88 protein-coding genes and 1 tRNA gene (1 of these 89 only partly in view) are annotated in these 115343 nt (G+C 58.7%); 48 read left to right on the top strand and 41 right to left on the bottom strand.

The features are described from left to right. Positions 1-85 precede the first annotated feature (85 nt). Both recF and gyrB read left to right on the top strand, forming a co-directional pair. The gene (gene recF, locus Q0Y21_RS15045; protein WP_297797266.1) at positions 86-1216 is read left to right on the top strand and encodes a DNA replication/repair protein RecF; all 1131 of its coding nucleotides are present in this window, start codon (positions 86-88) and stop codon (positions 1214-1216) included. Between the two features lie 75 nt (positions 1217-1291). Next, positions 1292-3706 carry a DNA topoisomerase (ATP-hydrolyzing) subunit B gene (gyrB, locus tag Q0Y21_RS15050; RefSeq protein ID WP_297797268.1) on the top strand — a complete coding sequence of 805 codons (2415 nt, stop codon included), beginning with the start codon at positions 1292-1294 and terminating at the stop codon, positions 3704-3706. Positions 3707-3786: 80 nt separating this feature from the next. On the opposite strand, the gene Q0Y21_RS15055 is transcribed toward gyrB, so the two are convergent. From Q0Y21_RS15055 to Q0Y21_RS15070, 4 genes are all read right to left on the bottom strand, one after another. Next, a complete protein-coding gene (locus Q0Y21_RS15055) occupies positions 3787-4542 on the bottom strand; it encodes a VC0807 family protein (RefSeq protein WP_297797270.1) in 756 nt (251 codons plus the stop codon). Positions 4543-4639: 97 nt separating this feature from the next. Then, positions 4640-6352, bottom strand: a complete 1713-nt coding sequence (locus Q0Y21_RS15060; protein WP_297797272.1) for a carbohydrate-binding module family 20 domain-containing protein — start codon at positions 6350-6352, stop codon at positions 4640-4642. A gap of 363 nt (positions 6353-6715) precedes the next feature. Then, positions 6716-7993, bottom strand: coding sequence for a 4-aminobutyrate--2-oxoglutarate transaminase (gene gabT / locus Q0Y21_RS15065; protein WP_297797273.1), 1278 nt, complete (start codon positions 7991-7993; stop codon positions 6716-6718). A gap of 116 nt (positions 7994-8109) precedes the next feature. Then, entirely contained in the window at positions 8110-9864 is a 1755-nt protein-coding gene (locus Q0Y21_RS15070) for an ABC transporter transmembrane domain-containing protein (RefSeq protein WP_297797275.1), read from the bottom strand. A gap of 255 nt (positions 9865-10119) precedes the next feature. Between Q0Y21_RS15070 and Q0Y21_RS15075 the strand changes: the two genes are divergently transcribed. Continuing rightward, complete coding sequence (locus tag Q0Y21_RS15075) at positions 10120-11928, top strand: ABC transporter ATP-binding protein/permease (protein ID WP_297797277.1); 1809 nt, start codon at positions 10120-10122, stop codon at positions 11926-11928. Positions 11929-12109: 181 nt separating this feature from the next. Here Q0Y21_RS15075 and recD read toward each other — a convergent pair whose 3' ends face one another. The 3 genes from recD to recC are packed head-to-tail and all read right to left on the bottom strand — an operon-like array spanning position 12110 to position 21710. Then, complete coding sequence (recD, locus tag Q0Y21_RS15080; RefSeq protein ID WP_297797279.1) at positions 12110-14401, bottom strand: exodeoxyribonuclease V subunit alpha; 2292 nt, start codon at positions 14399-14401, stop codon at positions 12110-12112. Next, positions 14398-18120 carry an exodeoxyribonuclease V subunit beta gene (gene recB / locus Q0Y21_RS15085; RefSeq protein ID WP_297797281.1) on the bottom strand — a complete coding sequence of 1241 codons (3723 nt, stop codon included), beginning with the start codon at positions 18118-18120 and terminating at the stop codon, positions 14398-14400. Before recB ends, recD begins: the two co-directional genes overlap by 4 nt. Continuing rightward, positions 18117-21710 carry an exodeoxyribonuclease V subunit gamma gene (gene recC / locus Q0Y21_RS15090; protein ID WP_297797283.1) on the bottom strand — a complete coding sequence of 1198 codons (3594 nt, stop codon included), beginning with the start codon at positions 21708-21710 and terminating at the stop codon, positions 18117-18119. Before recC ends, recB begins: the two co-directional genes overlap by 4 nt. Before the next feature lie 136 nt (positions 21711-21846). Here recC and Q0Y21_RS15095 point away from each other — a divergent pair, with 136 nt between their 5' ends. From Q0Y21_RS15095 to Q0Y21_RS15105, 3 genes are all read left to right on the top strand, one after another. Beyond that, positions 21847-22284: a DUF4864 domain-containing protein gene (locus Q0Y21_RS15095; RefSeq protein WP_297797285.1), complete on the top strand. Its 438-nt coding sequence runs from the start codon at positions 21847-21849 to the stop codon at positions 22282-22284. 195 nt (positions 22285-22479) lie between these two features. After that, positions 22480-24186, top strand: a complete 1707-nt coding sequence (locus Q0Y21_RS15100; RefSeq protein WP_297797286.1) for a VRR-NUC domain-containing protein — start codon at positions 22480-22482, stop codon at positions 24184-24186. Next, positions 24183-26435: an ATP-dependent DNA helicase gene (locus Q0Y21_RS15105; protein WP_297797288.1), complete on the top strand. Its 2253-nt coding sequence runs from the start codon at positions 24183-24185 to the stop codon at positions 26433-26435. The genes Q0Y21_RS15100 and Q0Y21_RS15105 overlap by 4 nt, the downstream gene beginning before the upstream one ends. Here Q0Y21_RS15105 and Q0Y21_RS15110 read toward each other — a convergent pair whose 3' ends face one another. Continuing rightward, complete coding sequence (locus Q0Y21_RS15110) at positions 26436-26807, bottom strand: VOC family protein (protein WP_297797290.1); 372 nt, start codon at positions 26805-26807, stop codon at positions 26436-26438. Positions 26808-27034: 227 nt separating this feature from the next. Between Q0Y21_RS15110 and Q0Y21_RS15115 the strand changes: the two genes are divergently transcribed. Further along, the gene (locus Q0Y21_RS15115; RefSeq protein ID WP_297797292.1) at positions 27035-27280 is read left to right on the top strand and encodes a hypothetical protein; all 246 of its coding nucleotides are present in this window, start codon (positions 27035-27037) and stop codon (positions 27278-27280) included. Between the two features lie 10 nt (positions 27281-27290). Continuing rightward, positions 27291-28625 carry a hypothetical protein gene (locus Q0Y21_RS15120; protein WP_297797294.1) on the top strand — a complete coding sequence of 445 codons (1335 nt, stop codon included), beginning with the start codon at positions 27291-27293 and terminating at the stop codon, positions 28623-28625. Between the two features lie 71 nt (positions 28626-28696). On the opposite strand, the gene Q0Y21_RS15125 is transcribed toward Q0Y21_RS15120, so the two are convergent. The 12 genes from Q0Y21_RS15125 to def all read right to left on the bottom strand — a co-directional run bounded on the left by Q0Y21_RS15125 (position 28697) and on the right by def (position 44804). After that, positions 28697-30070: a restriction endonuclease subunit S gene (locus tag Q0Y21_RS15125; protein ID WP_297797295.1), complete on the bottom strand. Its 1374-nt coding sequence runs from the start codon at positions 30068-30070 to the stop codon at positions 28697-28699. After that, positions 30070-31731 (bottom strand): N-6 DNA methylase, encoded by a 1662-nt coding sequence (locus Q0Y21_RS15130; RefSeq protein WP_297797297.1) that lies wholly within the window; start codon positions 31729-31731, stop codon positions 30070-30072. The genes Q0Y21_RS15125 and Q0Y21_RS15130 overlap by 1 nt, the downstream gene beginning before the upstream one ends. A gap of 18 nt (positions 31732-31749) precedes the next feature. Beyond that, a complete protein-coding gene (locus tag Q0Y21_RS15135) occupies positions 31750-32820 on the bottom strand; it encodes a Fic family protein (protein ID WP_297797299.1) in 1071 nt (356 codons plus the stop codon). Positions 32821-32945: 125 nt separating this feature from the next. Further along, positions 32946-36473: a type I restriction-modification system endonuclease gene (gene hsdR, locus Q0Y21_RS15140; RefSeq protein ID WP_297797300.1), complete on the bottom strand. Its 3528-nt coding sequence runs from the start codon at positions 36471-36473 to the stop codon at positions 32946-32948. A 122-nt stretch (positions 36474-36595) separates the two neighbouring features. After that, positions 36596-36672 (bottom strand) — tRNA-Pro (locus Q0Y21_RS15145). Between the two features lie 35 nt (positions 36673-36707). Next, positions 36708-37265, bottom strand: a complete 558-nt coding sequence (gene gmhB / locus Q0Y21_RS15150) for a D-glycero-beta-D-manno-heptose 1,7-bisphosphate 7-phosphatase (RefSeq protein ID WP_297797302.1) — start codon at positions 37263-37265, stop codon at positions 36708-36710. A gap of 24 nt (positions 37266-37289) precedes the next feature. Then, complete coding sequence (glyS, locus tag Q0Y21_RS15155; protein WP_297797304.1) at positions 37290-39371, bottom strand: glycine--tRNA ligase subunit beta; 2082 nt, start codon at positions 39369-39371, stop codon at positions 37290-37292. Between the two features lie 2 nt (positions 39372-39373). Continuing rightward, complete coding sequence (glyQ, locus tag Q0Y21_RS15160) at positions 39374-40405, bottom strand: glycine--tRNA ligase subunit alpha (RefSeq protein WP_297797306.1); 1032 nt, start codon at positions 40403-40405, stop codon at positions 39374-39376. 135 nt (positions 40406-40540) lie between these two features. Then, on the bottom strand, positions 40541-41944 hold the full coding sequence (gene trkA / locus Q0Y21_RS15165; protein WP_297797308.1) for a Trk system potassium transporter TrkA: 1404 nt from the start codon (positions 41942-41944) through the stop codon (positions 40541-40543). Further along, entirely contained in the window at positions 41941-43242 is a 1302-nt protein-coding gene (gene rsmB, locus Q0Y21_RS15170) for a 16S rRNA (cytosine(967)-C(5))-methyltransferase RsmB (protein ID WP_297797310.1), read from the bottom strand. Before rsmB ends, trkA begins: the two co-directional genes overlap by 4 nt. Further along, positions 43243-44178: a methionyl-tRNA formyltransferase gene (fmt, locus tag Q0Y21_RS15175; protein ID WP_297797311.1), complete on the bottom strand. Its 936-nt coding sequence runs from the start codon at positions 44176-44178 to the stop codon at positions 43243-43245. It abuts the gene before it with no gap. A gap of 122 nt (positions 44179-44300) precedes the next feature. Further along, entirely contained in the window at positions 44301-44804 is a 504-nt protein-coding gene (gene def, locus Q0Y21_RS15180; protein WP_297797313.1) for a peptide deformylase, read from the bottom strand. 362 nt (positions 44805-45166) lie between these two features. Between def and Q0Y21_RS15185 the strand changes: the two genes are divergently transcribed. The 8 genes from Q0Y21_RS15185 to Q0Y21_RS15220 all read left to right on the top strand — a co-directional run bounded on the left by Q0Y21_RS15185 (position 45167) and on the right by Q0Y21_RS15220 (position 51997). Then, entirely contained in the window at positions 45167-46183 is a 1017-nt protein-coding gene (locus Q0Y21_RS15185) for a LysM peptidoglycan-binding domain-containing protein (protein WP_297797315.1), read from the top strand. Between the two features lie 234 nt (positions 46184-46417). Beyond that, the gene (gene dprA, locus Q0Y21_RS15190; RefSeq protein WP_297797821.1) at positions 46418-47512 is read left to right on the top strand and encodes a DNA-processing protein DprA; all 1095 of its coding nucleotides are present in this window, start codon (positions 46418-46420) and stop codon (positions 47510-47512) included. 43 nt (positions 47513-47555) lie between these two features. Then, positions 47556-48131, top strand: a complete 576-nt coding sequence (locus Q0Y21_RS15195) for an L-threonylcarbamoyladenylate synthase (RefSeq protein WP_297797317.1) — start codon at positions 47556-47558, stop codon at positions 48129-48131. Positions 48132-48145: 14 nt separating this feature from the next. Then, positions 48146-49075, top strand: coding sequence for an oxygen-dependent coproporphyrinogen oxidase (gene hemF, locus Q0Y21_RS15200; protein ID WP_297797319.1), 930 nt, complete (start codon positions 48146-48148; stop codon positions 49073-49075). Next, a complete protein-coding gene (gene aroE, locus Q0Y21_RS15205; RefSeq protein WP_297797321.1) occupies positions 49065-49892 on the top strand; it encodes a shikimate dehydrogenase in 828 nt (275 codons plus the stop codon). The genes hemF and aroE overlap by 11 nt, the downstream gene beginning before the upstream one ends. A gap of 55 nt (positions 49893-49947) precedes the next feature. Next, the gene (locus Q0Y21_RS15210) at positions 49948-50721 is read left to right on the top strand and encodes a MotA/TolQ/ExbB proton channel family protein (RefSeq protein WP_366517696.1); all 774 of its coding nucleotides are present in this window, start codon (positions 49948-49950) and stop codon (positions 50719-50721) included. A gap of 4 nt (positions 50722-50725) precedes the next feature. Further along, positions 50726-51559 (top strand): flagellar motor protein MotB, encoded by an 834-nt coding sequence (locus Q0Y21_RS15215; protein WP_297797325.1) that lies wholly within the window; start codon positions 50726-50728, stop codon positions 51557-51559. A 120-nt stretch (positions 51560-51679) separates the two neighbouring features. Continuing rightward, positions 51680-51997, top strand: coding sequence for a PA4642 family protein (locus Q0Y21_RS15220; protein ID WP_297797327.1), 318 nt, complete (start codon positions 51680-51682; stop codon positions 51995-51997). A gap of 22 nt (positions 51998-52019) precedes the next feature. Here the strand turns inward: Q0Y21_RS15220 and Q0Y21_RS15225 are convergent, their stop codons facing one another. Beyond that, positions 52020-52475, bottom strand: coding sequence for an Hsp20/alpha crystallin family protein (locus tag Q0Y21_RS15225; protein WP_297797329.1), 456 nt, complete (start codon positions 52473-52475; stop codon positions 52020-52022). 185 nt (positions 52476-52660) lie between these two features. Then, the gene (locus tag Q0Y21_RS15230) at positions 52661-53200 is read right to left on the bottom strand and encodes a gamma carbonic anhydrase family protein (protein WP_297797331.1); all 540 of its coding nucleotides are present in this window, start codon (positions 53198-53200) and stop codon (positions 52661-52663) included. A 116-nt stretch (positions 53201-53316) separates the two neighbouring features. On the opposite strand from Q0Y21_RS15230, the gene prlC reads away from it, so the two are divergent. Then, positions 53317-55362 carry an oligopeptidase A gene (gene prlC, locus Q0Y21_RS15235; RefSeq protein WP_297797333.1) on the top strand — a complete coding sequence of 682 codons (2046 nt, stop codon included), beginning with the start codon at positions 53317-53319 and terminating at the stop codon, positions 55360-55362. Positions 55363-55392: 30 nt separating this feature from the next. Then, the gene (locus Q0Y21_RS15240; protein WP_297797335.1) at positions 55393-55644 is read left to right on the top strand and encodes a YheV family putative zinc ribbon protein; all 252 of its coding nucleotides are present in this window, start codon (positions 55393-55395) and stop codon (positions 55642-55644) included. Positions 55645-56020: 376 nt separating this feature from the next. On the opposite strand, the gene Q0Y21_RS15245 is transcribed toward Q0Y21_RS15240, so the two are convergent. After that, positions 56021-57343: a Na+/H+ antiporter family protein gene (locus Q0Y21_RS15245; protein ID WP_297797337.1), complete on the bottom strand. Its 1323-nt coding sequence runs from the start codon at positions 57341-57343 to the stop codon at positions 56021-56023. Positions 57344-57457: 114 nt separating this feature from the next. Continuing rightward, positions 57458-57688, bottom strand: coding sequence for a DUF1653 domain-containing protein (locus tag Q0Y21_RS15250; RefSeq protein ID WP_297797339.1), 231 nt, complete (start codon positions 57686-57688; stop codon positions 57458-57460). 158 nt (positions 57689-57846) lie between these two features. On the opposite strand from Q0Y21_RS15250, the gene Q0Y21_RS15255 reads away from it, so the two are divergent. Then, positions 57847-59667: a diguanylate cyclase gene (locus Q0Y21_RS15255; RefSeq protein WP_297797340.1), complete on the top strand. Its 1821-nt coding sequence runs from the start codon at positions 57847-57849 to the stop codon at positions 59665-59667. Here the strand turns inward: Q0Y21_RS15255 and Q0Y21_RS15260 are convergent. The 3 genes from Q0Y21_RS15260 to Q0Y21_RS15270 form a co-directional block, all read right to left on the bottom strand. Beyond that, the gene (locus tag Q0Y21_RS15260; RefSeq protein ID WP_297797343.1) at positions 59612-59998 is read right to left on the bottom strand and encodes a DoxX family protein; all 387 of its coding nucleotides are present in this window, start codon (positions 59996-59998) and stop codon (positions 59612-59614) included. The genes Q0Y21_RS15255 and Q0Y21_RS15260 overlap by 56 nt on opposite strands. Positions 59999-60060: 62 nt before the next feature. Beyond that, on the bottom strand, positions 60061-60708 hold the full coding sequence (locus tag Q0Y21_RS15265; protein WP_297797345.1) for a hypothetical protein: 648 nt from the start codon (positions 60706-60708) through the stop codon (positions 60061-60063). Positions 60709-60906: 198 nt separating this feature from the next. Beyond that, complete coding sequence (locus tag Q0Y21_RS15270; protein WP_297797346.1) at positions 60907-62178, bottom strand: MATE family efflux transporter; 1272 nt, start codon at positions 62176-62178, stop codon at positions 60907-60909. A 260-nt stretch (positions 62179-62438) separates the two neighbouring features. Between Q0Y21_RS15270 and coxB the strand changes: the two genes are divergently transcribed. The 3 genes from coxB (at position 62439) to Q0Y21_RS15285 (ending at position 66162) form a co-directional block, all read left to right on the top strand. Then, positions 62439-63563, top strand: a complete 1125-nt coding sequence (coxB, locus tag Q0Y21_RS15275; RefSeq protein WP_297797348.1) for a cytochrome c oxidase subunit II — start codon at positions 62439-62441, stop codon at positions 63561-63563. Positions 63564-63616: 53 nt separating this feature from the next. Then, a complete protein-coding gene (gene ctaD, locus Q0Y21_RS15280) occupies positions 63617-65203 on the top strand; it encodes a cytochrome c oxidase subunit I (RefSeq protein WP_297797350.1) in 1587 nt (528 codons plus the stop codon). Positions 65204-65274: 71 nt separating this feature from the next. Continuing rightward, positions 65275-66162 (top strand): cytochrome c oxidase subunit 3, encoded by an 888-nt coding sequence (locus Q0Y21_RS15285; RefSeq protein ID WP_297797352.1) that lies wholly within the window; start codon positions 65275-65277, stop codon positions 66160-66162. Between the two features lie 7 nt (positions 66163-66169). Here the strand turns inward: Q0Y21_RS15285 and Q0Y21_RS15290 are convergent, their stop codons facing one another. Then, the gene (locus tag Q0Y21_RS15290) at positions 66170-66373 is read right to left on the bottom strand and encodes a twin transmembrane helix small protein (RefSeq protein ID WP_297797354.1); all 204 of its coding nucleotides are present in this window, start codon (positions 66371-66373) and stop codon (positions 66170-66172) included. A gap of 50 nt (positions 66374-66423) precedes the next feature. Between Q0Y21_RS15290 and Q0Y21_RS15295 the strand changes: the two genes are divergently transcribed. From Q0Y21_RS15295 to hrpB, 7 genes are all read left to right on the top strand, one after another. Then, positions 66424-67164, top strand: coding sequence for an SURF1 family protein (locus Q0Y21_RS15295; RefSeq protein WP_297797356.1), 741 nt, complete (start codon positions 66424-66426; stop codon positions 67162-67164). Beyond that, positions 67145-67792: a hypothetical protein gene (locus Q0Y21_RS15300; protein ID WP_297797358.1), complete on the top strand. Its 648-nt coding sequence runs from the start codon at positions 67145-67147 to the stop codon at positions 67790-67792. The genes Q0Y21_RS15295 and Q0Y21_RS15300 overlap by 20 nt, the downstream gene beginning before the upstream one ends. 81 nt (positions 67793-67873) lie before the next feature. Then, entirely contained in the window at positions 67874-68929 is a 1056-nt protein-coding gene (locus Q0Y21_RS15305; protein ID WP_297797823.1) for a COX15/CtaA family protein, read from the top strand. Next, positions 68926-69858, top strand: a complete 933-nt coding sequence (gene cyoE / locus Q0Y21_RS15310) for a heme o synthase (RefSeq protein ID WP_297797360.1) — start codon at positions 68926-68928, stop codon at positions 69856-69858. Before Q0Y21_RS15305 ends, cyoE begins: the two co-directional genes overlap by 4 nt. A gap of 22 nt (positions 69859-69880) precedes the next feature. Next, positions 69881-70543, top strand: coding sequence for an SCO family protein (locus Q0Y21_RS15315; protein ID WP_297797362.1), 663 nt, complete (start codon positions 69881-69883; stop codon positions 70541-70543). 72 nt (positions 70544-70615) lie between these two features. Further along, positions 70616-71809, top strand: a complete 1194-nt coding sequence (locus tag Q0Y21_RS15320) for a YbfB/YjiJ family MFS transporter (protein WP_297797364.1) — start codon at positions 70616-70618, stop codon at positions 71807-71809. A gap of 407 nt (positions 71810-72216) precedes the next feature. Continuing rightward, positions 72217-74694, top strand: coding sequence for an ATP-dependent helicase HrpB (gene hrpB / locus Q0Y21_RS15325; protein ID WP_297797366.1), 2478 nt, complete (start codon positions 72217-72219; stop codon positions 74692-74694). Here the strand turns inward: hrpB and Q0Y21_RS15330 are convergent. Continuing rightward, positions 74648-75493: an initiation factor 2B gene (locus Q0Y21_RS15330; protein WP_297797368.1), complete on the bottom strand. Its 846-nt coding sequence runs from the start codon at positions 75491-75493 to the stop codon at positions 74648-74650. The genes hrpB and Q0Y21_RS15330 overlap by 47 nt on opposite strands. Positions 75494-75648: 155 nt before the next feature. Between Q0Y21_RS15330 and Q0Y21_RS15335 the strand changes: the two genes are divergently transcribed. Beyond that, positions 75649-76467 (top strand): hypothetical protein, encoded by an 819-nt coding sequence (locus Q0Y21_RS15335; RefSeq protein ID WP_297797370.1) that lies wholly within the window; start codon positions 75649-75651, stop codon positions 76465-76467. Positions 76468-76626: 159 nt separating this feature from the next. Next, positions 76627-77802 (top strand): type III PLP-dependent enzyme, encoded by a 1176-nt coding sequence (locus Q0Y21_RS15340; RefSeq protein ID WP_297797372.1) that lies wholly within the window; start codon positions 76627-76629, stop codon positions 77800-77802. Positions 77803-77941: 139 nt separating this feature from the next. On the opposite strand, the gene Q0Y21_RS15345 is transcribed toward Q0Y21_RS15340, so the two are convergent. Genes Q0Y21_RS15345 through Q0Y21_RS15360 form a run of 4 tightly spaced genes read right to left on the bottom strand, consistent with a single transcriptional unit; the run spans position 77942 to position 82439 of the window. Continuing rightward, positions 77942-79144 (bottom strand): MFS transporter, encoded by a 1203-nt coding sequence (locus Q0Y21_RS15345; protein WP_297797374.1) that lies wholly within the window; start codon positions 79142-79144, stop codon positions 77942-77944. Between the two features lie 11 nt (positions 79145-79155). Then, positions 79156-79551 carry an ectoine synthase gene (locus Q0Y21_RS15350; RefSeq protein WP_297797376.1) on the bottom strand — a complete coding sequence of 132 codons (396 nt, stop codon included), beginning with the start codon at positions 79549-79551 and terminating at the stop codon, positions 79156-79158. A 50-nt stretch (positions 79552-79601) separates the two neighbouring features. Next, positions 79602-81032: a GTPase/DUF3482 domain-containing protein gene (locus Q0Y21_RS15355; RefSeq protein ID WP_297797378.1), complete on the bottom strand. Its 1431-nt coding sequence runs from the start codon at positions 81030-81032 to the stop codon at positions 79602-79604. A gap of 3 nt (positions 81033-81035) precedes the next feature. Continuing rightward, a complete protein-coding gene (locus Q0Y21_RS15360; protein WP_297797380.1) occupies positions 81036-82439 on the bottom strand; it encodes a DUF2868 domain-containing protein in 1404 nt (467 codons plus the stop codon). Positions 82440-82522: 83 nt separating this feature from the next. Between Q0Y21_RS15360 and Q0Y21_RS15365 the strand changes: the two genes are divergently transcribed. Then, positions 82523-82885 carry a DUF6164 family protein gene (locus Q0Y21_RS15365; RefSeq protein WP_297797382.1) on the top strand — a complete coding sequence of 121 codons (363 nt, stop codon included), beginning with the start codon at positions 82523-82525 and terminating at the stop codon, positions 82883-82885. On the opposite strand, the gene Q0Y21_RS15370 is transcribed toward Q0Y21_RS15365, so the two are convergent. Beyond that, positions 82872-83753 (bottom strand): alpha/beta hydrolase, encoded by an 882-nt coding sequence (locus tag Q0Y21_RS15370; protein WP_297797384.1) that lies wholly within the window; start codon positions 83751-83753, stop codon positions 82872-82874. The two genes, Q0Y21_RS15365 and Q0Y21_RS15370, sit on opposite strands and share 14 nt — an antisense overlap. Before the next feature lie 353 nt (positions 83754-84106). On the opposite strand from Q0Y21_RS15370, the gene Q0Y21_RS15375 reads away from it, so the two are divergent. From Q0Y21_RS15375 to Q0Y21_RS15420, 10 genes are all read left to right on the top strand, one after another. After that, complete coding sequence (locus Q0Y21_RS15375; protein ID WP_297797386.1) at positions 84107-85438, top strand: outer membrane protein transport protein; 1332 nt, start codon at positions 84107-84109, stop codon at positions 85436-85438. A gap of 13 nt (positions 85439-85451) precedes the next feature. Next, a complete protein-coding gene (locus Q0Y21_RS15380; protein ID WP_297797388.1) occupies positions 85452-88577 on the top strand; it encodes an Ig-like domain-containing protein in 3126 nt (1041 codons plus the stop codon). Positions 88578-88877: 300 nt separating this feature from the next. Further along, complete coding sequence (locus Q0Y21_RS15385; RefSeq protein ID WP_297797390.1) at positions 88878-90989, top strand: 3-hydroxybutyrate oligomer hydrolase family protein; 2112 nt, start codon at positions 88878-88880, stop codon at positions 90987-90989. Between the two features lie 55 nt (positions 90990-91044). After that, positions 91045-92457 (top strand): sigma 54-interacting transcriptional regulator, encoded by a 1413-nt coding sequence (locus Q0Y21_RS15390; protein ID WP_297797825.1) that lies wholly within the window; start codon positions 91045-91047, stop codon positions 92455-92457. Between the two features lie 326 nt (positions 92458-92783). Next, positions 92784-93836 (top strand): TRAP transporter substrate-binding protein, encoded by a 1053-nt coding sequence (locus tag Q0Y21_RS15395; RefSeq protein WP_297797392.1) that lies wholly within the window; start codon positions 92784-92786, stop codon positions 93834-93836. 115 nt (positions 93837-93951) lie between these two features. Then, positions 93952-94590 carry a TRAP transporter small permease subunit gene (locus Q0Y21_RS15400; protein WP_297797394.1) on the top strand — a complete coding sequence of 213 codons (639 nt, stop codon included), beginning with the start codon at positions 93952-93954 and terminating at the stop codon, positions 94588-94590. After that, positions 94590-95954 (top strand): TRAP transporter large permease subunit, encoded by a 1365-nt coding sequence (locus tag Q0Y21_RS15405; RefSeq protein WP_297797396.1) that lies wholly within the window; start codon positions 94590-94592, stop codon positions 95952-95954. The genes Q0Y21_RS15400 and Q0Y21_RS15405 overlap by 1 nt, the downstream gene beginning before the upstream one ends. 12 nt (positions 95955-95966) lie before the next feature. Beyond that, positions 95967-96746 carry a 3-hydroxybutyrate dehydrogenase gene (locus tag Q0Y21_RS15410; RefSeq protein ID WP_297797398.1) on the top strand — a complete coding sequence of 260 codons (780 nt, stop codon included), beginning with the start codon at positions 95967-95969 and terminating at the stop codon, positions 96744-96746. A 16-nt stretch (positions 96747-96762) separates the two neighbouring features. Beyond that, a complete protein-coding gene (locus Q0Y21_RS15415; protein WP_297797400.1) occupies positions 96763-98754 on the top strand; it encodes an acetoacetate--CoA ligase in 1992 nt (663 codons plus the stop codon). 434 nt (positions 98755-99188) lie between these two features. After that, on the top strand, positions 99189-101432 hold the full coding sequence (locus tag Q0Y21_RS15420) for an NADP-dependent isocitrate dehydrogenase (protein WP_297797402.1): 2244 nt from the start codon (positions 99189-99191) through the stop codon (positions 101430-101432). Between the two features lie 95 nt (positions 101433-101527). On the opposite strand, the gene Q0Y21_RS15425 is transcribed toward Q0Y21_RS15420, so the two are convergent. Genes Q0Y21_RS15425 through Q0Y21_RS15435 form a run of 3 tightly spaced genes read right to left on the bottom strand, consistent with a single transcriptional unit; the run spans position 101528 to position 104787 of the window. Further along, on the bottom strand, positions 101528-101716 hold the full coding sequence (locus Q0Y21_RS15425; RefSeq protein ID WP_297797404.1) for a hypothetical protein: 189 nt from the start codon (positions 101714-101716) through the stop codon (positions 101528-101530). 3 nt (positions 101717-101719) lie between these two features. Beyond that, on the bottom strand, positions 101720-102190 hold the full coding sequence (ybaK, locus tag Q0Y21_RS15430; protein ID WP_297797406.1) for a Cys-tRNA(Pro) deacylase: 471 nt from the start codon (positions 102188-102190) through the stop codon (positions 101720-101722). Then, a complete protein-coding gene (locus Q0Y21_RS15435) occupies positions 102187-104787 on the bottom strand; it encodes an EAL domain-containing protein (protein WP_297797408.1) in 2601 nt (866 codons plus the stop codon). Before Q0Y21_RS15435 ends, ybaK begins: the two co-directional genes overlap by 4 nt. A gap of 212 nt (positions 104788-104999) precedes the next feature. Between Q0Y21_RS15435 and Q0Y21_RS15440 the strand changes: the two genes are divergently transcribed. Then, positions 105000-106184 carry a sensor domain-containing diguanylate cyclase gene (locus tag Q0Y21_RS15440; protein ID WP_297797410.1) on the top strand — a complete coding sequence of 395 codons (1185 nt, stop codon included), beginning with the start codon at positions 105000-105002 and terminating at the stop codon, positions 106182-106184. 111 nt (positions 106185-106295) lie between these two features. Next, positions 106296-107582: a serine hydrolase domain-containing protein gene (locus Q0Y21_RS15445; protein WP_297797412.1), complete on the top strand. Its 1287-nt coding sequence runs from the start codon at positions 106296-106298 to the stop codon at positions 107580-107582. 6 nt (positions 107583-107588) lie between these two features. Here the strand turns inward: Q0Y21_RS15445 and Q0Y21_RS15450 are convergent, their stop codons facing one another. After that, positions 107589-107933 (bottom strand): hypothetical protein, encoded by a 345-nt coding sequence (locus tag Q0Y21_RS15450; protein WP_297797414.1) that lies wholly within the window; start codon positions 107931-107933, stop codon positions 107589-107591. 200 nt (positions 107934-108133) lie between these two features. Here Q0Y21_RS15450 and Q0Y21_RS15455 point away from each other — a divergent pair, with 200 nt between their 5' ends. Further along, positions 108134-108388, top strand: a complete 255-nt coding sequence (locus tag Q0Y21_RS15455; protein WP_297797416.1) for a hypothetical protein — start codon at positions 108134-108136, stop codon at positions 108386-108388. Here Q0Y21_RS15455 and Q0Y21_RS15460 read toward each other — a convergent pair. Beyond that, the gene (locus tag Q0Y21_RS15460; protein ID WP_297797418.1) at positions 108382-109383 is read right to left on the bottom strand and encodes a hypothetical protein; all 1002 of its coding nucleotides are present in this window, start codon (positions 109381-109383) and stop codon (positions 108382-108384) included. The genes Q0Y21_RS15455 and Q0Y21_RS15460 overlap by 7 nt on opposite strands. A 134-nt stretch (positions 109384-109517) precedes the next feature. On the opposite strand from Q0Y21_RS15460, the gene Q0Y21_RS15465 reads away from it, so the two are divergent. From Q0Y21_RS15465 to Q0Y21_RS15475, 3 genes are read left to right on the top strand one after another with little or no spacing between them, the layout of a single operon-like run. After that, positions 109518-113027 carry a response regulator gene (locus Q0Y21_RS15465; protein WP_297797420.1) on the top strand — a complete coding sequence of 1170 codons (3510 nt, stop codon included), beginning with the start codon at positions 109518-109520 and terminating at the stop codon, positions 113025-113027. Between the two features lie 40 nt (positions 113028-113067). Then, entirely contained in the window at positions 113068-113613 is a 546-nt protein-coding gene (locus tag Q0Y21_RS15470; protein WP_297797422.1) for a hypothetical protein, read from the top strand. 30 nt (positions 113614-113643) lie between these two features. Continuing rightward, positions 113644-114057 (top strand): response regulator, encoded by a 414-nt coding sequence (locus Q0Y21_RS15475; RefSeq protein ID WP_297797424.1) that lies wholly within the window; start codon positions 113644-113646, stop codon positions 114055-114057. A gap of 25 nt (positions 114058-114082) precedes the next feature. Here Q0Y21_RS15475 and Q0Y21_RS15480 read toward each other — a convergent pair whose 3' ends face one another. Further along, on the bottom strand, positions 114083-114355 hold the full coding sequence (locus Q0Y21_RS15480) for a hypothetical protein (protein WP_127329220.1): 273 nt from the start codon (positions 114353-114355) through the stop codon (positions 114083-114085). A gap of 766 nt (positions 114356-115121) precedes the next feature. After that, on the bottom strand, positions 115122-115343 hold the 3' portion of the coding sequence (locus Q0Y21_RS15485; protein WP_297797827.1) for a hypothetical protein. It continues 330 nt past the right edge of the window; the window shows 222 of its 552 coding nt (coding positions 331-552); the start codon falls outside the window, past its right edge — the gene reads right to left on this strand; its stop codon occupies positions 115122-115124.

Genomic DNA, 115343 nt, shown 5'->3' on the forward strand with positions numbered 1-115343 from the left:
AGGGTTTTGTACACTAAGGCAGCACTCGTTAGGCGGGTGCTGCCTTTTTCATTTCTGACACATTCTCCGGTAATCCCCTGACTCTATGGCGCTGGTCAAACTGCAAACGGAACACTTCCGGAACCTATCCTCCGCGCCTGTTACTTTTTCTCCGTCCTTCAACCTGTTGTTTGGGGAAAACGGCAGCGGAAAAACCAGTGTGCTTGAAGCGATTGGTTATCTCGGTCTTGGACGGTCCTTTCGGGTCAGCCGGCACCAGGCCGTGGTTCAACACGGGCAACAGCGGCTGACCGTATTCGGCGGGTTGGATCAGGGCCACGATGACAGAATGAGCGAGGGACAAGAACCCGGCCAACTGGTACATCGATTGGGCTTCGCCCGGGATGTCGGTCGCAAGGAAACCACGTTACGGGTGGATGGTGAGGCGGTGAAGAATCTGTCGTCAGTCGCCCGTCATCTTCCAGTATCGGTGATTGATCCGGGAGTTTTTGACATCGTTGCCGGTGGCCCGGGAAAACGTCGGCAATTTCTGGACTGGGCAGTGTTCCACGTGGAACCTTCCTTCGCGAATGTGTGGCAACAGTGTCAAAGAGTGACGTCACAGCGGAATCAGACGCTGAGAAATGGTAGACTAGACGAAGCCTTAATTCGGGTCTGGGACAGTCAGTATACCCAGCTGGCAAATCGCCTGACCGAAGCAAGACAGGCCGCCTTTGCCCTCTTTGAGTCGGCGTTTGAAAGCCTGCTTCAGGAAGTGGACGCACCGTGGGTTGAAGGCATGAAAATGGATTTTTATCCGGGCTGGGATGTCAGCCAGCCACTCTCCGATGTGCTCGCAGCTCATCGGGAACAAGAGCTGCGAATGGGGCACACGCTGTATGGCCCTAATCGTGCTGATGTGAAGTTGCGGTTTCAGGGCAGGCCGGTTGCGGAGACCTTTTCCAGAGGTCAGCAAAAAACCCTCGTGATTCTGATGAAGATTGCTCAGGGTATGGTTTTGAGCAGTCTTGGTAAGCAGGTGACGTTCTTGCTGGATGACATCAATGCGGAGCTGGATGTCAGCCATCGAGCCATGCTTGCTCAGAAATTGTATGAACTTCGATGCCAGGTCTTTATAACCTCCATCGAACCGCCCCGCCCTGATGAATTGTGGCGGGATGCGAAACCGGACTATCGGATGTTCCACGTGGAACATGGAAAATTGAAGGAAGAATAAGTCTGGGTGGCGCACGATGGCGCTGGCACAAACCAGCCACTGGACCACCCGGTAATCACCCATCAGGAGTACCTAATGAGCGAATCGAGCTACAATTCCTCCAGTATCAAAGTCTTGAAAGGACTGGACGCGGTTCGGAAACGGCCCGGGATGTACATCGGCGATACCGACGACGGTACCGGTCTGCATCACATGGTGTTTGAGCTGGTGGATAACTCCATCGATGAAGCTCTGGCCGGACACTGCTCCGAGATCGGTGTCATTATTCATCCCGATGAGTCCATCACCGTTAAAGATAACGGTCGGGGTATTCCGACGGACCTGCACGAGGAGGAAGGGGTATCCGCCGCGGAAGTTATCATGACCGTGCTGCACGCCGGCGGTAAGTTTGATGATAACTCCTACAAGGTTTCCGGTGGTCTGCATGGTGTGGGTGTCTCTGTTGTAAACGCCCTTTCCTCTACCCTAACGCTGACCATTCGCAGGGAAGGCAAAGTCTACGAACAGACCTACAGCCATGGCGTACCCAATGCGCCCCTGGGTGTGGTGGGTGATACCGACGCCAGCGGCACCAAGGTTCACTTTATTCCGTCTCCGGACACCTTCACCCATATCGAATTCCACTACGATATTCTGGCCAAACGCCTCCGCGAGCTGGCATTCCTTAACAGCGGCGTACGTATTCGCCTGACGGACGAGCGCAGCGGTAAGGAAGAGGTCTTTGAATACGAAGGGGGCCTGCGGGCGTTTGTGGAGCACCTGAACACCAACAAGACCCCAATCAACCGGGTTTTCCACTTCAACACCGAGCGGGAAGATGGCATTGCCGTAGAGGTGGCGATGCAGTGGAACGATGCGTTCCAGGAAAACATCTACTGCTTCACCAACAACATCCCCCAGCGGGACGGCGGTACCCACCTGGCAGGCTTCCGTGCCGCCCTGACCCGCTCTCTCAATAACTACATTGAACACGAAGGCCTGGGCAAGAAAGCCAAGGTCAGTACCTCAGGGGATGATGCCCGCGAAGGTCTGACGGCGATTATCAGTGTCAAAGTACCTGATCCGAAATTCTCGTCCCAGACCAAGGACAAACTGGTGTCCTCGGAAGTAAAAACCGCAGTGGAACAGGAGCTGTACCAGTCCTTCGCGGATTTCCTGCAGGAGCAGCCGAACGAAGCCAAGCTGATTGTGAACAAGATGATCGAGGCCGCACGAGCTCGTGAAGCGGCTCGTAAGGCCCGGGACATGACCCGCCGTAAGGGTGCCCTGGACATTGCCGGTCTGCCCGGCAAACTGGCGGACTGCCAGGAAAAAGACCCCGCCCTCTCCGAACTGTTCATAGTGGAGGGTGACTCGGCCGGTGGTAGCGCCAAGCAGGGTCGGGCCCGTAAGACCCAAGCCATTCTTCCGCTGAAAGGTAAGATCCTCAACGTGGAAAAAGCCCGTTTCGACAAGATGCTGTCATCCGCGGAAGTAGGCACGCTGATCACGGCGCTGGGATGTGGTATTGGTCGCGAGGAGTTCAATCCGGAGAAACTCCGTTACCACTCCATCATCATCATGACCGATGCCGACGTGGACGGTTCCCACATCCGTACCCTGTTGCTGACGTTCCTGTTCCGTCAAATGCGCGAAATCATCGAACGTGGGCACGTGTTTATTGCCATGCCGCCCCTGTACAAGGTCAAGCGGGGCAAGCAGGAGCAATACCTGAAGGACGAGAAGGCCAAGGTCGCCTACCTGACCCAGACGGCCCTGGAAGGCGCCCAGCTGTACGTGAACGCGGAAGCACCGGCCATAAAGGACTCGGCACTCGAAACCATGGTCAAGGATTACCAGGCGGTGATGGCGATGATCGATCGTCTGTCCCGGGCCTACCCGGCCAAGGTTCTGGAGCAGATGCTGCAGAATGTAACCCTGAAGCCGGAAGACCTGAAGGAAGAAGAGGCCGTCGCTCGCTGGGTGGCGCGTCTGGGTGAGGGTCTGGATCTGGATACGCGTACCGGCACCAAGTACACCTTCTCGGTGGAAAAGGACCCCGAGCGCAACCTGTATCTGCCCAAGGTGGTCATCTACGTTCACGGTATTCCCTATACCCACGTGTTCAACCATGAGTTCTTTGAATCATCGTCCTACGCCGCTATCGCCCGTATGGGAGAAACGCTGGACGGACTGATCGAGGAAGGCGCGTATATCCAGCGCGGTGAGCGCAAACAGGCGGTACTGTCCTTTGAGGGGGCGCTCAACTGGTTGATGAAAGAAGCACAGCGCGGTCTCAACATTCAGCGCTATAAGGGGCTGGGTGAGATGAACCCGGAACAGTTGTGGGAAACCACCATGGACCCGGAAACCCGCCGTATGATGAAGGTCACCATCGAGGACGCCATTGCGGCCGACCAGATCTTCACCACGCTGATGGGTGATGACGTTGAACCACGTCGGGCGTTTATCCAGAGCAACGCCCTGGAAGTGACCAACCTGGACGTCTGATCAACGATGTCAGGAAGGCAGAAAAAAAGGCGACCGAATGGTCGCCTTTTTTATGATAAATCAGAAAGTTGTGATGCCATTTAGTGTCCGGAATCGGACGAGTTGCTGTTCTCGTGCTGGGCAGCGAGATGCGGTGCCATGACTTCTTCGAGGGTATAGCCGGTGAGCCGGCGAATGGAGCGCCACAGATAATAGAAAATCGCGATCATCATGATCATTGAGGGGATGGCGATCATCGGATAACTCACCAGCGTCATCCGGCCAAGTTCCTCGTTGAAGGCCTGTGTGCCGGAAGGGCTGACCACAATCCACCTGGCCAGCACATAGTTCATGATGGAGGAAAACAGGAACGTCAGGCTGAAGAAATACGTTGCCTTCAGCAGTCTTGCCTCAAACTCCCCCTCACTGCCCTGCTCTTTCAACGCGGCCTGGATCTTGTCGACGTTCAGGACCGACGGGTTGTACAGCAAGGTACGCACCAGGGGGTATCTGGTGCGTGTGGATATCAACACCGCCAGGCCAATGATGGCGGGAATAGCCGCCTCCTTGATCGCCAGCCAGCCGGCATCCAGCTCCATCAACCCGATACCACCGGTCAGACCCACACTGATCAGGCCCAGCACCGCAATGAAATTCTTCTTGTGGTACCTGACCAGCTCAAACAACCCCCAGCCCAGCGGAAAGGCTAGGCCGATAAGCAGGGCATTCACGCTGCCCAGGTGCTCATCACCGCTGAATTTCATGAGGATCACAGAGGGGACGATAATGCTGACTAACAAGTCGACCCAGGGTCTGGGTTTGTGGTCCGGAATATTCGAGGAATTTGGAGAAGTCATCGCTTAGCCTGATTGGTGAAACAGCAGCAGACCGATAGGCACTGCCGGAGATCGTTCCGGCAGTATACGATGAATTGAACGGGTTACGTAAGCGGGATCAGAAGCTTCCCGAAGTACTCGCCGTGGACCCCGCATCTCCTGTTTGCAGCAGGTTGTTGTCACCGGATTGCCACACTAACTGGCTATCCGGGTCGGTTTCACTGCGTTTGATACACTTCCATTCGATACCGGCATTAGCCGGCATGGTGAAGGTACCGTTCCAGGACGGGTAATTTTCCGGATCCAGTTTCAGTGCGCTGGCAGGTGACCAGTTGCCCAGCGCCTCATTGTTGCCAGTCACATACACGCTTTGGCCCCAGTCGGTGTAGCCGTTGGCGCATGCAAAGGATACCGAAACACCCTCACCGTCATTGGGCTCTTCGATCCCGCCACAGGGTGCCCCTGTATGCAGTGCCGCTGCCTCCATCGCCGGAATATCCAGCGTCACCTGTCCGCCCTGGACAGTAATGCAGCTACCGTTGCCGGCGACGTTGGTGTACTCCCCGTCCGGAAGAGCGGTATTGAAGGTCCGTGACAGACTCCCCCCTTCCCGGTTGATCGCCACAAAGCCTTTGCTGCCCCGGTTGAAGGCAATCTGATTATTGCCGTTATCCCACCAGCCGGATACCCCGGTGCCATCGGTCACGTTGCGGAATTCCACCATATTGGCAATCGCGTCCCAGCGATGTTCACAGATCCAGGCGTCACCGCATTGCGCGCTGCCATTCTGGTAAACCGTCTGGGCGGGTGGGCCCTGATCACCGTCGGAAAAGTTGTAGCTGGACATCACCTTCGGATACCCATAGGGCCAGGCCAACATGAATACGTTGGCAAGGTTGTACACACTGCCGTCCTTGTAGGTCACAACGTTGCTACCGCCGGCACCATGGCCACGCTGATTGTCATGGTTATCGGTGAACACCACGGCATCCCCGCCGGCCAGAAAGCCCCAGCTCTCACCAAAGCTGTTCAGATTGGCCAGTTGCTGGTTCTTGAAGACATCGCCAATGGAGGCACTGTAGCGAAACTCCGTGACATCGGAAATGCCGGTGTACTCCCCGGCACTCACCGCCTCGCCTCCCAGGTCGATCACCTCCTGAAACACATAGAGCGGATCATTCAATCCCGACAGAATGCCGCTGATGTCGGACGGCGACATGTGCTTGGCAGCATCAATGCGAATACCCTTCACACCCAGGGATGTCAGATGGTTCAGGTACCCGGCAATCGTGTTCTGCACATAGCTATCCGCAGTATCCAGGTCCGGCAAGCCGACCAACTGGCAGTTACGCACCCGCCAGGCATCGTTGCCGTAGTCTTCCGGATTGATGGTGCAGGGGGAGTGAAAATCGTTGCTGCTGTAGATGGGATAGCTGAAAGAACCGGAGTCATAGCTCGAGCCGGCGGTGCCTGTTCCGGAACCATTGGCCATATGATTGATCACCGCATCGGCATAAACCTCCACGCCGGCGGCATTACAGCGCTGAACCATATCCGCAAAGGCATTGGCATCACCACTGCGACCTTGCAACTGATAACTGACCGGCTGATACCGGGTCCACCAGGCACTGCCCTGAATGTGCTCCTGAGGCGGCGACACCTGCACAGCACTGAAACCTTTCGGCCCGAGGAAATTCTCACATTCCTGAGCGACGTCGCTCCATTTCCATTCGAACAGATGAACAAACGCCCCCGCATGGGCCTGTTGGGTGGGTAACGCCATGGCCACGCCAAGGGCGGCGCCGGCGATAAAGCGATGTTGAGGGATCATTGCATGCTCCTGTATTGTCTTTGTTGTGGTGCATTCTGTGTCTCAGCCAACGGTTGGTTGTTTTCTATTCGGATTGGCTGATAAGAAGCAACATGCATTGTGCAATCTTTAGGCATAACATCCTTGAGGGTTAAAAATGGGGCGTAGCTGGAAGGAGGATACAGTTTGTAGGCAGGTAAGAGGCTGGAAGCATGGGTGAGGGATTGCCTTCTGAAACTGTGCGGAGCCAGGGATGGCGGAGCCCAAGCGTCCCATGGATGGGCTTGAAGCGTGTTTCAGAAGGCAATCCCTCACCCATGCCTGAAACCAAAAAAAAGCCGGGCGAATAGCCCGGCTCCGGTCTTCAGAAAAGTTTGAAGGGAATTAAGCCCCGACTTCCTTCAGGCACTCTTCCACAATTGCCAGACCTTCTTCCAGAACATCATCTTCGATGGTCACTGGCATCAGGAACCGCAACGTATTGCCGTACATACCACAGCTCAGCAGAATCAGACCCTTTTCCTTGGCTTTCTTGGTCACCGCCGCCGCCAGCTCCGGCTTGGGCGTACGGCTGGCCTTGCTTTCCACCAGCTCGAAGGCCGCCATGGGGCCAAGATTGCGCACGTTATCCACATGCTCGAACTGGTCCTGCCACTGACTGAAGCGCTGGTTCAGCTTCTCACCCAGTGCCTGGGCCTTGCCCAGAATATCCTCTTCCTTGAACACATCGAACACCGCCAACGCAGCCGCACAGGCCGTGGGACTACCGGTGTAAGTGCCACCGAGAGAGTTCGGGCCGGACGCATCCATATGATTGTCCGTACCGACAATGGCGGAAATTGGCATACCGTCCGCCATGCTCTTGGCCATGGTAATCAGATCCGGCTCAACACCGCTGTGCTCAATGGCGAACATCTTGCCGGTCCGGCCAAAGCCACTCTGCACTTCATCCACAATCATCAGGATATCGTTCTCGTCGCAGATCTTGCGGATCTCCTTGAGAAAACTCGCCGGTGCCGCATAGAAACCGCCCTCACCCAATACCGGCTCGATCACGATTGCTGCGGTATTGTGGGCCGGGGAATCGGCCTTCATCGCCATCTTCAGGCCGCGCAGCGCCTCGTCTTCACTGACACCGTGATAGGGAACGGGATAGGGAGCGCGATAGACGGTACCGGGCATCGGGCCGAAATCCGTCTGATAGGGTGCGGCCTTGCCGTTCATCGCCATGGTGTAAAAAGTACGACCATGGTAACCGCCGTCAAAGCAGATCACGTTGGTGCGGCCGGTGGCAGCACGAGCGATCTTGATGGCGTTCTCCAGGGCTTCGGCGCCGGAGTTGGCGAGCATGACCTTGGCGTGGCCGCGTACCGGGCTCACACTGCTCAGTTTCTCTGCCAGTTTGACGTAGCCCTCATAGGGCATCACCGTCTGGCAGGTGTGCATCAGCTTATCCAGCTGGGCCTTGACGGCTTCCACCACCTTCGGATGGCGGTGACCGATGTTGAGGACACCAATGCCACCGGCAAAATCAATCATCCGGTTGCCATCGGCATCCCACAGTTCCGCGTTGGTCGCGTGGTCGGCAAATTGCTCATTGGGACTTGCCGCGCCCGCTGCAACGTAGCGTTCTTTGAGTGCCTGCAATTCTTTATTGCTCACTTTGCCATTCTCCCTGATATCAGGTTCGAATATTCTGCGGCAACCCGGCATTGGCGGGTTGCCGCCCTGGAATCTCACTATCAGTGTAAGGAGTACGGTGACGGTTCACAAACCGACTAATGGATAGCAGTGGCGGTTTCCTCCCCGGAATCGCGGAACTGCAGCCGTGCCAGCCGCTGGTAGAGCGGGTTGCGCTGGATCAGCTCGTCATGGCGGCCAATGTCCTGAACCCTGCCCTGATCCATCACCGCGATCCGGTCGGCATCGCGAACCGTGGCCAGGCGGTGGGCGATAACCAGCGTGGTTCGTTCCGCTGTCAGTGCCGGCATGGCCTGTTGAATCAGATGCTCGCTTTCGGCATCCAGAGCGCTGGTGGCTTCATCCAGCAGCAGAACCGGAGCATCCGCCAGTAACGCACGGGCAATGGCCAATCGTTGTCTCTGACCACCGGAAAGCCCCAGACCACTGTCTCCCAACCGGGTGTCATACCCCTGTGGCAGGGCGCGGATGAATTCATCGGCGTGGGCAATAACGGCAGCTGCCCTCACCTCCTCCAGGCTGGCCGTTGGCCGTGCATAGCGGATATTGTCCATAACCGACCCATGAAACAGCGCCGGGTTCTGGGGCACCAGGGCAAAACACCGTCGCAGGTCTGCCAGGCTGAGCGCGTTGGCCGGAATACCGTCGAGGGTGATGGAGCCGGATTCCGGCTCATAAAAGCGCAGCAGCAGATCGAACAGGGTGGATTTACCGGCACCGGAAGGCCCCACCAGTGCCAGGGTTTCGCCGGCCCGAATATTCAGGTTCAGACGGTCGATGGCCGGTACCTCCTGCCGCGACGGATAGTGAAAAGTCAGCCCCTGGATATCGATCTGTCCGCTGACGTTGGCAGGCAGAGGTATGGCGTTGTCCGGCTCGCTGACCAGCTCTGATGGCGTCTGCAACAGTTCAAACAGCCGTGCGGCGGACCCGGCGGCGCGCTGGAGTTCCCCGATCACTTCACTGAGCGCGCCGGCGGCCACACCCACCAGCAGGCTATAGAACACGAAGGCCGCCAGCTCGCCGGGGCTGATCCGGCCGTGGATAACATCCAGGCCGCCGATCCACAGAACTACGCCGACCGCGCCCATCACAAGCGCGATTGCCAGGGCGGTCAACCAGGAGCGTTGGCGGATACGGTCGCGGGCAATGTCGAACGCCCGCTCCGACACTTCAGCGAAAAAGCGGCGGTCGTGGGGCTGATGATTGAACGCCTGAACGGTTTTGATCTGGGCCAGATTTTCACCCACGTAACTGCCGACATCGGCCACCCGGTCCTGGCTGAGACGGGATAACTGACGGACCCGGCGCCCGAAAAACAGAATCGGAATGATCACCAGCGGGAAGCCCAGAAAAATCACGCCAGCCAGCTTGGCGTTGGTGACAAACAACAGAATCAGGCCACCTACCAGCATCAGCGCATTGCGCAGGGCAATCGAGATGGTCGAGCCAATCACCGACTGCAGCACAGTGGTATCGGCGGTAAAGCGGGACTGGATCTCCAGCGCCCGGTTCTGTTCAAAGAAGCCGGGGTGAAGGTCAATCAGGTGGTTGAAGACTTGCTTGCGAATATCCGCCACCACCCGCTCCCCGATCCAGGACACCAGGTAAAACCGCGAAAACGACCCGATCGCCAGTCCCAAAACCAGCACAAAAAACAGCCCGATGGCCCGGGCCAGGTTCTCGGGCGATTGGGTAGCCAGTCCCTGGTCCACCAGAATTCGTAAACCCTGGCCAAGGCCAAGAGTAATACCGGCAGTGATGATAAGCGCCACGATGGCGCCAACCACCGCCCGACGGTAAGGGCTGATGAATCCGACAATCAGTTTCAAAGCCTTGCGATGACGGGTATTAATGATGTGCCTCCTGGATACGGCGTGCTGTAGACTCTGGCAACAGTACGGTTTGGACTCCTAACAGGACCTATCATACAGCTATGTAAGAGCGTGCGGGGTGGGACTGCCTGCCAGGACCGTCAAAAGCCAGGGATGGCTTTTGCCGAGCGTACAGGGACGTATTTACAGCGTGTCCTGGCAGGCAGTCCCACCCCGTGCGCTCGACAACTCCGAAATTGAAGGAACACGCAAGTGCGCGCCTACGCCGATAACGACTACCCTGCTGACCATAAACCGGACTGGAAGGTCATAGCCGGTCTATGGCCTTACCTGGCGGAATTTCGTGGCCGTGTCTTCCTGGCCCTGGGCTTTCTGGTGATCTCCAAGCTGGCCACCGTGGCGACGCCGGTGGCGCTGAAATACATCGTTGATTACCTGGACCAGAATCGGGGTGGCGAGCTGTTGTTGTGGATTCCGGTGCTGCTGGTGGTGGCCTACGGCTTGCTCCGCTTTGGCAGCACCCTGTTCAGTGAACTGCGGGATGCCGTTTTTGCCCGGGTAGCCGAGCGGGCGATGCGACGGGTGTCGTTGCGGGTGTTTGAACATCTTCATAACCGGGAACTGGCGTTTCACCTGGACCGCAAGACCGGTGGTCTGGCTCGCGATATCGAACGGGGCACCAATGGCATCAGTTTTCTGTTGCGTTTTACCCTGTTCAATATCGTGCCCACCCTGCTCGAAATCCTGATGGTTGCCGGCATTCTGTTTGTGGTGTTCAACGTGGGCTATGTGCTGGCGATTCTGGTGGCGGTGGTGGTCTACGTGGTGTTTTCCATCAAAGTCACCGAGTGGCGCACGAAGTTTGTACGGGAAGCCAATGCCCGGGACAACCAGTCCAACTCGCGGGCGGTGGACAGTTTGCTGAATTATGAAACGGTGAAGTACTTCAATAACGAGCGCTTCGAGGCGCAGCTGTACGACCGGGACCTGGAAGACTGGGAACAGGCCCGTCTGAAAAACCGGTTGTCACTGGCGGCGCTGAACTCGGGCCAGGCCCTGATCATCGGCCTGGCGATGATTGCCATTATGGCGATGGCGGTGCGGGAGGTGGCCAGCGGCGAGATTACCCTGGGTGACTTCACCATGATCAACGCCTACCTGTTGCAACTGTTTATTCCCCTGAACGCCCTGGGATTTGTCTACCGGGAAATCCGTCAGGCGTTGGTGAATGTGGAGCGCCTGTTCGGGCTGTTGGGTGATCCCCCGGGCATAAAGGACGCGCCGGATGCCCGGGCGCTGGCAGTGAACGACGGAGAAGTATGCTTCAGCCACATCCACTTTGCCTATCGCCCGGATCGTCCGATTCTGCAGGATGTGGATTTTTCCATTCCCGCGGGCCACACCGTGGCGGTGGTCGGGGCCAGCGGCGCGGGCAAGTCTACCCTCGCCCGGTTGCTGTTCCGCTTCTTCGATGTGGACAAGGGCGCGATTACCATCGATGGCCAGGATATCCGCGAGGTGACCCAGGACAGCCTGCGCGCCGCCATTGGCGTGGTCCCCCAGGATACGGTGCTGTTCAACGATACCCTGTATCGCAACCTGGCTTACGGCCGACCGGAGGCCAGTGAAGAAGAGGTGTATCGTGCCGCCCGCATGGCGCATCTGGAAGACTTTATCCACAGCCTGCCCGATGGCTACGAAACCCGGGTCGGTGAGCGCGGGCTGAAACTGTCCGGGGGTGAAAAGCAGCGGGTGGCCATTGCCCGAGTGATTCTGAAGAACCCGCCGCTGCTGATTCTGGATGAGGCCACGTCGTCACTGGATTCGCTGTCCGAGCAGGCCATTCTGGGGGCGTTGAAGGAAGTCAGCCAGCAGCGGACGACGCTGGTCATCGCCCACCGCCTTTCCACGGTGCGGGATGCCGACGCCATTCTGGTAATGGATGGCGGCCGGATTGTGGAAAGCGGCCACCACAACGACCTGTTGGCCCGGGGTGGCCGCTATGCACATCTGTGGGAGCAGCAGCATCGGAGCGGTGATAACTCCCAGTTGAGCCAGTAAGCGGAGGGCCTTGCCAAAACCGTGCGGAGCCAGGGGTGAAGAGCGAATAGCTCTTCACGGGCTGGCCATGGATGGCCTGCCCTGGACCTTCAGCGCGACGCAGGAGCAAAAAGCGCTGAAGGGCGGAACCCGAGCGTCACATGGATGTGCCGAAGGAGCGTGTTTTGGCAAGGCCCTCCGCTTACTGGCGTCCCGGGCGCTCGTTATCAGCAAGCCTCAGCGCCAGCCCGGAGGCGCGGACAACCCGCTGGCCGACGCTGTCTTTCAGTACCTGGGCGTCGCCGGTGATCAGGCTGAACCAGTTCTTCGCCCGGGTGATGCCGGTATAGACCAGTTCCCGGGTCATCACCGGGCTGAGCCGGTCCGGCAGTACCAGACAGGTATGGTTGAACTCCGAGCCCTGGGACTTGTGCACGGTCATCGCGTACACGGTTTCCAGCTGTTGCAAGCGGCTCGGGGATATCCAGCGGATGCTGTCGGTACCGTCCCCGCTGGGGAAAGCGACCCGCAGAGTGAATCTGGCTTCACCGGACTCGGTCCGGTCCCAGGGCACACTGAAGGTGATACCGATATCCCCGTTCATCAGGCCCAGATTGTAATCGTTGCCGGTGATCAGCACCGGCCGCCCGGCGTACCAGCCTTCGGCGCGGGGAATCAGTTTTTCCCCCAGCAGATGCCGCGCCACCTGGTCGTTGAGGCCTTCCACACCCCAGGGCCCCTTGCGCAGGGCGCAGAGAATCTGGAAATCGTTGAAGGCGGCCAGTACCTCTGTTGCAAGATCGTCCCAGTCCTCCCGGGGGCTGTCGGGCGTTAACCGATGATGATTCATGCGTTCCAGATAGTGACGATACCCGACCGGTGGCGGCAGGATCTGCTGGTTGACTTCCCGGCCCTGGCCCTGATTATGGAAGGCGTCCGGCGTGCCAGTGACCGCATGGGCACAGACCAGTTCCAGAGTGTCGTCGAGGGCCGGTCTGGCGGTGCGCCCGTTCAGCCAGATGACGTCATCGAAGCCGCCGTCGCGGCACTGTCGCAACAACGCTGCATCCAGGGTATCAGTGTTGACCGCCTCCGCCAGTTTGCGAATACCGCTGTCCTCACTGAAACGATAGCTCTTGCGCAGCATCGCCACCGCCTGGTCGAGCACCTGGCCCTGGGTATCAAGCCGTGACTCAGGTACTTCATCGCCGGTGATGGCGTGCAGCCACTGGGCAGTGTCCGGGGTGTAATGGGCCTCTGCCGCACGCTGGCACAATTCACCCAGAACGGCGCCGGCATCCACCGACGCCAGCTGGTCCTTGTCGCCCAGCAGGATCAGTTGGGCATGGCTGGGCAGGGCATCAAATACCGAGGCCATCAGGTCCACATCCACCATGGACGCTTCGTCGATCACCAGGATATCCACCAGCAGCGGATTGTCCCGGTTGTGGCGGAACTTGCGGGTGTCCGGCCGGCTGCCGAGCAGACGATGCAGTGTGGTGACTTTGGTGGGAATGTCGTCCAGCACCACCTGACCGGGCAATGCCTGCAGCGGCAGGCGGCTGACCGCACCGCCGATGGATTCGTTCAGTCGTGCGGCGGCCTTGCCGGTGGGGGCGGCCAGACGAATACGGTATTTGCGACCGGCCCGTTCCGGGGATTCGCCGGCCACTGCCTGCAGGGCTGCCAGCAGGTTCACCACCGTGGTGGTCTTGCCGGTACCGGGGCCCCCGGTGACCACCGCAAACCGGTTGCGGGCGGCCAGGGCGCAGGCCAGTTTCTGGTAATCCACGTCCTGTTGGGGTTTGAACAGACAACCCAGTGCCCGCGACAGGGTGCCGGCGGATGCCGAGGTCGGGTCTGCCAGCGGAGATGGCAGCGGAGATGGCAGCGCCAGCCGCTGCTGGATGCCTTCGGCAATTCGCTGCTCGTAACGCCAGAACCGGCGCAGGTAAAGTCGGGTGTCGTTCAGCACCATCGGCGTGGTCAGTGAGCCATCACTGACTGCCGGTGTGTTGCTCAGTGCGGCAAGACACTCCTGCAGGGAAACACTGGCCAACACATCATCCGGGGCCAGTTGGCTCAGTTCCGCCGCTTCGGAATCCGTCAGTTTATCCGTGACCGGCTCCTCCGGTGGCAGTGACAGGGTGTCGCCGGCATTGGACAACAGGTTGGCAAGGTCAATACACACATGGCCGCGGCCCACCTGATGGGAGGTCAATGCCGCCAGTAACAGCAACAACGGTTGTGGCGTCTTGCCCTGCTCTTCCAGAAGGGTGCGGATCAGCCGCGCAAACCCCACATCCAGCGGGCGAATCCACTCGGCCTGTTGCCACTGGAGCAATAACGCTTCGGTCCGGTCGAGGCTGGCCAGCAGCTTGCGGGTGTCGACAGTTGGGGCTGACGGGGCCGCAGATGATGGCGGTGCAGGGTTTTGATCGTCATCGCCGAGATCGAAGGCGAACTGGTTGTCGGAGTTCCGGGTCCGGCTCATGCGGCTACCTCCCCTGGCGTGTTGCCGTCAAACATCGAATCCAGTTGCTCGATCAGTGTCTTCGGCGGCTTGTCGGTAAAGGCGCCGGCGGTGGGGGCATTCACCCCGCGCAGGAACAGGTACACGGCACCACCGATGTGGGTATCGTAGTCATAGTCCGGCAGCCGGGCTTTCAGCAGCCGGTGCAGGGCCAGCAGGTAGAGGATGTACTGCAGGTCGTAGCGCTTGTCCAAAATGGCGTCACCCATGGCCTGGTCGGTATAGGCGAGGTCGTTGTCGCCGAGGGTATTGGATTTATAGTCCAGCACGTAATACTGCCCGTCGTGTTCAAACACCAGATCGATAAAACCCTTGAGCATGCCATTGAAGCTGCGGTCGTTCACCTGGGGTCGGTCGGCGCCATTGAGGGTATGTTGAGTGACCAGCTGGTCCATGGCCCTGGTACGGACGTGGCAGCTCTCGAACCAGAATTCCAGTTCCGGGCGCAGCGTGGTCAGTTCCGCCAGGCTGGCGCTCTGAGTGCCGGTTCTACTCAGCGGGATCGGTTGGCGGATCAGCGCCAGCAGCCACTGCTCCAGCGGCTCCACCCACTCGCTCCAGCCACGGGTGCTGCATCGGCGGGTAAGCTGTTCGCGAAGTTGCGCGGGGTTCTCCACAACCTGCTGGAGTCCCTGCTGGGTACACCACTCCAGCAACTCATGCAGGAAGGTACCGGGGCCGGCGCCTTTGGGGAAATGGTGGTGGTTGCGGGTCGCCGGAACAGCGGCTTCTTCGGCCTCGTCCTGGGCACTTTCTTCCAGCAAATTCTGGGTTTCCGCATCCTCCACTTCCCCGGTAAAGACGATACCGGTTCCGGCCATACCGGCGTACTCGATGGAGGAATAACTGGCGATCCACCAGTCCTCTTTCGCTTCGCGGTTGGAGACCAGCGCGGGCCCCAGGGCTTCCGGTGCGGCTTCGGTGTAGTGGTTGTCGGTGGCCTCCGGCAACGGCATGACCGATATCGCCGGGTGGCCGTTCGCCAGTTGGTTCAGGCAGTTGCTGACGGAGTGGGGTTCACCTTCCCCGCCCATCAGATAGCCCAGGCCGCTGAGGGGCCAGTTGTCGATCGCCGCCACGCCGACCCAGGTGGCAAAACGGGCGCGGGTCAGCGCCACGTAGAGTTTGCGGATGTCCTCACCCAGCCGTTCCCGGTCAGCCCGCGCCACGTCGTCCGGGGTGGGATCGAACACGGTGGTGAGCTGGCCGCTGTCATCGTGATAACGGACAAAGGCCTGTTTCTCGTTTTCGGCACGAAATGCGGTGCCGAAGGGCAGGAAAACCAACGGGTATTCCAGACCCTTGGATTTGTGCACGGTGATCACCTTCACCAGCCCGGCGTCGCTTTCCAGACGCAGGGTGCGATGTTCGTCTTCCTCGTCCGCCGCTCGCAGGATCTGGGTGTAGTGGTGCACCAGCGCGTGCTCGCCGTCCAGTTGCAGGCTGTCCTGCTGCAGCAGCTCGGCAATGTGCAGTATGTCCGTCAGTCGGCGTTCGCCGTCGGGGCGCTGGAGCAGCCGGCCAGGCACATCGAAGTCCATCAGGAAACTGCGCAGCATGGGCAGCACGCCCTGGTTTTGCCATTGCTGCTGGTAACCCATAAAGCGTTCAATTTCCCGCTCCAGGGCAATCTCGTCGGTCAGCAACCGGTTCAAGGAGTGCCAGGACTGGCCCAGCGTCGGGGTGGCCAGCGCAGCCCGGGCGTAGGCCAGTTGCCGGGGTTCGGCAAAGGCCCGGAGCCAGCACAGCATTTCCCTGGCTTCCTGTGAGGTCAGGACCGAATCCCGATCCGACAGGTACACGCTCTTGATCTGGCGTCGCCCGAGGGCATCCCGCACCGCGCTGGCTTCGTTGCGGTTGTTGACCAGAATGGCGATGTCCTTGGGGGCTACCGGTTCGAGATCCGCCGGGTTTTCCGTCAGCGCAAATCCGGCCTCGCCCGCCTGCCCCTGGCTCAGCAGTCGGGCAATTTCACTGGCACAGGTCTCCGCGATATCGACGGTCGCGGCCCCTTTTGCCAGCCCCTTGCGGTTGCCGGCCTTGTCCTCTTCTTCCGATTCCAGCGACCAGAAGGTGAGACTCGGCTGGATTTCGCCCTGGACCGACCACAGGCGTTTGGTGCCATTGGCGTCGACACCCTGGAACGGCAGTGGCGAGGTGTCGCCCTTGCCGAACAGGAAGGCGCCATCACGGCTGTTGTGATCGCCATGCTCGAACACCCGGTTCACCGCTTTCACCATGGATTCGGCGGAACGGAAGTTGCGGCCCAGGGTGTAGGTGCGTTCCCGGGCGCCCTTGCGGGCTTCCAGGTAGGTATGGATGTCTGCGCCGCGGAAACCGTAGATGGCCTGTTTCGGGTCACCGATCATCAGCATGCAGGTGTGCGGGTCGTTGTCCGCCACCTGGTAGACCCGGTTGAAGATGCGGTACTGCACCGGGTCGGTGTCCTGGAATTCGTCGATCAGTGCCACCGGGAACTGACGGCGGATGGTGGCCGCCAGTTGCTCGCCACGGGGGCCGTGCAAGGCGTCGTCGAGGCGGGTGAGCAGATCGTCGAATCCCATCTCCGAGCGTTTCTGTTTTTCCGATTCCAGCCGTTGGGCGATCCAGTGGCTGGCGTGCCGGAGGATATCCGACTCGGCACTGGGCAGGTTCTGGCTGAACGCTACCAGTTCGGCTATGGCCTCGAAGGCGGGATGCTGTGGCGCCGGGTCCTCGCCCTTGAGCTTGGTGGGCAGTACGGCCGGTGTCTGGTTCTGGAAGCCGGCCTTGTCCAGCCCCTGGGGATAGAGTTCGTCCGAAGCCGCCCAGTCCAGCAGGGTATCCCAGGCAGCAATCATTGGCTTCATGCTGCCGCCGTGGAGCCGTTTGCTCTTGTTAAGCGTGGTCAGCAACTCCACCACGTCGGGTTTCCAGTGGGCCCAGTCATAGGCCTTCAGTTCCCGCGCCCGTTCCTGACGTTGGCTGACGGTCTGTTCGATGGCCTGTTTCACATCGCCGGTAGGCGTGCCCAGGTTGTCCGCATCGGGGATCAGGTTGCGCACCGCCTTGCGCAGGTCGTCCGGGGTTTTCCAATGGCTGAGAGCTTCGTCCATCAGTATCGGGGACAAAGGGTAGATGAAGGTGCGCCAGTAATCCCGCACCACCTCGTCCAGCAGGTCGCTCTGGTCGGTTTCCAGGGTGAGCTTGAACAGGCTGCCGCTGTCGAAGGCGTGCTCGCTGAGCATGCGGTTACACCAGCCATGGATGGTGGAGACGGCGGCCTCGTCCATCCACTCGGCGGCCAGTAACAGCTTCTTGCGACATTCCGGCCAGGTGGCCGGGTCCGGGTAACTGTTATCGCGAAGCTGATGGATCAGCGCGGTTTCCGGTGACGGCGCTGCGGCGTCTGCGGCGTCGGAAAACACCTCGGCGGCCTGGGTCAGCCGGGTACGGATGCGGTCCCGCAGTTCCTTGGTGGCGGCGTCGGTAAAGGTCACCACCAGCAGATTCGGCGGCAGTATCCCCTGTGCCAGCGGGCTGTCCTCCGGCTGACCGTGGCCCAGCACCAGGCGCACATACAGAATGGCGATGGTGAAGGTCTTGCCGGTACCGGCACTGGCTTCAATCAGGGTGCTGCCGTTCAGGGGCAGCGTTAAGGGGTCCAGATTCGGATTGCGGTTGGTCATGTTGTCGCTCATGCCTGCCCCTCGATCTGTTCGGCGGCGGACTTGCCCTGCTCCGCTTCCCACAGGGGCACATAGAGGGCATGCAGCAAGGCCTCGAATTCACCACTGACCATCAGTAACTCCGCACTCTCAAATGCCCCTCTCAGGTAACCGGTGTCCCGCTCCAACGCGGTGGTGTAGGCCTGCTCCGCATCGCTGATCGCCCGTTCGTGGTCACCGAGGAATTTCTTGCTCTGATAAAAACTGTATATCCAGGCAAAGCCGGCTTCGCAGTGAATGGGCAGGGCCCGGGTGGTGGCCTCCATCCAGCGCGTGATGATGGTTTCCAGATGCGCCTGTGCCTGTTCCCGCTCCATCGGGGCGAAGCGGAACTTGCGGCCCTCTTCCTTGCCCAGGATCAGGGTTTCAAACGGCTGCCCGGTGAGCTGACCGGCGAGGTGAATCACCCAGTCCCGCATCAGATTGGCGTAGCGTACCTTCTTGCTGTAGCCGGAGCCGGTCAACAAACCGGAACTGGCCACCACCAGCCGGCACAGCTGGCCTTGGTGGTTACAGCGCAGGCCATCGATCAGGTCCAGCACCTCGACAGTGCCGGTGGTGTTGCTGACGTGGTAGTCGAAGGGGATGGGTTCGCTGACCGCTTCCGGCCACTCCATCAGTGCGGTCTGATAGCGCTCGAACAGGTCCGGCAGGCGGCCGGACAGCTCGGTGCGCAGCCGATGCTCGGTGACCCCCATGCCCAGGTCGCCGCGCCGGGCCATGCGATCCAGAGTGGTTTCCAACCGTTCATGCAGCTCTTCTTCCGAGCCGGCTTTCATCAGGCCGTCCCGGATCAGTTCGTTGTTCAGCCGCCAGCGGTCCAGACCGTTGAGGTCAAAGTTCTCGTTATCAGTGTCCTCGTCTTCCACATCCTCAAAGCGCACCTGCAGGCGACGCTGGTAAAAAGTATCGATGGGCTTTTTCAGGAACGCCGCCAGATCGTTCAGGGTGATGGGCTCTTCCGGGGCCTGATACGGCAGGGCATCCTGGGCCTGTTCTGCCGTTTCATTGCCATGGGCGCTGCGCCATTCCCCTTCGTAGGTAAACAGCGTGCGGGCCTGCAACACCTCGGCCAACGGTCTTGGCGGGCAGTCCTCGCCCTCGCCCAGGCCATTGGCTCTGGGGAAGTAATCGCGGCTGAACGGTTGCAGCGGATGCTGCGTGGTCAGGGCCGGTGTGACCGGCTGAGATGGCTGGCCGGTGACCTGCCACAGACTGTCCAGATGATCCCGTAGCTGGCCCACCAGCACCGAAGGCGGCCGCTCGGAATCGTCCTTGATGCTGCGCCCGACCCAGCTGATGTATAACTGTTCCCGTGCCGACAACAGGGCCTCCAGGAACAGGTAACGGTCGTCCTCGCGGCGGGAACGGTCACCGGGCCGATAATCCTGGGCCATCAGGTCGAAATCCACCGGCGGTCGGGAACGGGGGTAATCGCCATCGTTCATGCCCAGCAGGCACACCTTGCGGAAGGGGATGGCCCGCATCGGCATCAGGGTGGCGAAGTTCACCTTGCCGGCGAGGAAGCGCTGGTTCAGGCCGCCTTCATCAAGGCCTTCCAGCAGCACATCCTTGACGATGTTCAGGGGCAGGGACTGATGTTCCAGCCCGGCGGCCAGGGCATCTTCCAGCCATTGTTCCAGCTGGCGGCGGAAGCGGTTAAGCAGTAACAGATCGCTGCCGGTTACCTTGTGGAAAAAACCCTCCAGCATGTCGGAAAACAGCCCTTCCCAGGCGGTCGCCGTGCGGGATTGCTGTAACGCCTGCCACAGGGTTTCCAGCTGGTGGACGAACTCGCTGAGGCGCCCGGCCAGGCTGGCCTGAAGCCCGCCGATTTCGCCGTAGGGTTCCACCCCGGCCCAGGGTTCATCTTCTCCCATGCTGTAACCCAACAGCATCGACCTCAGTCCCGACTGCCAGGTGTTACGTTCCAGCTCGGCCGGCAATTCCAGGCTTTCCCGGTGTTTGCCGTGCAGACCCCATCGAATGTTGGCGCCTTCCACCCAGTGCCGCGCCAGGGGGATCTCGTCCTCGGCGATGCCGAAGCGGTCGCGAATGCCCGGCACTTCCAGCAGGCTGATGATTTCACTCACGCCGAAGCGGCTGCGGGGCAGCGACATCAGGGTTTCCAGGGCAATCAGCACCGGTTCGTGGTGACGCTGGCCCTGATCGGAAATGGTGAAGGGAATATGCCGTTTGAGACCGGCCTGGTAACGACCGAATACCGCCTGGATGTGGGGCGCGTACACGTTGATATCCGGAACCATCACGATGACATCCCGGGGCCGCAGTGCGGGGTCGGCGTTAAAGGCGGCCAGTAACTGATCGTGCAGGATCTCCACTTCCCGCTGGGGGCTGTGGGCATCATGAAATACCAGGGAATGATCCCGGCCCGGATCCAGCTGGCGCTGCTCGGCGCGGATGTCCTGCAGCGGCGTCAGGTTGTAGATGTCGTTCTGCAACTGGTGCAGCAGGGTGGAGTCCTCGCCGGCACCATGCTCCGAGAAAATGTCGATCTTCTGGTCCGGGGTCTGTAAGCTGCTCCGGTACTCCTCCGGATTATCGAATTCATCCAGCAGGCGGATGTAATCACGCCCCTGTTTGCCCCAGGCCGCGAGTAACGGGTTGGCATGCTGGTGCAACTGATCCGGATCGGCGACGTGGGAAAGCGTCGGGTGGGCGATCCCGCGTTTGCGCTCGGCCTTGAGCAGTTCCCGGTCGCTGATGATATCCGCCCAGTAGAACTGGCTGGGGTTGTGGACACACAGCACCACCTGGCTGAAGCGACTGAGCACGTACAGCGCTTCCAGTGCCTGCCTTGGCAGGGAGGATACGCCAAACACCACAATGCGCTTTGGCAGCCGGGATGGATTGGCAGGCTCACTGATACGCTGGCCTTCGGCCATAAACCGGGTATGAATCTGCGAACGGCTGGTGTGGGCCTCGGCACCGACATCTTTCACCACCTTGCGCCACAACAAGGGCTGCCAGCGGGTTTCTTCATCCAGCGGCTTTTCCTCACCCCGTGCGGTGATCACCACATCCCGCCCCTGCTCCCAGGCACTGAGCCAATCGGCGCGAAACACCTGGTACTGGTCAAACAGATCCGCCACTTTTTCAGCCAGCTGGAAATCCCGCAGGTCCGGATCGGTGCCGTCCAGGAATCGGGCCAGTGGGGTGAAGGCGTCGTCCTGACCGACCAGTTCCGGCAATAACCGGTATAACCGCCAGACCAGTCGACGCTTGTCGAACGGTGATTGCTCCGGGACCTCGCCATCCGGCATTACCGCCCGGTAGGCCTGCCAGATAAACCGCGCGGGAAACAGGAAGTCCATGCCGGCGGCAATGCCCAGGCCGCCGTCGGCACCCTCTTCCGAACGCTTCTCCGCCAGTGCCAGCTTCAGCCACTGGGCAATGCCGTTACTCTGCACCAGGAAGGTTTCGCTCTCCAGAGGCGGCATGGGGTTCTGGCGGCAGATGTACACCACCGCGCGGCGCAGGTCTTCCAGGTGATTGGCGTGAATGGCGTGAAAGCCGGGTTCGATGGCGGTTGTCTCGGGCATACCTGCTCTTTTGGGGTCCGGGTAAACGTGGCGACTACAGAGTAGCGCAAACCCGGGTGAAATTTCTCGAAAACGCATCCGCCAACCGAAGATTGGCGTAAGCTGTAAGGAGGGTCCCCTCTAAAGGATACCGCTTATGATCACGTTCCTGATTCGTGCCCGAACCGCGCCGCCAGTGCTACTGGTTATTGCTGCGCTGGTTTTTCTGGTGCCGGCCTCGCCCCAGGCGGATGACACGGATTCTGAAATTCAGGGTGCCATCCTTCGGCAGATTGAGGCGTTTGCCAACGACGATGATGAGGCTGCCTGGCGGGTCGCGTCTGAGGGCATCAAGCAGCGCTTTGGCAGTTCCGAGGTGTTTCTGGCGATGGTGAAGCAGGCGTACCCAGCGGTCCACCGAGCCAGTGCCATCGAGTTTGTCAGACGAGTCCCCCACGGTGATTTCGAGATACAGGTGGTGCGACTGAAAGGACCGGAGGGCAAGCGCTGGGATGCTTATTACCGGATGGTGTTGATTGATGATCAATGGAAGATCGGTGGGGTACAGATGCAGCCGGCAGATCTGGGTATTTGAGACCTGGTCTTGGCCATCGTAGAGTTGGGTGGACTGCGACCGAGCGGGTAAGATCTGCCAAAATACGCTGTGAATACGTCCCTGTACGCTCGGCTCCGCCATCCATGGCTCCGCACGATTTTGGCAGATCTTACCCGCTCGATCGCGTGCAGACTCAGTCAGTTGCGGCCTCTTAAAAAGGTTCCCGGTAACAATATGACCCCCCAATTTAAAGGCCAGCGCCCCCAGACGGCGGACCTTGAAGACCCTCTGTATTACCTGAAAAACATGGACACCGTGGTGTCGTGGGTGGCCAGTCACCACGGGGATTTGCTGACTGCCGATGAGCAATCCCGATTAGGCAGTTTCTTCGAGCTATCTACCGCCGCGCGGGGACTGCTGACGCGTATGGTGATGCGTACCGGTGAGTTGTTTCGGGGAGATAAGCTGAACTATCCGGAACTGCCGGGATCCGTGGCTGACGCCTTGGTCGAACTGAGCGACAGTAACTGGCTGGAGTCATCACCTCTGCTTGGCATTGATGACCTGTTTCGTCTGTTTACTCTGGCCGAGCTCCGACCGGTGTTTGCCGAGTGGCTGGTTGAGCGGAATGTGCCGAGAACCCTGCCTAAAGCTCAAATGCGTGAAGTGCTGGCTGAACATTTCCCAGACCTGCAACGGACGGAAGAGTGGGTTGGGGATGAAGCGCCGGCGGTGGTTCGGCTAAAGGATATGCCTCTGTTCGACCGCATCCGCCTGATGTTCTTCGGCAACCTGCGCCAGAGCTGGACCGATTTTGTGCTGGTGGAATTGGGTTATCAACAATACGAGCAGGTGACCTTCTCTGCCGATTCCCGGGCTTTTCATCAACGGGCGGATGTGGATTGTTATCTGCAGATGCACCACTGTCGACAATGGTTGGATGAAGGGGTGGCCGCGGTTGAGGTGTGGCCCGAGGTGCCCGGTCCTCTGGCTAATCCCTGGCTGACCAGCCGGCGGGACCGGTTGTTGCTCGAACTGGGCCGGCAGGCGGAGCGGCAGGGCGAGCGGGAGCTGGCGCTGGAAGTGCTCGCGGCCAGTAACCATCGGGAGGCGCGGCTGAAGCAGCTTCGGTTGCTGGAACGAATGAAACGCTTCGGCGAGGCCTGGGAGATTGCCCGACACTGGCATACCGGGGATCTGAGTGATGCCGAGGCCCAGGGGTTGGCGCGCATTCTCAAGCGGCTGGCAGCGAAAATGGGTGAGGCGTCACCGGTGGTAGCGACTCCGCCGCCGATTCGTGAATTTACCGTGACCCTGCCGAAACCCGACGTGGGACCGGTGGAGCTGGCGGCCCAGCAGCATCTGGAGACCGAGGAGGCCCCGGTTTTCTATGTGGAAAACACCCTGATCAACGGCCTGTTTGGCCTGCTGTGTTGGCAGACCATTTTCGCGGCCATTCCCGGCGCCTTTTTCCATCCCTTCCACGTGGGTCCGGCGGACCTGATGCGGGAGGACTTTGTGGAACGACGCCAGCAAGCCTTCGACCGATGTTTTGCTCGGTTGCGCGGGGGTGATTACCGGCAGCGCATCCTCGAAACCTGGCGGGAAAAACACGGCATTGCCAACCCTTTCATAGTCTGGCCGGTGTTGTCGGAAGACCTGCTGACCATGGCCATGGACTGTATTCCGGCGCATCACCTGGAGCGGCTGTTCGAACGCCTGCTGAATAACCTGAAGGAGCACCGCAGTGGCTTCCCGGACCTGATCCGGTTGCACCCCAACGCTGCCGGCCCGGGACCGCATTACGAAATGATTGAGGTAAAAGGCCCCGGTGACCGGCTGCAGGATCATCAGCGTCGCTGGCTGGCCTTCTTTGCCCGCGAAGGTATGCCCGCCAGCGTCTGTTACGTGCGCTGGCAGTCAGATGGGGACAACGAGTGAAGGTTGCCGTCCGTACCCTGTGTGAGTTCGCCGCTCGTCGTGGCGATCTGGACTTTCGTTATACCCCGGCACCCAGCGCTGAAGAGGGCATTGCCGGCCATCAGTCCATCCAGTCACGGCGTGGCTATGGCTATAAGAGCGAGTACTTGCTGACCGGGGAGTGTATGGGGCTAGTGCTCTCGGGGAGAGCGGATGTTTACAATCCGCACAAGGGCCGGCTGGAGGAGATCAAAACCCACCGGGGTGACCTGTCCCGCATTCGCGAGCATCAGCGTGCGCTCCACCGCGCCCAGCTCAGAGCCTATGGTGCCCTCCTGTGCCGGCAGGAAAACCGCAAAAAACTGGAACTGGCGCTGATCTACTACGACACCGGCAAGGATAAGGAAACCACGGTGACGGAAACCGCCACGGCGGATGAGCTCTGGCAGGAGCTTGAGGACCTGTGCCAGCATTACAAGGCCTGGGCCGAGCAGGAAGCGCATCACCGGGAGCAGCGGAACGCCCTGCTGTCCGAGTTGACCTTTCCCTTTGCCGAATTCCGGCCGAGGCAACGCCAGTTGGCGGAAACGGTGTACAAGAATTCGATGAAGTCCGGCACTTTGTTGCTGGAGGCTCCCACCGGTCTCGGCAAAACCCTGGGTACCCTGTTCCCGGCCTTGATGGCCATGCCGGCGGCACAACAGGACCGGCTGTACTATCTCACCTGTCGTAATACCGCCCGTCAGCTTGCCATGGATGCGGTGGCCCGTCTGCGTACCGCCCAGAATCTGCCCCGTTGGCCGTTGCGAACCCTGGAGCTGGTGTCGAAAGACGATGCCTGTGAGCACCCGGACAAAGCCTGCCATGGTGATTCCTGTCCGCTGGCCAAAGGCTTTTTCGACCGCCTGCCGGATGCCCGGGCCGAGGCTGCACAGACGGAAGATACGCTGGATCAGGCAACATTGGCGAAGATCGCCGCAGGTCATGGCATTTGCCCCTATTTTCTCGCTCAGGAGATGGCGCGCTGGTGTGACGTGGTGATTGGCGATGTGAACCGGCTGTTTGACCAGTCCGCCCTGCTCCACGGCCTGATTCGCCAGAACAGCTGGAAGGCCAGCCTACTGGTGGATGAAGCCCACAACCTGGTGGACCGGGGCCGGGGCATGTATTCGGTACGGCTGGAACAGCAACGACTGCTGAAGGTGAAGAAGAGCGCCCCGAGCCCGCTGAAATCGGCGATCGATCGCACGGCCCGCGCCTGGCAGAGTCTGATCCGTGATCATCAGACGGACCACGAAATCCCGGTATTTCTCGAAACCCTGTCCTCCCAGCTACTCGGGGCCTTGCAGGCTTTGGTTTCCAACCTCACCGATTATCTGGCGGACAACCCGCCGGACCTCACCCTGCAGGAACTGCTGTTTGAAAGCGTGGCGTTCATCAAGCTGGCGGAGTCCTTTGGTGATCACTCCCTGTGCGAATTCCAGCGCACCGGTCGGGGCCGGGCCAGTCTCACCATTCAGAACCTGATACCGGCGGATTTTCTGCGGGAACGGTTCGAGGCGGCCCAGTCGGTCCTGTTGTTCTCTGCCACATTAAGTCCTGGCGTCTACTACCGGGACCTGCTGGGCATGCCGGAGGACACCCGCTTTACCTCCCTGCCCAGTCCGTTCAGTGCCGAGCAGTTGCAGGTGCAGTTCACGCCGGGCATCAGCACCCGCCAGACCCATCGGGACGCGTCCCTGCGGCCTATAGCGGATCTCATCGCCCGGCAGTTCCGCGAACGGCCTGGTCACTACCTGGCGTTTTTCAGCAGCTTCAAGTACGCACGGGCGGTCAGTGAGACCCTCGCCAAAGAGGCGCCGGATGTTCCCCAACGCTCTCAACAACCGGGCATGTCGCCGCAGCAACGAAGTGAATTTCTGGCAGGCTTTCAGAAGTCCGGGGGCAGTGTCGCATTTGCGGTTCTGGGCGGCGTGTTCAGTGAAGGTATCGATCTGCCCGGTGATCAACTGATCGGCGCCTTTGTGGCCACCCTGGGCTTGCCGCCATTCGATCCCTGGCATGAGATTCTCAAAGCCCGTCTTCAGCAGCGTTTCGGCGCGGGTTACCAATACACCTACCTGATTCCCGGGCTGCAGAAGGTGGCCCAGGCTGCCGGACGGGTCATTCGAACACCCGAGGATAAAGGCGTGATATGGCTGATTGATGACCGGTTTCTGCAACCGGACATCAACCCATTGTTGCCTCGCTGGTGGTTCGAGGTTGATTGATCAACCGAAGTGGAAAAACGCCAGTTTGTTGCCATCCGGGTCTTTTACGTAGGCACCGTAGAACTGGTTCGGAATGCGCTGCCCCGGCTCACCGTCGCAGGTGGCGCCCAATTCAATGGCCTTGTGGTAGTGGGCATCCACCGCTTCTTTCGACCCCGGCTGAATGGCGACCATGTTGCCGTTGCCCGGGTGGTTGGGCTCACCGTTATACGGTGTGCAAATCGCCAGCATGGGGGAGCCCATGTTTTTACCAATAAAGGCGATGCGCTCCATGTCCAGCAGTACCTTTGCGCCTAGATCCGCAAGCAGGTTACTGTAAAATTGCTTTGCGTTATTTATATCGCTGACGCCGATGGTGACGTATCCGATCATGGTTCTCTCCTCGATTGTTTGGTGGGTATACGAGTGTGGGTTGGTTCTGGAGCTTGGTAACCGCCTGGCGATCTTTACCTTCGATTATTTGTTTTTACGAGTGTTTGATCCATAGTCCTGATCATCAACTATACTTGAATGTGATCTACGCAGTTTGGTGGAAATTTGATCATTCTCACTTAGCTGCGTAGAATACGCCAACTCCAATAAGCTAACAGGGTATGACTATGCTGACGTTATCAGTTGCGCTAGGGATTGTCGCACTGGGAGTTTTTGCTTACCTGACACTGAAGTTCGCGGGTGAATGGCAACTCCGTAACAAGATGATGGAGAAAGCGAGTCGTCTTGAGCGTCAGGGTGTGAAACCTGCTGGCTCTTCCCTCTCCCATGGCATGTGTTTGGATAAAGAGTCTTCCAAAATTATTCCCGATCAGATGGAATCGCTAGTCTGGTACAAACGGTTAATGGACTGACCACTACTCGATGGAATATCAGTATCTTGGCTGGATACCTTGTATCAGCGGCCATCTTGATTTCGGCTTGATGAAGCCCGGAATATCCGGTGGCTTTACGAATAAATATATCAAGGACAACAAAACCAACCATATCAATTTTGGTTACTTGGCGCAGAAAGATCATCACGCCCGCCGGGTAATGCTGCAGTCGAAGGTTAACTGGCAAGATCGTCTCAATGACAAGGAGTACGACGGTTCCTTCCGGGTATTTGTACTCGCCGAGGCATCAGAAAGTGCCTGTATGGATAACCGGGAACTTCTTGGCAGCGTCTACGTTTACCCAACCAGTGAGCAGGAAGGCAGTAAAGCCGAAAATCGCGAAAAGCCGTGGTTTCAGACAATCCACGAAGCCCAGGAAGTTTATGACCGTTCCAACGGCAACGTTAATGGTTGGGATGATTCGCGAAGCCAGCTCAACCAGTGTTATGACCGCCTGAAGATCGAGTTGGAGGCAATGGGCTTCTGGCGAGTGGACTTCAAGGCAACGTCCGGCGGTCTGGTTTATCTCTCCACCCCTACGGAACAGCACCGCTCACTGTCCGATAACGAAAAATACCTGATCACCCGCCAAGCCTACTATTACATCAAGTATTCGCTTCACTCCCATAAACATCACCAAGCAGAGCAGGACTCGCTTACCACTATCGTCCCCTACTCTCGCTCCAGAGATGGCAGGCGTGATGCCGCATTAAAGATGCTGTGCCAGTTGAAGCGGGAACTTACCCACATCAAGCGAACACTCACTCAAGAGCAAGGACTGTATTCAGACGACGCCTTGGGAATCCTCAGCTATATGGGTTCGCTGTTAACAACCTTGCACACTCGAAAATTGATCGATGGTGATCTTCACCAGCGAGAGGGGCGTTACATCGATTCGCTCCGCAGTTCTTTCCAAGTCCAGGAATCGAGAACCAGGAATTTTCGCTCCATCGAGGATTCAACACGGTCTACCTACCGGGTGTACATTGGATGGACCCTGGCATTAGTTTCATTATTCTTTGGAATTGTCGCGCGGCCGTTCTATGCACCGGTTCCGGAAAGTGAATTGCTAAACATTCCTTCACTCGGGGAACTGGCTCTGTTCGTACCATTAATTCTGTTAGTAGCAACGCTTCTCTATAGAAAGGTAACGGCACACATGATCAGTACCAAGCTTGATGAAGCCTCGGTACGGTATTTTGTGCAGGCTAGATATCATCAAAGCAATGGGCAGCTTGTTAGAACATTCCTGTCGGATAACAGGAACACCCTCTTCATATTTGCGTTGCTAGTGATCGGGGCTTTTGCTGCCTCTCTTATCTGACCATTTTCGTGACACCATGAAAATGGTCTTCGGCTGCCATTACTGTCTGTACTGGTAAGTGGCCAATTTATTTATGCTTTGCTTTTGAGGTGTTTGGGCTTGGCGACAGACGCCCGTTCCGCCTTGATCCGCTCCAGCAACGCCTCAGCACTGTTCTCCCCGCTGATCAGATCCGGGTTGTCTTTGCGCCATTGCTCGGTGAGTTCACCTCGGAAGGTTTTGGCCAGGATGGACTGGGCGAGGTTGTTGACGCGGGCCAGGGCGTTGTTGACCTGTTGTTCGATGCGGTCGGCGTGGGCGAAGAGTTGGTCTACTCGGTGAACGATTTCGGTTTGTTCTTCTGGAGTGGGCCAGTTGAGCTCTAGTTGGCGAAACTTTTTCTGGGTGAGGTTCATGCCACTTTCGGAGATACCTGTTTTCAGCGTTTCAATTTTCTCAAGCACATAGGGACTGTTGAGCTGCAGTGCAAGAAACTTACTACTCCCTTTTCCCTCAATCACTTTATACCGATACACCTTGTCGCAAATCATCAGATTCTTAGATATCTCACTGACGTAACAAGTGATACCGCACCGCGATCTAGGGCCTGCTCTTGTCGTGAGTATGTCGCTGTCTAGAAGGCGTAAACTCGGCTTTGCATCCAGGTTATACGGAAGCTTTTTATTTTCGTTTTCGACGAAATCCATTGGAAGAACTGACGAAGTCTTTATAACCCCCCAGCTTTCATCAGAAGTGGGCTCATTATGGCACTTCGGACTCCACCCCTGATCGATGTTTCCAATTACATCACCTAGCACTTTTGCCTCCCATTCGGGCAAACCAGCTAGGTTTCGCCACTCCTCCGTCAACCGCCCACTCACTGCCGCAGCCAGTACGGACTGGCGGAAGCGTTTGAGGATTTTTGGGATGCATTCGAGGCGGGCTTTGGTGTTTTCCACCTGGGCCAGCAGGGTGTCGAGTTTGTCGGCGATAACTTTTTGTTCAGCGAGGGGGGATAACGGAAACTCGAAGTTCTGAACATCCGACGACTTCGCCGCAGGGTAAAGCGCACCCTGAACAACACCGCTGATTTGATCGACGAACTCCTTTGAGCGGACTAGCGCGAAAATATAGCGGCTATCAACTAGCACAGGCTTTATGACTTCAAACCCAGTCGACGCGATTTGCTTGTGATATTTCTGGTCGACTAAGGCTACAGCATTGAGATTTGGCCTAGTAAGAGAAACCAGAACATCGCCGCTTTCAATAACTTTCCTCGCCCTACTGGGAGCGTTGTCCCCAGCAACCACTTGAGGGTCGGAAATCTTTTTTAGGCTCCTATCGATACTGCCTATGTCCACATAGATGAAGCTTTCATCGGTACCTGGCTTTCGCTGGAGGCCCTTAATCGAGATATCCGAGATTTTGGCCTGTTTCCAGCCAGTAGGGATATAGTGGTCTGACATTACTTTTCCCCACCCATCACTTCCCGCAAAAGCACCCTAGCCCCATCAGCCTCCTCTTCAGCCCCCAACTCCCGCATTAAGGCATCCAGCTCCCCCAACGCCTGCACCAGTTCCCCCATAGCCTCACCCGCCAGCACACTCGGCTCGGGCAAGTTGGCCGCATCCACACTGTCGCTGTCCTTCAGCCAGGAAATATCCAAAGAGTCGCCCTTGTGCTCGGCAATCCACTGGCGGCTGAAGCTGCGCCAGCGACTGTGGGCCAGGCGAGGGTCGATGCCCTCGTTTTCGTCGCTGTGTTCGGGCAGTTCGATGGCTTCGGAATGGAAGCTGTATTCGCCTTCTTTTCGGCCTGAGGGATGGGCGGTGGCCGTTTCACCCTCTCCCCCGGCCCCTCTCCCGTTGAGGGAGAGGGGAGCAAACACGTTTTCAAAGGGTTTTAGGTGCTGTTCGCCGAAGGGGGTGCGTTTTCCGAAGCTGGGCATGTTGGTGCGCAGGTCGTAGACCCAGACGTTTTCGGTGCAGTTTTCTTCCTGGTACTTGTCCTTGGCGCTGCCTTTGGTGAACAACAGCACGTTGGTTTTCACGCCTTGGGCGTAGAAGATGCCGGTGGGCAGGCGCAGGATGGTGTGCAGGTTGCACTTGTGCATCAGGTCCCGGCGCACATCGGTGCCGACGCCGGCTTCGAACAGTACGTTGTCCGGCAGCACCACGGCGGCGCGGCCACCGGGCTTGAGGTTGCGGTAGATGTGCTGCAAAAAGGCCAGCTGTTTGTTGCTGGTTTTGTAGGTGAGGTCGTCCCGGGTGATGCTGGCATCGCCGCCTTTGCTGGTGCCGAAGGGCGGGTTGGCGAGGATTACGTCGGCCTTTTCCAGTCCGGCGCCGGTCTGGCCCAGGGCGTTTCCCAGGTGCACCACGCCTTCGGCATCCCCTTCCATGCCGTGCAGCAGGCAGTTCATCAGGGCCAGGCGGCGGGTGCCGGGTACCAGTTCGATACCCACGTAGGCCTGTGTGGTCTGGAAGGTTTTATCTTGGTCGTTCAGTTCGTACAGCTCGTCGGTCTGGCTTTTGATGTATTCGTGGGCGGCAATCAGGAAGCCCGCCGTGCCCGCCGCCGGGTCCTGAATGTGTTCGCCGGGTTGCGGTTTCAGGCAGCGAACCATGGTGTTGATCAGGGCGCGGGGGGTGAAGTACTGGCCGGCGCCGGATTTGGTTTCGTTGGCGTTCTTCTCCAGCAGGCCTTCGTACAGGTCGCCAAGGCCGTCTTTCTGGGCGCTGAACCAGTCGATCTGGTCCAGGGTCTTGATCATCTGCTCCAGATGGCGCGGCTCCCGCAGGCGGGTCTGGGCGTCGGCGTAGATGGCGCTGATCAGCGGGTCGTCGTGTACCCGATTACCCTCGCCGTCGTTGCCGGTGGACAGGCTGAGCAGAATGCGTTTGTAGTCGTTCAGCAGGTTGATGCCGGATTTGCCGTTCAGGTCTGTCCAGCGGCAGCCTTCCGGCAGAGGATGCCTTACCAGAGTGCCAAAATCCTTGTTCTCATGGACCATTTTGATGAACAGCAGCAGTACCAGTTCGGTGACGTAGTCCGAGTAGTTGATGCCGTCGTCCCGCAGAACGTCGCAGAGGTTCCAGAGTTTCTGGACGATGTCGTTGTTGGTCATGGGTAATTCCGGTTGTCTTTAAGCGCGCTCAAGGAACAGCGCCATGAGTGGTGAATTGATGTAGAAATTGCTGCGGCCTACCCTGGTTTTGTCCAGCAGGCCGATGCTGACCAGCTCTTCCAGGTACTTGGTCGCGGTGATTCGGGTGACGGAGAGGTCCTCCATCACGAACTCGATCTTGGTGTACGGGTGGTTGAACAGGTTGTTCAGCAACTCCTGACGGTAGATTTTCGGACACTCGTTTCGCATGCGATTTTTCGTGTGCTGCATAAGCTCACGAATCTGACCGATCAGTGCAATCGTCTGTTGAGCAGTCTGGCTGACACCTTCCAGCATGTAGAGCAGCCAGGACTCCCAGTTGCCGGTATCACGCACGGCCTGAAGTTCCCGGTAATAACCGGCTTTGGTCTGAATCAGGTAACGGCTGAGGTAAAGGACCGGAAGGTCCAGCAGATCTTTCGCCACCAGATAGAGCATGTTGATAATGCGCCCGGTGCGGCCATTGCCGTCGTAGAAGGGATGAATGCTTTCAAACTGGTGGTGGATAATCGCCATTTTCACCAGTGGATCTGCATCGCACAGCTCGTCATTGTTAATGTAAGTCGCCAGGTTACCCATCAGGTCTTCGATTTCACTGGCCGATTGGGGCGGCTCATACACCACTTCGCCGGTGGCCTGATTTTTCAGGGCGGTGCCCGGGAGTTTGCGCAGGCCAGCCCGGTTTCGTTCGAGGGTTTCCTGAATAACCAGAATGTCGTTCAGTCGAATCAACCGGGATTTCCGAACACTTCGGAAGCCTGCTCGCAGTGCAGCTGCATAGTCCTGAACTTCCTTGGTTTCGGGCGAAACACTGGCTTCGTCTGCCACCACAGCTCGATAAAGGTCATCCTGGGTGGTGATGATGTTTTCGATTTCGGAACTGTGCCGGGCTTCCTGCAGTGTCAGCGTATTGATTAGTATTTCTTCATTTGGGATGGTTGCGGCCACACCCTTGAGCTCCGCCAGATAACGGTGAGCCTCCGCCGCCTTTTTAAGCACCGTTCGGGATTCCCACTGTTCGACGTGTTCCAAGGGTAAAGTTGGCAGCACAGAACGTCCTTTTCTCAATTTATGTATAGAAAAACCAAAAATCTATACATGTCGAGGTGGATATGCAAAGGAAACCGCGTTTTTCTATGCATGTGACGTGTCACGGTTATAGAAAACTCGAAAATCTATGCACTTTGCTCCGGCCACATCGCCTCGTTCAACTCCTCCAGCACTGTATCCAGCTGCTCCCCCAGCACCTTGTTCATCTGCTTCGCCCCGCCATCATCGGCGAAGCGGTGGTTCACAAACTCGCGGTCGATGATGACTTCATGGACCAGTTGCTTGGCCAGGCGTTCCAGCCATTTGCGCTGGTTCGGGGTCCAGTTGTGTTGGATGTAGATGCGGTCCATGGCTTCAGCGACACGCTGTTCGAACGATATTAATGGTTCGCCTAGGGCGGCGCGGCGAATATAGCCGATGATGCTGGCGGCGATATCCTTGTTGGTCTGGTTGCGTACGGCGCTTTGCAGGCGGGCTTCGGAGTAGCCATGGTTGTCCAGCAGCAGCTTTACTTCCCGTAGCTGTTCGCGGGTGAGGTCCCGGGGTTTGTTCACTACGACCGCGAGGGCGGCGGACTGGTTGAGCTGCTGTTTTATGAACTCGTTAAAGCTGTCCAGGTAGTCTTCCGGCTTGTCGTGTACGCCATAGCTTTGAGTGCGCTCGCGGATTTCGTCCTCGTGGTCGGAGATCAGCGGCATGTATTCCCTGCCCACTAGGGACTTCACCTCTGCCAGCTGGTTCAGCAGTCCGCTGTGCTGTTTGATGAACTCCGAAGCTTGCCGGGGGCCGAGTTGATGCAGGTGTTGGTGCAGGGATTTGGGTTCCACGCCCCAGCTCTGGTGCAGTTCATCCAGCTTTTGCTTCAGTTCCGGACGGTTTTCCGCCTTGTTGTCAGCCTTGCGCAGCACCCCCATGAGTTTCTGGCTGAGCTGGCTGAGTACCACGTCAGCCTGACTTTCATCGGGTTGTTCACCGGGGGTGTTGAGGGCCTTCTCCAGTTGCTCGTCATCGGTGAGCTCGTCCACCAGTTGTTCCAGGGTGATGTTGGGGTCTTTCACCAGGGGCTTCATGGTGTTCACATCCTGCAGGGCGGCGTAGATGTCCACCGGGTCGTAGATGCGGAACACGGTTTTGCCAATCTCGTCGCAGCGGCGGGTGGCGCGGCCGATCATCTGTTCGTAGAGGATGCGTGAGCGTACCCGGCGCATAAACACCAGGTTGCAGATGGGCGGTACGTCGATACCGGTGGTGAGCAGGTCCACGGTAATGGCGATGTTGGGGTAGCGTTCGTTCTTATAGCGGCGGATGAGCAGGTCCACTTTATCGCTCTGGCCGGTGATCTTGGCCACGGCGGCTTCGTTGTACTGGCCGTTATAGAGATCCTTGAAGGCATCGTCCAGCAGGCGTTTGACCATATCGGCGTGCAGGTCGGTGGCGCAGAAGATCATGGTTTTTTCATCACCGAATGGGTCCAGTTCCTGCACCAGTTGTTCGCAGATCACCCGGTTGAAGTTTTCGTTGATCACTCGGCGGTTGAAAGTATCCACTTCGAAGTTGAGTTCGTCTTCCAGTTCGGTAGTGTCCACTTCCCCGGTCTGGGTGTTGATGACTTCTACCGGTTTACCTTTTTCAAACGTAATACCGTTCTGGGTGAGCACGGTTTCGTAGCGGATGGGTGGTTCGTGATCGATCAGCCAGTCGTCTGCCACTGCTTCCCGATAGGAGTAGGTGTAAACGGGTTTGCCGAAAATCTCGCTGGTGTGCTTGGCCGGGGTGGCGGTAAGACCGATCTTCACCGCATCGAAATAGTCCAGCACGCGGCGGTAGCTGGACAGGTACTGGCTGGTGTCCCGCAGGGCCAGTTCGCCTTCGGTCATTTCCTGGTCCAGCGTGTAGCCCCGGTGGGCTTCGTCGATGATGATGCAGTCGAACTGGTCGATGGGCGGCGGGTGGTCGCTCATGAAAATGCGTTTGACCATGGCCTGCACGGTGGCCACCTGAATGCGGGTTTCCGCTTCGGCGGCCATGTCTCCCAGCTCGGCAAGGTTGTAGATCTTGCTGAGGGTGTGGTTCTGCTCCAGCGGTGCCTCATTGAAAGCATCAATGGCCTGTTGACCCAGCGAGGTACGGTCCACCAGAAACAGGATACGGTGGAAGCGCTCAGCCTTCAGGAAGCGGTACATCAACCCGATGATGGTCCGGGTTTTACCGGTGCCGGTGGCCATCGCCAGCAGCGCGGTTCGCACGCCACGGGCCAGGGCGTGTTCGGTGGCGACAATGGCGTTCTGTTGATAATCCCGAAGTTTCAGGTAGCCGAAGGGCTCTTCTTTTAACAGTTTCTCGGCGTTTTCTTTGTCCCGTTCCAGCAGATCCAGCAAGCCGCCCGGGGTGTGGAATTGCGGCAGTGCCCGGCGCAGGTTGCTGGGTTCGCGAATATCCCGGAACCAGGTGCCGGATTGCTCCGCCAGTTGTGGTAAATAGGGACGGCCATTGCAGGAATACACGAAGGGTACGTGGTAGTGGCCGTTCTCTTCAGCCGGCCAGGCGATGGTGCGGCCCATTAATTCCCAGGCACCGACTAACGGTGCGTCTAAGTTGAAGCCTTTGCTGTAACGTTCGGCCTGGCGGATTTTACCGGCGACGTTGGTGTTCTCTTTCTTGGCTTCCACTACTGCGATGGGCGTAAGTCCTGCAAACAGCACGTAATCGGCTCTGCCCTTCTCGCCGTTTCGGTGTGTGGGCCATTCGGCTATGGCGCGGTAGTGGCCTTTCTCCGGGCGCGCGCCTTTCTGGAAGGTGATGACTTGACTGTCGGCTTCCCAACCGGCGTCCTGCAATTGCTGGTCAATGAGAATACGAGTGAGTTCTTCGTTCAGTACCAGGGTATCGGTAGCGGCTTTGGTCTGCTTGGCTACCTGCAGGCGCTGTTGATTAACGGTTTGTTCGCTCTGATCCGTGAGCTGCTGTTGTAGCGCTTTGATCTTCTGTTCGTAGGCCTGTTGCTGTTGGGCCAAGGCCTGTTCGTGCTGGCGGGCCTGTTCGGCCAAAGCGCGGGATTCTTCGTCCATGGCCACGGCCAGGGCTTCGTACTCGGCCTTCTCTTTCTCGATCAGTTGGCTGAGCTGCTGGCTGCTGTCCAGCTCCATGTTGGCGTGTTGCAGATCGTGGCGGAGTTTTTCGATATCGCTCTGAAGCTGTCGCAACTGTGCGCTGGGGTCGGCGGGCGGTACAAAGGGGCCGGGCTTGAAGCTGGCACCGGCTTTGCCGAAGGAACGGTGAAACCAGATAGCCAGGGCTCGCGCCACTTTCAAGCCATCCATCGCTTCTTTATGTTGGGTGCGGAATTGGTGAGTGGCCTTGTTGCCCTCGATGCGAAGGATGTGGAACAGCTCTTTGATTTGCGGTTCCAGCCGCAGTTCCCGATTCAGGCGATAAAGCAATTCGGACTGGCTGGTCTGTTCGTCAAACTCGATGCCCGACAGCGCGGCCAGGTGTTGAGCCAGGGCTTCGCCAAGCTGGCGCAGTTTGATCAGGGTGGTGTTGGGATCACTGGCGAAGGCTCGCTCGGCGGATTCGGTCAGTTCCACGAATATGGCATCGTGCTCTGACAGAAACGAAAAGTTGCCGGATTTGAAGTCCGTTGCCTTGTTCAATGTATCCCTCCACGACAGTCTTACCGCAGAACATTAGCAGACTTATCAAGGATACAGAAACGGGATTCCGTAACGGAGAAGCTAGAGAATCGGGGAAAATACGACAGTAGAGAGCGGGAAAGTGGTCGGCGTGGCAGGATTCGAACCTGCGACCCCTTCGTCCCGAACGAAGTGCGCTACCAAGCTGCGCCACACGCCGATCAACGGCCGGTATTATACGGATTCACTCTGGTTTTACCAGCCCTCGGAGGATAAAAGCGCATCCGTAAATTTGCTGAGATTGTCGTAAATCGTGACCTTTGCACCCGGTATCGGGCGCGCATCCAGGTGCCTTTCTGTATCCAGGCCATTTCCGGTTCTGACCAGAACAGGATGACAGCCAGCGGTGTAACCGGCTTCCAGATCCTTTCGGCTGTCACCGACCATCATTGCGCCCTGCAGGCTGTCCAGGTGGAAATGATTGCGGATCTGGTCCAGCAAACCGGTCAGTGGTTTGCGGCAGTTGCAGTGCTCATCGGGATGATGCGGACAATAGGCAATGAACTCGATGCAGCCACCCTGGGCTTCGACCAGCTGTTCCAGCTTATCGTGCATGGCGTTCAGTTCGTCGATGCCATAGTAACCACGGGCGATGCCGGACTGGTTGGTGGCGATGGCAATACGATGTCCGGCATTACAGAGCCGGGCAATCGCCTCAATGCTGCCGGGAATGGGGATCCACTCATCCGCTGAGCAGATGTAGTTGCCATCGTATTCGTTGATGACCCCATCCCGGTCCAGAATGATCAGCATTGTGCCTTTACGCTTGCCTCTGTATCAGCTTGCCGTGGGTAGTAGTGATATATCCGCCACCCGCAGGAACAGGTTGCGGAGCTGGTTGAGCATGGCCAGGCGGTTGTCACGAATGGCTTCGTCTTCCGCCATGACCATGACTTCATCAAAGAAGGTGTCCACCGGCTCGCGCAGGCTGGCCAGTGAGGTCAGCGCAGCGGCATAGTCACCCTTCTCAAACAACGGCAGAACGGTGTCCGCCTGTTGGCTGATCTGCTCGGCCAGGGCCTGTTCGGCCTGATCCTGCAACAGGCTCCTGTCCACGTTTTCACCGATGGCGTCGCCGCCCTGCTTGGTGAGAATGTTGGACACCCGCTTGTTGGCGCCGGCCAGTGCGAGGGCTTCCGGCAGCTGGCGGAAGGCTTCCACGGCTTTCACCCGGCGATCGAAGTCCAGCGGCTTGGTGGGGCGGCGGGCGTGTACCGCCAGGTAGACCTCAGCACCAATGCCCTGCTCTTCATAGTGGGCGCGGAAACGCTCCAGCATGTAGTCCACGACAGTGTCGGCAGTGTCCTTCTCGGTGAGGACCGTGAAGTTTTCCTCCGCCCACTGGCAGCAGGTCTGCAGGTCCAGCGGCAGTTCCCGTTCGATGATGATGCGCAGCACACCCAGGGAGGCACGGCGCAGGGCGAACGGATCGCGGGTACCGGACGGCGGCTGATTGATGCCGAACAGGCCGACCAGGGAGTCGAGGCGGTCGGCGATGGCGACGGCACAGCCAGTCAATGTGGTGGGTAGGTCGTCACCGGCGAAGCGCGGCATGTACTGCTCGTTCAGTGCCTTGGCGACGTCTTCCGGCTCGCCGTCGTTGGTGGCGTAGTACTGGCCCATGATGCCCTGGAGATCGGTGAACTCCAGCACCATTTCGGTGACAAGGTCGGTCTTGGCGAGCATGGCGGCGCGCTCGGCCAGGGCCGGATCACTGCCAATGGCGTCGGCAATCTTCTTCGCCAGCGCGGCAACCCGCACGGACTTATCGTAAATACTGCCAAGCTTTTCCTGGAACACGATGGGCTTGAGCTGTTCGATGCGGTCTTCCAGCCGGGTCTTGCGGTCGGTCTCGTAGAAGAAGGCGGCATCCGCCAGGCGGGGGCGGATGACCTTTTCGTTACCGGAGATGACCTGGCTCGGTTCTTTGCTGTCCAGATTGGCTACGGTGATGAACAGGGGCATGATTTTGCCATCTGCGGCAACCACGTGGAAATACTTCTGATGTTCCTTCATGGAGGAAACCAGGGCTTCCGCAGGAACCTCCAGGAAGCGTTCCTCGAACCGGCCCATCAGCGGTGCCGGCCATTCATTCAGCGCGGTGACCTCGTCCAGCAACTCTTCATCAATCACTGCCTTGCCGCCGGCTTCCTTCTCGGCCAGAGTGGTTACACCGGCCCGGATCTGTTCACGGCGCTCGGCGAAATCGGCAATCACATAGCCCTCCTGTTTCAGTACCACCTCATAGTCACCCGGCGTCGGTACAATCAGGGATTTCGGGCAGTGGAAACGGTGGCCTCGGGTCTTGTTGCCCGGGGTCAGTCCCATGATCGGTGCATCGACCACCTTGTTGCCAAAGAGCATGATCGCCCAATGCACCGGGCGAACGAATTCGGTGCGGTAGGCACCCCAACGCATGCGCTTGGGAATCGGAAGCCCGGCCAGGGACTGTTCCACCAGTTCCGGCATCAGTTCAACGGTGGGGCGGCCCTTCTCCACCGAACGGTAAACCACCCAGGCGCCCTTGTCGGTTTCCAGGGTATCCAGCTGGTCCGGAGTTACACCCAGCGAAGTGGCGAAACCGGTCAGCGCCCGGGTCGGGTTGCCGGCGTCGTCGAAGGCGGCTTTCACCGCGGGACCGCGCTTTTCCACGGACTTATCCGGCTGGGCATCGGCCAGGTCACGGACACGCACGGCCAGACGGCGCGGTGCGGCAAAGCTTTCGAGCTTGCCAAAGGCAATGCCGGCGTCTTCCAGGCCTTTGGCAATGCCGGCGGTGAAGGCATCAGAAAGCGGTTTGAGGGCCTTGGGGGGCAGTTCTTCGGTGCCCAGTTCGACCAGAAAATCCTGTGTTGCCATGATTATGCGTTCCCCTGTTCCTGCTGAGCTTTCTTCGCTTTCTTACCCTTTTTGCCTTTGCTATTGGCCTTTTCGTCGGCGGCTTCGGCCGTTGCCAGCACTTCCTGGCGCAGAGCCTCGGGCGCCAGCGGGAAGCCGAGCTTGCGACGGCTGTCGAAGTAGGCCTGGGCCACGGCACGGGCGAGGGTGCGAACACGCAGGATGAAACGTTGACGCTCGGTTACGGAAATGGCGTGACGGGCATCGAGCAGGTTGAAGGTGTGGGAGGCTTTCAGCACCTGCTCGTAGGCAGGCAGCGCCAGACCGGCTTCGATCAGCCGTGCACTCTCACGCTCGTGGACATCGAAGCTGTGAAACAGGAAGTCGGTGTCGGCATGTTCGAAGTTGTAGGTGGACATTTCCACTTCCTGCTGGTGGAAAACGTCGCCGTAGGTAACCACGCCGTCCGGACCTTCGGTCCACACCAGGTCGTACACGCTGTCCACGCCCTGCAGGTACATGGCGATGCGCTCCAGACCGTAGGTCAGCTCACCGGTGACCGGGTAGCATTCCAGGCCGCCAACCTGCTGGAAGTAGGTGAACTGGGTCACTTCCATGCCATTGAGCCAGATTTCCCAGCCCAGGCCCCAGGCGCCCAGGGTGGGTGATTCCCAGTTGTCTTCCACAAAGCGGATGTCGTGAACCAGCGGATCCAGACCCAGCGCCTTCAGGGAATCCAGGTACAGCTCCTGGATATTATCGGGGGAAGGCTTCAGTACCACCTGGAACTGATAGTAATGCTGCAGGCGGTTGGGATTCTCGCCATAGCGCCCGTCAGTGGGACGTCGGCTGGGCTGAACGTAGGCAGCATTCCAGGTTTCCGGGCCAATGGAGCGCAGAAAGGTTGCCGGGTGAAAGGTGCCCGCACCCACTTCCATATCCAGTGGCTGGAGTACCACGCAGCCGTGCTGCGCCCAGAAGTTCTGCAGAGCCAGAATCAGACCCTGGAAGGTTTTGACGTCCGGGGTATTGTTAGAAGTTGCCTTGTCTGTCACGACGATTGCCTGCTGATCGGTCTGTGTGTGGTGCCCCGTTAAACGGTCGGGGTACTCTGAAAAAAGGCGCATTATACGCTGGCCAAACGTGTATTTCTAAGTGGCGTTCACAGCCTTGTTTTTGCGCTGTTTCTGCTAGAAGAACGTGAGGCCCACCTGGAACAGTTTTTCCACGTCCCGTATTCGGGTTTTGTCCACCAGGAACAGGATCACGTGGTCGTCTGGCTGCACCCGCAGGTGATCGTGGGCGATCAGTACCTCGTTGTGGCGAACAATCGCGCCGATGGTGGTGCCTTCGGGCAGCGCGATCTCGTCCAGGCGCTTGCCCACCACCTTGGAGGACCGATGATCACCGTGGGCGATCGCCTCGATGGCCTCGGCGGCGCCCCGACGCAGTGAGTGAACGTTCACAACGTCCCCGCGACGCACGTGGGTCAGCAGGCTGCCAATGGTGGTCTGCTGGGGTGAAATGGCTACGTCTATGTCACCACCCTGGATCAGATCAACGTAATCCGGGTTGTTGATCAGGGTCAGCACCTTGCGGGCACCGAGGCGCTTGGCCAGCAGCGATGCCATGATGTTGGCTTCATCGTCATTGGTGACGGCGCAGAACACGTCGGTATTCTCGATGTTCTCTTCCAGCAGGATGTCCTTGTTGGCAGCGTTACCTTCCAGCACCACCGTCTTGCGCAGGTTCTCCGAAAGCATCACGCAGCGTTCGCGATTTCGCTCCAGAAGTTTCACCTGATAGCGGTTCTCCAGGGTATGGGCCAGGCGCTGGCCGATGTTGCCGCCACCACAGATAAAGATGCGCTTGTAGGGTTTCTCCAGTGGCTGGAGTTCACTCATCACCGAGCGAATGTGGTCGGAGGCGGCAATGAAGAACACCTCGTCGCCGTCTTCGATGACGGTGTCACCCTGGGGCATGATGGCCCGGTTCTTCCGGAAGATGGCCGCCACCCGGGTGTCGATCTTGGGCATGTGGGTGCGCAGGTAAGACAGCTCGTGGCCCACCAGTGGGCCCCCTTCTGTCGCACGAATGGCGACCAGCCGGGTGAGACCTTTGGAGAATTCCAGTACCTGCAGGGCGCCCGGGTATTCAATCAGCCGGGTAATGTGTTTGGTGACCAGGTGTTCCGGGCTGATGAGGACATCGATGGGAAAACCTCGCAGGCTGTCCAGGTCCTTTTTCTGCTCCCGCTGGTAAAACAACTCTGTTTTTGCCAGGTAGGCATTGGCGCGAACCCGGCAGATGGTTGTTGGCGTTTTGTACAGCAGTTTGGCGACCTGGCAGGCCACCATGTTGGTCTCGTCGCTGTTGGTGACGGCGATGATCATGTCGCCGTCTTCCGCGCCGGCCTGCCTCAGTACCGTGGGAAAGGACGCCTTGCCCTGCACCGTGCGAATGTCGAGGCGATCCTGTAGCTCCCGCAGGCGGGTGCTGTCGCTGTCGATCACGGTGATATCATTGGCTTCGTTGGCCAGGTTTTCCGCCAGTGTGCCGCCGACCTGGCCGGCACCGAGAATCAGGATTTTCATAGCTCAGGTTTCTCCAGCACGGCGTAGAAGAAGCCGTCATGGCTGTCGGGATTCGGTAACAGTTGTCTGCCTGCAGTCATATCGCGCCCCCAGGTAACGTCCGGGTCAACCAGCGTTACATCGGAACACTGTTTGAGGAATCGCTGGATTATACGGTGATTCTCCTGGGGGAACACGGAACAGGTGGCATAAACCAGCCGGCCTCCGGGTTTGAGAATCTGCCACATGGCATCCAGCAATCCGAGCTGGATCGACGCCAGGGGAACTATATCCGACTCCCGTCGCAGCAGTTTGATATCCGGATGACGGCGGATGACACCACTGGCGCTGCAGGGCACGTCCAACAGGATGCGGTCAAACGGCTGGCCATTCCACCACTGATCGATATCAGCCGCGTCTGCTTCTTGCAGGCTGGCCCGCAGATCGAGGCGGTCCAGGTTTTCCTGTACCCGCGGCAGGCGTTCGGCGGATTCGTCGATGGCCACGACTTCTCCAAGTTCGCCGCACGCTTCGAGAATAGCGCAGGTTTTGCCTCCCGGTGCTGCGCAGGCGTCCAGCACCCGCTGGCCGGGAGCGAGATCCAGCAGTGTGGTGCACAGCTGGGCGGCTTCGTCCTGAACACTGACGGCACCGTCGGCAAACCATGGCAGCCGATCGACCGGTACCGGCGTGTCCAGCTGGATGCCGTGAGGCGCAAACGCGGTGGCTTGTCCCTGGATACCGGCGTCAGCGAGATGGCTGAGGTAGTCTTCCCGGGAAAATCGCAGGGCGTTGACCCTCAGGGTCATGGGGGCCTGGGCATTGTTGGCAGCGAGAATGGCCGGCCAGTCATCGGGCCAGTTATGGCGCAGTTTTTCCACCATCCACACCGGGTGGCTGAAGCGGGCGGCATCGCTTGCGGTCTCGGGGGCACCGTCTCTTTCAGCACTGCGTAATACGCCATTGACCAGGCCGGTCAGGTTGGGTTTGCCAAGGGCGCGGCAGGCTTCCACCGTCTCATTCAGCACGGCGTAGGTGGCTTGCTGGCTATAGCGCAGCTGGAACAACGCCACCAGCATCAGATGGTGAACAATCCGGTCCTGTTTGCGCAGGGACTTCTTCAGCCGCTGAGTCAGTTCATCCTCAAGGCGATGATACCAGCGACAGGTGCCATAACAGATGGCCTGCAGTTCCGGACGTTCATTGGGGGCCAACTGGTTCAGGGCTGGCGGCAGGCACTGGGTCAGTGACTGACCATTCTCCACCGATTGCAGCACGCGGGCGGCCAGGGCTCGCATGGGCTGACTGCGGTCGTTCATTCAGTGCAGCTCCTGGTCGGGCAGTAACAGTTCCTTGCCGCCATTGATCAGGTCGTTGGCAGTCTGGGCGCGGGCGCCGGGAAGTTGCAGGCTGGTGATTCTGAGCACACCACTACCACAGGCCACGTCGATGCCGTCCCGTTCCCGTCGCAGCACGGTGCCCGGAGTCTTGTCAGACGATTCGTTCAGGGTTTGCGCGCGGTGTAGACGAATCCGCTGGTCATCGAGATCGGTGTAGGTGCCGGGCCAGGGATTGAAGGCGCGAATCAGCCGCTCAATGGTCGCCGCCTCGGCGGACCAGTCAATGTGACCTTCGTCCTTGGACAGTTTGTGGGCGTAGCAGGCCAGATCGTCGTTCTGGGCCTCTCCCTGAAGTTCGCCTTTTTTAAGCAACGCCAGTGCCTTGACGATAGCCTGTCCGCCCATCTCTGCCAGTCGGTCGTGGAGACTGCCACCGGTATCGTCGGGCTCAATGGCGGTCACCGCTTTCAGCAGCATGGCACCGGTGTCCAGACCCTCATCCATCTGCATGATGGTGATGCCGGTTTCCTTGTCCCCGGCGGCGATGGCGCGGTGGATCGGTGCGGCACCGCGCCAGCGTGGTAACAGCGAGGCATGGATGTTGAGGCAGCCGTGGGTGGGGATGTCCAACACCGCCTTGGGCAGGATCAGGCCATACGCGGCCACAATCATCACATCCGCCTCAAGGCTGCGGAGTTCGTTCTGGGCTTCCGTCGTTTTCAGACTTTCAGGCTGAAAGACAGGGATGTCGGCGTCCAGCGCGACCCGTTTCACCGGGCTTGGGGTCAGCTTGCGGCCGCGACCGGAAGGACGATCGGGCTGGGAATAGACTCCCACCACGTTGTGATGGTTGGCCAGAAGAGCTTTGAGAGCGGTGGCTGCAAAATCCGGAGTGCCGGCAAACACGATTCGCACGGTGATGTTGTCTCTGTTCCGTTGAATACGAAAAGACCGGGTATCCACCCGGTCCGTTAATTCTGGCTGTTGTCACTGAGATCCGAGTGCTGAGAAACAGAACCGGGAATGGTTACGGGCGCTCAGGCACTCTTCTTGTGAAGCTTTTCCAGTTTCTTGCGAATCCGGTTACGCTTCAGGGCGCTCAGGTAATCCACGAACAGCTTACCGTTGAGGTGGTCCATTTCGTGCTGGATACACACGGCCAGCAGGCCGCGGGCTTCGAGTTCAAAGGGCTTGCCGTCGCGATCACGGGCGCGGATCATGCAGTGCTCGATCCGTGAAACATCCTCGTAGAATCCTGGTACTGACAGGCAGCCTTCCTGCATGTCCTCCAGCTCACCGTCCAGCACTTCCACTTCGGGGTTGATGAACACCCGTGGTTCGCTCTTGTCCTCGGACAGGTCCATCACGATGATCTGTTTGTGAACATTGACCTGGGTCGCTGCCAGGCCAATACCGGGCGCATCGTACATGGTCTCGAACATGTCGTCGATGAGCTTGCGGTCGGCGTCAGTCACCTCATCCACCGGCTTGGCAACGGTGCGCAGACGGGGATCCGGGTATTCGAGAATTTCTAGTATCATATTGCTCGTACTTTTGACCTGTGAATGACCTGTGAACCTGAATCACACCGTTATGATTTGTAACAGTGTGACTACCATCTCCGAAATGCGACAGTGTACTGCGCATATTTCTGTACCGGGGCTATTATGACCGGATATTCTACATTATCCCCCATCTTGACGATTGAGTACAAACTGATCAGTTGATAGTTAAAATCTCTTGACGGTGGAGTAGAATTTACTGGAAGAACAAAAGATAACATCACAATTTGCGAGACTTCTTCTATAGTATCGGAATCGGCAACGTAATATGCTGCACTCGACAGGCTGCATATCAAGAACAGAATCCATCGATTCAAGGCACGCGATCAAGGACTTACACAATGAGGAAACTGCTGTACGCTCTGGCAGCAAGTATGCTGCTGCTAACCTCCTGGGCCCATGCACAACCGGAGCTCAGGGCCGATCATCCCGAGCGTTACACTGTCGTGAAGGGTGACACCCTGTGGGATATTTCTGCCCGTTTTCTGAAGGATCCCTGGCAATGGCCGGAGATCTGGCACGTGAATCCCCAGGTGCAGAATCCTCATCTGATCTACCCGGGCGACCGTCTTGCGCTGGTATACATCGATGGCCAGCAGCGCCTGACCAAGGTGGCGAGCAATGATGTGGTGAAATTATCACCGAAGGTGCGCTCCCAGCCGATTGATACGCCGATCCCGGCGATCCCTCTGGATGCGATCAGCAGCTTCCTGTCCGAGACCCGTATTGTCTCTGCTGAGGAAATCAACGGCGCCCCCTACGTATTGGAAGGTGAAGACGGTCGAATCATCACCGGTGCCGGCGACCGCATCTACGCTCGTGGTGAAAAGCCGGCGGACAAGGTGGGCGTTTTCCGTCGCAGCAAGGAATTTCGGGATCCGGAAACCGGTGAATTCCTGGGCCTGGAAGCACGCAGCATCGCCAAGGGTGAGGTCAGCGCCGAGAATGGTGACGTGCTGACACTGAATCTCACCAAGTCCAATGAGGAGGTGCGTATCGGTGACCGGCTGCTGGTCAGCGAAGACCGACGCCTGACAACCCAGTTCGTGCCGAGTTCTCCGGACGAAGAACTTGAAGGCGAGATGATTTCCGTCGAAGGCGGTGTCAGCCAGATCGGTCAGTATGACGTGGTGGCGATTAACCGTGGCGAACGCGAGGGCCTGGAGCCGGGCAATGTGATGGCGGTCCTGAAGAGTGGCAACCTGGTACGTGACCCGATCACCAATGAGACCATCCAGCTACCGTCTGAGCGCGCTGGCCTGATGATGGTTTTCCAGACCTACGAGAAAATGAGCTATGGTCTGATCCTGCAGGCTACCCGACCCTTGTCGATTGGGGATAAGGTGACCAATCCCTGAACAACGGGACCCCGCCTGAACGCAGACCCCTAAAACGGGAGCCCATCATTGGCTCCCGTTTTTTTATGACATAATCATCGCCGGCGGTGCCAGGAAGGCAAACGCCGGAACGCAGTCCCGTTACTGCAGTATCAACCAGCCAGGGAAGGATGGCCCATGCCCGATGTACCTACGGTTTTGACTTCGCCGGAGGCTTCCTCCGATACTTTTCATTGCGCGGCCGGTCCGTGGATAATGCTGTCTTGCCTGCCGAAATTCGGCGTGCGCCGTCGTCAGGCCGCGTTGTCTGCATTAACCGACCTCACCGACTTACTTGGCGCCAGTGTGGCGACACTGAAAGCCATTGGCCTGACGACCGAAAGCATAGAGCCGATCCAGGCATGGCAGCGTCAGGATCGGAATCACCCGGTGGTGGCGCAGGTTTGCCGGATATGGGAGGCGTGCCGGGCCCAGGGTATCTGGCTGCTAACGCCCGAAGATGACGATTACCCCGAGCCCTTGTGTCACATTCACGATGCCCCGCTGGTACTTTACTGCCTGGGACGCCGTGATCTGCTGGCGAGGGACCAGATCGGCATTGTCGGCAGTCGCAATGCCACCAGGGCCGGCCTCGACCATGCACGGAAATTTGCCGCCGCCCTCAGCGGCCAGGGATTCCTGGTGACCAGTGGCCTCGCATTGGGAATCGATGGTGCCGCCCACGCCGGTGCATTGGACGCCGGTCACCCCACCCTTGCAGTGATTGGCAGCGGCTTTGACCAACTGTATCCCAGCCAGCACCGCAAGCTCGCCGAACGCATTAGCGACCAGGGTCTGCTGATCTCCGAATACCCTCCGGGCGTCCGTGCCCGGGCGGCCCACTTTCCCCAGCGTAACCGCATCATCAGCGGCATGAGTCGGGGCGTACTGGTGGTGGAGGCGGGGCTCAAAAGCGGGTCCCTGATCACCGCACGGCTGGCCCTGGAACAGGGGCGGGAAGTGTTTGCCATCCCCGGATCCGTCCACAGTCCGGTAGCTCGGGGCTGTCACCACCTGATCAAGCAGGGCGCCCGGCTGGTGGAAACCGTGGACGATGTGCTGGAAGAACTGGGAGCCTGGTGGTCCCCTCCCCTGGGGGGCGAACCTCGGGAAAGTCAGCATCCCCCGGCGACGGATCTGGATGCCAGGGAAATCGCGGTGCTGAAGGCTTTAGGGTATGATCCGCAGTCAACCGATCAACTGTGTTCGGAAACCGGATTGCCCGCGGACCAGCTGATGCAGTCGCTGTTGCTGCTGGAGCTACAGGGGCTGGTCAGTTCGGTACCGGGTGGTTTTCAGAAAATTGCATGAGCCGGATTATTCCGGCAACGACGTATCAGAGTGAATGAACCCCATGCCACACTCATCCCGACCCCTGAACGACTGGCAACTGCACTGCGTCCGCCGCACGCTTCTGCAGGGCGGTGTCATTGCCTATCCTACAGAAGCCGTGTGGGGACTGGGTTGCGATCCCTGGGATGCGCAGGCCGTCGACAGGATTCTCGATCTCAAGCGACGGCCCATGGAAAAGGGCGTGATTCTGGTTGCGTCCTCCATCGAGCAGGTGCGTTTCCTGCTGGATCCCCTACCCGTTGAGTTGCAGCGGGAAGCCGAGAAGCACTGGCCCGGTCCGGTCACCTGTCTGTTGCCGGACGTGGAACGCCAGATACCGGAGTGGGTACGCGGTCGCCATAGCTCCATAGCGGTGCGAGTCAGCGATCACCCGGTGGTCCGTGCCCTCTGTGACACCGCCGGCATGCCACTGGTGTCCACGTCCTGCAATCCGGCCGGGCGTCAGCCGGCCCGCTCCATCTGGCAGGTTCGCCGTTATTTTGGTGATGAGCTGGACTGGATCGTACCCGGTGCACTGGGTGGCAATCGCCAGCCCAGCCGTATTCTGGATATCGTCAGCGGCCGTCAATTGCGCTAGGAGAATCAGATCAGATGTCGCAGCAACCCGACAGCAACGCCGTCAAACAGTACCTGCTTGAGCTGCAGGAGACGATCGTCGCCCGCCTCACAGCCGTTGATGGCAGGGCCGGTTTCATCACCGATGCCTGGGACCGCCCGGAGGGCGGCGGCGGGGTCAGCCGGGTGATCAGTGATGGCGCTGTGTTCGAGAAAGGGGGTGTGAATTTCTCCCACGTCATGGGTAATACCATGCCGCCGTCTGCCACCGCGCATCGCCCGCACCTGGCGGGCGCACCCTGGCAGGCCATGGGGGTCTCCCTGGTGCTTCATCCCCATAACCCGATGGTGCCCACCTCTCACGCCAATGTGCGGTTTTTCATTGCCACGCCAGAGGACGCGGAACCGGTGTACTGGTTTGGTGGCGGCTACGACCTGACGCCCTATTACGGCTTTGAAGAAGATTGCGTCCACTGGCACCGGACCGCTCGGGATGCCTGCCAGCCGTTTGGTGAAGACCTTTATCCGCGCTTCAAACAGTGGTGTGATGAATATTTCTACCTGAAACACCGGGACGAACCGCGAGGCATTGGTGGTCTGTTTTTCGACGACTACAACACCGGCGACTTCTCACGGGATTTTGAGTTGATGCAGGCGGTGGGCAGCAGTTTTATCGAGGGGTATGAGCCCATCGTGCGCCGCCGGAAAGCGCTGCCTTACACCGAACAGCAGCGGGATTTCCAGCTGTACCGCCGAGGTCGGTATGTGGAATTCAACCTGGTGTACGATCGCGGTACCCTGTTCGGCCTGCAGTCCGGCGGACGCACTGAATCGATCCTGATGTCGCTGCCGCCGCTGGTTCGCTGGGACTACCACCGCACGGCGGAGCCGGGCTCCGAAGAGGCACGGCTGACCGACTATTTCCTCACTGATCGTGACTGGCTGGAGTTGAACCATGGAAAATGATCTGTACGCGGTGGTGGGTCACCCCATCAGCCACAGCAAGTCGCCACGGATTCACAGTCTGTTTGCGCGCCAGACCGGGCAGCCGGTGGAATACACAGCCATTCAGGCGCCGCTTGATGATTTTGCAGGCACCGTGAGGAGCTTCTTTGCCCGGGGCGGCAAGGGGCTGAATGTCACTGTGCCGTTCAAGGAGCAGGCCTGGACCCTGGCAGACCGGCGCACCCCGGAGGCGGAGAAAGCCGGCGCCGCCAATACCCTGCTGCTTGATAGTGACGGTTTGCTGACTGCGGATAATACCGACGGCCGGGGACTGGTGACCGATCTGGTTCACAATCACGGCGTTGACCTGCGAGACAAGAGTATTATGGTGCTTGGCGCTGGCGGTGCCGTTCGCGGCGTCCTCGGCCCCCTGCTGGCAGAGCGACCGGCCGAGCTGACCATTGCCAATCGCACGGTCTCCAGGGCTGAAGCGCTGGTGGAACTGTTCCGGCCCGATGCCGGCGCAACCAGGCTCTCGGCCTGCGGTTTTGAAGACGTAGCGGACCGGTTTGATATCATCATCAACGGCACCAGCGCCAGCCTGCAGGGTGATCTGCCACCGATTTCACCGAATGTGATCGGCGCGGATACTGTGGTCTACGACATGATGTATTCTCTGACCACGACCACGTTCAACCAGTGGGCTCTCGATCAGGGCGCGACGCGGGTATTCGATGGCCTGGGTATGTTGGTGGAACAGGCGGCCGAGTCGTTCCGGATCTGGCGTGGTGTGCGCCCGGAAACGGCTGCAGTGATGGAAGAATTGCGTAACGACTGAGTCGGCAGGCCGGCGATAGGCTATGCTCAAGGTCAAAATAGATAAAAGGTCCCAGATGGATATCCTTACCCTTGTGGGTCTGGTGGCGGGTGTACTGATCGTGGTGCTCGCCATGCTGGCCAACGCCTCCGTAATGACTTTCCTGAACCTGCCGGGTCTGGCCATTGTGCTGGGCGGCACCTTTGCGGTGACCCTGGTCAAGTTCCGGCTGTCCTCGGTGATGAGCGCTTTTCGCCTGGCATTTTCCGCGGCATTCAAGGAACAGGTGGCCCGCCCGACCGAGCTGATCCGGGAAGTGGGGGAACTGGCGATGGTGGTGCGCAAGGAAGGCATTCTCGGGCTTGAGGACCACCAAACCACTGACGGATTCCTGCAAAAAGCCATCAACCTCTGCGTCGACGGCCATCCGCCGGAACTGGTGGAAGAAGCCCTGAACCAGGAAACCCAGCAGACAGCGGAGCGTTACGAGGTCTCCGAGCGGGTGTTCCGTGGCATCGGCGAATCGGCCCCGGCCATTGGCATGCTGGGTACCCTGGTTGGCCTGGTACAGATGCTCAATACCCTGGATGATCCCTCATCCATAGGCCCGGCCATGGCCATCGCCCTGTTGACCACGCTGTACGGTGCCTTTATCGCGCAACTCATTGCACTGCCGCTGGCGGACAAGCTCCAGCTCAAGGCAGAGGACGAAGCCCGCAACCAGTTGCTGATCACCACCTCGATACGCAACATCATGCGCGGTGAGAATCCCCGGGTGATGACTGAACTGCTGTCCTCCTTCGTGAATCCTGAACAGCGCACCGGCCTGGCACCGGAGCGGGAGGCCTGACAGTTTGACGGGTATCAGTCAGCAGCGCCGTCGCAAGCCGCAGAACCGCACCCCGGCCTGGATCGTCACCTTTGCCGATCTGGCCACCCTGCTGCTGACCTTCTTTATTTTGTTGCTGTCCTTTGCCGAGATGGACATCGAGAAATACCGCGCCATGGCCAACTCCATGTCGATGGCCTTTGGCAGCGCCAATGTCCTGGCAGAAGATATTGGCGGCTCCCCCCTGACCATGATCGAGTCGGACACAGTGTCGCTGCCCGAGCCTTCAGACAGCACCGTCGAGGAGCCGGAATTCATTGATGAGCGATCGGCTGGCGACGCCCCGACCAAAATTCAGGCAGGTGTGATCGAACTTGCCAGCCGCCTGATCAGTGAGCTGGAATCGGAAGTGGCCTCGGAAACGCTTAATGTGAACTACAACGAGAATCGGGTGGTGATCCGTTTTTCCGAAGAGGCGACCTTCCGCTCCGGAGAGGCGGCCATCAAGCCGGACATGATTCCGATCATCGAACGGGTGGTTGGCGTGCTGGCCCAGTGCAGTGGCGATGTTCTGGTATCCGGTTACACCGATGATCGCCCGATCTCCAGCAGCCGCTACCGCTCCAACTGGGATCTCTCTGCGGCGCGGGCAGTGTCGGTGGTCCACGAGCTGGTGCTGAATCGCCAATTGCCCGCGGAGCGGGTGGTAGCCGCCGGGCGGGCGGAAACCAACCCGCTGGTGCCCAATGACAGTGAGGCAAACCGCGCAAAGAACCGCCGGGTTGAAATTGCCATTCGCGACCCCGAATGCGCGGACTCCGTAGCTACGGACACTCTGCCGGTGGAAATCCTGCCATAGCGAGCCTTATGCTTCAGTGACAGCTCCTCATAGTCATTTCAACTAACTTCTTTGCTTTCAGATCTTTATACTGTGCACCCAGTTATGAACCATAAGCCGGAAAAATACCGGAGGGAGACTATGAGCGGACCGGACAAACCCAAAGTCATTGGCGAAGAGTGGAGCGACGAGCGGGTCAGGAGTTTTCTCGCCATCGAACCGGCAGAAGCTGGTATAAACCCGGATTTTCATGTGTTGCAGAAAGCCTACCGGGCCATGCGTGCCGAGGATTTCGAGCGCTTTATTGCGTTCTTCCTGGACGCCGGCAGGGATCTGAATGCCGTTGGTGAATCAGGCGAGACCATTCTCGACCACATCTCGGCTCACCGCAGGAGTACGGCCTATGCCGAGGCTCTGAAAGCCGCCGGAGCAAAAACAAAGGAACAGGCCGGGAGCTGAATTCTCCCGGCTTTGCGGTGGATTACTGAACCTCGACCTCAATGGCTTTCGGTTCAGCGGGCTCGGATTTCTGCAGGGTGAGTGACAGCATCCCATCCTTGAAGTTGGCCTTGATACTGCCTTCGTCCACGTTCTCCGGCAGGGTGAAGCGGCGCAGGAAACTGCCATAGACCCGCTCAATGCGGTGGTGTTTCTTGTCCTTCGTTTCCTCTTCGTGTTTGCGTTCACCCTGAATGCTGAGCACTCCATCGTGGACGGTGACTTTGACATCCTCCTTGTTCATGCCCGGCAGCTCCGCCTCGATGGTGAAGGCTTCCGGGCTTTCCTTGATATCAACGGCAGGTGCCCAGTCGCTGCGACTGAACAGATCCTTGCCTTCCCGTTCACCGTTGCCACGGCTCAGGCCCAGTAGTCGATTGTAACGGTTCATCAGGTCATCAAATTCACTGACCGGATTCCAGCGTGTAATGTTGCTCATAATGAAACTCCTCCTATACGAATCTGAAATCGTGAGACATCAGCTTCACTCGCGGAACAGCTCCATACCGGTGGCGCCGGCCGGATGGACATCCGTGAACATCTGCTACCTCCGAATGTAGGTTCATTACAGAGGTTTTCAAGTGCCGTCTGGTTAATTTTTGACCTGCATCAGGGGCGGGAGCATCATTCCTGCCCGTTCAGATATTCGTCCTTCAGTTTGACGTAGTTGGCGGCGGTATATTTGAAGAATGTGCGCTCTTTGTCCGTCAGAGCACGTGCCTTTTTACAGGGGGAGCCGACATAAAGATGGCCGGATTCCAGAGTCTTTCCGGGGGGCACCAGGCACCCGGCGGCGACGATGACTTCGTCCTCAACCACGGCCCCATCCATGATGATGCACCCCATACCCACCAGCACCCGGCTGCCGACCGTGCAGCCATGAAGCAGTGCCTTGTGGCCAATGGTGACATCGTCGCCAATAATCAGCGGATAACCGCCGGGGTTGTAATCACTGGCGTGGGTGATGTGGAGTACTGAACCATCCTGGACACTGCAGCGGTCACCGATGCGAATCTTATGCATGTCGCCGCGAACAACTGTCATCGGCCAGATGGAGACATCGTCACCAGTCTGAACGTCACCTATAACCACTGCGCTGGGATCAATCCAGGCGCGCTCGCCAAATTGTGGCGTGATACCCTTGTGAGAACGTACATTCGTCATTACATATACTCGTATAGCGTTTTCCCGGAGGTTCGGGGTACCTGTGGGAGGGGGCCGTTCCCCGAAGTCTGATATACCGAAGCTACCCTACAAATTGACAGCTGAGAAGGGAACTTATGAATAACCCATTATTGACCGACGACCTGTTGCCGAAGTTCGATCATGTTCGTACCGAACACATGGAAACGGCAATTGACCAGATTCTCAGCGAAAACCGCATGAAAATCGCCGAACTGGCGCAACAGGAAGACCCCACCTGGGACACCCTGGCGCAGCCCATGCAGGCCATGGAAGACAAACTGAGCAACGCCTGGTCGGTGATTTCCCACCTCAACGGGGTGATGAACAACGACGACCTGCGCAAAGTCTATAAGAACTGCCTGGAAAAGCTCACCGAATACAGTACCGAGTTGAGCCAGAACGAGGCCCTCTGTAACGCCTACAAGAAACTGGCAGCGCGGGACGATTTCAGTGAGCTCAGTGAAGCCCAGCGCAAGTCCGTGGACAACACCCTGCGGGACTTCCACCTGGGTGGTGTTGATCTGCCGGCGGACAAGAAAAAGCAGTACGCTGACCTGTCCCGTGAGCTGGCAGAACTCTCCAACCGCTTCAGCGACAACGTACTGGACGCCACCCAGCACTGGTACAAACACATTACCGATGTGGACGAGCTGTCCGGTTTGCCGGAAAGCGCCATTGAGGGCGCGAAGCAGGCGGCGAAACAGAAAGACCTCGATGGCTACGTCATTACCCTCGACTTTCCCAGTTTCTTCCCGGTGATGACCTACGGGGACAACCGCGAGCTGCGTCGCGAAGTCTACGAAGCCTTTGTTACCCGCGCCTCCGACATGGGCCCGGACGCCGGTACCTGGGACAACACCCCGGTAATGGCGGAAATCCTCAAGCGCCGCCACGCCCTCGCCCAGCTGCTCGGCTTCGATAACTACGCCGAACGTTCCCTGGCCACCAAGATGGCCCGCACCACCGACGAAGTGCTGGATTTTCTGAACCAGCTGGCGGCCAAATCCAAACCGGTGGCGGAGAAAGAGTTTGCCGAGCTGGAAGCCTTCGCCCGGGACCAACATCGCATGGACACGCTCGAAGCCTGGGATATTGGCTATTACAGCGAGAAACTGCGTCAGGAGCGGTACGACATCTCCCCTGAAACCCTGCGTCCCTGGTTCCCGGTCAACAAGGTGGTTCCGGGGCTGTTTGCCGTGGCGGAAAAGCTCTTCGACGTCCAGATCGAAGAAAAGCCCGAGGTGGAAACCTGGCATGAAGATGCCACTGCCTACTGCATCAGCCGCAACGGTGAGCCGGTGGCCTGGTTCTACCTCGACCTGTTCGCCCGTCAGGGCAAGCGTGGTGGTGCCTGGATGGCGGATTGCCGGGTGCGCTGGCGCAATCAGCGCGGCCACTTGCAGCTTCCGGTCGCGTTTCTGACCTGCAATTTCACCCCGCCGGTGAACGGCAAGCCGTCGCTGCTGACCCACGACGAGGTCACCACCCTGTTCCATGAGTTTGGCCATGGCCTGCATCACATGCTGACCCAGGTGGATGTACTGGAAGTGTCCGGTATCAATGGCGTGGCCTGGGATGCGGTGGAGCTGCCCAGCCAGTTCCTGGAAAACTGGTGCTGGAACCCGGAGTCCCTGGCGCTGATCGCCTCCCATCACGAAACCGGCGAACCGCTGCCAGAAGATCTACTGCAGAAACTGCTGGCGGCCAAGAACTTCCAGTCCGGTATGGCCATGGTGCGCCAGCTGGAATTCTCCCTGTTCGACTTCCGTCTGCACGCGGAATTCACCAGCGAGGCCCCGACCAACCCACTGGATATGCACCGCAAGGTGCGGGAAGAAATCGCCGTGGTGCAAGCACCGGAATTCAACCGCTTCCCCAACAGCTTCTCCCACATCTTCGCCGGTGGATACGCGGCGGGCTACTACAGCTACAAGTGGGCGGAAGTGCTGGCCGCGGATGCGTTCTCGCTGTTCGAGGAACGAGGTATCTTCGACCCGGAAACCGGCAAGGCATTCCTGCACAATATCCTGGAGAAAGGCGGCTCCCAGGAGCCCATGGAACTGTTCAAGGCCTTCCGCGGCCGCGAACCGCAGGTGGATGCACTATTGAAACAAACCGGCATCACGGACGACGCTGCTTGATCACCAAGGCCCGAATACTGGAGTAATCATATGGCGAGTCCAAAACGATTCATCGCCGGTGCCGTCTGCCCCCGCTGTGCGGAGATGGACAAAATCATGATGTTCACCACTGACGATGATGACCAGGTCCGCGAATGCGTGGCCTGCGGTTTCACCGATGCGGTGTCCGACACTGAACAGCCGTCTAATCCCGAACTCGAAACACGGGTTAACAAGCGCGACAACGAGGACGACCATACGGTTAAGCAGGTGGTGTTTTTCAAGGCTGGTTCTGAGGACTGACCTTGGTCTGACTTCTGGAGTTTGACCTTGTAGCCTGATTGATTGGGGGATTGGCCGCGTAGCCTGGTTGTCCGGGGATGAGAGGGTCTGGGGGAACATTTCCAAAACGGAGAAACGTGGTTTCTTTGAATGTTTTGGAAATGTTCCCCCAGACCCTCTCTTTTTTGACCACTGAGAAATCGCTTTGGTGCGTTTTTCAGGCAATGTGTTCTCTTTCTCCGCCTTCTTTGCGATTCCTCTGGAGTACGATGTGAGGGTGGGGGAAACCAGGGGCAAAACATTCAAAGAAACCACGTTTCTCCGTTTTGCCCCTGGTTTCCCCCACCCTCACAGCCCCCCAATCAGGCAGGCTACAAAAAGCAGGCAACTCCCAAACTCAAAGCACCATAGCCGCCAACCACCCAAAGCCGAGCAACGGCAGGTTGTAGTGCAGGAACGTGGGTACGACAGTGTCCCAGATGTGGTTGTGCTGGCCGTCGACGTTGAGGCCGGCGGTGGGGCCGAGGGTGGAATCGGAGGCCGGGGAACCGGCGTCACCGAGGGCGCCGGCGGTGCCGACCAGGGCGACGATGGCCAACGGGCTGAAGCCCATTTCCAGGGCCAGGGGCACGTACAAGGCGGCGATGATGGGGATGGTGGAGAATGACGAGCCGATGCCCATGGTGATCAGCAGGCCCACCACCAGCATCAGGAAGGCGGCCATGGCCTTGTTGTCACCAATGGTGGCGACCGAGCTTTCCACCAGGGTGGCGATCTCGCCGGTTTCGCGCATGACTTCGGCGAAGCCGGAGGCGGCGATCATGATGAAGCCGATCATTGCCAGCATCTTCATGCCTTCGGTAAACAGGTCGTCGGCTTCCTTCCATTTCACCACGCCGGACACATTAAACAGCACGAAGCCGGCCAGGGCACCAAGGATCATCGAGCCCAGCCACAGTTGCACGACAAACGCGGTGACGATGGCAATCATTGCCATGGACAGGGTGCGGCCGTTGTACTGGATGTCGACCCGCTCGGTTTGCTCGATGGTGTCCATGTTGTACTTGCGATCGCCGCGGTAGCTGAAGAACACCGCAACCAGAAGACCACAGAGCATGCCCAGGGCCGGCAGCGCCATGGCGGACATGACGTTCAGTTCGGAGGCATCGACGCCGTTTTCACCCACATTGGCCAGCAGGATCTCGTTCAGGTAAATGCCGCCGAAGCCAATTGGCAGGAACATGTACGGGGTGATCAGGCCGAAGGTCAGGACGCAGGCGACCAGGCGGCGGTCCATGTTCAGTTTGGCCATTACGTACAGCAGTGGCGGCACCACCAGCGGGATGAAGGCGATGTGGATCGGCAGGATGTTCTGGGACGAGATAGCAATGGCCAGCAGCAGCCCGACAATGAGGAAGCGGATGCCGCCAACGGCTTTGCCTTCGTCCTGTTTGCCCACCAGTGCCAGGGCTTTATCAGCGAGGGCGTGGGCGAGGCCGGATTTGCCGATGGCTACGGCAAATGCGCCCAGGGTGGCGTAGGACAGGGCGACGGTGGCACCTCCGCCGAGACCGTTGTTGAAGGCTTCGATGGTGGCTTCCAGAGGCAGACCGGCGATCAGACCACCGGCAACGGCACCTATGATCAGGGCGACAACAACGTGGATGCGGCACAAACTCAGGACGAGCATGATGGCGACCGCAGCGACAACGGCATTCATGGCAAAACTCCGGGTAGGAATTAACGGTTTATCCGACCCCTTGTGAGGGTGGACATCATAAAAAGCGCGCTAATGTGCAGGAAATCATCGCTTCAGTCAAAAACCGGTCCGATGTCAGTCGTCACTGACCCTGTAGAAACGGGGTACCTGTTCGCCGGCCACTTCAACGGTTTCCTGGAACATCGAGAGGGGTCGTACCCAAAGGCTGTGATCGCCATACAGGCAGCGGTAAACCACCAGCTTTTCCTCGGTTTCACTGTGACGGGCGATATCGATGACCTGATAGTCCTTACCCTTGTAGTGGCGGTAGCGCCCTGGCCTGATCTCCGTTTTCCTTTCGGTCATGCGTGGTCTCCGGGCGTTGTGTGGGGTTTATGTTACAGGCAGGAGAACTTCCGCCGGTAAGCGTCTAAACTTATCACCAATCTGGCACGGATGCATAAGGGTCGCGTTGCGCCGTCTGCAACTCAGAATCACTGATATCGGGCATCGGATATCTATTTATGAATCAGCCAGCCTATCGCTTCTGCCAGTGGCTCCTCCTTGTGATGGTGCTTTTGGCCCCTGCCTGTCTGAAGGCTGAAACTGCCGACTTTGCCTGGCTGGAAGATGCGGGTACTGACCTGTCGATTGAAAACATAATGGCCCTGCCTGAACAGCGCTGGCAATCGTTCGACCCCCACAAGGTTTTGAACCTGGGCTTCAGTGACCGCAGCGTCTGGCTAAAAGTGGATGTCCCGCCCGAGCCTGAGAACCGGCTTCTTGAAATCGGCTATCCGTTGCTGGATGAGGTGACAGTCTTCTGGGTACAGCAGGGTGAAGTGGTCGAGGAGCACCGGACGGGGGATCACCAGGCCTTTGACAGTCGTCCGATTCCCCATCGTCATTTTGCGTTTCTGGTGCCCTCGAATACCGAGGCGGTTACCGCGTATGTTCGTGTGAGAACACAGGGTTCTGTCCAGATTCCTGTCCGCATTGTGCCCTCTAAGCAGTTCCTCGCTGAAGAGCACCTGTCATACGGCTGGCAGGCGGTGTTCCTCGGCATTATGTTGGCGATGGCCCTGTACAACTTTTTTGTCTTTCTCATCGTGCGTCAACCCACCTACCTCTGGTACGTGCTGACGGTGATAACAGCGGCTCTGGTCTGGCTCAATTTCAATGGGCTGCTGTTTCAGTGGCTGTGGCCGGACACGCCGATCCTGAATCGGTATTTCACCGCTCCCGCTATCTCCCTCAACATTGCCTTTGCGGCGTTGTTCACCATGAGCTTTCTGTCGTTGCAACGCTTCAGCCCGATCGCCTTTCGCCTGTTTCAGGGGGTGATTGCACTGGCCGTGTTTATGTTTGTCTTCGGGTTGTTCGGGGCATATCAGGCCAGCACTGTTATTGTCAGTGCGTTTGCCGCCGTTGTAACTCCTCTAGCCTGGCTCGTTGGTCTTTGGGTCTGGCGTCAGGGCCAGGTACTAGCCGGTTTCTATGTCCTGGCCTGGAGTCCTTTATTGTTGGGGCACCTTGTGCTGGCAGTCAGTAAACTGGGCTATCTGCCCAGCACCTTTGTGACCGAATTCGCGCCGCAATTCGGTGTGGCGCTGGAGGTTATCCTGCTCTCGTTCGCTCTGGCCTACCGGATCAATCTGGAGCGGCAATGGCGCCAGGAGGCGCAGGATCATGCGCTGGCGGTCCAGAGGCATGCCACTGAAACGCTCGAAGCCCGTGTGCAGGAGCGCACTGAGGAGCTGGAGCGGGCCAATGAGCAGCTTAAGGACATCTCGCTGACCGATGGTCTGACTCAGGTGGCCAATCGCAGACGTTTCGATGAAAGACTGGCGGTGGAATGGAACAGGGCCTGTCGACAGCAAGATTCGCTTTCTTTGTTGATGCTGGATATTGACCACTTCAAACGCGTCAATGACCGGTTCGGGCATCTGGTAGGGGACGACTGTCTGGTCAGCATTGCCGGGCTTTGTGCCAACGAGATTCAGCGTTCCGGTGATTTGCTCGCCCGTTATGGCGGTGAGGAGTTCAGCGTGTTGCTGCCCGCTACTTCCGGGCAGGGCGCCCGGAGTGTGGCTGAGCGGTTGCGAACGGTCATTGCCGACAACCCGGTATATCCCGGTGATGGAACCGGTCCGGTCAACCTGACCGTCAGTGTCGGCGTTGCCACCATGACACCCGACAGCGGCAGCGAACCGGAAGCGCTCATCCGGCGGGCGGACGAGGCGCTCTATCAAGCGAAGGAATCCGGTCGCAACCGAGTAGTCGAGTGGGTCAGTTCTTCAGCTTGTAGCGACCCGGACCTAGAAAAATCAGAGCAACCGCGGTAAACAGGAAAAATCCCTGCAGCTCCAGCGCCCAACCACCACTGCTACTCAGGGCGAGGAGTTCATGCCCGTGGACGAGTGCAATGGCGACCACCATGTTAAAGGCAATCAACAGAGCGCCAATGCGGGTCTGGTAACCCAGGATCACCATCAACGGGGCCAGCAGCTCGCCGATAAACACACCGTAAGCAAAGATCGCAGGAATGCCGAGGCCAGCCAGCTGGCCCTCAACGAACCCTGTGCCGTGGATCAGCTTGGCGATGCCGTGAAACAGCATGAGCCCGCCCAGGGTCAGGCGGATGATCAGTTTTCCCAGGTCTGCATTGTCCAACAAAGGAGCCTCCGTCAGGTAAGTATGGAATCGTGGTATTCAGGAAGGTGCTAGATTACCCGCAATCAGAGGCCGTTGCCCAGAGAGAAACGGATATGATTCCTCACCAGGAGGTTCTCCCAGTATTGCCGCATCCAGTCCCAGGCGGCATTTTGTGCGTACTCAACAAAGGGATCCAGGTTGAGTTCATAGTAATCCGGTGTGCCGGCTATCTGTAAGACCGTCAGGGTAATGGCCTCGTCCAGTTCGTTGGCGAAGGGCTCGCCGATTAATTGGTGGACCAGAAGATTGGCCTGAGTTGCCTCAATGTCCACGAGGTCGCTGGCGCGAATGGAGCGGTTATTCTCATACATTTCTTCCATCAGGCGATGGCAGAGATAGGCCCGGATCAACAGGCCATCGAGGCCGTCGTAATGCACCAGCAGTACCGAAGGCTGGGTAAAGTAGCGGGTGGCAGCGTCGATGAACGGGGCAAACAGGCCGGACTTGCCGGCTTCACGGGCGCAGGCCTCGACACACTCGATCAATCGGGGGGCCATCTCGATATATTCCACGGCGAACTGAAACAGGCAGGTGGCCGGCTGGTAACCCTCGATGGTGATTGTGGCAGGCAGCGACGATGCCTTCTCTCCCAGTTGCCGGAGAAAAGTGCCGGAGCGGGCTTCCTGCCGTCGTGCCTGATCAATGATGTTTAGGACTACCTGTGGAGTCATGTCAGGAGATGCCGGTGTCTGAACGAATTGAGGTCGCAAGGCGCCTCCCGTTGTTCACTAAATAGTTGTTGAAGGCAGGTAAGCAGGGACTGGCAACCGCAACAAGCCTGCCGTTTACGACAATTGTAGCCCAGATTCACTCGCCTGCTTCCGCCGCACCATGAAAATCGGGCCATGTAATGTTTGCCTGACTGACTGTTACGGGGCGTCGAACCAGCGGTCATGCCGGGTGTGGGAGAGAAACAGCCACCCCATGGTCATGGCGCGGGCCAGCATCAGGCTGATCAGCGAGAACCAGAGGCCGTGGTTGCCCCAGCTGGTGGTCAGCCACCACACCGGGAGGAAGACCGCCAGGGCGGAGAACAGCATGGTGTTTTGCATGTCCCGGGTTCGTGTCGCGCCGATAAACACCCCGTCCAGCAGGTAACCCCAGACGGCGGCGAACGGCAGTAGCCATAACCACGGCAGATACTGCCAGGCGGTAATACGCACCTCCTCAATGCCGGTTAACAGGTTGATCAGAAAACGCCCGCCCAAAACAAAGGCCGCGGTGAACAGCAAGGTTCCCCACAAGGACCAGCGCAAAGCAGAACCGAAGACTACCCGGAACCGGCGCCGGCTACCTTTGCCCACGGCCTCGCCAATCAGAGCCTCAGCGGCATTGGCAAAGCCATCGAGGCCATTGGAAATGACCAGCAGGAATGTGAGCAGGACCGCATTGGCGGCGAGGATGGTGTCTCCCTGGCGGGCACCCTGCGCGGTAAAGAAGGCCAGGACCAGCAGCAGCGCGATGGTTCTCACCATGATGTACCGGTTAACCTGCAGGATGCGCAGGTAGTCCGCCAGCTGTCCCAGCAACGCACGGCTGAAGGACTGTCCCGCCGGCATTCGCAACAGGACCAGGCGAAAACCGATCGCCGCGGCGGAGTATTCCGCAATGACGGTGGCGGCGGCGACCCCCTGGCTATTCCAGCCCAGGACCGTCACGAACAGTACGTCCAGCACGATGTTCAGGCTGTTTGCCACAATCAGCATGATCATGGGGGCCCGGGGAAACTGGGTTCCAATCAACCAGCCCACCAGAGTGTATTGGCACAGCACGGCGGGCGCACTCCAGATACGTATGGCGGCGTAGTCGGCGGCCAGTTCCGCCACCCGTTCACTGGGATTCATCAGGGTCAGGCCAATACTGATCAGGGGCTTGTGGAAGACGATAAGTAGCAGGCCGATGCCCGTCGCCAGGATGATGGAGCGCAACAACAATGCGATCTGGGCGAACTCATCGCGCCGGCCCCAGGCCTGTGCAGAAAGCCCTGTGGTACCCATGCGCATGAATCCGAACGTCCAGTAAAGAATACTGAACAGGTTGGCACCGACAGCGACCGCCCCCAGGTATTGCGGACTCTCCAGATGACCAAGCACGGCGGTATCCACCAGTCCCAGCAGTGGGACGGTGAGATTGGTGAGCATAAGCGGCCAGGCCAGGGCCCATAGACGCCGATCTGTGTTGGTGAGCGGGAGGCTTTTATGTGATTTGATTATTAATAATCCGGGCTTATAACGTTTAGGTTTAGTCGGTTTTTAGCGTTTTCTTGATCTGTGTCTATACTCAATCCTGAGTTATCCATAAGCAGACTTCCACTCTGGCCTGACAGGTGTGTGCGAGCTCCGTCAGAACAGAGGGATTGAACGCAAAATCCGACAAGAATAACACTCTGTGGAGACACAGTATGCGCGTGCACGCTAAGCGGGCAGGTGCCCTTTTGGGCGGCCTATTGTTCCCCGCCTGGTCCATGGCGGACTGGACATTGAACATGGCTCCCGGGGTCACCGGCACCAGTAATGAAATTTTCAGCCTTCACATGACCATCCTCTGGATATGCGTTGTCATTGGCATCGTGGTTTTCGGGGTGATGTTCTGGTCTATTTTCGCCCACCGCAAGTCCCAGGGCCACAAGCCGGCCAATTTCCACGAGAACACCGTGGTGGAAGTTCTCTGGACCATCATTCCCTTCGTCATTCTCGTCGTCATGGCGATTCCGGCCACGGCCACTCTGGTGGATATGTATGACACCGCTGAGTCCGACGTGGACATCAAGGTGACAGGCTACCAGTGGCGCTGGAAGTACGATTATCTTGAGGAAGATTTCGGCTACTTCTCCAACCTGGCAACCAGCAAGGACGAGATCTATAACCGGCTGGAAAAGAACGAGAATTACCTGCTGGATGTAGACAATCCGCTGGTGATTCCGGTGGGCAAGAAAGTGCGCCTGCTGGTGACGGCAAACGACGTCATCCACTCCTGGTGGGTGCCGGCCTTTGGTGTCAAGAAAGACGCCATTCCCGGGTTTATCAACGAAACCTGGACCCGTGTTGACGAGCCGGGCATCTATCGTGGCCAGTGCACGGAGCTGTGCGGCAAGGACCATGGCTTCATGCCGGTGGTGGTCAAGGCGGTGCCCCAGGAAGAATACGACGAGTGGGTGGCCGAGCAGCGTGAAGCCGCCCAGCGTGAGCGCGAGCTGACCGAAAAAGACTGGACCCTGGAGGAGCTCATGGAACGCGGGGAACAGACCTATGCCAGTGCCTGTGCTGCCTGCCACCAGGCTGACGGCAGCGGCGCCCCTCCGGCCTTCCCGGCCCTGCGGGGCAGTCAGATTGTACTGGAAGACATGGATGCCCATCTGGATATCGTGGTTAACGGTGTGTCCGGTACTGCCATGCAGGCGTTCGGTGGTCAGTTGAGTGAAGTGGATCTGGCTGCTGTGATTACCTATGAGCGTAATGCCTGGGGCAATAACACCGGTGAGATGGTCACACCGAAGGAAGTCTTCGAGTACAAGAACCAGGAATGATTCGCCAGATAACATTACCAGCCAGAATAACAAGGCGTTAACGGGGGTTTTTCATGAGTGCGGTTGCAGATACCCACGCCCAGGATGATCATCACCACGGCCCGGCCAAAGGCTTCAGCCGGTGGTTGCTGACGACCAATCACAAAGACATCGGGACCATGTACCTGATCTTCAGTTTCGCCATGTTCCTGCTTGGTGGAACCATGGCGATGGTAATCCGGGCCGAGCTGTTCCAGCCCGGCCTGCAGATTGTCGAGCCTGAATTCTTTAACCAGATGACCACCATGCATGGTCTGATCATGGTGTTCGGTGCCGTCATGCCCGCCTTCGTAGGGTTGGCTAACTGGATGCTGCCACTGATGATCGGCGCGCCCGACATGGCCCTGCCACGGATGAACAACTGGAGTTTCTGGTTGCTGCCGTGTGCCTTCCTGATTCTGGTGTCCACCCTGTTCATGTCCGGCGGTGCGCCGAACTTCGGCTGGACCTTCTATGCGCCACTGTCGACGACGTATGGGCCGCCGAGTACCACCTTCTTTATCTTCGCGGTCCACATCATGGGGATTTCCTCCATCATGGGTGCCATTAACGTCATTGCCACGATCCTGAACCTGCGGGCACCGGGCATGACCCTTATGAAGATGCCGCTGTTTGTCTGGACCTGGCTGATCACCGCATTCCTGTTGATCGCCGTGATGCCGGTGCTGGCGGGCGTGGTCACCATGATGCTGATGGATATCAACTTTGGCACCAGTTTCTTTGATGCTTCCGGCGGTGGTGATCCGGTGTTGTTCCAGCATGTGTTCTGGTTCTTCGGGCATCCCGAGGTGTACATCATGATCCTTCCGGCGTTCGGGGCGGTGTCGCATATCATTCCGGCGTTCTCCCGCAAGCCGTTGTTCGGCTATGCCTCCATGGTCTACGCGGTGGGTGCGATTGCCCTGCTGTCTTTCGTGGTATGGGCTCACCACATGTTCACCGTTGGCATCCCCATTGCCGGTCAGTTGTTCTTTATGTACGCGACCATGCTGATTGCCGTACCCACGGGCGTGAAAGTGTTTAACTGGGTGGCCACGATGTTCCGTGGTGCCCTCAGTTTCGAGACCCCGATGCTGTTCGCCGTGGCGTTCGTCATTCTGTTCACCATCGGCGGCTTCTCCGGCCTGATGCTGGCTATTGCCCCGGCTGATTTCCAATACCACGACACCTACTTCGTGGTGGCTCACTTCCACTATGTGCTGGTGCCGGGCGCTATCTTCGGTATCTTCGCTTCGGCCTATTTCTGGCTGCCAAAGTGGACTGGCCACATGTATGACGAAACCCTGGGCAAGACCCACTTCTGGCTGTCGTTTATTGGTATGAACCTGGCATTTTTCCCCATGCACTTCCTCGGGCTGGCGGGTATGCCGCGTCGTATTCCGGACTATGCCCTGCAGTTTGCCGATTTCAACATGGTGTCCAGCATCGGGGCCTTCATGTTCGGGGCGACGCAACTGCTGTTCCTGTTGATCGTGGTCAAGTGTGTGAAGGGGGGCGCGAAGGCTGCGGCCAAGCCCTGGGATGGTGCGGAAGGCCTGGAGTGGACGTTGCCCTCGCCGCCGCCCTATCACTCGTTCACGACACCACCCGAAGTGAAGTAGGACAGAGCCTGTAGGCCATTATCGGATCAGGACAACAACAATCGATAACGGATAAGCCATCGGAGACTGTCATGGCGGAAAACCAGACCTATTACGTGCCCGAACAGAGTAAGTGGCCGATCATCGCAACGGTTGGTCTCGGGGTAACCCTGTACGGCGTTGCCGCGATCATGGTGAACGGCAAGCAGGGAGAGCCGACTACCGGATCCTGGATCCTGTTTTTTATTGGCGCCCTGATTATGGCCTACATGCTGTTCGGCTGGTTCGGGAGTGTGATTAAAGAGAGCCGGTCAGGCCTGTACAGCCCGCAAATGGACCGTTCCTTTCGTTGGGGGATGAGTTGGTTCATCTTCTCGGAAGTCATGTTCTTCGCAGCCTTCTTTGGCGCTTTGTTCTATACCCGGGTGTTTGCGGTGCCCTGGTTGGGCGGGGAAGGTGACAGGGCCAGCAGTAACATGCTGTGGGAGGGGTTCCAGGCGACCTGGCCGCTGATCAATAATCCGGACCCCCAGGCCTTCCCCGGTCCCAAGGAAGTGATTGGCCCCTGGGGGCTGCCGCTGATCAACACAATCCTGCTGGTTACCTCCTCCTTCACAGTCACGGTGGCGCACCACGCCCTGAAGGAAGGCCATCGACAGAAGATCAAGATCTGGCTTGGCGCCACCATTGCCCTGGCACTGGTGTTCGTGTTCGTTCAGGGCTATGAGTACGCTCACGCCTACGCGGATCTGGATCTCACGCTTCGGTCCGGCATCTACGGCAGTACTTTCTTTATGCTCACCGGCTTCCATGGCGCCCACGTGATACTGGGCACGCTGATGCTGACCATAATGCTGATTCGGATTATCAAGGGGCATTTCACGGCTGACCAACACTTTGGATTCGAGGCGGCTGCCTGGTACTGGCACTTTGTCGATGTGGTCTGGCTGTGCCTGTTTGTCTTCGTGTATGTGATCTGAGGTGATATCAGGGAGTCGGGTTCAGTACCAGGCTCCCTTGCCAGAGGGAAATTACAATCACCAGCAGCAATAACACACTCAGCGCCACCCGCACCGCCAGTGAGTTCACCACCCGGTTGGTTTTGCCGCCGTCCTTGATCAGAAAGAACAGCCCGCTGAAGAGACTAAAGACGACAGCCAGCATGAGTATGACAACGACAGCTTTCAGCATGGGGTTTCCTGTCTCTGAATGTGTTTATTCTGAGGTCACTATAGCAGAGCATGCCTGATACCGGGTCGTCCCCACGTCGTCAGTGGCAGTTTGACTGGCGGATACTGCTGTTTGCCGGAGCGTTTCTGCCGTTATTGGTCGGGCTGGGAATCTGGCAGCTTGGGCGGGCTGAAGAAAAACAGCAGCAGTTGCTGCAGTGGGAGCAGCAGGCCGAGAGCCTGAGCTGGCCCCGGCAAGAAATGCGCGGGTTGAGTAACGGCCGTCCGGTAACCCTCCTGGGTCGATACAGTGACCTGACCTGGCTGCTGGACAACCGGACACGGGATGGTGTTCCCGGCTATGAAGTGCTGACGATGTTCTACCCGCTTGAAGGACCCGCGGTCGTCGTCAACCGTGGTTGGGTTCAGGCCCCGAGAACCCGTGACCGTTTGCCAGCGATCGATGTCCCTGCGGGAGTGCTTGAAATTCGCGGGCGTGTGGCGGAGTTTCCCGAACCTCCGGTACTGGCTGATAACGCAGTGCAGTCGAAGGGCTGGCCACGGCGCGTCCAGGCGCTGCCCCGCTCGCAGGCTGTGGCGGAGGAGCCGACCCTGGCATCAAAGGTGATCCGGCTTTCCGGAAGGAAACAGCCCGGAGCGTATCGCGCTGACTGGAAACCAGATCTGATGGGGCCACAAACTCACTACGGATATGCGTTTCAATGGTTTTCACTGGCCATCGCACTGGTTATATTGACGGTGGTAGCGAGTTACCGAAAGACAGGAGCCAATAATGACAATGACAATGGCTAATAAGGTATCCGATCAGCACTCCGGAGGCCCCACGCCCGAACAGGTTCGCCGAGGCCGACGTACAGCACTGTTGCTGTTCGCCATCGGCTTTGGCCCCATGGTGTTTGCCACCATCATGTACTACACCGGTTGGCTTAATCCGGCCGGCCATACCAACAACGGCGAGCTGGTACAGCCAGTGGTGCCGGTTTCCGAACTCCAACTGCAAATGGCTGACGGGCAACCCCTGGCCGACCGCTTCGGACCTGAAAGGGCCGACGCTGAATGGATGATGATGGTGGTGGCCGGCCAGTGCACCGACGAGTGCGAAAAGCTGCTTTACCTGGCCAGACAGGTCAACATTGCTCTTGGCAAGAACGCCGATCGCCTATCCAGAGCGGCTTATATCGCGGATGTACCTGCCGGGCTGGAGGCACGTTGGGCTAATGAGTACAGCGCTATGGAGCGGCTTCAGCCGCGGGGTGATCAGGCTCCGGCCTGGCCGGCGGGTATTCAGCCCGACCGCGAGCCGCGAATCCTTCTGGTGGACCCGTTCGGCAATGTGATGATGCATTACGGCAATGAGCACACCGGCAAGGACATGCTCAAAGACCTCAAGCACCTGATGAAACTGTCCCAGATTGGTTAACCTGATGTCCGGAGGACGCTGACCTTGAACCAGCCCCAGGCCGCCATGTCACCGCTGCCCTTATCAGACCGTGCCCGCATCATGGGCCGCTGGTCGCTGTTTGCCACGCTGCTTGCAGTAGTGGTTATTATGTTAGGCGCCTGGACCCGGCTGGTGGATGCGGGGCTGGGTTGTCCGGACTGGCCCGGCTGTTATGGTTTCCTGTCGGTACCGCAGAGCACCGAGAGCATTGCCATTGCCAACGCCCGTTTCCCGGAGACGCCGGTGGATGTCGCCAAGGGCTGGCCGGAGATGATCCACCGTTATGCCGCCGGCACCCTGGGACTGGTGGTGTTCGGGTTGGCAGCCTACGCCATTCGCCACCGTCGGGAAGGCCTGCCGTTGAAACTGCCTGCTTTCATCGCCGCTTTCATCGTCCTTCAGGGCGCGTTTGGAATGTGGACCGTGACCCTGAAACTCTGGCCCCAGGTGGTTGCCCTGCACTTGCTGGGTGGCTTCACCACGCTCAGTGCGCTCACCCTGTTGACCTTGCGATTACGTGCGAGACATAAAGCGCCGTCCGACCGCCTTTCGCTGGCCGGGTTCAGCCGTTTCCGTCCATGGCTCTATGGTGGCCTGGCCCTGGTGATCCTGCAGATCGCCCTGGGCGCCTGGACGGCGTCCAACTATGCCGCCGTTGCCTGTCCGGAGCTGCCGACCTGTCAGGGTGAATGGTGGCCAGCCGATATGGACTTCCGGCACGGATTCGACATAACCCAGCACGTAGGCCCCAACTACCTGGGTGGTCAGTTGACGGCGGATGGTCGGGTGGCCATTCACGTTACCCATCGTCTGGGAGCCCTGATCCTGTTGGGGTACTTTACCGTGCTGCTGGGACTGATGTGGCGGCAGGCCCGCGAGACCGAGATGGCCAGGCACGTAAAGCTGGTTGTCCTGGTGCTGGCCGCCCAGATTACCCTGGGGATTATCAATGTGGCCTTCCATATTCCCCTCTCTATTGCCGTGGCTCACAACGCCATGGGTGCAGGCCTGCTGCTGTCAGTGATCAACCTGCTGTGGCGCCTGCATGAACAACCGCAATCACACGTGGCAAGCAGCCAACACACAACAACAATGAACCGAGAGGTGACGGCATGAGCGAGCATGTGAAAACACTGCCGGCCCACAGCGCTGGGAATCACGCAGATACGCGGACAGAAGCGTCCATTTCCTGGCGGGATTTCCTGGAGTTGACCAAGCCCCGGGTGGTGGCGCTTATGATCCTGACCTCGGTGATCGGCATGTTGCTGGCCGCACCGGGTGTCCCGGGTTGGGAAGTATTGGTTTATGGAAATCTTGGCATCGCCCTTCTTGCCGGCGCCGCTGCAGTGGTGAACCATGTGGTTGATCAGAAGATCGACACGGTAATGGCCCGTACCCGTAAGCGCCCGGTTGCCACCGGGAAAATCAGTCCGTTGGATGCCATGGGCTTCGCAACCCTGCTGGCCGCTGCCGGTATGGGCATTCTCGTGTGGCAGGTCAATGCTCTGACCGCCTGGCTGACCCTGGCCTCCCTGGTCGGATATGCCGGTGTCTATACCCTGTTCCTCAAGCGCGCAACGCCTCAGAATATTGTCATCGGCGGCCTCGCAGGTGCCATGCCCCCGCTGCTGGGCTGGACCGCCGTCACCGGGCAGGTAGAGGGCCATGCCCTGCTGCTGGTACTGATCATCTTCGCCTGGACACCACCGCATTTCTGGGCCCTGGCCATCCATCGCAAGGAAGAATACGCCAAGGCCGGCATTCCAATGCTGCCGGTCACCCACGGCAACAAGTACACTGAGCTGCACATCGTGCTCTACACCTTCATGCTGCTGGCGGTCAGCCTGTTGCCGTTCGTCACCGGCATGTCCGGAGGTATCTACCTGGTGGGTGCGCTGGCGTTGGGCCTGCGTTTCCTGCAGTATTCCTTGCGCCTGCTGCGGGGGGACGATCGTCGTGTCGCCCTCAAGACCTTCAAGTATTCCATCACCTATCTGATGGCCCTGTTTGTGGTACTGCTGGTAGACCACTTCGTGTTTTTCTGAGTAACTGTTTGATGGAGACTGCATGAACCGCTCGATTCGCCTGACCCTCATTATCCTGCTGCTGGTAGTGATATTGATATTCGGTCTTGTGGTCGGGCGGCAGATGTATCTGGCTGGCGACCGGGCGCCTGCACCCGCCCCCGAACTCGCCGAACTCAACACCTACGTTTACGATCAGGGTCGGCCCTTGCCGGAATTCAAGTTGCTTGATGAGAACGGTGACACGGTTACCCGTGACGATCTGAAGGGGCGCTGGACCTTTGCCTTCGTCGGCTACACCAACTGTCCCGATATCTGCCCTGCTGCCATGGCGAACCTGAGGCGCACCGACAATCTACTGCCGGATGACCTGCCCCAGCCTGATTATCTGCTGATCAGTGCGGACCCCGAGCACGACACGCCCGAACAGTTGAAGCGGTATCTGGATTTCTTCGGCAAAGACTTCCACGGGCTGACAGGAGACCTGGAAACGTTGCGGGCGATCGCCAAAAGCCTCAACGCCGTTTTCGTTCACCGGGAAGTGGACGGTGAGCTGCTGGTTGATCACAGCGGCCACTTTGCCTTGCTGAATCCCGACGGCGAAATGATCGCGGTGATCCAGCCACCACACAAACCCGAAGACCTGGCCGAGGCCTTTGAACGAATCTATGAGTGGGCCAGGGCTAACCACGCCCGCGCAAGTTAATAACGCTTGCCCCCTGACTTCGTAAGTGTTGTGGCTTAAACTGCGCTCCTGTTTTTGCCAGGGATGTCTGCCATGTCCGTATCTCGCCAGAGCTGCACGTCACGTCAGGAACTGTATACGGTCCTCGCTGCCGGCGCGGTGGTTCTTCTTGTTGTCCATGGCCTGGGCCGGTTCATCTACACACCGCTGTTGCCCTACCTGGTGGACGACGGCCAGTTCGGCGCAGGAGAAGGCGCGGCCATTGCGACCTGGAACTACCTTGGCTACCTGATGGGCGCCATGGTGGCGATCCGCTGGCATCGGATTGACCAGATTCGCACCCTGCTTCCGGTCTCACTGGCAATACACGTTGCCACCACCCTGGTCGTGACCCAGACCGACCACCTGATCGTGATCTCCGGTGCCCGCTGGCTGAACGGCGTGGCCAATGGCATCGTCTTCGTACAGGCGCCGGCGCTGATCCTGGAATGGCTGGTGCTACGTAATCGCGCCTCCATGAGCGGACTGGTCTACATCGGCGTGGGCCTCGGCCTGCTGCTGTCCAGTGGTCTGGTCACCGGCAGTGCCGACTGGCTTGAGGGCGCTGAACGCTGGTGGCCAGCCGCCCTGTTGTCGATCCCCCTGGCCTGGTGGGGCGCGGCACGCCTGATGAAGCTGGACGTACCGGTTCGCCAGCACGAAAATAACCACAACGCCGGACCCACCACCAGTCCCCTGTTCGACCGCGCCAGTATTCCGCTGTTCCTGTCCTACGCCGGTGCCGGTCTTGGCTACATCCTGCCGATGACCTTCCTGCCGTTGCTGGCAAAATTGGAGCTGGCGGCCGGCCATTGGCTGTTGAACGGAACCTGGCTGATTGTCGCCCTGACCACCATTCCCGCCCCCTGGATCTGGAACAAGCTGGGCGCCAGAATCGGTGACCTGCCGGCCCTGAAACTGAACTTCATGATCCAGCTGATGGGTGTTCTGGCGGCTGTCGTTCTGCCCGGCGAGATCGGCCTGATCCTCTGCGCCGCCCTGGTCGGCAGCACCTTCCTCGGCACTGTACTGCTGACCCAGCGCATCGGCCGCGCACTTCATCCTCATCAGGGTCCCCGACTCTCCGCGGCCATGGTGGCACTCTATGGCTTCACCCAGATGGTCGGTCCCTGGCTGACCAAGCAGTGGCTGGATGGCGGCGGCACCCTGGTCAGTGCGTTCGGCATTGGCGTGGCGGCCCTGGCCTTCGGGCTGGTTTTTGTGTTTTTTGTGCCTCGGTCTGAGTAGGGAGTCTGGGTTCTTTTCAGGATTGAGGGTTGTGGGGATTGATCGGGGTGGAGGGGGTATTTTTCCTTGGAAATGGAACTCGCTTCGCTCAGACACCCATGTTCCGGCGGAAAAATACCCCCTCCACCCCGCTCTAGCTGACCACAGCGATATCTCTGGTTAAAGACAGAACGAAAAGCTCGTTCGGAGCGGCTTCGGACCAGGCCCGAAAAGCCTCTCCCGGACAAACCCAAGCCGAACCATGGTATGTTGAAAACGACAACTGGAATAACGGTTGGGTATGGGGGTGGTATCTATTTTTTGGCGGACAAAGGTGTCTGAGCGAAGCGAGTTCTTTTCCGCCAAAAAATAGATACCACCCCCGTGCCCTCCCCCAGACCAAAGAAGTCCTATACAAAGCCAAAAACATGCTCCCGATAGACCAAATCCTCCCCGAGCTAACCGAAACCCTGGCGAACTCCACCACCGCCCTGTTACAGGCCCCACCCGGTGCCGGTAAAACCACCCGTGTACCAGTGGCATTGCTGGAAGCCCCCTGGCGGGAGGGCCGCAGGATTCTGATGCTTGAACCAAGGCGACTGGCAGCAAGATCGGCGGCACGGTTCATGGCCGGACAGCTCGGGGAGAAGCCGGGGCAGACCGTCGGGTATCGCACGCGGCTGGATACCCGGATATCGGCGCAGACGCGCATTGAGGTCGTGACCGAAGGCATCCTGACCCGGCTGATTCAGCGGGACCCGATGCTGGAAGACTATGCCGCCGTGTTGTTCGATGAATTCCATGAGCGGTCCCTGCAGGCAGATCTGGGACTGGCGCTGGTGCGGGAATCCCAGCAGGCCTTGCGGGAGGACCTGCGGGTGCTGGTAATGTCGGCGACGCTGGATACTGCGCCCCTGGCCCGGGTCTTGGGGGACGTGCCGGTAATCACCAGTGAAGGGCGGGCGTTCGATGTGGAGGTGCTGTATCGACCGTCGCCAAGGAACGCCCGGATTGCGGACCAGGTTACCGCCGTGATCCACGAAGCCCTGCGGGATCAGAGTGGTTCGTTACTGGTATTCCTGCCCGGCGCGGGTGAGATCCGGCGCGTGGAACAGCAATTGCGGGGACAGGTGGCGAAGCACGTAGTGATTGCCCCGCTGTACGGTAACCTCAAATCCGACGAGCAGGATCGGGCCATTGCGCCGGCTGCGGCGGGACAACGCAAAGTGGTGCTGGCCACGGCCATTGCCGAGACCAGTCTGACCATTGATGGTATTCGTGTGGTGATCGACAGTGGCCAGCAGAGGCGGGCCGTGTTCGACCCGAACAGTGGCATGACCCGGCTGATGACCGGTCGTGTATCGAAGGCGTCTGCTGAACAGCGCAAAGGGCGCGCCGGGCGGCTGGAGCCCGGGGTGTGTTACCGGCTGTGGAGTGAATCCGAGCAATTCGGCCTGGCGGATTTCACGCCGCCGGAGATACAGGAAGCGGACCTGGCACCCTTGGTGCTGGAGCTGGCGCAGTGGGGCGCGCGCTCCCCGGATCAGCTGGACTGGATTGATCTGCCGCCTGCTTCACACTGGCAACAGGCGGTGGAACTGCTGCAATGGCTGGACATGCTGGATGCCGAAGGGGCTATTACCGAACACGGCAAGGCGGTCCGCGAAATGGGCGTTCATCCCCGGCTGGCTCACATGATTCTTCGAGGCCGTACCATTGGTCATGGCTATCTTGCCGCAGAGCTGGCGGCCCTGCTGGAGGAGCGAGACCTGGCTGGGCGATCGGCCGGGGCGGACATGCAGGAGCGGGTGCGGATACTTCGGGGTGAGGGGGCTGGCCATGGTATTGATATCGCCAGGGTGAAGACCGTTGGTAAGTCGGTTGCGCGTTTGACGGGTGGTCTGGACCGGCCAGCCGAAATGCCCACCGATGATGACGTGGGCCGTCTGCTGGCTCTGGCTTACCCGGACCGGGTGGCCCGTAAGCGACGTGGCGATGCTCCGCGTTATCAGCTCAGCAATGGCCGCGGTGCAGTCCTCCGTGACGACGACCCGCTGGCCCGTCACCAGTGGCTTGCCACGGCTGAGCTCGATGGCAAGGCCAGGGAAGCGACAATCTACCTCGCGGCACCGGTTGATCCCGCGCTGCTGGAGCAGGACCTCGCCAGTCACATCCATGAACGGGAGGAGGCTGTCTGGGACGACAGCCGGGGAACCGTGGTGGCCCGCCGTGTCAGAAAGCTGGGTGAACTGATTCTGGAAGAAACGGCCTTGCCAGCCCCGTCCGCGGAACTGGTGCAGCAGGGGCTGCTGGCGGCAGTGCGTAAAAAGGGACTGCAAAGCCTGCCCTGGACACCGGCGGCGGAACAGTGGCTCGCCCGGGTTGCGCTGATGGCGAGCTGTTTTCCCGGCGACTGGCCGGACGTCGGCGAGCGCTGGTTGCTGGATCACCTGGAAACCTGGCTGGCTCCTTTCCTGGCGGGAATGAGTCGCTGGCGCGATCTGGAAAAGCTCAACCTGAAACAGGCCCTTGCCAGCCTGCTGGATTATCCGCAACAACAGGCGCTGGAGGAACTGACCCCAACGCGCCTGACCATTCCCACAGGCCAGTCGGTTTCACTGGACTACACGGCGGAAAACGGACCGGTGTTGGCGGCCAAGCTCCAGGCCCTGTTTGGCTGGACTGAGACGCCGACCGTGGCCGGCGGTCGGGTACCCGTGGTTATCCATCTGCTTTCTCCGGCCCAGCGTCCTCTGGCGGTGACGGCCGACCTGGCCAGCTTCTGGCGTAATGCCTATCCGGAGGTTCGCAAGGACATGCGCGGGCGCTACCCCAAACATCCCTGGCCGGAAGACCCGCTTAGTGCCGAGGCGAGTCAGGGAACGAAAAAACGCCCTGCTCGCTGATCCGGCCGGTGACCAGAGATTCGGGAATGGTCTCGAAATAGATGTTCCGGGGGGTAATCCAGTCGCCTTCCGGCGCGTTTAATTCGCTGACGGGCATCTCTTCCAGGGTTATCTCATCGCTGGTCTGGTCGCTGTGCCGGAAGCTGTCTCCCAGCACCCAGAACGGCTTCTTGTGAGCACGCGCGGCCAGGGCGAGCAGTCGTGTGCCGCTCTTGTTGATGAAATGCCCATCCGCCAGCCAGGTATCACTTCCGGTGATCACCACATCGGCCTGCGGCACAAACAAGCCCATCTGGGCATCGGTGATCAGGGTAACCGGCACGTTCATATCGTTCAGGGCCCGCGCGAGCTGATGTCCCTCAAAGCCGGGACTGCTCTGGGTGCAGATCACCGAAAAGCGATGCTGCTCCCGCAACAGCAACCGAAACAGTTCCAGCACCACCGAGCTGGCACTGTGGGTCATAATCACTGTGTTGGCTGGAATCAGTCGGTGCGCATGCTGCGCTATGGCAGCACTGGCGTTTTCCAGTGCCCGGGCAACCCGGTTTACTGCCGCCACAGGTTTCTCCCCGCCGGCCAGTTGTGACGCCACTCTGGACAGGGCATTACTGATCACAATCATGCTGGGACGGGCGTTGCGGAGCTCACTGACCAGGGCTGCCAGGTCATCACGGTTGGCCTCTTCCGCGTACACCGCCAGATCCCTGAGGGTCTTCAGCGCCAGTGCCGTGGCTCCGGACTGGTGATCCTCCCGGAGCCTGCTCAGTATTCGGTTTGCTCTGTTATCAAAATCGGGCATGGCATCTATCCCGTGTGTTTGAGATCAGGGTAGCAGTGGTCATGGGGGCTGTCCTCAGGGAGCACTCGAATTCCCTGTTGATGCTGTCAAAAACAACTTGCCAACCTCCGGGTGCTGTATAAAATGCAACCAACATAACCATGCACCCAATCCACATGAAACTGGTTTCCTTTGATATTTTCCGAACCCTCGGCTTCCCCAACACCACCACCCTCAAGCCCGAGCAGTTCCTGGCCCACAAGGAACTCCTGAAAGAGGCGGACTGGGTGTTGTTCCCGGAATACTGGCAACTCAATGCCCTGGTGCATGGTCTCAAGTGCCGGGTATTTCCAAGCATTGCCAGCTATCGCATCGGTCACGACAAGGTGGAGATGACCCGGGCATTTCAGACCATAGCGCCGGAGCATACGCCGTGGACCATGATCGAAGCCAACGGCCCGCAGGAGCGGGAACTGATCTGGGACGCGATGGTGCATCCCTTTGTGGCCAAGCTGCCGAAAGCCAGCATGGGCGAAGGGGTCTGGCTGATTGAAACGCGGGAAGACTGGCACCGCTACTGCGAACGGACCGATGTGCTGTACGCACAGGAATACCTGCCTCTGGACCGGGACGCGCGGGTGGTGGTTGTCGGCGACCGGGTTTTGACCGCCTACTGGCGAACTCAGGCAGATCAGGGGTTTTACAATAACGTTGCCCGGGGCGGCCGTATTGATACCAGCCCGGTACCTTCGGTGATGACGGATCTGGCGCTGCGTCTGGCGAAAGAGCTGGAGGTGGACCACGCCGGTTTCGACATCGCCCTGGTGGAGGGCTATCCCTATGTCCTGGAGTTTAACCGGTTGTTTGGCAACCAGGGCCTGGGTCAGGGCTGCGAGTTACAGCAAGCCATTCTCGATTACCTGCATCACCAGACCGAGCCGAAGGATCCGGATGGCCCAACCGATCCGACACCACTCTGGCCCGTGGCAGTCTAGGCCCATCACACGTTAGAAAAAGTCGCCCTGTTATGGGTAGATATGCGCATATCCGGACTTGGGGAAAAGCCCGATGATCGCGCCAATACCGGGGGGCTGCAGCCAGGCTGTAGCGCCCCTTTTTTATGCCTGTTTGCCTACTGGAGGGAAACACCACCCATGACCGAGTCTGCCCACGCTCACATCGCCGATTACTACGACGCCGAGACCTTTGCCCGTATCAAGGCATTTGCCGATACCAAAGAAACCCCGTGCGTGGTGATCGACACCGCCACCATCGACCGTCAGTACAACGAACTGGTGGAAGGTTTTCCGTACGCCAACGTTTACTATGCGGTAAAGGCCAATCCGGCGCCGCAGGTTCTGACCATGCTGCGTGATAAGGGGGCCAGTTTCGACATCGCCTCGGTGTATGAGCTGGACAAGGTCATGGCGCTGGGCGTGACCGGTGATCGCATCAGCTACGGCAACACCATCAAGAAGGCCCGGGACATCCGTACCTTCTACGAGAAGGGTGTGCGCCTGTTTGCTACCGATTCCGAAGCGGACCTGCGTAATATTGCCAAGGCCGCCCCGGGCTCGAAGGTGTATGTGCGTATCCTGACGGAAGGCACGCTGACGGCGGACTGGCCGTTGTCCCGCAAGTTTGGCTGCCAGACCGACATGGCCATGGACCTGCTGATTCTGGCCCGTGATCTGGGACTGGTGCCCTACGGTGTGTCTTTCCACGTGGGCTCCCAGCAGCGTGAAATCGGCGCCTGGGACGCCGCCCTGGGTAAGGTAAAGGTCATCTTTGAACGCCTGAAGGAAGAAGACGGCATTGAGCTTCAGATGATCAACATGGGCGGAGGATTTCCGGCGAATTACATTACCCGCACCAACGAGTTGAAGGTATATGCGGAAGAAATCGCCCGATTTCTGCAGGAAGATTTTGGTGACGACCTGCCCGAAATTATTATCGAGCCCGGCCGTTCGCTGATTTCCAATGCCGGTGTGCTGGTGAGTGAAGTGGTGCTGATTTCCCGTAAATCACGGACCGCCCTGCACCGCTGGGTCTATACCGATGTGGGCAAGTTTTCGGGCCTGATCGAGACACTCGACGAGTCCATCAAGTTTCCGATCTGGACCGAGAAGGTGGGCGAAGGCGAAGACTGCGTCATCGCCGGCCCCACCTGCGACAGCGCGGATATCATGTATGAGCATCACAAGTATCCGCTGCCTTTGAATCTGGCGATTGGCGACCGGATGTATTGGCTTTCTACAGGTGCCTACACAACGACCTACAGCGCGGTGGAGTTCAACGGTTTTCCCCCGCTAAAAGACTATTACATCTGACCGGGAGTTTGTCCGCGGGGCGGGGTGTCTTTTCCTCGGGGAAAAATAACTCGCTTTGCTCAGACATCTTTTTCCCGGCGGAAAAGACACCCCGCCCCACGGCCTTTCGGCCATTGGTGATGGAGTCCTTTTGCAAGGATCAGCTTTCGGGCTGGTCCTTTTTTCGTTTCAGATCCAGGGTGAAAGCCAGAGGGAGGACCAGGACGCTGTAGGCGACGATGGTGAGGATGGCGTGGCGGGCATCGCCGGTCCAGTCGGCCAACAGGCCTCCCAGCATCGGAACGGAGAAGGCCATGGTGTAGCCGACCAGGAAGGTGCCGGCAGAGAGGCGGCCGGTTTCCTGTGACGCGGTGACCAGCGGTGGCACGGCGACCAGCAAAATTAGCAGGATGCCGGCAGTGAGGCTCATAAGAGTGGCACTGGCGATGGTCCACCAGCCGGTGAAGGTGATGGCGCCCAGGGTGCCGATAATGCTCAGGGTGGCAGTGATGATGATCGCGGAGCGGCGCCCTACCCAGACTCTGGCCATCTTGAGCATGATCAGGGAGGCGAAGACCTGGGCGATGTTGTACCAGAACAGGGCGTCGGCGAGTTTGTTGAACTGGCCTTGTCGTTCCAGCAGGTTGCCCATGTAGGCATTGAGACCGAAGAACATGGAACCGGAGAGGCCGAGGAGCAGGCCAACCTTCAGGGTCAGCGGGTTGCTCCAGTCTGGTAGCCAGGCGACTTTGCCCACTGGTTTTGCCCGGTCTCTTTTGGGCAGGTACAAGGTAGCAGCGACGAGAAGGGCTGGAAGTGACCAAGCCAGCATAGTGGCACGCCAACTGTTGTCCAGCAGCGGCATCAGCACCGGTAAGGTAATCCCCGCCCCAATAAATTCGCCCATCAACATGCCATTCATGTAGATGGCAGAACCCAGGGCCAGGTGATGGGGTTCCAGCCAGCGCGGCAGCAGTGCGGGCAGGGCCGGTTGCATCATTGCGACCCCCAGGCCCATGACGGCGCTGGCGAGCATCAGGGTGAAGGTGTCCGGCACCAGACCCCGCCCGGCGGAGCCAATGACCATGATCAGCATGGCCAGCGCCAGGGTATTGCGCGGACCGATGCGGGCGATGGCCAGGGATCCGGGCATGGAACCGATGGCCAGCATCAGGATGGGCAAGGTGGTCAGGGCCCCGGTCAGTGCCTGGGACAGGGCCAGTTCGTCACTGATGAAGGGGGCCAGTGGCGGGGCGACGAGTATCGGTATGCGCAGGTATACGCCGGCGAGCCAAAGCAGCACCTCCACCGGAAGCAGCTTTGCCTGCGGTGGCGGTGTGGTAGTGCCCGAGAGTTCAGCCACGGTGGCGGGGCTTAAACGTCGCTGGTATCCAGAGTGTAAGCACCGTCTTCGTCATGGACTTCGCGGCCGGTGACGGGCGGGTTGAAGGCGCAGATCAGGCGCATGTCTTCGGTTCCGCCGCGGAGGGTATGGGGGTCGTTCTTGTCCAGTGCGTACAGAGTGCCGTCGGAAATCTCGTGGGTTTCGCCGGTTTCCTTGTCCAGGATGGTGCCGTTGCCGGCGACGCAATACACGGCTTCAAGGTGATTTTTATACCAAAGGTTCAGCTCGGCCCCGGCAGGGATAATGGTCTCGTGGAATGAAAAGCCCATGCCGTCTTTCTTGAGCAGCATGCGGCGACTGGTCCAGCCCGGCCCGGTTACTTCGCGTTCAGTGCCGATGATGTCCTCAACTCGTACAATTTTCATAATTATCCCTCATTTTTTGATGGAGCAGTCTTTTAGTATACACACCCCGGTCAGGGCCGGTTCAACCTCCAATCGTCGTAAACTGTCATCGCCTGCTCAATGGCGGCGACAAACGTAACCCGCTGACGATCGTCCGGTGTCCTGCGTTTACGGCACCGATCAAAGACCTTCTGGATGTCCTGGCGGCTTTTCCGGTCCAGGTTTTCCAGCCAGTGACTATCCGCTGGTGCCAGATCCAGCTGATCGCGACCGGCATGATTGCGGTGGCTGATATGCCACCAGTGATCCACGGCCCGTCCCAATACAACATAGCCGAACTGACTGTCCTGTACAGGGCCGAAGGTGGCGGTTTTCAGCCCGTCCTGGAGGGCGCCGATCTTCAGCGCCGGCAGCGCCAGCCGATCGCCATAGAAATAGCTGCCGGCGGCGCCGAGAATGCCTCCCACCAGGGCAACCGTGCCCAGTGACGAACCGAAGGTGAGTGCGTCAATGCCGGCACCACCAACGGCACCGGCCCCAAAACCTGCGGTGGCCAGGTATCGCCGGCTGACAGCCCAGACACGGCGACTGTCCTCACTGAACAGGTCGTGGTCGCTATGCCACTCGAGTTCTGCCTCCTGACGTTGAATCCGTTTATGTTGGTACAGGTGTTCAATGGAGACCCGAAGGGTCTGCTCACGTCGACGCTGATGCTGATACCAGCTGCGTCGCAGGGTGTCCGCGAGGGTCTGCTCGCTGGTTTCCGTGGCCTGATTGGTCGTCAGGGTGCGCTTTTCCTGGTAGGACATCATGTCTTCCAGGGCTTTGGCGATCAGTCGGGCGGCCTGGGTTTTCCGCTCCCTGCGCTGGTCCGCGAGAAAACCGGTGGCCTGCTCCAGAGGCGATTCCCAGGCCGGTTCCAGTTGGCCGAAGGCCCTCAGGAGGCTGAGATGTTGCTCAAAATGTGCGCGAACAGCGTCGAACTTGCGGACAACCTGAAAAAATTGACCAAGCGCGGCCTGCCAGGCATTGCTGTAATCGTCAGGACCAATACTGTTGATCAAGGCCAGGCTGGGGCGACCGGTCCAACGCAGAATGGTCATTTCCGCTTCGTGTTCTGCGCTGTAGGGCACCGACCCATCGACCACGTAGATGATGCCAGCCCCTTCAATCAGCGGGGTCAGCAGTTCGCACTCGTCAGTAAAGCGCGGGTCGTCGCGATGTTGGGTCACGAAAGCCGCGACGGTTTCGGCGCGATCCGAGGCGGATACACTGTGGGCATCCAGCCATTCCAGAACCCGTCTTGGGCGCTGGAACCCGGGGGTATCCACCAGTGTGTAGAGGGTTCTGCCATCGACGGTTAGCGGATAGGCCTGACGTTGACGGGTGGTGCCGGGCTCCAGGGCGATGGCGATGGCGTCGTTCTGGGACAGGGTCGCCACCACACTGGACTTGCCTTTGTTGGGATGGCCGACCACCGCAAAAACCGGAGTGTTGTCCATGGCTTACAACTCCCCCTGGCGGTACGGGTTGCGGGGAAACAATGGCGGAAGGCTGACGCAGGCGAAGTTGGTTCCGAATCGCTCGGTAAACCGCAGCCACTGTTGTACCTGGTGTGTGGGTGGCTCTTCCTGCCCCGAGGTGGTCAGCGGAACCACCGCTACGTGGCTGGCGGAGGGCCATAGTTCGCGGGCGTGCTGGAGAAAGTCCTGAAGCTCGGCAGTCGGTGGCTCCCAACTGCGGGTAACCACGATCACCGCGGGCCGGGTGATGGTCGCAAGGTGATCGGCGGCTTTCTCCAGTGTGTTCGTGTCGTCCTGAAGTGAGGCCCGGCCGCCAGCATGAAGCACCAGGGTATCGGGGCCATTGAGGGCATCCGGGAGCTCCGGTTCCCCGGCGCCGGCCCAGCAGATAACGGTGTCGCTTTCCGGAAGCGGCATCAGCTGACTGTTCGTGGTGGTATCCGGTTGGTGCTCGGCATCGTTATGGGCGTTGCCGGTTTCCAGTGTCGGCGTTTCCATCCGATAGTGTAATGCGATCAGCCCGGGGTGACGATCAAGCAGCCGACTGGCCCGTAATCGCAGATGGCCATCGGCAAGGATGGCCAGTATCAAACGCGGCAGCACGACATAGAAAACCCACGCCATGGTGACAAACGGCCACCAGTCACCCAGTCGGGCCGGGTCGCTGATGATGCCACCGGTTTGGGCACGGAAGAAGCGGGTGGTCTCCACCAGATTGGCGTCGGGTACCGCGGCGGGCCAGAGCCATTGCCAGGGAGTTGCAATGGCCTGTACCAGGCCGAGGAATCGTTGGCTCTCGGTATTGAGGGTCGTGCTCCAGCCAAACGCCAGGTCCTGAACGACCACCATCACCAACAGCGTGAGCAAACCGCAGACACCAAATGCGAGACCGCCAACATGAGCAGCCCGGGCCATGAGTTGTGGTTGAAGCTGGCGCAGGCCCCTGACCGATTTCTGGTCGGAAAACCGGGACAGCAGCGGACGCCAGGGCTGCCATCCGGCAAAGGCCTGGAGTGTGGTTAAGCCTGCCAGCAGGCACTGGAGCAAGACAAAAGCGAGGATAACAGTAACGTTGATGCGCTGGCCGCCCTCGTAAAACAACAGACCGAGCATGGTGAGGGCCCCCAGCGCAGAACCTGCCAGGATAAATCCCGTGATGATGCGACGCCAGGTTCCGAGGGCCGCATCGGCATTGGCTTCCCCTCCCTGCCCGCTTAAACGGGCCAGGTGAGCCAGCCAGTGTCGTGGGGAGGGGGAAACGCCGCGTTGTTGGCAATCCAGGGCATATTTCCGGTCGCGCCTGTGCAGAAAAGCTGGAGGTTGCTCCTGATCACGGCGTACCTGGTCGTCAAATTCCAGCAACAGGCGGATGGCGGTATCGGTCATTCAACGTCCCGGTGGCAAGTTCGGTAGGTCATCCCTATGAATGCTAGGATATAGGGATTCCGGCCACCGATACCAGACATACCATGCCCCACCATCTGATGAATCTCCGCCACGTTCCCGATGACGAGGCGGATGAAATCCGCGAATTGTTCGCATCCCATGACGTTCGCTACTATGAAACCCCGCCCAGTCGCTGGGGGATCAGCATGGGGGGCTTCTGGGTCCACGACGATGACGAGGCCGCCCGGGCCCGGACTTTGCTGGAAGAGTATCAGCAACAGCGCCGGACGCGACAGCGGACGGAATACGAGCACGAACTCGCGGCGGGCCGGGTCGGCGGCTTCTGGTTTCGGTTACGGCAAAAGCCCGTCAGGACGCTGGCCGCCTGCCTGGCCATCGTTGTCATCGCCGCCCTGAGCCTGCTGCCTTTCGTCAGAATTGGCTAGGGCTACTGTCAGGAGGCAGGCTGTGCCGGCGCAGAAAGTCTGCCGCCCGCTCCACCGCCTGTCCCGCGGTCAGGAAACTGGTCAGGTGACCGCGAAGGTGCATCCGGTAGAGTTCATTGTCCACGTTGTTCGCTTGCAGTGTCTGCTGCAGCCGTTTCGCCTGAGTGAATGGCACCAGCATATCCATGCCGCCATGGAACAGGAAGAACGGGGGAGCGGATGGGGTGACATGGGTCACCGGCGATGCCTGCCGGTAGATGTCGGGAATCTCCTGCTGTTCTCCTCCCAGGAACTGCTTGATCAGCCTGCCGGAATCAAACGCCTCCAAATCAGATGGTATTCCACCGGCGACGACGGCAGTGGGACGAGTCGGGTCACCGCCATAAGGGTCGTTCAACGGGCTGTCGGAACTGGCAACCAGTGCCATCAGTGACACCAGGTGAGCGCCGGATGAGAAGCCAAAGGCACTGATGGCCGAGCGGTCCAGTCCGTATTCGCTGCTGTGCTGGTGAAGCCAGTGCATAGCGACCTGCATGTCGTGGAGCTGAGCGGGGAAGATGTACTTCGGCGCAAATCGATAATCGACGTTCATCACCGCGAATCCCTGACTGGCCAGGTCCTCGGCAATCCACGCCATATCCTTGCGGGAGCGCCGTTCCCATCCACCGCCATGCACCAGTAACACCGTGGCACGTTTGCCTTTGGTTTCGGGAAGATAGAGGTCGGCGTAGAGAGTCTGCGGCCATTCCTCGGGGGTATAGGCAATATCGCTGAGCATGCGGAAATCGGTGTGGGGATGTTCCGGCGTGGATTCCGGTGCATCGGAATGAGTGGCACAGCCCCACAGGCTGCTAATCATCAACAGCATGATTGTTATCCGGTAACGGAATGGGATGAACATTATGAGCTCCCGCAGGGGTGAGTCGAGATTGGGTTATCAAGCTTTTACGCCGCGTGAGAGGGTTCGGATGCATATCAGGTCTGTGATTTCTCTCACATTTTACCGGGTCCACTGGCGACATGTCGGAAACTGAATTTCGGAAAAACCAGCGAAACCAGCAAGTTGTCATATGTCGCCTTTGTGATGACCCCGTTGCCAGGACATTCGAGGCTACCCTGCCAATCTGAACCTGAAATGGAGTGTTTAGGGTTCCGCCCCACAAACGACTCGGGCTTATCGCTCGGAGAACCAAATCCCGCGTGTCAAAAAGGAACTTAGCCATGTCGTACCTGCGCCGCAGATCCGTACTGTTTCCCCGCCTTGTGATCGCCACCAGCCTGGTGGGCATGTCACCTCTGCTGAATGCAAGTATGGGCAATATTGGATCGACCTATGGCGTGTTGCCGACAGATATCGCCTCCGCACAGGCTTTATCCATGTTTAACACCCAGGTGTCGGCCAATTTCTACAACCCCGCTTACCTGGCTTCGGACTCCCGTGGTGAGCTGACCGCCGGCCTGCTGCATGCCCAGCCTGATCTGGAAGCCACAGGTAGCAACGGCACCTTCAGTTTTGAAAAGGAAAGTCAGCATGTACTGATCGGTATGAAAACCGATCTCACCTCGATGTTTCGAAACGGCCCGCCGATCTACCTCGGGTTTATTGCCGGAGTGGAAAAGTACGGCAAGGAAATGCTGGCCTTTGGTTCGCAAACATCCGGCGAGGGCCAGTTTCTGGACTATGGCCGCCAGCCATTGTTCCTGAACATTGGTGCTGCCTCGAATGTCTGGCGAGGTGTCAGCGTTGGTGTCTCGGCCCGGGTCACGCTTCATGCCACCGCGGAGCTGCGGGCCGTCAGCGATCTGGCGGGGAATACCGAAAAGGAAAAACTGTCGGTCAACGCCGAACCCTCCGTTCGCCTGATCTATTCCACCAGTGTCGACCTGGGGAGCACCGTCTGTCCGGAGAGTCAGTGCCTGCTCAGTGGCTGGGAAGTGGCTGCAGTCTATCGCACCAGTTCGGATACCAATACCACGGTGGATTCGAGTGTGGTCATTCCCGGCTTGATACCGGCGTCTGCCCCTCTGGAATTCACTATTCGTACCTACGACTCCTACCAGCCCGAGACCCTGGCGCTGGGGTTGCAGTACAAGGGCGATGGCTGGCGGATTGGCGGCAGCCTGGAACAACAGAACTGGTCGGGCCTGAGTGACAAGTTCGAAGGAGACCAGATCAAGGATCAGGCCGAGGTGGGCTTTGACGACATTATTGTCCCCCGTGTCGGCGGTGAGTATCAGTTCCACCGCAATTTTGCGCTGACCACCGGCCTGGCCTATCAGGAATCTTCCCTTGAGGACGGCCTGACACCGGATGTGAATTATTACGACAGTGACCGATTCATCGTGGGCCTGGGTCTGTCCGCGCAGTACGAGCAAACGCGCCTTCTGGCATACCCGGTCCGCCTGGACATCGGGTACCAGTTCCATCAACTGGATGATCGTGAATTTGAGTTGAGCTCCACCGGTTCCGGTAACGAAACGGTGACCAACGGGCGGGTGACTGCCGGGGGCGAAGTCCATGTCATCGCCGGTTCCATCACCCTGAAATTCTGAACAGGAGGCCTCCATGAACTTTTGCAAAGTCGGCTCACTGGTGCTGGTTACGGCGGCCTTGCTGGCTGCGTGCGGAGGAGAGGACTCCAGCATGCAGATGCCGGGTCCTGCGCCCTCACTGATATACAGTTATCCCGCGGATGGTCAGCGCCAGGTCTCGCCCCGGGCCAGTCTGGTGCTGAGGTTTTCCAAGCCAGTGGATCAGCCTGAACTGGCACTGGAGGCCGGGGATGAGCGGGTCGAGCATAAGCTGACCCCGGTGGATGGTGGCCAGAGCTGGGTGATTCGCCCGGCTGCCGCCCTTCAACCGGCCACGACCTACAGTGTTCGCCTGCAGCGACCGGTCCGGGCCGGCGATACTGTCATTGAGCAGTTGGGTAGTGATGGCAACCTGGAGTTCCAGACCCGTGGTAGTTTCAGTGGCATCCGCTCACTCTCCGGCACGGCAACCGAATTTGAAGTCGAGGGCATGGTCCCTGACGGTGAGCATTATCCCCTGGTGGATTTTTCGACCCTCCGACTGTCATTCAGTCAGCCTGTTCATCCGGCCGGCGCCGTCTACGGGGAGTCGGTGAGGCTGGAAGACAGTGCCGGTAACCTGGTCCCCGCGCGGGTGTTGTCCGGAAAGCGGCACCTGGTGATAGACCCGGTGGCCGGTACAGACGGCTCAGAATCAGATCTGAACCCCGGCGAAACCTACCGGCTGGTTGTCCGCGACCTGCCCAATGCCTATGGCGATCAGTTGGCCAATTATGAAACCACCCTCACCCCGCAGGACTCGGGCCCGGGGGAAACCCTCTACCAGGCGGCGGTTGCCAACTCGGATGCCCGGGACCTGCGCTCGGTACTGAACGGAGAGCCCATTAACGGCATTGCTCTGAGTTCGGTGTTGCTGGGGAATACCCCCACTTCCTACCAGACCGGAGAGATGTGGGCAGAGCTGGCCTATGCGCCGGACTACCCCGAAATGACGCCGTTGCAGATCCCCGCCGGAACGTTACTGAGCAGCACCTCCCTGGATGTGAACGTCGGCGGCGTGGTGCCGTTGATGACCGACAGTGGGGTCCAGACAACGGGTGCCATCCGGGTAACCACAATTACCGACGCGGTGGGGTACCTCTACCGGAACCCATACTCCGATGCGGATGACGCACCCCGACATATCCGCCTGTTCATGGATGTCGCCATGAGCACCGAGGAAGCGCAACCGAATGCTGCGCTGTCCCAGAATATCCTTGGTCTGGAGCTGGTGGGCACCGCCATCATCCGGAACGGGACCCTGGAAATCGATGCCCTGAGCATGGTCGAACCGCGGCTACTGGGGCTTGAGAATGCGGTGGCGTCACTGGCGTTCCGGATTGAGGCGGACACCCTGGACCGAGCCCAACAGACTGCGCCGGACCCGCTGGTGGACACGCAGGGCCCGGAGTTGTTGAGCTGGATGCCGGATGAGGCGGGCTCAGGCCTGCACAATGCCCATCGTCCCGGGGATCCGATTACCCTGTTTTTCGATGAACCGGTATCGCGGGAGTCCCTTGCTGACGGACTCCGGGTCCTCGCGAACGGCAATCCCGAGGAGGTGCTGGATCTATCCGTGGATGGAACCAGTGTGTCGGTGATGCCGGCCGGCGGTCTTGTTCACGGCACGCATTATCAGATTCGGCTGACATCGGACCTTACCGACCTGGCTGGTAATGGCGCTGTGCCCGAGGAACTGTCGTTCGAGCTCCCGGTCCAGGCGGACCAGTCTGCGTCGTCCCCACTGGCGGTTGCGGTTTATCCCGGGTTCCCCTGTGTCACCAAGGGGCTGGATTTGCTGAACGACCAGCATGGGCGTTGCGTGGGTGCCATTGATGCCAACGGCGTGGACTACAACCTGGATGACGAAAGCATGCCGGTGGTTTCACTGCCCGTTAACCGGCCCATTGCGGTGACGTTTTCCCAGTCCATGGATCCTGCGTCCATCCGCCTGAACGAAACTTTCACGGTGGAAAAGGTGACCGATCCGGGTGATGGCACCGGTGATAACGTCCAGGTTGCCCGGGACCCGGTGGCGGGCCGGCTTGAGATAACCGCGCGTAAGCTCTGGTTCTATCCGGAGCAACCATGGCAACAAGGGAGCCGGTACCGATACACCTTGTCCTCGGAGGCATCTGAATCCCCGGACTGCGATACCGCCATCTGTTCTGTTGCTGGCCAGGCGCTGGAGACCGACGCCCTCGCCGGTTTGAGCCAACCGGGCGGTCCGGATATGACCATTTATTTCCGGGGCGGTGCGCCGTCCGATTCGGTGCTGCTGCCCCTGAGAAACCTCCCGGTGCGGGATGTGAACGCCGACGGGGTGGTTCAGTGTGGCATCGTGGATGAGACGGACAGTGATGGTGTTGTGATCCGCAAGGTCTACGAGCGTGACTGCACAGAGCCGCCCGATGTGGTCCTGGATGACGCGGGCCAGCCACTCACGCCACCTCAGGCTACCCGGGTCGTCAGCCGGAACCGCGAAGAGGCCCGTGTTGGCTGTAACCGCGACCGTAAGGATATCTACTCGTCCTGGATTGAAACCGAGTGTCCGGAGCTCAAGTTCATCTACATGACCGGAGCCCTGAACACCGAGGTTGTGGGGCCGGTGGACCCGGATGATCCGTCGGCGGGTGTTCGCGTTCTGCTTCATCCCACCCTGCTGACTACTACGTCCCTGACGGTGAATGCCAAAGTGGGTACAGACCTGACATGGGCGGAAACACCGACCGGTCCGCAGGTTATTCGCATGCGCTATGCAATGGATGAAGAGGGCAATCGCACGCGTCTGATACCGGGGGTCATCCGCACCGGTGACGACGGTTTTCCGGTCTTTGAAACTGATGTAAAGACCTATCTGGATGCCCCGGACCTGGCCACCCCACTGGACCTGCCCCACAACCTGCACAGTGTACCTCTGGATCTGGACCTGGCGGGTGAAGTGCGCTTCCTGGATGATGGCCGTCAGGTGATTGAGCAATACAATCAGGTGGCACAGACGTTGGCGGTGGATGTCGGTGGCATTGTCGCCTTTGACCTGGAGATACCGGCCAACGGCCTGCACTTGAGCTACCTGTCCTCCCCGGTCAAATCCATGATTGGGGTGAATTCGGGGCGCTGATCCGCCGGCGACTCCGTTCTTCGGGGGCGGAGTCCGCTTGTCGCTGTTCGGGTTTTCGGACGGTGTCTGGTTATCCGGACATCGTTTTTAACTGCCTGTTTTCAGAGCGTCAGCGGCTAACTGGGCATTTGGCAGTGTCCGGAATCCCGGATAACCTTCGCTCGATTTCCTGTCTGAATAGAAAATATTCTGTATTTTCAATGTCTTGGTAAGTTGGCACAGCATACGCATAGCAGCCAGTCAGGCCGGAGTGCCTGAGGTTCGGCCTGATCGTTGATAACAACAAACAAGGAACGAATCATGAGACGATTGCTGCTATGCACCCTGATCGGTGCAATCGGGGCTGCGCCCGCCACTGGTAATGAGGGCAAGCCGCCGTTCAACACGATACCCGATTTTATCTCCAGTGATATCCAACAGGCATGGTACGACGGCGTGACCGACGACCTGCTGACGGCCGGCCTTGGCGCCGACGGACTGGCCAGTGCAACCCCGCCGGCCTTTGATGATGCCCTCAACCCGACCCCCGCGGAACTCCGACGACTGGCGATCTACAACAACTACCGCGCGCTGGTGGACACCGCGCCGGGCGGTGGTTATGGCACCTTCTTCGGGCCCAGTGTGGGAGTTGACGGAAACGGTATGATTGCCGGCGAGGAGTTCCTCGCGTTGATGGCGGTACCAGGTCATACGGTGCCGGTGACCGTGATGGTCCAGGTGCCGGACAGTTTCGAACCCCGTCAGCCCTGTATGGTGACTGCACCTTCCTCCGGTTCGCGGGGTGTGTATGGTGCGATTGGTACCGCTGGCGAATGGGGTCTGAAAAAAGGCTGTGCCGTGGTCTATACCGACAAGGGCACCGGAACCGGAGCCCACAATCTGGCCACCAACAGCGCCCAGCGTATCGACGGTACCCTGACCACCAGTGACGACGAGGCGGTGCTGTTCCGTGCCGGTCTGGATGATGCCGCGCGGGCAGACTTCAACAACCAGTGGCCGGATCGGTTCGCCTATAAGCACGCTCACTCTGGCGTGAACCCGGAAGCTGACTGGGGGACCCATGTGCTGCAGTCGATCGAGTTTGGCTTCTATGTGCTGAACGAGACGTTTGGCCGCGAACTGGGTAATGGTGAGCGATTGATTACCATCAAGCCGAGGAACACCCTGGTGATTGCCTCCAGTGTTTCCAACGGAGGTGGTGCGTCGGTACGGGCCGCTGAACAGGACGACCGGGGGCTGATCGACGGCGTTGCGGTTTCCGAACCCAACGTTAACCCACAGGTGGATACCTCGTTCACCATTCGCCAGGGCAATGGCCCGGTCATTTCCGAACACAGCCGCAGCCTGCTGGATTACACCACGGCGCTGGCGGTGTATCAGGGCTGTGCCAATCAGGCACCGGCGATTCGGGATGTGGCGCCTTTTAACTCGGTGTTCAATCCGCCGGCCATTGGTGAAAATATCTGCGATTCACTGGCCAGCAAGGGCCTGGTTTCCGGTGTTACTACCGAGGAACGGGCCACGGATGCCTTGCGGATCCTGAACGAGGACTTTGGTATCCAGCCCGAGCAGAACCTGCTGGCGCCGGTGCATTTTGGCCTCTCGGTGGCACAGGGTATCTCCATGACCTACGCCAACGCCTATGCTCAGGCGGGTGTTGAGGATCGGGTTTGTGGTCTGAGTCTGGCGGCGACGGATGGAACCGGAGCGGTGGTTCCGTTGGCCCCGGCACAGGAAGCTGCCCTGTTCTCGGCCAGCAACGGCATTCCGCCGAGTGCCGGTGTGAATGTTGTGAATGACAACGCCGTGGGCCAGCCAACCCATCTGGCCATGAGCGCCTCGGCCAGTACCGGTCAGCAGGACTATGGCCTGGATGCGCTGCTGTGCCTGCACAGCCTGGTGCAGGGTGAGGATGTCGCCACGGGCAATCCCCTGACGGGCGCCGATACCGCCCTGGCCGACGCGATCGATCAGGGTATTGAGGCCATTCGCGCGAGTGGCGATCTGCGGGGCAAGCCGGCGGTGTTCGTTACCGGGCGGGCCGATGCGATCCTGCCGATCAATCACACATCCCGGCCATACCTGGCACTGAATCGACTGGTTGAGGGTGATAGCTCCGGCCTGCGTTATTACGAAATTCTCAACGCCCATCACCTGGATGTGTTGAATGGATTTCCGGGCGTGGCGGAGCGCTATGTTCCCCTGCACCATTACTACTTCCAGGCGCTGGATCTGGTCTACGACCATCTGACCGAGGGCCGAGCCCTGCCGCCGAGTCAGGTGGTGCGAACGGTGCCGCGTGGTGACATCACGACGGCATTGTCGGAGACCAATGTGCCGGATATCCAGGATCAGCCGCCGGAGAGTGATCTGATCGTGTTTGCTGATCATCAGCTGAATATCCCTGATTGACGGGCTGCGCAGGTTTTGTACCATGCAAGACAATCTCTCTGGCGGTAACCGGTACATGACCCAGCTTTTTGCCCACAATAAAAAGAATGGCCTCACTCAAGAACTCATCGAAGCCCTGATTCCGATGTTTGAGGAGGCCAGTGCCGGGGCGATCGCTGTGGACCGTGACAGCCGGATTACCTGGATCAACGCCAGCTATTCCGAGTTGCTGGGCTTCGACTCTCCGTCGTCAATGATCGGGAGGTTCGTGCGGGATGTGATCCCGCACACCCGCATGCCCGAGGTGGTGGAGACCGGGAAACCGCTGCTGCTGGATATCATGGAACACCAGAGCCAGCAGTTTGTGGTTACCCGCCTGCCATTCTTCGATGAAGACGGCGGGATAGTCGGCGCGGTGGCCTTCGTCCTCTACGACGACCTGCAGCCGCTGACACCTCTGGTCAGCAAGTTTCGGCGTTTGCACCAGGACCTGGTTGCTGCCCGCAAAGCACTGGCAAAAAAGACCCGTGGTACCCGCTACAGTCTGGGGGATTTTGTCGGTGCGAGTCCGGCGTCCCTGGAGGTCAAACGCCGGGCCCGGCTGGCCGCCGGTCGGGATATGCCGGTGCTGCTGTTGGGTGAGACCGGTACCGGCAAGGAGGTGCTGGCCCAGGCCATTCATACGGTATCCGGGCGCGCGGAAAAGCCCTTTGTGGGGGTGAATGTGGCGGCCATTCCGGACAATCTGCTGGAAGCGGAATTCTTTGGTGTGGCTCCCGGTGCTTATACCGGTGCTGATCGCCGTACCCGCGACGGCAAGTTTCAGCTCGCCAACGGCGGCACCCTGTTTCTGGATGAAGTGGGTGATATGCCGCTGCCGTTGCAGGCCAAACTGTTGCGGGCGCTGCAGGAAGGGGAGATTGAGCCGCTGGGTTCCAACAAGGTGGTGTCGGTGGATGTCCGTGTCATTGCCGCCACCAGTCGCAACCTGGAAACCATGATGGCTGAAGGCAGCTTCCGCTCCGATCTGTATTACCGGCTCAATGTCCTGGAAATACCGATTCCGCCCCTGAGGGAGCGGCTGGCGGACCTCGGTGTGCTGTGCGAAGCCTTGCTCGAAGATATCTGTGATGGCCTGGAAATACGCGGTGAGATAACCGATGCAGCGGTTTCCGCACTGGGTGGTTACGACTGGCCGGGTAATATTCGTGAACTGAGAAATGTGCTGGAGCGGGCGCTCACCATGGGTGAGGATAACGGTCTCCTGGATGCCGATGCCATCTTCAAGGTGCTTCCCCGTAACGGTTCACGGCCGCAGTCATCCCTCTCCCCCCGACCGGTCAGGCCGCTGGCCCAGGTGATGGCAGAGGCGGAAGCGCAGGCAATCGAGTCGGCGCTGGTGGCCTGTCGGGGAAACCGGACCCGGGCAGCCAAGCTTCTGGGTATCTCCCGTTCCGTTCTGTATGAAAAGCTCGCCAGGATGTCCTGAAATCAGGACAGTTGTTCTGAGATCAGGACAACTACCTACGACATAGGTATTAATGCGTCCTGAAATCCGGACGTTTTGATGCGCCCTTCTCGGCAAGAAAATATCTAACCTTCTGTTTTAACACGTTTTTTGTAGTCTGGCACGGCATCTGCTAAATCCCCGATGCAGGACGTCAGAACAACGCAGAAAACAAGACTGACGCTCAACGTTGGACCCACACTTTGTAATGTCGGTCTCGTTTTCTGCGATGTCTGACTACACTCAGACTAGGACCGTCAGTCAAGAATCGGCGGCCGGATAAAACAACAATGTTAGGAGACTTGCTAATGAAACTCTTCAAGGCTCTCGCCGGAATCACCGGTGCGATCGCCCTGTCCGCAGGATCGGCGTTCGCAGACGACCTTCGCTGGAAAATGCCTGTTGCTTTCGCCACCAATCTCCCAGGTCTCGGTTCCCCCGCAGCCTGGGTGGCCGACAATTTGACCACCGCGTCCGATGGCTCCATTCAGGTCCGGGTATATGAGCCGGGCAAGCTGGTGCCCCCTTTCGATATTCTGCAATCTGTTTCTGATGGCAAGGTAGCCGCCGGCTACACCTGGATCGGCTACGACCAGGGCAAGGTGCCTGCGATTCCGCTGTTTGCTGCTGTGCCTTTTGGTATGAAGCCCCCCGCTTACATTGGCTGGTATTACTTCGGTGGCGGCCACGAAATGCTGCAGGAAGTCTACGACAACAAAGGCTTCAAGGTTCATGCCCAGTTGTGCGGCATTATCGGTCCTGAAACAGCGGGATGGTACTCCAAGCCCATCAAAACACTGGAAGACTACAAAGGCTTGAAGATTCGCTTCGCTGGCCTGGGTGGCAAGGTTCTCGAAAAACTGGGCGCCTCCGTCACCATGATGCCCGGCGGCGAGCTATACCAGGCCCTGGAAAAAGGCACCATTGATGCCACCGAATTCTCCATGCCCGCCATCGATCAGATCCTGGGCTTCAACCAGGTCGTCAAATACAACCTGTTCCCGGGCTGGCACCAGCAGTTCACGGCTCAGTACATGCTGATCAACAAGGATGAGTGGAAGAAGGCCACCAAGGCGCAGAAGGCGCTGGTTGAGGCTTCCTGCACCGCGGCCACCACTCGTGGTCTGGCCGAGGGCGAGTACAAGAACGGCAAGGTTCTGGCTGAATTCCAGGACAAGGGTGTTCAGGCCGACCAGATTCCCCGTGACGTTCTGCTCAAGCTGAGAGACGTGACTGAGGAAGTACTTGAGGAAGAAGCGTCCAAGGATGCCGACTTCAAGCGTGTCTATGAAAGCCAGCAGGAATTCATGGAATCCTACAAGATATGGGATACACGCGCCTACGTCCCGGCGGACCTGTAAGGTTCGGGGCTGACCTGGGCATCGGAAGCAATTCCGGTGCTCTCTGATCCACTTTGGATGGCCCTTCGGGGCCATCCTTGTTTCATAACGGGCTTTCTGAACGAGGAACTGTTGTATGGCAGTGTCTGGTAAAGGCTCACCGCAGGATGTGCGGGCATCCGTGTCCGACGCCGGTAAGTTTATTCATCATCACACGGAGTTTCCTACAACCTGGCTCAGTCAGGTTGTAGACGGTGCAATTTCTGCAATTGGCAAGAGTGCTTCCTGGCTCTGGGTGGTGGTCACCGGCGTGATCATCTATGCAGTGGTGGGCCGCTATGCCTTCGGCCTTGGTTCGGTGACGCTGGAAGAAGTCCAGTGGCATCTGGCAGGTGCTGGCTGGCTACTGGGGCTGGGCTACACACTGGTGACGGATGATCATGTGAGGGTGGACGTGATCCATGAACGCCTTTCCCTCAAAGGTCAGGCCTGGATTGAGCTCTTTGGCGTGGTATTCCTGCTGTTACCGTTTCTTGTGCTGGCAGTTTACGAAATGGTTCCCTACGCCTTCAGTTCCTGGCAACAGGGCGAGACCAGCCAGGCACCCGCCGGGCTTCCACACCGCTGGATTCTCAAGGGCATTCTGGCATTGTCTTTTGTTGTGCTGATTCTGGCTGCCCTGTCCCGCCTGCTGAAAGTAACGGCTCTGCTGTTCGGCTTTCCGAAGCCAATCCGGATCGAGTCCGGAAATAACAAGAAAGAGGATGCGTCCTGATGGAGCTTGAAACCCTATTTGTAATCGGCATGTTCCTGACGTTCGGGGCATTGCTGATGACCGGTTTTCCGGTTGCCTGGGTGTTGGGTGGCACCGCGGTTATCTGGACGGTGATTGGCGTGGTGGCCGTTGATAACTTCGGCGCCAATTTGTGGTTCGACTATTCCTCCTCCATGGGGCTGGTGCCTGAGCGTGTGTGGAAAGTTGTAAGTAGTGAGACCCTTGTGGCCCTGCCCATGTTTATCTTCATGGGCATCATGCTTGATCAGTCCGGCGTCGCCGAGCGGCTGATGAACAGCATGGTGAAACTGTTTGGCGCGGTTCGCGGTGGCTATGCGGTCACAGTGATTGTCATCGGCGTACTGTTGGCAGCCACCACCGGTATCATCGGTGCGTCCGTGGTGCTTCTGGGCATGCTCTCCCTGCCGGTGATGATGGAAAACAAGTACGACAAGGGGTTTGCCGTTGGCACTGCCTGTGCCACCGGCACCCTGGGGATTCTGATTCCCCCGTCCATCATGCTGGTGCTGATGGCAGACCGGCTGGCGGTACCTGAGGCCTCGGTGGGCGACCTCTTTATGGGCGCGTTCTTCCCCGGTTTAATGCTGGGTGCCATGTACGTGGCCTATGCCATTATTCGCCCCATGCTGCAGCCGCATATTGCGCCGGTGCCGGCAGGTACGGAGAAAGTGTCCTGGAGCATTGTATGGGAAGTGGCGAAGGCCGTGGTGCCCACGGCGGCGCTGATCCTGGGTGTGCTTGGTTCCATCTTTGCCGGTATTGCCACGCCCACGGAGGCTTCCGGCGTCGGTGCCCTGGGCGCACTGTTACTGGCGCTGATGGCTAGACGCCTTAACCTGAAAGTGCTCAACTCATCGCTGCAACAGACCACTCGCACGTCCGCTTTCATCTTTGCGATTTTCCTGGGCGCGACGGCGTTCTCTGTAGTACTACGGGGCCTCGGTGGCGACCGGGTAATCGAAGACGCGCTGCTGGGGCTGCCATTTGGACCCTATGGTGTGGTGCTGACCATTCTGTTCGCTGTGTTCCTGCTCGGCTTCTTCCTGGACTGGGTTGAGATTACCCTCATCATCCTGCCGCTGGTGGCACCGGTGGTTCAAACGCTGGGTTTTGACCTGGTGTGGTTCACCATCCTCTTTGCCATGTGCCTGCAGACGTCGTTCCTGACGCCACCGGTAGGCTTTGCCCTGTTCTATATCAAAGGTGTCGCGCCGCCGGAAATCAGCGTGATGGATATCTACAAGGGTGTTATACCCTTCATCATCATTCAGCTGGTGGGGCTGGCCATCGTATTCCTGGTGCCCGAGATCGCTACCTGGCTGCCTGCTGCGGCTTATGACTAAGGAGATAATAAAATGCGTCTAGAAAACCGGATTGCTCTGGTGACCGGTGCCGGTCGTGGCATCGGCAGGGCCATTGCCGAACACTATGGGCGTGAGGGGGCAAAGGTGGCGGTTGCCGACCTGACCCTGGAAAGTGCCCGCGACACCGTTCAGGCAATAGAGGCCAGCGGCGGCACGGCCATGGCCATTGCGATGGACGTCACCAATGAGCAGGCTGTTGATGATGGTGTGGCCGCCATTGTCGAGCAATGGGGCGGGCTGGACATTGCGCTGGCCAACGCCGGTGTCCAGCACATCGACCCGGTGCACAAGTTGGCGTTTGCGGACTGGAGCAAAGTCATGAGCGTGCACCTTGACGGCGCGTTCCTGGTCACTCGTGCAGCTCTGCAGCACATGTATGCCTCCGGTGGCGGTACCATGTTGTACATGGGCTCCGTACATTCTCTGGAGGCGTCTCCCCTGAAGGCCCCCTACGTTGCCGCCAAACACGGTATGCTCGGCCTGTGCCGTGCAGTTGCCAAGGAAGGAGCCGAGCATGGCGTGCGCAGTAACATTATCTGCCCGGGCTTTGTACGGACCCCCCTGGTGGACAAACAGATCCCGGAACAGGCAAAGGAACTGGGGATTTCCGAGGAAGACGTCATCAGCAAGGTCATGCTGAAAAATACCGTGGATGGCAAGTTCACGACCCTTGACGATGTATCCGAACTGGCCGTTCACCTGGCTGCCTTCCCGTCAGCAGCCCTGACTGGCCAATCCATTGTCGTCAGCCACGGCTGGCACATGCAGTAATGAGCAGGAGAGACGGATGAGCAATACAGAACAATCACCGGTAGTCTGGTCTCCCTCGGAAGACACTCTGACCAACTGCCAGATGGCCCGCTTCAAGGCGTGGCTGGAAGACCAGGGTTTCGGACCCTTTGCCGATTACCACGCCCTGCACCAGTGGTCCATCGACGAACTGGACACCTTCTGGGCAAAGGTCTGGGATTATTGCGGGTTGGTGAGTGATACCCCCGCCGACCGGGTACTTGGCAAACGGGATATGCCGGGCGCTGAATGGTTTCCGGGCATGAAAACGAATTTTGCCGCCAACCTGCTACGCCTGGCCGACGGTGAACAGGCCAATAAGGAAGCGGTTGTAGCCTATTGCGAGACCCGACCGGTGTTGCGTCGCAGCTACGCGGAACTGAAGGCGGATACCGGCGCCCTGGAAGCTTTCCTGCGGGATCAGGGAATCCAGCAGGGTGATCGCGTCGCCGGTGTGGTCACCAACGGCTATGAAGCCCTGGTCGGCATGCTGGCGGCGACCAGCCTGGGCGCGATCTGGAGTTCCGCGTCGCCGGACTTCGGCGTTGGCGCGATTCTCGACCGCTTCGGCCAGATCGAACCATCCGCGCTGATTGTGGTGAACGGCTATGGCTATGGCGGCAAAGTGTTTGCCCGCCAGGACGATTTCGCCGAACTGATCGCCGGGCTGCCAACACTGAAGTGTGTGGTCAGTGTCCAGCAGCTGCCGGAGGAAGCGCCCATCGCCGGCGAGCGTGTCACCACCTGGGAAGACGCCCTCGCCTTCGGTGCTGGTAAAGCGCCGTCCTTTACGCCGCTGCCTCCGGATCACCCGGTCTACATCCTGTATTCCTCGGGCACTACCGGCAAACCCAAGTGCATCGTCCACGGCGCCGCCGGCCTGCTGGTCAACCACGCCAAGGAACTGATGCTCCACGGCGACGTCGGTCCGGAGGACCGCTTCCTCTATTTCACCACCTGCGGCTGGATGATGTGGAACTGGCAGGCCTCCGCCCTGCTGACCGGCGCGGCAGTGATCACCGTGGACGGCTCTCCCGGTTACCCGGATCTGAATTTCCTGTGGGACACCGTGGCCACCGAAAAAGTCACCCATTTCGGCACCAGTGCCCGCTTCCTGGCCGGTTGTCGAAAAGCTGAGCTCAAGCCTGCCCAAAATCTCGATCTCAGCGCCCTGCGTGTGCTCTTCTCCACTGGTTCGCCACTGTTGCCGGAAGACTACGACTGGGTCTACAGCGCCGGTGCCCCTGGCGTTCTGCTGGGCTCCATAGCCGGCGGCACCGACATCTGCGGCTGCTTCGTTGGTTCCACTCCGCTGCTGCCGGTGCGCCGTGGCGAAATTCAGTGTCGCTTCCTCGGTGTTGACGCTGTGGCCTATGGCGACGACGGCAAACCGGTCAGTGAAGGCCGCGGCGAACTGGTCTGCCGTCAGCCGCTGCCGTCCATGCCCGTATGTTTCTGGCAGGATCCGGAAGGCGAGCGATACCGCGACGCCTACTTCAACACCTTCCCGGGGGTGTGGGCCCACGGCGACTTCATCGAATTCACCGAACACGGCGGTGCCATCATCTACGGCCGCTCCGACGCCACCCTGAACCCGGGCGGTGTAAGAATCGGCACTGCGGAAATCTACCGTCAGGTGGAAACCGAAGCGGCGGTGAAAGACAGTCTGGTCATCGGCCGCCAGATCGACGGCGACGTGGAAGTGGTCCTGCTGGTGGTAACGGCTGAGGGAGAAACCCTCGGGGAAGCACTGGTCAAACGCCTGAAAACCCGCATCCGCGAAGGCGCCAGCCCGAGGCACGTTCCCAAACACGTGATCACCGTGCCGGACATTCCCTACACCCGCAGTGGCAAAAAAGTGGAACTGGCCGTCGCAAGACTGATCAACGGCTCTGCCCGCAGCGACAACCGCGACGCGCTCGCCAATCCGGAGGCTCTCGATCAGATCCGCGAGTGCCTGGCCGAAGCGAATTTGCTGCCAAAGGGATAATCCGACCTACGGTTCAGGGGCAGAAACGCCAGAGGCATATCAAGGATTATGGTCGGGGACAGTCCCCAAAACAGTCAGGGAAGCCACGCTTTCCGTTTTGGGGACTGTCCCCGACCATAATCCGCGCCCCAAAGCCTAAGAAAGCCACGCTTTCCGTTTTGGGAGCTCCACCCGGACACCATCCGAGCCCCCAAAACCCCAAACCCGATGTCCGAAAGTTTCGTAAATTCCCGCGTTTTCACTACCCTGTAACAGGTTTTAGTGCATTTTTAGTCCGTTCTTATACTAAGATCTTAACCAGAAAGCCTGAAAAAATGGTATTCTAGTAGTCCTATCAAAAGTTCCCGTATCAGTCATTGCCCAGGTCGGGCGTTCACAAGACACCTGACCCCGCCATGACCGTCCTGAACTCACACTCTAGCCTGAGGACGAAAATGACAACATCCAAGACCAAGATTGTCTACACCCTGACCGACGAGGCTCCAGCCCTCGCCACACGTTCACTTCTTCCCATCCTTGAAACCTACGCCAAGCCGGCCGGCATCGAATTCGGAACCAGCGACATCTCCCTGGCGGCGCGTATTCTGGCAGGATTCCCGGATTACCTGGAAGAAGACCAGCGGGTTCCCGATGCCCTGGCGGAGCTGGGTGAGTACACCAAAGATCCGGATGCGAACATCATCAAGCTGCCCAACATTTCTGCCTCCATCCCGCAGTTGCGTGCAGCCATCAAGGAACTGAACGAACAGGGGTACAAGGTTCCCGAGTACAAGGAACACCCCGAGACCGACGAAGAGAAAGAAGCCCAGACCCGCTATGCCAAAGTACTCGGCAGTGCCGTTAACCCGGTGCTTCGGGAAGGTAACTCTGACCGTCGTGCACCGCCCGCCGTCAAGGCCTTTGCCCGTAAACACCCCCATTCCATGGGTGAGTGGAGCCCGGCTTCACGCACCCACGTTGCTCACATGCGCGGTGGTGATTTCTACTCCAATGAACAGTCCGTGACTCTGGACAAGGCCACCAACGCCCGCATCGTATTCGAGAACGGCAAGGGCGAACAGACCGTTCTGAAGGCCGACCTGCCGCTGCAGGAAGGCGAAGTGCTGGACGGTATGTTCATGAGCAAGAAGGCGCTGATCAAGTTCTTCGAGGATGCGATTGCAGACTGCGAAAAGACCGGCGTCATGTTCTCCCTGCACGTGAAAGCCACCATGATGAAAATCTCCCACCCGATTGTCTTCGGTCACGCGGTGAAGGTTTTCTACAGGGATCTGTTCGACAAGTACGGTGAACTGTTCGACGAGATTGGCGTCAACCCGAACAACGGGCTCTCCTCGGTTATTGAGAAGATCAAGCAACTGCCGGAATCCAAGCAGGAACAGATTCAGGAAGATCTGCACGCGTGCTATGAGCACCGCCCGGAAATCGCCATGGTGGACTCGGTTAAAGGTATCACCAACCTGCACGTACCGAGTGATGTCATCGTGGATGCTTCTATGCCGGCCATGATCCGCAACTCCGGCAAGATGTGGGCCCGCGATAACAAACTCAAGGACACCAAGGCCGTCATGCCTGAGTCCACCTACGCCACGATTTATCAGGAAGTGATCAACTTCTGTAAGACCCACGGTGCATTTGATCCGACCACTATGGGTACCGTGCCGAATGTGGGCCTGATGGCGCAGAAAGCGGAAGAATACGGCTCCCACGACAAGACCTTCGAAATGAAGGATGACGGTGTAGTGCGAGTGGTTGCGGAAGACGGCACCGTGCTGACCGAGCACAAGGTTGAGAAAGGCGATATCTGGCGTGCCTGTCAGACCAAGGACCTGCCGATCCGCGACTGGGTCAAGCTAGCGGTTAACCGCGCCCGGGCGACCGGAATGCCGGCGGTGTTCTGGCTGGACGACGAGCGTGCCCATGACGCTCAACTGATCGAGAAGGTCCGGACCTACCTGAAGGATCACGACACCGAGGGTCTGGATATCCGCATCATGTCCCCGGTTCGCGCCATCCGCTGGACCATGGAGCGCCTGATTCGAGGTCTGGATACCATTTCCGTCACCGGTAACGTGCTGCGGGATTACCTCACCGACCTGTTCCCGATCCTGGAGCTGGGCACCAGTGCCAAGATGCTGTCCATTGTTCCGCTGCTGAACGGCGGTGGCCTGTACGAAACCGGTGCCGGCGGTTCCGCGCCCAAACACGTGCAGCAGCTGCTGGAGGAAAACCATCTGCGCTGGGATTCACTGGGTGAGTTCCTGGCAATCGCGGTTTCCCTGGATGAACTGGGGGAAAAGCACGGCAACGATCGTGCGCGCCTGCTGGGTCAGACCCTGGACAAGGCCACCGAGCGCCTGTTGGAGAACAACCAGTCTCCCTCCCGCATCACCGGCGAGCTGGACAATCGTGGCTCCCACTTCCACCTGGCCCGTTACTGGGCGGAAGAGCTGTCCCGGCAGGATAGCGACAAGGAACTGAAAGAGTTCTTCGGTAAGCTGTCGAAGCAGCTGGAAGACAACAAGGACAAGATCCTTGAGGAAATGAGTGTGATCCAGGGTCATCCTGCGGACATCGGTGGTTACTACCACCCGCCCGCGGATAAGGTCTGCGCGGTGATGCAGCCGAGCGAAACCCTGAACAGGATCCTGGCCGATGCCCGCGATTCTGTGAAGTGATTTAGCGGAGAGCTAACCGGGATTTCTGACCCGGCATGCTGTGAAAAAGCCGGACAGCCCGTAAGGGTTCTCCGGTTTTTTCATGGTTCGGACGACTAGTCGTCATCCACCGGCTCCTCGTACCCCTTGCCGGTTTCACCAGCGTGGCGGAGCTCGATCAGGGTCAACGGACCATTGGCGCCCGCCTCCCGCAGCACATCCAGTGTGGCTGCTGGTGCGGTGGCGTTGGCAACAGCTAAAAGCAGGGTGCCGCCGATCAGTAGCAGGTCCGTGGCGTTAGTCACCGTTCAGTCCTGATGCAGCGGCGTGAATACACCCCCGGTGAGCTGCGCCAGATCGTGAGGTGCTAGCTCAATTTCCAGGCCCCGGCGACCGGCGCTGACGAAGATGGTGTCGAAACTCCGGGCTGAGTCGTCAATGAAGGTTTTCAGGCGTTTTTTCTGGCCCAGCGGGCTGACGCCGCCGAGGACGTACCCGGTGCTGCGCTGAACATCCTGTTTGTCGGCCATGACCGCTTTTTTCCCTCCAGCCGCTTTGGCAACCAGTTTCATGCTCAGCATGGACGTGACGGGTAAGACACCGACGGCCAGGTCTTTGCCATCAATGGCAACGACGAGGGTTTTGAATACTCTTACCGGGTCCACCCCCATCTTCTCTGCCGCCTCGGTACCGAATGATTCGCTGGCGGGATCATGCTGGTATTCGTGAATACGGTGACGCACTTTCGCTTTTCTTGCAGCGTTGATACCGGGTGTCATAATTTGAGTCGGGCTCCGCTGTTCCGTGAACGGGTGAAATCCTGCAAATCTTCCCATGGCAGTGGTCGCGAGTACCAGAACCCCTGATAACTGGTGCAGCCAAACGATTTGAGCATGTCGAACTGTTCCTCGGTTTCCACGCCCTCGGCGACAACATCCATACCAAGTTCATGGGCCATGGACAGAGTGCCCCGGGTAATCGCGGCATCCCGTTGACTGGACGTTATGCCGTTGGTGAAGGTGCGATCGATCTTGATCTTGTCGACCGACATATCCCGCATGTAGCTCAGGCTGGAGAAGCCTGTGCCGAAGTCATCTATCGCCACCAGTACACCAAGGTTCTGTAGTTCCCGGAGTTGTTTGATCGTTTCCCGGGGGTCATCCAGAAAAACGTTTTCGGTGATCTCGACACACAGTTGTCCTGCCTGAACCTGATGCCTGTCGAGAAGATGAGTTAATCGTTCAACCAAACGATGACGATGGAACTGCAACGGTGACAGGTTAATGGATATAGTGGGCACGCCCATTTCGGCCAGTCTCGCCACCATGGTCGCGGCTTCCTCCATAACCCATTCGCTGATAGGGATAATCTGCCCCGTGCGTTCCGCCAGCGGGATGAATTCAGCGGGTGAAATATAGCCACGGGTGGGATGTTTCCAGCGGATCAACGCTTCCACACCGGTTATGTTGAGATCGTTGCCGAATATCGGCTGATAGAACAGCTGAAACTGGTGGTGGGTCAGCGCCTGCTGAAGCTGCTGCCGTAGCGACACTTCGTGCTGGGCATGCTTGTTCAGGCTGTCGTTGAACCATTGCCAGGTATTACCGCCCAGTTTCTTGGCCTGGTACATGGCCATGTCCGCCCGCTGGATGAGTAACATGGCATTTCGCAGGGGCTCTTTGCTGGCCGCAATGCCGATGGCCGCGGACAGGGTCACTTCCACGCTGTCATGGTGGAAGGGTCGCACGAACTGGGCAAGGATACGCTCTGCGACCTGATCGACGTCCACACCATCGTCCGGCGCCGGTACCAGGGCGACAAATTCATCACCGCCGAAGCGAACCAGCGTCGCCCCTGTTGGCGTCGCATCCGTCAGGCGGCCGGCGGTTTGTTTCAGGATCTGGTCACCAAAATGATGGCCCAGGCTGTCATTGACCGGCTTGAATCCGTCCAGGTCGATAAACATGACATATAGGGATTGCCCCTTGCTGAAGGTCTGTCGGCAGATATCGGCAAGGTGGGCCTCGAGATAGACCCGGTTGGGTAGGCTCGTCAGGGCGTCATGGCTTGCCTGGAAGGCCAGGGTTTCTTCGTGTTGTACCCGGTCACTGATATCGTTTTGTACCCCGATAAAGTGGGTGACCTCCTGCCGGTTATCACGCACCGGAGCGATGTACAGATCGTTCCAGAATGTCGTGCCGTCCTTGCGGTAGTTGAGTATGGAGGTGTGTACTTCGCGGAACTCGGACAAGCTTTGCCGAATATGGCGTATTGCTGATTCTGCGGTTGCGGGTCCCTGAAGGATGTTACAGCTACGCCCCACGATCTCATTCCGTGCGTAGCCGGTTATGTGCTCGAAGGCCGGGTTCACGTAGATCAGGGGAAAACCCTGCTGCCTGGCATCGGCGATGGTGACACCGTTGGCCGAGGCTTCGACTCCACGCTCCAGCAATCTCAGGCGGGCTTCCGTCTGTCTCTGCTCCGTTCGGTCCTTGGCAACGCCGTGAATACCGGTGACCTTGCCGTCGATGACAATGGGCATGTTGGTGATATCCATATCGAGCACATCTCCGGAACGCCGGAATACCTTGATCTCATAGCGCTGGGGAATCCCGGATCTGGCGCCTTCAAAATGCTCGCGAGTACGCTCGATGTCCTCGGGAGGAACCAGCGCCTCGTAATGCTGGCCGAGAATCTCCGCCTCGGTATAGTCAATCAGATCGCTTCCAGCCTGATTGAACTGAATGAACCTGCCTTCAAGATCCAGGGTGAATACGGCATCCGGGTTGTGAGTGAAGAGGGAGCGAAAGTGCTGTTCGTTGTGTTCTCCCAATAGACGTTGCCTGTGATACTCCAGTACCAGGCTGACCATCTGTCGGCTACGTTCGATTAGCTGGAAATGTTGTTGGTTGGGGGTACGACGGCGGCGGAAGTAGATAGCGAAGGTGCCCAACAGTTCTTCTTCGGCTCCCATAATGGGGAAGGACCAGCAAGCCACCAACTTGTTTCGGTCAAACAGATCCGCATACAGGTCGAAGCGTTCGTCCTGTGTCATGTCAGCAACAATGACCGGCTGCCGTTGGTAGGCAGTAGTGCCGCAGGCGCTGGAGCCATCTTCAATGGGTAATCTCTGGAGCGCCGTCTTCAACTCGTCGGAAAAACCGGGAGCGGCACCAACCGACAATGTGGTTTTGTGCTCGTCAGCCAGCATCACGGAACACAGCGCACCGGAGATCTGCTGTTCAATCAGGGAACAGATTTCATTGAGCTTGTTTTCCAGCGGCGCCACGCTCGTTATGGCCTCAATGATGGAATATTGGGCCTCGATTAGCCGCTTGAGTTGTGCCTGCTCCTTACGGTTACGCCACCACAACATCGCGATCGTCTCAGATTTTGTTGTTATCAACTTTAGGTGAGTTTGTCAGGGATTGCACAAACCCGTGCCAGGGATAACCTGTCGTTCAGTTTACCGGTTTCCGGCCGGCTCTCGACTAACTGGCCGAAAATGACTACTTTCAGAAGGTATCAGGCTTCCAGGTGGGCATCAAGGATAGGCCCACAGTTACGCAATTATCAGGACAGCTGCTCATGAGGAATCCCAGGAACCGGTATACACCGCTGCGGCGAACAGTAGGTATCGTGGTGATATACCTGTGTGTGGGATGGCTATGGATCACGTTTTCAGACGCCGTTGCCGAGGCCTGGTTTACCGACATCCGGATGCTGAGCCTTGTTCAGACCTGGAAAGGACTGATCTTTGTGCTGGTCACGGGTGCGGTGTTGTTTGTGGTTTTGCTGATGCAGTTCCGAAAAGACTGCAATCTGATCAAACTGCAACACGATCAGCGTGAGGCGTTACGCAAGCGGGAAAGACAGTTGGCGGTATTGATGGGGAACCTGCCCGGTATGGCCTATCGCTGTCGGCTGGACGAGCACTGGACCATGCTCTTTGTTTCCGAAGGCTGTCAGGAACTGACCGGCTATGCTCCCGACGAACTGGTGGACAACCGGGTCATCAGCTACGGGAGTCTGATTGGTGCTGAATCCAGTGATGTGGTGAATCGTGAAGTGGGAGCCGCAGTGGCGAAGGACGAATCTTTTTCCATTGAATATTCGCTGACGCGCAAGGATGGCCAGACAATCTGGGTCTGGGAACGTGGCCGGGGCGTCGATGAAGATGGCGAGTTGGTGCTTGAGGGTATTGTGCTCGATATCTCCGATCGCAAGGCCCTCGAAGAGGAGCTCTCGGAACTGGCAACCCGCGATCCCCTGACCGGGTTGAATAACCGTCGCGAAATGACGCATTTGCTGGACGAGGAGGTTGCCCGTGCCACTCGTTATAACCGGGAGCTGGCTCTGCTATGGATTGATTTCGACCACTTCAAGGATATCAACGACAGTTTTGGTCATGCGGCCGGCGACGCCGTACTGAAAAATGTCAGCCACCTTCTGCTTGACGGTATCCGTACGGTGGATTCTCTGGGGCGTTTCGGTGGTGAGGAATTTGTGATCCTGTTGCCGGAAATGGGCATTGACGATGCCCAGGAGGCCGCAGAGCGTCTGCGTGAAACGATCAGTAAGATCCCGATACCTCTGGATACCGGTGAAACGGTTTCGCTAACCATCAGTATTGGTGTTTCGGTGTTTCCGTGGCATGGCAGGAGCCCGGACGCGTTATGTGCGGCTGCTGACAAAGCGATGTATCGGGCCAAGCAATCCGGCCGTAACTGCGTGGGTATGGCATCTGAACCTGTTGAGGCCCATAATTCCTGACAGCCGCCGTTGGAAAGACTGACATTCTTGCCACCGCCCTTCGGCCAATGTTCCGGCATTGATCAGCGTTGATCATTAAATCAAAACAGCAATCTGAACCAAGGCGCACTGATGAATCGAATTGCCCGTCGAGCACTGCATACCTGCCAGGTACCCAAGGACCTTTCCGCGATCACCTACACCGATGCAAACGGGGAAAACCCGGATGCGGCCGGCGTGGACCCCCAACTGGTAGAAGACATCTGGCAGAGCGCGGAGCGACTGTACCGTACCGGTGTTCACCCCGGTCTCCAGTTATCGGTGCGCCACCGGGGTGAGCAGATTTTGCATCGTGCCATCGGGCACGCGTCCGGCAACGGTCCCCACGATCCGGCCAGTGCCGTCCGGGTACCCATGACCACGGATACGCCCATCTGCTATTTCTCGGCCTCGAAAGCAGTGACGGCGCTGCTGATGCATATACTTTCGGAGCAGGGGCTGGTGAACCTGATGGACCCGGTCTCCTATTATTGCCCCGAGTTTGCCGCCAATGGTAAGCGAACCATTACCGTGCACCAGATCCTCTCCCATCGCGGCGGGATACCCGCCATTCCCAGGGAAACCCCCATTGATGCACTGTGGGACCGGGACGAAATCTGGAAGATTCTATGCGCTGCCAAGCCGGTGGAAGTCGACGGTTCCAAAGTGGCTTATCACGCCATTACCGGCGGTTTTGTGTTGCAGCGGGTTCTGGAAAAGGTAACCGGAGACACGATTGAGAATTTCCTGGATCGCCACTTGCGCCAACCCATGGGCATGCGCTGGTTCACCTACGGAATTGCAGCGGACAAGGTCCACGATCTGGCCACCAATTATGCCACCGGCCCGACGCCGAGGTTTCCGGTGTCCTGGATTGTGAGCCGGGCTCTGGGCGGTGACATTCAGACCGTTGAGCAAGCGGTCAATGATCCCCGCTTCCAGGAGGCGGTGATTCCTGCGGGGAATCTCTGTGGCACCGCCGAGGAAATGGGGCGTTTCTTCCAGATGATGTTGAACGGCGGCGTGTGGAACGGCAAGCGCATTTGCAGCGAGATGACCATTCGCCGTTCCATCCAGCAGTTCGGCTCCCTGCAGATTGATCGCACCATGATGATTCCCATGCGCTTCAGTGCCGGTATGATGCTGGGGGGAAATCCGTTTGGATTGTGGGGGCAGCAGAGCCGCTATGCGTTTGGTCATATTGGTCTGATCAACAAGCTGTGCTGGGCCGATGCGGGCCGGGATATTTCTGTCAGCCTGCTGAACACCGGCATCCCCATTGTCGGCCACCACCTGCCCGCGCTGGCGAAATTTGTCTATACCGTGTGTGATCGTTTCCCGCTGATTCCTGAAGGCCAGAGGCCGCTGATCGCGGCCTGAAGCAGGTCAGAGCGTCTGTAACTGCTCCTCCAGTATGCCCAGCACTGATGACAGGATGTCGCGGAAATCCGTCAGTGTCTGGGTTCGCTGGATTACGTCTTCGCGGTATTCATCCAGTCGCTCAAGCTTGGGTACCACCCGGCGTATGCCTTCGGTGATGACTTCGTACGGATAGTGATGATCCATAACGCTGAGCTTGTTTATCTCCGCCACTTCCTGACTGAAGATGCTGATGATGTCGTACAGCATGTCCTTGTGTTGAATGTTGCTGGCTTCCCAGTACGCGTCGTCCAGAAGCTCAAGTAACGAGAGGTATTCCCTCAGGGTGTCGGCAACGGAAGTCTGGCTCATGGATGGCGTCCGTCCGGTTAGTGAGTTGCTTGATCGTCCCCGAAACTATAGCAGGAGAATGCTTGTCTGTTTCACAGGAACGTCATCATCTGCCCAGAGGAAATATGAAACTAAATTCATTGTTATTGAGTTCTGTCTGACAGTTGTGCAAAATTCTGGTGTGCGTTACGGAAAACCACCACTCAATGGAAGAGATGTTGATGGACAACAACCTTCACTCTCCGCCCGGCCCGGATGAAAAGCGTGTGGTCAAACTGGACCACCATGACAGCGTCCGCTCCCATGTGCGGGAACAAGTCAGTTCCGAGGTGCAGCGCCTGGAACATCGTATCGAAATGCTTCGTCTTGTCAGGGCGCCCCATGCGGCGATCATGATTTCCGCTTATCAACGGATGCTGGACCGCAAGAAGGGCTTCCTGAAGAACTGGGGGCTGCGGGACGGCGGTCTTTACTGACGGCGTGCGATGGCGATGCTGTTATAGCTGCTGGCTTCCTCACCATTTTGTTGATTGCCACAGTGGGCGGGATTAGCCGTGCGTTCGCCGTTGTCATCCAGTGTTGGTGGCTCGTCCTTTGATGTGAATACCTGAACCCGCTGAGTGTTGTAGTTCAATACCACCCGGATGCAGTCGGGTGTCTCGCCGTTGATGACAATGCCGCTGGCGTGGGTCAGTGTCAGCGTGTCCCGTTGGGTACCAATGAATTCCTGCAGTAACTCCACATTGCCACGGGTACGGCCGGTCAGGCTGGCAGCGGCGAATTCCGGCTGGTTGAATCCGGTCGTTCCGAAGGAGCTTGCGTCGTAGCGACCGCTCCAGGACGCGCTGGCCAACTCCGCCGGGTTGTCCTCACTCTCGGCGGGTTGCCTGGCGACATACTGTGTGGCCCGGAAAATCTTGCCCAGGTTGGGGGTGCTGGTCCAGTCCAGCATGGGGTAGATCCAGGTGCGGTCCGCAGCGGGCGCGCTGTTGTCACTGTCACTCTCGGTGAAACGGATCAGTGCCTCATTGGCCGGCGTGTTGTAGCTCGCGGCTTCGCCCCGGTTGGCACTATCCCGCATGAGCTGGCGGCCTTCATTGAAGTTGTCGACCATCCCGGAGCGAATCACTTCGTTGATCAGGTCCAGAGGATTCCGCACGCTGGTATAGTCGGTGCCATCTTCGGTCGGGGTAGCGCCAAGGAACGGATTCAGGTGCTCACGCAGCGCCTGCGCAATCCCGCCATCATCGCCGTCGGTGGCGGCCTGGATGCCACGGTAGAAATCCCGGAATATGGTGTATTGCAGAACCGGCTCCAGTCCCTTGGCATCGCTGAGTCGAAAGGTCGTCAGAGGCAGGTCTACGTCCGTGGCCGGATTCAGGTAACCGTCGCTACTGGAACTGTCAGGACCACACCCCGACAAACCCAGCGTTATCAAGGCCGTCACGGCGAAAAAGCAGGTTTGTCTCATTTCTGGTCGCCCCAAGGTGCGAAGAGCGTGATTACACGCTAAAGTGACTGTCTGCGAAGCGGGAATGCCCTGCTCCGGCCTGACTGCTGACAATAAACCATAAATCAGGTAGCTACCCTCGCGGAGATCACATTTTGCAGCAACGGCAACACCTGATCCGTCGTTTGATTACAGTGATCACTGTCCTGCTGGCGCTGTGTTTCTCCTCCATTGCCACCGCCAATGAACAGTGCCAGGACGGTGACATTGTACTCTCCAGTGACACCACCAACGTGCGGGACCTGGGAAACTGTGTCTGGTTTCTGGAAGACCCGGATCACACACTCAGCTTCAATGATATTGTCGATGAAGCCGCGCACCCCTTTACCCGCCACGAAGGTGGCGTGCTTAATTTTGGCTACACAGAGTCCGCTTACTGGACCAGGTTTGACCTGCGTGCAAGAGCGGGTGCTGCTGATTCGGACTGGATTCTGGAGTTGGCCTTACCCCTGGTGGATGAGGTGGTGCTGTACGTTGTGCAGGACGGTAAAGTCGTGCAACAGCGCCGTGCCGGCTATGAAGGGGACTGGTCCACCCGCGACCTGGCAGTCCCCAACCCGACGTTCAGGCTGTCGCTGGAGGCTGGTGTCCCTACCCGGATCTACCTGCGCATCACCAATACCAATACGTTCCGCTTACCCATTTCACTCTGGCACCCGGACAGCTACATCGAGAAGGTCTCAGTGGAGGAGGTGGTGCGGGGTATCCTGCTTGGCAGTATTCTCGCCATCCTGGCCTACAATCTGTTCGTTGCCGTGTCGGTCCGCGAGCGGACCAACATCTATTACGTTCTCTATCTGATCTCGGCCACGGTATTTATCGCCACCGAGCAGGTTCATGGCACTCAACTGTTTGACGAGCGACCGGCGTTCCTGAATAAGGAGTACCTGCATTACCTGATTATGATGACCTGGTTCTGGGGCCTGTTGATGGCGCGGTCGCTGCTGGAAACCCGGGAGCGTTCGCCGGACCTGGATCAGGTGATACGGCTTTGCCTGTGTTCGGTTGTTGTCACGTTTGTCCTGTCGCTGTTCCTGCCCTACCACGTTGCCATGGAATGGACCGTGCTGGCATCCATCGTGCTCAGTATCCTGATGATCCTGATCAGTTACCTGTCCTGGCGTTACTACAACCCGGCCGCCCGTTCCTATTTTTTCGCCTGGACCGCTGCGTTGCTGGGTATCGGTATCTATGCTTCGACAGTGGTGGGCCATCTGCCAGTGAATATGTTTACGTTGTATGCCCCGCAAATAGGTCTGACGGCTCAGATTATCCTGTTCTCATTTGCGTTGGCGGATCGTATCAAACAGGTTCAGGGGGAGGCGCTGAGCTGGAGTGAGCGGGCGCTGTCAAACCTGCGTCGCTACCAGTCTCTGTTCGATAACGCGATAGAAGGCGTGTTCCAGATGTCGCTGGATCGGCGATTCGTCACCGCGAATCCGGCGATGGCGACACTGATGGGCTACAACAGCAGTCGTGAACTGCTTGATGATAATCCGGACGTGCTGGATACCTGTTTCGCGGACGCCCGGGTACGCAGACGTGTGGTGGAGCAACTGGAAGCCCGGGGAACGGTGAAGGGCATCGAGGCGCGGTATTACACCCGCGAAGGCAGCGAGCGCTGGGCCACAATCTCCCTGCACACGGTTTACGATAACGATGGTGTGCCGGCGCACCTGGAAGGCACCTGCATTGATGCCACCGAACGCCATCAACGTCAGCGCATCGAACGTGAGCGGGAGCAGGAACGGCTGGAAAAAGAGTTGGCCCGCAACTCTGCGGAGGCCAAGAGTCAGTTCCTTGCCAATATGAGCCATGAGATCCGCACGCCGCTGGCGGCGATCATTGGTTATGGCGAAACCCTGCTCGACACGGATCTGCCCGACCGGGAAAAGCGCAAGAGTGCCGAAACCGTAGTGCGTAGCGGCCGACACCTGCTTGATCTGGTGAACGATATTCTTGACCACTCGAAGATAGATGCCAACAAGCTGGATGTGGATATCGTATCCGTCAACCTGCCGGAGCTGCTGGAGGAGATTCGCGCTTTTTTCGAGCCCCGCGCCCGGGAAAAGGGGTTGGATTTCCGGATTACCTGTGAGTTCCCGCTGCCGGAAACCATTCGTACCGATCCCACGAGGTTTCGCCAGATCATTATCAACTTGTGCGGAAATGCGCTGAAATTCACGGAAAAAGGCACAATTTCCCTGATTATCCGATGCGATCAGCAGCGTGAGCGGCTGATCGCCCGGGTGGTGGACTCGGGCATTGGTATGAAGGCCGAGCAGCTGGACCGTTTGTTTGACCCCTTTGCCCAGGGCAGCGCCGCGATTACACGTCAGTATGGCGGTACCGGCCTGGGGTTGAGTATCTCACGCCGGTTGGCGGAGCTGCTCGGGGGCGACATCACGGTCAGCAGTACCTACGGCGAGGGTAGTCAGTTTGAAGTCTCAATTGCCACCGGAAACCTGGATGATACCCACTTCCTGCGTGCGGCCTCGGAACTCGGCGAGCGGCGGCGGAGCCTGGCCAGGGTTGAGGCGCCACGGTTGGTCGGACGCATTCTGTGCGCGGAAGACAACGACGTCAATCGCCAGCTGGTATCCCTGCTGGTCAGGCGCACCGGAGCTGATATCGTGCACGTCAGTAACGGCGCGGAAGCACTGGAAACGGCAATCCGGGATCCTTTTGACGTTATTCTCATGGATATCCAGATGCCCGTGATGAATGGGCGTGACGCGACTGCGGCTTTGCGGGAAGCCGGGATCAACACCCCGGTTATTGCGCTGACTGCGAATGTCATGGCGGAAGACATCGCGGACTATCTGGCCGCCGGCTGTAACGAACACCTCGCCAAACCGATTGACAAGCAACGCTTCTACGAGGTTCTGGCACGTTACCTGAAAGAGCAGCCCGGGCAATATCGGGGTAAGGTGCTGGTCGCCGAGGATAATGACGACAACCGTCGGCTGGTCGAGCGTATGCTGCGCCGTCTGGGGCTGGAGGTCATTACCGTCACCTGTGGTGACGAGGCGGTGCGCGTGGCCCTGTCGGAGTCCGTCCGACTGGTGCTTATGGATCGGTACATGCCGGGAATGGATGGGGTGGCCGCCACCCGGTTGTTGCGGCAAACCGGGTTTCGGCGACCGATTATTGCGTTTACCGCGGGTGACCAGCAGGAGATTGAGGCGCTGCAGGGCGCCGGTTGTGGTGGCGTCCTGCACAAACCCATCGACATGGAGCATTTGCTGGCGTTGCTGGATCGGACCCTCGGGGGGCGTGGAGAAGAAGATGAAAATTCTCCGCAAACCGGCGAAGATAGTGACATAGACGAACTGGTGGTGCAGTTCCTGTCCGGGCTGGTGGAGCGCCAGCAGCGGATGGCTGCAGCCCTGACAAAGATGGACGCCGGCAGCCTCAAGGTGGAAGCTCACCAGATAAAGGGCACGGCGGGAGCGATGGGCTACCCGAGGATGACGACCCAGGCAGGGGTTCTCGAGGCCTGCCTGAACGGCACTGAGCCGGACTGGCACCGTATACGCAGCGAGCTGGCAAGACTCGATGAGATGATTGCACAGGCTCTGGCGGACCGGAAAGTGCGAACATGATAGCGATTGGGCAAGATTCACCAAAACGGGAAACCGGATGATGAGTGACACTCAACAACGAAACGAACAACACTCCCTGAGCATGATGTACGGGACCTATGCGGATATCCTGTTTGTCCTGTTTCCGTTCCTGGTGATCACCATGCAGCGGCTGTGGGATGGTAATCTGGCAGAGATTCTGATGCGTCCGGATCTGAGCATTGCGGCTGCGATCCTGGCGGGACTGGCGATCGGGAAATTTGTTCTGGGTCTGGTCAGTAACCGGGATCTCGGGCGCTTCAAGGAGCGCATCGTGTTTTTCATTGCGTTGACCCTGTTTGTGGTGCTCGGCCCTGCAATAATCCTGATGCTGAGTATTGTCGGTGATAGTGAAGTACCGGAATTCGTTGCCTTTGTGCAGCCGGTCCTGTTGATCATCGCGATTTCCCTGTATACCACCGCCATCAGTATCAGCAACATCCTGACCCGGGAGGAACCCGGTAACACTGAGGCGGGCGGAGCCGGTGGCCTTAATGATACGGCTACCGCTTCGGCCAGCCATGAACCATTGGCTATTCCGCGCCGTTCTGGCAGTGATACGGTCTGAATCGCCTCCGGGAAGCTAAGGAGAATATCGATGAATGAGCTCAGAGTGTTGGTGGTTGAAGACGAACCGGTCATGCGCGAACGGTTGGTGCAGATGCTGTTCAAGGCCGGTGCAACGATGGTTGAACCTGCGTGGGATGTAGCGAGCGCGCGAGCGGCTTTCGCGGCTGTCGAGTTCCAGATCGTGCTGTTGGATCTGGGGTTGCCGGATGGCAACGGTCATGACCTGATGAAGGAATTCAAGGCATTAAAGGAAAACCAGCATGTGGTTCTGGTGACGGCCGATGACTCCATCGACAGTATCCAGAAAGCCATCAGCGCTGGGGCCAACGGGTATGTGGTAAAGCCCTATTCTCAGGAAAAGATACACGATGTGGTGAACAACTATGCCATCGTTCACGGCGGTGACCTGGCAATGATGCAGGGCCTGGGCCGTCAGCATTGATCGGCCCGGGCCCTGAGTCAGTGGATCACGCCACCTGACGGGCAATCCAGGAGTTGTAGCGGGTTGCCAGTGCCCTCACGTATCGGGCTTCCGCGCCATCCAGGTTGCCAAGGACGCCATTGAAGATCCAGCCCCGCTCGTAAAGTCCAAGCACCCGCTGTTCGTCATCCAGATTGACGCGTTGATTCAGTTTCTTGCAGATGGCATCCAGCAGCGGCAGCTTGTCGGGACGCTTGATCGCTCCCTGACGGGTGCCGGCTGGCTGGTTTGCTGCACGTGTTGTTGGATGTCTTCTCATGATGTTCTCCTTGTCGTTTTGCGGCTGCAAAAACAAAAACCCCGGTGCCTTGGCGCAACCGGGGTCTGGCGGAGAGATTGGCCCGGTCGCTCGAAAGGCTCCCGGGACTGACCGAAAGCCTTTAGCTGTCTTTCACCATAGCGAGTACACACTGGCCGGCGTGGCAGCTCATGCCTGTGTAAGCAATGAAATGTCGGATGATATGTCGCATGGTTTCTCGCTCTTTTCCGGCGGTGCACTGGGCACTGATCAGCCGGGTATTAACGGTTTCGGTACACCGATCAGTGTATAGGCTACCGGCGGGTTTGCAAGAGGCAAAGTGCTTCGGCAAACCCCTACAGACTGACCAGGGAAAACACCCCATAATTTCTATCGTCACGTGTTTTACGTTGTGCAATCCATCCTTGGTGTCGGCCATATTTGTACTGTGGGACACCACTTGGATCTCTCCTTTCGACGCAGCCCCCAGGGCTGCGTTTTTTTTTGATAGTGGTTAATCCGTAGCCACTAGTTCGTACAGAATTCTCCCGCCGTTTTGTCGATAATATGCTTGCTAACTAATCATTCATCTCAACAAATATTCAGAGGTTGAAACCTAGGAAAATGCCTGACAAATCAGGACCTGCCAGAGAAAAGTTTTGTGCTCACGTCTTTGTGGAAATGTTTCTTGTTGCCGTACTTGCGGTGTATCTGATCTTGGCAAAAGGACAGATCGTGGGGGATGATCTCGCGTTTACCGTGGCGGGCGCGGGATTGATGGTTCTGTTTACCTACTGGACCCTGAACACCCTGCGTGATGGTCTGGAAGTAATCGCGGTTCGCCGCTATTCAGACTGATCTGCTCCCAGGTCCTGTGCAGGATCAGGGCGTCATTGGCGGCGCGGTGCACCGGTAGTCCCAATTGAGTGATGACCTCCTGGCGGATTGCGGACCAGTGCCTGACCTGAACCGAATTCAGCAGCATGGATATCGATTCCAACTGAAAGGA

The sequence above is a fragment of the uncultured Marinobacter sp. genome (genome assembly GCF_947259545.1).
In the GTDB taxonomy this organism is placed as follows: domain Bacteria; phylum Pseudomonadota; class Gammaproteobacteria; order Pseudomonadales; family Oleiphilaceae; genus Marinobacter.

What these genes read in the sequence shown, in the direction of transcription:
- Q0Y21_RS15340 (WP_297797372.1), top strand. Translation starts at nt 76,627, where the DNA reads ATGACCGAGTCTGCCCACGCTCACATCGCCGATTACTACGACGCCGAG.
- Q0Y21_RS15220 (WP_297797327.1), top strand. Translation starts at nt 51,680, where the DNA reads ATGAGCGGACCGGACAAACCCAAAGTCATTGGCGAAGAGTGGAGCGAC.
- recD (WP_297797279.1), bottom strand. Translation starts at nt 14,401, where the DNA reads ATGAGCCGGACCCGGAACTCCGACAACCAGTTCGCCTTCGATCTCGGC.
- recB (WP_297797281.1), bottom strand. Translation starts at nt 18,120, where the DNA reads ATGAGCGACAACATGACCAACCGCAATCCGAATCTGGACCCCTTAACG.
- ybaK (WP_297797406.1), bottom strand. Translation starts at nt 102,190, where the DNA reads ATGACACCCGGTATCAACGCTGCAAGAAAAGCGAAAGTGCGTCACCGT.
- rsmB (WP_297797310.1), bottom strand. Translation starts at nt 43,242, where the DNA reads ATGAACGACCGCAGTCAGCCCATGCGAGCCCTGGCCGCCCGCGTGCTG.
- ctaD (WP_297797350.1), top strand. Translation starts at nt 63,617, where the DNA reads ATGAGTGCGGTTGCAGATACCCACGCCCAGGATGATCATCACCACGGC.
- gmhB (WP_297797302.1), bottom strand. Translation starts at nt 37,265, where the DNA reads ATGCTGATCATTCTGGACCGGGATGGGGTCATCAACGAATACGATGGC.
- def (WP_297797313.1), bottom strand. Translation starts at nt 44,804, where the DNA reads ATGATACTAGAAATTCTCGAATACCCGGATCCCCGTCTGCGCACCGTT.
- Q0Y21_RS15380 (WP_297797388.1), top strand. Translation starts at nt 85,452, where the DNA reads ATGAACTTTTGCAAAGTCGGCTCACTGGTGCTGGTTACGGCGGCCTTG.
- Q0Y21_RS15350 (WP_297797376.1), bottom strand. Translation starts at nt 79,551, where the DNA reads ATGAAAATTGTACGAGTTGAGGACATCATCGGCACTGAACGCGAAGTA.
- Q0Y21_RS15120 (WP_297797294.1), top strand. Translation starts at nt 27,291, where the DNA reads ATGGAATATCAGTATCTTGGCTGGATACCTTGTATCAGCGGCCATCTT.
- Q0Y21_RS15290 (WP_297797354.1), bottom strand. Translation starts at nt 66,373, where the DNA reads ATGCTGAAAGCTGTCGTTGTCATACTCATGCTGGCTGTCGTCTTTAGT.
- Q0Y21_RS15255 (WP_297797340.1), top strand. Translation starts at nt 57,847, where the DNA reads ATGAATCAGCCAGCCTATCGCTTCTGCCAGTGGCTCCTCCTTGTGATG.
- Q0Y21_RS15405 (WP_297797396.1), top strand. Translation starts at nt 94,590, where the DNA reads ATGGAGCTTGAAACCCTATTTGTAATCGGCATGTTCCTGACGTTCGGG.
- gyrB (WP_297797268.1), top strand. Translation starts at nt 1,292, where the DNA reads ATGAGCGAATCGAGCTACAATTCCTCCAGTATCAAAGTCTTGAAAGGA.
- Q0Y21_RS15420 (WP_297797402.1), top strand. Translation starts at nt 99,189, where the DNA reads ATGACAACATCCAAGACCAAGATTGTCTACACCCTGACCGACGAGGCT.
- prlC (WP_297797333.1), top strand. Translation starts at nt 53,317, where the DNA reads ATGAATAACCCATTATTGACCGACGACCTGTTGCCGAAGTTCGATCAT.
- Q0Y21_RS15305 (WP_297797823.1), top strand. Translation starts at nt 67,874, where the DNA reads ATGGGCCGCTGGTCGCTGTTTGCCACGCTGCTTGCAGTAGTGGTTATT.
- Q0Y21_RS15060 (WP_297797272.1), bottom strand. Translation starts at nt 6,352, where the DNA reads ATGATCCCTCAACATCGCTTTATCGCCGGCGCCGCCCTTGGCGTGGCC.
- hemF (WP_297797319.1), top strand. Translation starts at nt 48,146, where the DNA reads ATGTCGCAGCAACCCGACAGCAACGCCGTCAAACAGTACCTGCTTGAG.
- Q0Y21_RS15270 (WP_297797346.1), bottom strand. Translation starts at nt 62,178, where the DNA reads ATGCTCACCAATCTCACCGTCCCACTGCTGGGACTGGTGGATACCGCC.
- cyoE (WP_297797360.1), top strand. Translation starts at nt 68,926, where the DNA reads ATGAGCGAGCATGTGAAAACACTGCCGGCCCACAGCGCTGGGAATCAC.
- Q0Y21_RS15125 (WP_297797295.1), bottom strand. Translation starts at nt 30,070, where the DNA reads ATGTCAGACCACTATATCCCTACTGGCTGGAAACAGGCCAAAATCTCG.
- Q0Y21_RS15130 (WP_297797297.1), bottom strand. Translation starts at nt 31,731, where the DNA reads ATGACCAACAACGACATCGTCCAGAAACTCTGGAACCTCTGCGACGTT.
- Q0Y21_RS15470 (WP_297797422.1), top strand. Translation starts at nt 113,068, where the DNA reads ATGAGTGACACTCAACAACGAAACGAACAACACTCCCTGAGCATGATG.
- Q0Y21_RS15115 (WP_297797292.1), top strand. Translation starts at nt 27,035, where the DNA reads ATGCTGACGTTATCAGTTGCGCTAGGGATTGTCGCACTGGGAGTTTTT.
- Q0Y21_RS15410 (WP_297797398.1), top strand. Translation starts at nt 95,967, where the DNA reads ATGCGTCTAGAAAACCGGATTGCTCTGGTGACCGGTGCCGGTCGTGGC.
- Q0Y21_RS15195 (WP_297797317.1), top strand. Translation starts at nt 47,556, where the DNA reads ATGCCACACTCATCCCGACCCCTGAACGACTGGCAACTGCACTGCGTC.
- Q0Y21_RS15480 (WP_127329220.1), bottom strand. Translation starts at nt 114,355, where the DNA reads ATGAGAAGACATCCAACAACACGTGCAGCAAACCAGCCAGCCGGCACC.
- Q0Y21_RS15330 (WP_297797368.1), bottom strand. Translation starts at nt 75,493, where the DNA reads ATGCCCGATTTTGATAACAGAGCAAACCGAATACTGAGCAGGCTCCGG.
- Q0Y21_RS15360 (WP_297797380.1), bottom strand. Translation starts at nt 82,439, where the DNA reads ATGACCGATACCGCCATCCGCCTGTTGCTGGAATTTGACGACCAGGTA.
- Q0Y21_RS15445 (WP_297797412.1), top strand. Translation starts at nt 106,296, where the DNA reads ATGAATCGAATTGCCCGTCGAGCACTGCATACCTGCCAGGTACCCAAG.
- Q0Y21_RS15400 (WP_297797394.1), top strand. Translation starts at nt 93,952, where the DNA reads ATGGCAGTGTCTGGTAAAGGCTCACCGCAGGATGTGCGGGCATCCGTG.
- Q0Y21_RS15250 (WP_297797339.1), bottom strand. Translation starts at nt 57,688, where the DNA reads ATGACCGAAAGGAAAACGGAGATCAGGCCAGGGCGCTACCGCCACTAC.
- Q0Y21_RS15210 (WP_366517696.1), top strand. Translation starts at nt 49,948, where the DNA reads ATGGATATCCTTACCCTTGTGGGTCTGGTGGCGGGTGTACTGATCGTG.
- Q0Y21_RS15225 (WP_297797329.1), bottom strand. Translation starts at nt 52,475, where the DNA reads ATGAGCAACATTACACGCTGGAATCCGGTCAGTGAATTTGATGACCTG.
- Q0Y21_RS15375 (WP_297797386.1), top strand. Translation starts at nt 84,107, where the DNA reads ATGTCGTACCTGCGCCGCAGATCCGTACTGTTTCCCCGCCTTGTGATC.
- Q0Y21_RS15240 (WP_297797335.1), top strand. Translation starts at nt 55,393, where the DNA reads ATGGCGAGTCCAAAACGATTCATCGCCGGTGCCGTCTGCCCCCGCTGT.
- Q0Y21_RS15370 (WP_297797384.1), bottom strand. Translation starts at nt 83,753, where the DNA reads ATGCTGTTGATGATTAGCAGCCTGTGGGGCTGTGCCACTCATTCCGAT.
- Q0Y21_RS15455 (WP_297797416.1), top strand. Translation starts at nt 108,134, where the DNA reads ATGGACAACAACCTTCACTCTCCGCCCGGCCCGGATGAAAAGCGTGTG.
- Q0Y21_RS15390 (WP_297797825.1), top strand. Translation starts at nt 91,045, where the DNA reads ATGACCCAGCTTTTTGCCCACAATAAAAAGAATGGCCTCACTCAAGAA.
- hrpB (WP_297797366.1), top strand. Translation starts at nt 72,217, where the DNA reads ATGCTCCCGATAGACCAAATCCTCCCCGAGCTAACCGAAACCCTGGCG.
- Q0Y21_RS15450 (WP_297797414.1), bottom strand. Translation starts at nt 107,933, where the DNA reads ATGAGCCAGACTTCCGTTGCCGACACCCTGAGGGAATACCTCTCGTTA.
- Q0Y21_RS15185 (WP_297797315.1), top strand. Translation starts at nt 45,167, where the DNA reads ATGAGGAAACTGCTGTACGCTCTGGCAGCAAGTATGCTGCTGCTAACC.
- Q0Y21_RS15315 (WP_297797362.1), top strand. Translation starts at nt 69,881, where the DNA reads ATGAACCGCTCGATTCGCCTGACCCTCATTATCCTGCTGCTGGTAGTG.
- Q0Y21_RS15435 (WP_297797408.1), bottom strand. Translation starts at nt 104,787, where the DNA reads ATGTTGTGGTGGCGTAACCGTAAGGAGCAGGCACAACTCAAGCGGCTA.
- aroE (WP_297797321.1), top strand. Translation starts at nt 49,065, where the DNA reads ATGGAAAATGATCTGTACGCGGTGGTGGGTCACCCCATCAGCCACAGC.
- Q0Y21_RS15335 (WP_297797370.1), top strand. Translation starts at nt 75,649, where the DNA reads ATGAAACTGGTTTCCTTTGATATTTTCCGAACCCTCGGCTTCCCCAAC.
- Q0Y21_RS15320 (WP_297797364.1), top strand. Translation starts at nt 70,616, where the DNA reads ATGTCCGTATCTCGCCAGAGCTGCACGTCACGTCAGGAACTGTATACG.
- Q0Y21_RS15055 (WP_297797270.1), bottom strand. Translation starts at nt 4,542, where the DNA reads ATGACTTCTCCAAATTCCTCGAATATTCCGGACCACAAACCCAGACCC.
- Q0Y21_RS15230 (WP_297797331.1), bottom strand. Translation starts at nt 53,200, where the DNA reads ATGACGAATGTACGTTCTCACAAGGGTATCACGCCACAATTTGGCGAG.
- Q0Y21_RS15285 (WP_297797352.1), top strand. Translation starts at nt 65,275, where the DNA reads ATGGCGGAAAACCAGACCTATTACGTGCCCGAACAGAGTAAGTGGCCG.
- Q0Y21_RS15365 (WP_297797382.1), top strand. Translation starts at nt 82,523, where the DNA reads ATGCCCCACCATCTGATGAATCTCCGCCACGTTCCCGATGACGAGGCG.
- recC (WP_297797283.1), bottom strand. Translation starts at nt 21,710, where the DNA reads ATGCCCGAGACAACCGCCATCGAACCCGGCTTTCACGCCATTCACGCC.
- Q0Y21_RS15395 (WP_297797392.1), top strand. Translation starts at nt 92,784, where the DNA reads ATGAAACTCTTCAAGGCTCTCGCCGGAATCACCGGTGCGATCGCCCTG.
- trkA (WP_297797308.1), bottom strand. Translation starts at nt 41,944, where the DNA reads ATGAAAATCCTGATTCTCGGTGCCGGCCAGGTCGGCGGCACACTGGCG.
- Q0Y21_RS15355 (WP_297797378.1), bottom strand. Translation starts at nt 81,032, where the DNA reads ATGGACAACACTCCGGTTTTTGCGGTGGTCGGCCATCCCAACAAAGGC.
- Q0Y21_RS15295 (WP_297797356.1), top strand. Translation starts at nt 66,424, where the DNA reads ATGCCTGATACCGGGTCGTCCCCACGTCGTCAGTGGCAGTTTGACTGG.
- Q0Y21_RS15265 (WP_297797345.1), bottom strand. Translation starts at nt 60,708, where the DNA reads ATGACTCCACAGGTAGTCCTAAACATCATTGATCAGGCACGACGGCAG.
- recF (WP_297797266.1), top strand. Translation starts at nt 86, where the DNA reads ATGGCGCTGGTCAAACTGCAAACGGAACACTTCCGGAACCTATCCTCC.
- Q0Y21_RS15460 (WP_297797418.1), bottom strand. Translation starts at nt 109,383, where the DNA reads ATGAGACAAACCTGCTTTTTCGCCGTGACGGCCTTGATAACGCTGGGT.
- Q0Y21_RS15100 (WP_297797286.1), top strand. Translation starts at nt 22,480, where the DNA reads ATGACCCCCCAATTTAAAGGCCAGCGCCCCCAGACGGCGGACCTTGAA.
- Q0Y21_RS15095 (WP_297797285.1), top strand. Translation starts at nt 21,847, where the DNA reads ATGATCACGTTCCTGATTCGTGCCCGAACCGCGCCGCCAGTGCTACTG.
- Q0Y21_RS15385 (WP_297797390.1), top strand. Translation starts at nt 88,878, where the DNA reads ATGAGACGATTGCTGCTATGCACCCTGATCGGTGCAATCGGGGCTGCG.
- Q0Y21_RS15110 (WP_297797290.1), bottom strand. Translation starts at nt 26,807, where the DNA reads ATGATCGGATACGTCACCATCGGCGTCAGCGATATAAATAACGCAAAG.
- Q0Y21_RS15245 (WP_297797337.1), bottom strand. Translation starts at nt 57,343, where the DNA reads ATGAATGCCGTTGTCGCTGCGGTCGCCATCATGCTCGTCCTGAGTTTG.
- Q0Y21_RS15440 (WP_297797410.1), top strand. Translation starts at nt 105,000, where the DNA reads ATGAGGAATCCCAGGAACCGGTATACACCGCTGCGGCGAACAGTAGGT.
- glyS (WP_297797304.1), bottom strand. Translation starts at nt 39,371, where the DNA reads ATGGCAACACAGGATTTTCTGGTCGAACTGGGCACCGAAGAACTGCCC.
- Q0Y21_RS15415 (WP_297797400.1), top strand. Translation starts at nt 96,763, where the DNA reads ATGAGCAATACAGAACAATCACCGGTAGTCTGGTCTCCCTCGGAAGAC.
- coxB (WP_297797348.1), top strand. Translation starts at nt 62,439, where the DNA reads ATGCGCGTGCACGCTAAGCGGGCAGGTGCCCTTTTGGGCGGCCTATTG.
- dprA (WP_297797821.1), top strand. Translation starts at nt 46,418, where the DNA reads ATGCTGTCTTGCCTGCCGAAATTCGGCGTGCGCCGTCGTCAGGCCGCG.
- Q0Y21_RS15300 (WP_297797358.1), top strand. Translation starts at nt 67,145, where the DNA reads ATGACAATGACAATGGCTAATAAGGTATCCGATCAGCACTCCGGAGGC.
- Q0Y21_RS15475 (WP_297797424.1), top strand. Translation starts at nt 113,644, where the DNA reads ATGAATGAGCTCAGAGTGTTGGTGGTTGAAGACGAACCGGTCATGCGC.